Below are 115,343 nucleotides of genomic sequence, written 5' to 3' on the forward strand. Positions count from 1 at the left end.
CTTCGCCTAAGCGCTACGGCCAGCGGTTGGTCGTAGTGCTGTGTGGTCGTCGCCCACATCGGTAGACTTTCTTGTGACCGATTTCCTTAACGTCACTTTCTGTTCCAATGTTGGTGGGACCCCGTCATGACATCCTCACCGGGTTTTCCGCCCTTGCCCCATGATGCAGACACCAAACGAAAACTTTCAGGAACCTCCGATGGAGCCTGCAAGCATATGGTAGTAGTGAAGGTGTGGTAAAAATGAGGGTCAAAAGGAGACAAGAGCGGGACAGGGTACTGCTACAGCAGCTCCTCTAGCCCCTCGTCGCTCAGGTCGCGGAAGTACTCCAGCAGCATGCGGTGGGTGAACACCCAGCCCCCGCCTACCCGCCGCAGCAGCGAGCGGCGCGCCGCCGCGTCGAGCATCGCGGCGATGTCCCACGGCATCGCGCCGCTCTGGACGAGGAGGAGTCGCAGGGTGTAGTGCTGGATGACGGCAGCGCCGCCGTAGAGCAGCCCACCAATGAGTCCAAAAACCAACCCACCGAACAGCACACCACCCAATTCACCAACGAGCCTACCGACCAGCCAGCCAAACAAACCACCGAATACCCCGAGACCCAACCCGCCGAACAGCATATTGCGCGATGAATGGTGAATACCTTCATTGGGAGCGCTGCGGGTATCTGAAACCATATATTTTAGCCCACGCATCAACCCACTGACCAACCCGCCGATGAGCCCAAAGAACACACCGCCCACCACACCGCCCACCACCCATCCCCCTACCCAGCTAAGGAACCCAAGGATCAATACCTCGCGCCAAGAGGTACGAAATGACCGCCAAGACCAATACAAAGAGTCTATCGGTTGCGTGGTATCAGCACCCGCCCCATTGGGCAGAATCTCTCGAATTACACGGCGGATGTCTTCAACGGGAGCCATACGGATAGCTGAAAGACTAGAGTACAACATGCCGACCAGCACACCGAAGAGCACACCACCGAGTCCATCGACAAGTCCGCCACATATCCCGAGAAACAAAAGAGGACGCCATACGGTACGAAGTGGGGACCACGACCAATACACATACGCTATCGGTTGCGTAGTGGTCGCACCAATCCGGAAAACCATTTCGCCATAGACCCCAAAGAACCAGCCGAAGCAGAGCACACCAGCGATCCCAGCGAGGAGCCCGTCCATCAAGCTACCGAATTGCATACCAACAAGCCCAATAACGAACCCACTAAACCAGCCAGGACTCCACTGCACCAGCCACCGCTTCCAGCGCCTATCCCCCCAATGTGGCTGCATCAACTCCATCAGATACAGGGTCAGGCTACTCACATCCAGCTGCCGCGCCAGCCAGCGCAGCCCGTTCAGGATGCGACGTCGAGAATAACAAGCATCCTCGCCTCTTCCTGGCGGCTCCGTCGCGAACATACGGCGCACAAAGGCTGCGAAGATCGCCTGCTTTCGCACCTCGGGTGTGGTGGCTGTGCGCAGATCATCCGCAGGCGTATCCGCAAATGCCAGGGCGATGATGCTGAGCAGCAGCGGGGTTTTGAGCAGATCGTAGAGAGAGGGGTCATCCCGCAGCACCCCTCGCACCCCATCCAGAGGCCGCCCACCCCCAGCGAGATAGACGTCAATCTCAGCGTGGGTCAGCACCTGCACGGTGATGGCCGTCGTGCCCTGAAGCGCGGGCAGCGTGCGGTACTCCTCGCTGCGGCAGCACACCACCATCGGCGTGGCCCACGCGTCTGCGTGGTTCGCTCGGTAGGCGTTGATCGCCGCGACACACGCGGCCCGTCGCTCGCCATCCACCTCATCCAGGCCATCCAGCAGCGGAAGGATCTTCCCGCCTTCGACCCAGGGCACGCCAATCTTTTTCGGCACGTGGTACGTGCGGTGGAGCTGCTCAACCATCCAGTCATGAACTGCGGGCTTCTCCTTGCCCCAGGTCGAGAGGGTGAAGACCACCGGGAGCGGGTGGGCGGCATCCACCTCGGCGCGGTCAAGAAGCTGCTCGGCCAGCTCCAGCAGGAGCGTGGTCTTGCCCCCGCCCGGCTCGCCCAGGATGAGCAGCAGGTTTTGGTGCTGGTATTGGTCGTACACCTCGGTGATCTTCGTGTCCTGCGGCAGCAACACGGGCGGAAGCTCTGGCGCTTGCAGCTCCACGTTGTAGGGCCGTGCGGTGCCCTTCGCGAGCCGCAGCGCAAGCCTGGCCTCGTTCCACAGCGATGTGTGGAGCACATCACCAACCTGCTGCCGCGCCTGCTTCAGCATCTTGATGCGGTTGGGGTCGGGCGGGGGCATGGGCGGCGCAGGCCGCTCCGGCGCGTTCATCGTGACATGCTGGGCATTAATGACCTGCTGCACCTGCCAGTTTGGCTGCTCATAGTGTGGTGCGGGGCCGTTCGGCTTACTCGGGTCGGGCGGGGTCGCCATAGGCGCTCATCTGCCGCACGTTGCCGCAGGGGGTGCCCCATGCTACAATGCGGCCACAACACAAGAACATCGCAATGCCCGCTCCTCGGCTGTCCCGGCGAGAGCGGGCGTTGTGTTGGGGCGAGTATAGCATGCCTCATCCGCCCACCGCCATCCCCTGCTGTAATGAGGACTCCATGTCGACCATCACCTACCCCGAGGCCGCCCAGCTCGCCGCCCGCGCCGGAGCCGCCCAACTCGCCTCGGTCTTCGCCGCATCCCAGCCCGGCCAGCCGCTCCCGCCGGTTCCCACCGACGACCCGCGCCCCGCGCTCGACCGCCTGCGCCGCCAGATCGAGCAACGCACCCCGCAGCGTTACCGCTCCGAGGACAGCAAGACCTGGAGCTACGGCCAGGACGATGACCATCGCGTGCGCGGCTTCGCCCACCTCGCCCACGCCCTCGTCGCCGGGGTTCGCAACCTCATCAGCCCCGTGCCCGCCTGCCATGTCGCGCTGGCCACCCGCACCGACTGGGACTGGCTGCGCCAGATGGGCGGGAAGGTGCTCCAGCTCTCTGAGAGCATCCACCACTACCGGCACCTGCCCGACGCCGACCTGCTGCTGCTGCACTACACCGAGCCGACCACCTTCGGCCAGGACCAGCCCGCCATCGCGGGCGCGTGCTTCTTCGGCGCGGGCGTGATCGGCACCATCGAGAGCCACCACCGGGGCGGCGGGCATCTCCTGCTCACCTGGATGCAGGCGCGCTTCCCCGCCCTGCTCGCGCACGACGTGCTCACCCCCCAGGCCGCCGCGTTCTTCGCGCGCCACGGCTTCGCGGCGGTGCAGCTCCCCCTGCCTGAGGCGGTCCACGCCCGTCTGCTGCGCGAGCAGCGCGCCCAGCGCGAGGCCTTCTGCGCCATGCAAAAAGCCATGGGGCGGGAGGCGCTGGCCCCCGACATCTTGGACGACGACCACATCCACCGCCGCATGCTGGTCTGGCCCGCCGACCGCGCCGCCGATCCCCAGGCCCGCGCCGACGAGCTGCGCGCCCTGGCGCTGCCGTGGTGGGTGGCCACGCGCGCGGAGCGGCAGTCCCTGGGCGACCAGGAGGCCGCCGACCGCAACACCATCGCCTTCGTCGCCCGCACCGCCGGGGTGGATATCACCCCACACCTCCACCGGCTGCGGCGGGGGTAGCAGATACACGTGCGGGGTGGCCTGCCTGCGCCACCCCACCCAATCACCTCGACGAAAGCTCCGCCTACCCCGCCCCCAGCGCGCACACGGTCGCGCTGATCTGTGCCGCGTACACGCAAACCATGGGATTATGGTCCCCCAACAACATCGCCGCCCGCTCCAGATTGTCGGCGGTATAGGCGATGGTCGTGGGATTGGGGTGTGCACGCCCAACCTTGGCGATGAGGTCGGTCACCAGATCCGCAACCGCCTCGGTATCCTGACGCTGGGCGACGGGGAGAGCGGCCAGCGCTACGCCAAGCTGCACAACCAGGGTGATGAGCAGCGCCTTCTGGTCCGCGCTGCCATGCGGGATGCGCTGGATATCCGGCAGCAGGTGGGCCAGCATGCCGCCGGACACAGTGCCACCGGGCATGGCAATCTGCTCATGGCCAATATACTCCGTGCCGCCCGCGTTGATCTTCCCCGCGTTCACCGCACCATTGAACACGAAGGCTGACCCGCTGCCCTGCACGTGGGCGGAGTGCTGGTAGAGGTTGTTCCCGGCCTGGTTCACATCCCCCGTGACCTTCACCCCATCATTCTTGAACTGGGTGCTCGTCGCGGGGCGCTGCGCCGCGACGGGATCGCCCGCCACGCTCCCGCCTTGGTGGAGGTCGCCCCCGGCCTGGTTCAGGCTGCCACCGATCTCCATGTCGGTGTTGTCGAACGTCGTCCCTGCCCCGCCCTGCCCCGCCGCCAGCCGCTCCAGTGCGACGCGCAGCGCGGCGATCTCCGCCTCCAGCGCGTCGAACGCGTCGCGCAGCGCGTCCAGCGCGGCGGGCTGCTGCCGCAGCGCGTCCAGCACCGCCGGGAGGTCGGCCAGCTGGGCGGTGAGCGCCGCGCTCTGGGCCGTCAGTCGCTCGATCAGCCAGCCGTGGTAGCGTGCCCAGGCCTGGGTATCGGCGGCCAGCTCGTCACGGAACGCCTCGGCCACCGCAGGCAGCAGCTCCCGCTGGAGTCGCTCCACCTGGCGCGGCTCATGGCCATGGAGCAGTTCCCCCAGCGCCGGGGCGAGCGCCTGCTGCGCGGTGAGCGGGGAGGCTGCGCGCAGGTCGGGCGCGGGGTCGAGAACGGCACCCGCGCAGTCCCGCACCAGGTCAAAGGCCCGCGTGTCCGCCGTGCGGCCATACTCTTTCAGGTAGTCGCGACGCAGTGTCTCCACCGCACGCCGGATGGCGCGCTCACCAGCGTGGGAGAGGGGCGTGCCGCGCTCGGTCAGCGTGCCCGCCTGGCCCCACAGCCCGGCCAGCCCTTCCGAGGTCAAGTTCACGCCGACCCCTCCGGCGATGGTGATCAGCACCGCGTTGCCGGTGAGCATGCTCGCGCCGACGAGCAGGAGGCCGACAACGGTCTTCTGGGTTTCTGTGGGCATCAGCTTCCTCCTGGTATCGCTATGCTTATGCAGTCCGAAGTCGGTTCAATGCCGCGAGGCGCTCACTGAGCTGCGCTGTGAGTGCGCTGTTCCCCGCGTCTTCTACCTCGGTGATGGCCTGGGCCACGAGGTCAAGGAAGGGTTGCTGCTCTTCATCCGGTACCTGCTGCCAGAAGGCACTCAGCTCCTCGATAGGAGACCCAGCGAGGAATGTATCCATCAGCGATAGGGCGGGTTAGTGTAAGGTTCCAGCCAATCTGGAAAAGGGCCAAGATGGAATTTTCCCCAGTAGAGTAGGAAGTCACTACCATACTTATAAAATAACTCACGCACTTGATCTGCGGCCTGCTGTTGGAAGGGGGTATGCTGAAGTGCTGTAAAGGTGGTAAACGCAGCCCACGCGGCAGCCAGGGATGCTTGGCGACAATATTGCTGATCTTCGTTTGGTAGATCAGCTATTTGATCCAGAAGGCCTGCAAGATTCCCTTGCACCATCGCAAAATCGAGCGGTGCCGTATCGGGGCGAAAGAAGCGAAGAGCTTCCTCATAGGCAGCAAGTGCCTCACGAAGGCGTGTGGATTGGTCTTCCCCATCTTGGGTGGCCAGATCACGGAGTACCGTTCCACGATTGTTTTGGGTTGTTGCAAAATCGAGCGGTGCCGTATCGGGGCGAAGGAAGCGAAGAGCTTCCTCATAGGCAGCAAGTGCCTCACGAAGGCGTGTGGATTGGTCTTCTCCTGGGTGACTTGCAAGGTCACAAAGTGTTGTACCCCGGTTAGTTTGTGCCCTAGCAAAGGCAAGAGGATCGGTATCGGGGTGAAAGAAGCGAAGAGCTTCCTCATAGGCAGCAAGTGCCTCACAAAGGCGTGTGGATTGGTCTTCCCCATCTTGGGTGGCCAGATCACGGAGTACCGTTCCACGATTGTTTTGGGTTGCGGCATAGGCATGGGGATCGGTATCAGAGCGGCGGAAGCGGAGAGCTTCCTCATAAGCGGTAAGTGCCTCACGAAGGCGTGTGGATCGGTCTTCCCCATCTTGGCTGGCCAGATCGCGGAGTACAGCCCCACGATTATCTTGGGTTATAGCGAAATCGAGCGGTGTAATATCGGGGCGAAAGAAGTAAAGCGTTCCATCATAGGCGCTGAGGGCCTCAAGAAGACGTACAGCACGATTTTCTCCAGGCAGACTAGCTAAGTGGCGAAGCACAATACCACGATTGTTTTGGGTCGTTGCATAGGTATAGGGATCAGTATCGGGGCGGCGAAAGTGTAGCGCATCATCAAACGCAGTCAGAGCCTCATGCAGGCATGTAGAACGATTTTCTCCAACTCGGCCAGCCAGATCACAGAATACAGTCCCACGATTGTTTTGCACCATAGCAAAAGCGAGCGGTGTTGTATCAGCGTGAAAAAAGTGAAGAGCTTGGTCATACGCCTTAAGGGCCTCATGCAGGCGTGTGGAAGGGTCTTCTTCTGGAAGATTGGCCAATTTGCGGAACAAACTAGCCCGATTACTTTGCGTCATGGCAAAATCAAGAGGAGTTGTATCAGAACGACGAAAATGCAACGCCTCCTCATAGGAGGCGAGCGCCTCATAGAGGCGTGCAGCGCAATCTTCCCCTGGCAGATTTGCAATCATACTAAGAACTACAGCTCGATTGTTTTGGGTAGTAGCAAAATCAAGAGGGTTTGTATCGGGAGAAAAGAAGAGAAGAGTCTCATCATAGGCTGCGAGTGCTCGATACAGAAACCCAGCCCGATCATCATCAAAAGATTTGGCACTTTGGCAAAGTGCGTTTCCCCATATGCCTAGTGCCCATACCGCGTCCGCAGCCGTTCCACGCTGCTGCACCGCTTCCCGCGCCTGGAGACTCCATGTAAGTCCTTCACGCGCAAACCCGAAAGCCGCTTGGAGGGTAGCCACATTATTGATGAGCCGCTGCGCCCGTACGAGATCGTTCTCTATGGCCCACGCGACCGCGTGGCGCACCTGCGGGTAGTCGGGCAGCATCGTATGATAGTGCTGGGCAACATCCGCCTGCTGCATCGCCGCGTCGTAGATCGCCGCATGCTGGGCATTCGCAGCCTCCGCAGCCCCGGCACGCCGCAGGAGGGCCAGCGCATAGCCCCGCAGCAGGCTGTGCTGCTGCCAGCGGTCGCGCTGCTCCGTCCGGCTGAGCAACGCCGCATTGACCAAGGTGTTCATCTGACGGCGGGCGGTTCGTTCATCACACTGCCAGAGCTGGGCGATATGCGCAGTCGCCCACGAGGCATCCTCCGCCATCGTGCCCAGCAGGCGGAACCGCTCCTGCGCTATGGCATCCATGCGCTCATAGCTGTAGGCGAGCACCCGCTCCACATGCTGCTCGCGGTCCCCATTGGGAATCTGAAGGTCGTCGAACCCCTGTCCGGTGCGCAGGGCGGCAACCACCTGCGCCGCCGTCTGCTGCCAGTCCTGCGGGCGGTCGCCATCCAGCCGCAGGACGCCCAGGGCGACATCCAGCGCCAGCGGATGGTAGCCCACCCCCTGCGCCAGCGAGTCGCACCACCCCTGGTGGTCGGCGGGGATGACGTGCCCGAAGAGGCGCAGGGCGATCAGCGCCTGCGCCTCTTCGGGGGTGAGGATGCCCAGCACGTGTTCCCCACCGCCGAGGCCCACCGTCACCGTCTCCAGGCGCGTGGTCAGGATCAGATGCGTCCCATCGGGCAACGCCTCGCGCAGCGGGCGGATCACATCGAGCGACCACACATCATCCAGGATGACCAGCAAGCGGCGATCCCGGAACAGCGTCCGCACCGCGCCCGGATCAAACTGGACGTTGTTATCCAGCGAGGGCGGCAACAACAGCGCCACCTGCGCCCACTGGTTCAGGATGCGCTGCACCTGATCGACGCTGATCTGCGGCCCGATCTCCTGCCAAATCACGCCATCGGGGTACTGCGCATCCAGCTCGTGGGCAAGCTGGCGGGCGAGCGTGGTCTTGCCGATCCCAGGCATGCCCTGGACGGCAGCGGCAGTCGGCCCGCTGATGGCAACCTGCTCACAAGCTGCAAGGAGTTGCGCGACCTGCTGGAGGTCGTGCGTGCGCTGGATCGGCCTGCGGAGCAAGGCGGGCGGGGTCGGGCGCTGCCAGCGGCGCTCGACGCCAATGCTGTTGATAACCACCGCGCTGCCAGCCCCCTCGGCATGGGCCGAATAGAGATAGATGTCCTGGCCTGCCTGGATGATGGTGGCTGGTTGGGCAGGGACAGTAGTGGGCGGCAGCGCAGAAGCCGGAGGTGCGATGGGTGCAACGCCGCGCAGCGTGCGCAGCAGGACTGCGCGTGCGGTCAGATGTGCGAGTTTCTCCTCGGGAGCATCGGCCACGAGCCGGTCGAGCTGCGCCTGGGCCTCATAGGGCTGGAGTACGACCTGGCGCGCGGCAAAGACCTGGCGGGCCGCCTCGTCTGCCGCTTGGAGGAAGGCCTCGATAGCCGCCACGTAGGGCGGCTGCTCATCACGTGCACGCTGGGATCGCCGCAGCTCGGCAAGCCAGATCTGCGCCCGCGCTGCGCCACGCTCGTCGCCCGCCTGCGCAAGCACCGCCGCCCGCTGCGCCACCGCGTCCAGCACCGCGTCCTCCTGGGCGAGGGGGACCCTTTGCCAGATCTGGGACACCTGTGTGACATCTGTCGCCACCACCACCGCCGCCGCCCAGTCGTCGATCTGCTGTGGAATATCGTCCATCGGATGGGGTGTCCTCTCACACTGCACGAGGATGCCAACCAGGGAAGAGCTATCGTGTTGGATACAACGAGTATAGCACGGGGATTTCCCGATGGCCCAACAAACGACGCACCCTGACGCTGCCTCAGGGCACCGTCAGGGCAGGGCATCCCCCAAAAAACACAAACGCGGGGTGGCTCGCCTGAGCCACCCCGCGCCGCCCGCCCACCTCACTCCGCGCTCGCCAGCTCCAGCGCGGCCACCACCACACACGTCTCACTCAAACAGACACCGGCCCAGCACCGCGCCCACCCGCCGCGCCAGCACCGTACCCGCCCGCCCGTGCGTCTCGCCCCCACCAACGGCGCGCCCTTCCTCCTACCACAGATACAGCGCCAGTGGGGCGTCCGCGTAGGTCGCGCGGAAGAAGCCCCACAGCGCCGCCGCATCCCACTGCCCCGCCGTGTCCAGCCGCGCGAAGGCCTCGCTCTGCGCCGCCGTCAGGGGCCGCCCATCCAGCACGAACCCCGCCGCGTCCGGGGCCAGCGCCAGCGGCGTCACCCCCAGGCACACCACCGTGCCCAGCCGCGCGCACGTCGGCTGCCGCTGATCGACGAACAGGTGCAGCACCTCGCCCGCGCGTGCCCGCCCCGCCCGCCGCACCGTGCTCCGCTTGGGCAGCAGCTCGTTCCCCGCATCCGCCCGCAGCTGCGCCGCCAGCGCCAGGTCGCCCGCCGCCAGCGCCGCCCCGTAGCGCACCTGCGCCGCCCACTCCCGCCGGAAGCTCACTGCGGGCATGGCGCGTCCTCCCCGGCCCCCGCCGCCCGCTCCTCCCCTGCCGCGATCTGCACCGAGGTCGCCACCGACCACGCGATGGTCGCCTCCATCAGCCCCTCGACCCGCGCCACCACCGGGCGCGTCGCCCAGTGCGCCAGAATATAGTCCCGCGTCACCGGCTGCGGGATCGCCGCCACCACCGGCGTGATCTCCTTCGTCGCCTCCCCGCTCCCCCGCGTCACGTCCCGCCCCGGCCCCAGCGGGATGCTGCACGCGTAGAACGGCGGCTGCATCTCGGGCTTCCCCTGCTGCCTGCGAAACGCGTCCACCGCGTCCAGCACCGCGTACTGCTGCATCAGCGCGGCGATGATGTCCCCGGTCAGCGTGCCCTTGGCCGTCACCAGCAGCGGCTCGGTGTAGCCCACCGCCGCCAGCGCGCCCACCACCACCCGGAAGCGGATCTGCGACTGCTGCCGCCCGCCGCGCAGGGTCCTCCAGGCGAATGCGATCCCGTAGCGGTCGCCGGTCGTCTGCATCTCGCTGATGGTCTGCACCCCGTCGGCAATCACGTACAGATCTGCCGTCTCCAGCGCCCAGTGCCGCACCACCTGGCCGCTGCCGTGCTTGATCTGCACCTGCGGCACCTTCGCCTCGTGCATGGCCTCGTCGAGCGCCCGCGCGCGCCCCACCTCGCTCAGCCAGCCCGCGTAGAGCGCGCGCTGGGCCGTGGGCAGGCCCGACGACCACTGGAGCACCGGGTCGAGCGCCTGGGGCTGCGGGCGGCGCGCCGGGCCGCGCGTGAAGCGGATCTCATCAGTAGTTGTCATCGTTGCACCTCATTATGTCAAAAAGAATCATCACCCGACCCATCCGGTGTGGTTCTCCCATCGAGAACCGCCGCCGCCGCTGCGCCCAGCGCCGCCAGCGTGGGCGCGGCCACCTGGCCCCACTGCGGGTGCGTCGCCCGCAGACCGTCCATGCCGATCACCACCGCCCAACCGCGCAGCTGGACAAACGCCCGGTCCGCCGCCTCCGCCTCCGCCAGCAGCGCGGCCAGGTCGTCCCCAACGATCCGCTCGCCCACGACCTGGTGGATGAGCGCCAGCCGCCCGCTCCAGAGATCGGTCAGGAGCTGCCACCGCTGCCGCGCGGCGTCGCGGCCCTGCCAGACCAGGAAGCCCTCCGCCGCCGTGCCCGCCGCATCCCACGCCATGCCCTCACCGCCCGCCATCCCTCACCCTCCCTCCGCAACATCCGCCGCACCGCCCTGCCAGAGCGCGGCGGTGGCCACCCAGGTGTAGCCGATCAGGTTCCACCGCACCCCATCCTCCACCCGCGCAACCTGGGCCGTGGGCGCGGCGGGGTAGCGCTGCGCCCCGATGGGGACCAGGCAGTCCCGCCGGAAGGTGATCTCCTCGGTCGCGCCGACGGGCTTGTCCGCCCGCCCGAGCGTGAGTACAATCTGGTAGCACCCCGCGCCCAGATCGCGCGCTGTCACCGCCAGCGCCGCCCCGCCCCGCAGACCGAGACGGCGCGTCTCCCCCGTCGCGGCGGACCGCGCGCACAGGTGGCGGAACCGCGCCGTGATCGCGCTCATGCGCGCACCTCCCGCGCGGCCAGCGCCGCCCAGCCCGCCGCCGCCACAATCAGGCGGTCGCGCACCTCGTCCGCCTCGTAGCCCAGCGCGAACAGCGTCGCCGCCTCCTGCACCGCCATCAGCGGCAGCCCTGCGGTCATCGCCGCCAGGTCGAGCTGGGCGTCGCGCCCCAGCACCCCCGCCCCCACCGCGCCGCTGAGCGCCTGGGCCTCCGGCGGCTGGAGCGTCACCACCAGCCCGATCCGGCTGGGCCGGTCCAGCAGCCGTGCGGGCACCCGCGTGAGGTTGGTCGCCGTCCCCAGCACGATCAGGTCGTCCGGGCTGGTCAGGCCGTCCAGGAGCTGGAGCAGCTCGTTCCCGCCCGCCCAGGCCAAACCCTCGAAGTCCTCCCACACCACCGCCACCATGCGACCGGGGTCGTGCTGACGGATAGCCGGGATCACCCCGCGCTCCAGGTGGTCGGGGTTGGGGTCGAGGATGACCACCGCCCCGCCTGCCACCAGCTGCACTATCAGCTGCGCGAGCAGCGTGGTCTTGCCGCTCCCCGGCGCGCCCGCGATCAGCACGCCGCGCCGCCGAGGCAGCCCCGCCGCCCGCAGCCGCTGCCCCACCCGCTCGTCGAGCAGGGCGGTGAGCTCCTGGCCCACGATCCGCCGCGCGGGCGTCTCCACCAGCGTGGGCGGCAGCGCGGCCAGCGCCACCGGCGTGAACGTGACCCTCGCCCCGACCGTCGCCCGGTACACCCCGGCGGGCAGCGCCGCCAGCGCGTGCGGCGTCAGCGCCGCGCTCGTCGTATACGTCCCCTCGTGATCTTGGTAGAACATCGTGGTCTCCTTCTACAGCTCCTGGCCCGCCGCCCGCAGCAGCGTGACCTCCAGCGGCCACCACCAGCCGACCCGCCCCCAGCGGGGCCGCTGGGCCACCACTCGCACGGTGAGGCCCGTCGGCTGTCCGTCGCGCCCGTCCCCCTGCGCCCAGGGCGCGCGCGCCACCTGCACCACCGTGCACCATGGCCCCGCCCCCGCCCCCGCGCCCTGCCGCCGCCGGAGCGTGATCCGCCCCCAGCGGCGCAGCTGCCGTACCTCGTGCGCGCTCAGCGCGATCGTCCCCGTCACCTCGCCCATGCCGCCCACCGCCCGACCACCAGCGCGCTGGGCGTCAGCGCCGCGCGCATCCAACCGCTCCCCGCGTCATCCTGGGAGACCATCGCTACCCCTCCTGCGGTCTGGCGGCCACCGCATGGCCATGGCCGCGACCGGAATACCACCGAACCCGCCGCACCTGCACCGCCCACACGTACCGCCCGCCCGCCTGCGCCACCGACACCGCCACCACCATCACATGCAGCCGCGCCAGCGCCTGCGGCATCTCCCGCGCGTCCCGCCAGGCCACCTCGCCCGGCTCGCCGTCGGCGCGGTAGGTCACCTGGGTCACCCCACCCGCCGCCCGCACGCAGGCCCAGTCCTCGCGCACCCAGCAGCGCTCGCCCAACCGAAACGGGCTGGACGCGATCAGCTGCTGGAGATCCTGCGCCAGCGGCGGATCGGCCATGGGCCGCTCGACCGTCAGCCGCCGCGCCGCCTGGATGGCCCGCACCTCCTCCGCCCGCAAGTAGAAGCTCCGCATCACCATTCCCCCTCCCGCGCCGCCCAGGCCCGCTCGGCCTCGGCCTGCGCCACAAAGCGCCAGCTCGTCCGGCGCGGCACCCGCACCGCCAGATGGCTGCCGTAGATCACCAGCCGCGTCGCGCCCACCTGGTGCGCTGCCGCCCGCGCCGTGGCCAGCCGCCCCGCCGTCACCACCTCCACCCCCAGCGGTCCGTAGCAGAGCGCTACCGCCCACCGGCCCCGTCGCCCGATGAGCGGCGCGGGCAACGCCGACCGCCGCGCCTGGGCGTGGGCGCAGGCGGCCTGGCAGCTGCGCTCGTAGAAGTCCAGCACCACCGCCAGCACCCCGGCGTACCAGCGCGCCGCGTCCTGCTCGCTGAGCCCCGCGCCGCGCACCACATCGGCGGGCGGCAGCGCCGTGAGCACCCAGGGCGGCAGCCGCTGCTCCGCCACCCGCACGCTCCCGTAGGCCTCCACCGCGTAGCGCGCCAGCCCCTCGGCCAGCGCCGCCGAGGAGAACAGCGCCTGCGTGCTACCCGCCAGGGGCCGGATGAGGCCCGGCCCCAGCGGGTCGTAGATCCCCCAGCCGCGCGGGGTCTCCAAGATCGCATCGTCTTCCATAGCTACTCTCTGTTATGTCACGCAGGACGCCGCACGGCACGCCGGGGGGAGGGGGGAACGCGTTCCCCCCCTGCTACCCTAGTCCTGCTCAGCATGCTCATCCCACCGCGGCGCGCCGCCCGCCGCCGCAGCGGCGCGGCAGTCGGCGGCCAGCGCGGTCGCCAGCGCGCCCAGCCGGGCGAGATCCGCGATACTCAGCTGCGCCACCAGATACTCCTGGGCCGCGCCCATACAGATCGCCACCGTGCCCGCCGAGCAGGCGATCAGGTCCATCGCCTCGCCGCTGCCCAGGTGGAAGCGGCGCGTGATCGGCCAGCGTATCTCACTTCCCTCTGCCATCGCTCGTCTCCTCGCTCTGCCCGCCCGCGCCCTGCGCTGGCGGATGTCTGCGCGCAGTCACACGCCGCATGCCCGATACCCCTCGGCCCCAGCACGCTTGCGGGGCCATGTGAACCCTGTTGACCCGAGCGCCCGTGTGACCCTGCGAACCCCGTCCCACTGGGCGCGCCTCCGCCGCTCGGGAGGGAGACCATGGGAAGCCTTTCCTACGGTCCTTGCCTCTGCCGCCCGCCCACGTGATCGATCTGCCACCTGTGCGCCCTTCCATGGGAAGCCCTTCCTCCACCGCCCTCCCGCGTGATCCACGCCCGACTATGGGAAGCCCTTCCCACACTCCACCACCACCACCTGCACGGGAGGCCGAAGGAACCCGCCCCTCACCCGTGCGACCATGGGAAACCCTTCCCATAGTCCGCACCGCCATCCCCGTGCGGGAGGCCGGAGGAACCCGCCCCCGCCAGGGCTCCCCATGGGGAGCCCATCCAACCGCTCACCCCGCATCCGCCTCCAGCGCCGCGAGCTGCCGCGCCCGCCCCGCCAGCTCGTCCGCCGCCAGCGCGAGGGCGTCTGCCGCCGTCGCCAGCGCCGCCGCGCCCGTCGCCCCGTCCAGCGCCGCCTGCGCCGCCGTGACCGCCTGCTCGGCCTCAGCCACCGCCGCCTGCGCCGCTACCCAGGCCCGCAGCGCCGCCGTCGCCGCCACCACCGCCGCGTCCTCCGAGGCCAAGAGCAGCGCCCGCAGCGCGGGCCACGCCGCCCGCTCCAGCTGCCCCGTGCGCTCGGCCTGGAGCAGCGCCCGCCCCACCGTGGTTCTGTCCATCACCAGCCTCCCCCCTCCAGCGTCGTGTAGTCCGCCAGCGGCATCCACACCACCCGCGTCTTCGCCCGGGCCAGCCGCGACCGCAGCCGCGCGGGCAGATCCTCCGGGGCCAGGTTCGCCGTGATGATCAGCGGGCGGCCCAGCCGCTCGTTGAACAGCCGGAAGATCTTCTCCTCCATCCAGCCGCTCAGCTGCGCCGCCCCCAGGTCGTCCACCACCAGCACCTCGGTCGCCAGCACCGTGCGCAGCAGGTCCTCCCCCGACGCCGCCCGCACCGCGTCCATCAGGCCCGGCACGCTGCGGTACAGCACCGTCCGCCCCGCCTCCAGCGCCACGTGCGCCAGCGCCGCCGCCAGATGGCTCTTGCCCGCCCCGCAGGTGCCGTGCAGGTACACCCAGCCCCGCCAGTCCGCCGCGTAGGCCGCGCAGACTGCGTGGGCCTGACGCAGCAGGTGCCGCTGCGCCGCCACATCGACCGTCTCGCCCCGCCAGGTCACCGGGGCCAGCGGGCGCTCCAGGTCGAAGGTCGCAAACGTGCAGTCGGCCTTCTCCGCCAGCTCGTCGCCGAGCTGCCGCTTGGCCCGCGCGTGCCGCGCCGCCCGCACCCCCGCGTCGGCCTGCCCGCAGTCGCAGCGCTGGAGCTGCCCGAAGCGCGGGTCTCCCACCGGGACGCGCAGCACGTACCAGCCGGTGTCCTCACACGCCCCGCACCGCCAGCTCGGCGCGGATGCGCTCAAGGGTGCGCCGCTCGCGCTCCCCGAGCGGCCAGGTGCTGGGGTCGCCCGTCCGCCCACCGCTGGCGGCAGGTCCGCCTCCGTGATCCCTCCCAGCCTCACGCGCTCGTTCTGCTGCCTCACGTCGCTCCTCCTTGCTGAACAGATGCAGAATCTTGGTCGTGCTGTGCGGGTTGTAGCGCTGGTCGCGCCACTCGCGCACCACCCGCGTCCAGAGGCCGAGGTGGCGATCCGCCACCCCCGCCGTGATCTCGTCCTCCTGCGCCGCGCTCAGGCGCGCCTGCGGGAAGACCGCGTAGAACTGCGCCACCGCCGCGCTCCGCTGCCGCTCCGGCGGGGCCGCGCCCGCCTCGTCGCGCGGGGCGGCCTGGGCGGCTACCGCTGGGCGTGTGCTGAGCGCGCCCTGGGCTGGCGTGCTCAGGCCGCTGGGTGGCTGTTCTGCCGAGGCGGCCTGGGCGGCTGCCGCTGGCCGTGCCTGCGTGCTGATCGCACCCTGGGCGATGAGGCCGCTGGGCAGATGATCCGCCGGGGCGGCCTGGGCAACTGCCGCTGGCGATGCCCTATGCGCGCTGGGCGGGGCGGCGTGGGCGTCCTGTGGCCCCGTCGCCTCGACCGCTGGCTGTATCCGCTCGTTGGGCGCAGCCTGGGCGGCATGGGGGCCAGCCGGGCGCGCGTCGTTGTTCTGCCCAGCCGCGCCCCACGGCGGGCGGGATGCCCAGGGCCGCGCCGCAGCCGGGCGGGGTGTGGGGTTGCCCGCGCGGGGCAGATCGGCGGTCACGGGCATCTCTTCGTTATGTCCACCTGACATGAGCGGCGGGCGGGATGCCCAGGGCCGCGCCGCATCAGGACGGCCTACGGGTGCAGATATATCGGCATCGTCAGGGCGGGGAGCGGGTTCTTGTGCTTGACCAAGCGGCGTTTGAACGGTGATGCGTTCTTCTTCGTGCATGTTTTCCGCCCAAGATGCACGAAATGAGCGTGGGAAGCGATTTTTCGTGCCAAAACGCGGCGCGGGGCGAAGGGGAGCGGATGGATCGGCGGCTGGGGGGTGGTGATCATCATGCCCATCCCCACACGGGTGGGGGGCGGGGGGTGGTGTTCGCGCATGCGCGGCATGATCATGTCCCCCTCCCTCCGTATGATCTGGTTCTCTGACGGTTCTCTGACGGTTGTCCTGCGCAAAAAACACCGTTTCAGCGCATGGGGGTGCCGCAGATGCGGCCTCGCCCGCATCCCCAGATGTCCCCCTTTCCGTCCCCACATGTCCCCCTTTTGGCGCTCGGATGTCCGGGTTTCTCCCATCCGCCCCGCCCGAAACCCTGACCTCCACGCCAGGGTTTTGCCCGTGCCTCGGTGCGGAAACCCGGACACTGGGGACAGGGTTTCGCGGGCCGTGCGCAGCCAAAACCCTGTCCTCCAGGTCAGGGTTTTCCAGCAGCGCCGAGGGCGCGCCCGGCCCCTGCGTCAGGTCGGCTCCCCCCTCGGCCAGCCGTCGCCGCAGCTGGTGCTGCGCGGCGTGGTCCAGGCCCGCCAGCACGGCGTAGAGCGTGGGCCGCGCCCGCCCGCCGCCCACCGCCCGCGCGATCAGCCCCTGCCCCTCCAGCGCCCGCAGCAGGCGGCGGCAGTGCCGCTCCTCCTCCCCGATCCGCTGGGCCAGCGCCGCCAGCCCTGGCCAGCACACCCCGGCCCCGTTGGCGTAGTCGGCCAGCGCCAGCAGCAGCAGCTTCTGGCTGCCCCGCACTGTCGGGGCAGCCCACACCCGCATCATGACTGCCAGACTCATCGCTCGTTCCTTTCTCCGCATGGGTGCGGGAGCTTTAACCCTCGGTCCACCAAATCACCAAAGCCCCGCTCGTCGCGCTCGTGGCGGGCGGCGGCTCCTCCGCCGCATCCGCCGCCGTCGGCGTCTCCTCCAGCGGCGCGGCCACCTCCGGCAGGGGAGCCTGTGTGGGCGCGGCCACCTCTGGCAGGGGAGCCTGGGCGGGCGCGGCGTCCCCGCGCCAGTCGAGCCAGTCGGCGTGCATCCGCCCGCTCACCCCGGCCCGCCCGCGTATCCGCACGTCCACCACGATGCCCCGCTCCTGCATCGCCGCCCACCAGCGCCGCGCCGTCATCACGCTCACCCCGCAGGCCTCGGCCACCGTGTGCAGGTTCAGCGCGAGCTGCCCATCCCGCCCTACGCGGTCGTAGCAGTAGCCCAGGAGCGCCAGACCCGCACCCAGCTCCCGCGCCCTGACGATGGCCCCGGCGGGGATCGGCGGCGGTCGTCTGCTCATCGCGCCCTCCCCGTGTCGAGGCGGGCGCGCACGGCCTGTACCTCATCCGCCGTCAGCCCGACCAGCACCGCGCACACCTCTGGCTCCGGCCCCGCCGCCAGCAGCCCCCGCCGCGTAAGATCGCGCCGCAGCCACCAGGCGTACCAGCGCGGCACCCCGACCTGCGCCGCCAGCATCGCCAGCGGCAGCACTGTCACCCCCTGCGCGTCCGCCGCGCCCGCGAGCGCCAGGAGCGCCCGCAGCCGTGCCCCCGTAACCGGCGCGTGCCGCAGCACCCGCGCCACATGGGCCTGTCGGATCATGGCCGCCCTCCCGCGCCCGCCGGGGTCGCCGCCGCCAGCCGCGCGCGCACATCCTGCGCCGCCTCCACCGTCAGCCCGACCAGCACCGCGTAGCGCGTCGCCGCGCCCGCCGCCCCCGCCTGCTGCGCGATCAGCCCCATGGCCCGCAGCTCGCGCAGCAGCCGCCGACAGCGCCGCTCATCCTCGCCCACCCACGCGGCCAGCTGCCGCATGCTCACCGCACACACCCCGTCCGGCCCGCTCGCCATCGCTAGCGCTAAGAGCACCAGCTTCTTGCTCCCGCGCGTCGGCGCGTGCCGCCAGACTCGCGCCACCATCGTCTCGCTCATCCTGGCCTCCTTCCCGCCCACGCGGGCGTCTCCATCGCCACCGTCTCCGGCTCCACCCACCACGGCGGCAGCAGCCGCGCGGTGAGAGTGCCGCGCCGACTGGGCAGCGCCGCCCGCAGCACGCGCGCGTCCTGGAGCTGGAGCCACCACTGCCGCACCGACCACACCCCCACCCCCGCCGCCTCGGCCACCGCCCCCAGCTCGATCCGGCCCCAGCCGTCCGGCCCCGCCACCTCCGTGAACGCCGCCAGCAGCACCGCCGCCCGCCCGAACCGCGCCGCGCGGGCCAGCGCCAGGGGCGGCGGCGCGGGGCAGGCCTCGGGCCGCTCGCCCCGCCACGCGGGCGCGATCTGCCCGCGCACCCCCTGGGAGCCGCACCGCCGGACCTGCCCGATGATGCCCAGGGCCTGGAGCCGCTGCCAGCCCATCGAGACCGTGTGCGGGTTGACGCCCAGCACGGCGGCCACCCGGCCCTCGTGCACCCGCACCTCGCCCGCCGCGTCCGCCGCCTCGTAGCACCAGGCCAGGAGTGCCACGTTCGCCCGCTGCCGCGCCGCTGGCAGCAGCCGCCCCAGCGGGATCGTGCCCATCAGCGCCGCCTCCGCCCGCGCGGCGGGGCGGGCGGGCGGCAGTCGGCCAGCGACACGCCGTAGACCGCCGGGGCCAGCTGGGCCAGCGCGCTGGGCGAGGCCTGCCCCCGCGCGACCTCGCGGGCGAGCAGCCGCCGCACCCGCGCCAGCTGGGCCGTGCGCAACGCGGGCGGCTGGGCCAGGAAGTCCCGCCGCAGCAGCGCCACCGCCAAGCGCGGCGCGGCCTCCACCACCCACTGCGCGCTCACCGGGCTGTGCTCATCCAGGTCACTGTGCCTCATGGCTTTCCTCCTCTCCCGTGCGCCCGCCCAGCTCCTGGGCGAGGGCGCGCGACCACACCCGCGCCTGCGCGTCGGTGGCCAGATCCTCGGCCAGCCCGCACAGGATGGCGCTCCAGGATGCCAACTCAGCCACGCTCAGCTGGCAGACAAACTGGGTGCCCAGCGGCCCCGCGCTGATCGCGATGGGTCCCAGTTCGCTGGCCCGTGCCTCGACAATCTGCCCGCAGGCAAGCCGCAGCCGACGGGTGATCGGCCAGGCCAGGGCGGACATCTGCGTCTCTCGCTCGATGTGCATCTCGGCTCCTCGCTCGCGCAGGCCCGCAGGCGTGCGCGCTCGGCCCCCGCCCACAGCGGGCGGGGGCGCAGATGGCATAGGGGCGGCGTGGGGAAGAGGCAGGGGAGGGAGGCCGCCGACACGACGCGGCGGGCCCTAGGCGGCCCGCCGCAACTGGTCAAAGGCGATCTCATCGCGGGCGGTCTCGGCCTCCAGGAGGCGGTCGAAGCTGCCGACATAGCAGCCCTGGAACTCCAGGGCGTAGCCCGCATCTCGGCAGTAGGTGATGCGGTAGTCCTCGCCCGTCGCGACGAGGTGGATGCGCGGGGCGCGCGGCTGGCGGCGGGCGGGACGGGTGCGGGTGGTGGGCATGGGTGGACTCCTCTCTAGCTAAGTAACCTTTTCTAAGCTCTTGAATCCGGTACATCTGTACTTTTTTTAGTACATTCGGGCATTAAAAAAGCACGTATGGCAACAGTAACCAGTGCCGAACGGCTTGTTTTAAATCCCGTCGTGGCACGAACTTCTTGGACTCTCTTGTCAAGCTCCTTTAGTAGATCCTTGTCAATATACGTAATCAGTTGTGGCATCATGTACCTCCCATAAAACGATTGTACTTAATTCAGTACAAAGAGTATAAACGAACACAATATACTTGTCAAGAGTTTGATGATATACTATCAACGAGTTTGATGGACTTCTGGAGGTACAAGTGTCCGAACTGGCAAATCGCTTGCGCAAGATACAAGAACAGGGTATGAGCCTCCGTGACCTTGAAGAAAAGTCGCGTATCGATGGCACTATTATGGCAAGTAAAAGTGCTATTCGTGAGGTGATCAATGACCCATCTCGCAAACCACGTATCACTACGCTGCTCGGCATTGCCAAGGCGCTTGACCTCCCGCTTTGGCAAGTCATTGCCATGGCAGGATATGATCTTGGCCTTCCTGAAGAAAGTCAAACATGGACTGAGCTTCAGGCGCTCGCACAACGAGATAACGATGCACGCCTTCTTCTTGATCTTCTCTTAAAGGCATCCGAAGAAGACCGAAAAGCTGTTTTGAACTATCTTCGGGTTCGGTCTCCAGCATAGTCATTAGACCCCAATAATATAGTAGCTGCTGGCATCTATATCCGGACACTGAGTGAAGCTCAGAAGTTGAGTCGAGCTGAAGTTGCGCACCGATCGGGAACACACGAATCCCAGATTGTTCGCATTGAAGCTGGGGAACAAGACTCCCATGACCGAATCAGACACACTACGCCTATATCTCATCACTCTGCGATCACGGCAAAACATCAGTCAAGATAAAGTGGCTGATACTATAGGTATGGCTCGCCGTACCTATAAAGCCTGGGAGCTTGGAGAAACCAAGGACATCAAAGTTCCGTGGGCAGTACGTGCGATTAAGTTTCTTGGGGGTTCGCTCGAACATCTTGGAATACTTGATACTGTTTCTGAGGAAGAGGGAGAGAAACTTGCCCTTGATTGGCTTGCACTCCCTCCCGATCAACGAAATCCCCTGCCTGAGCAAAACCACCATGATTCGGCAAAACTCACCCATGTGATTGAGCGGCTTCGAGCGGATGCTCAACATGACCCTTCAGTCCTTGATATGGTCATCGCCTATCTTGATGGCCGACGAAGTTCACGACCTACACCCTGACAATGAATACACGACACATTTCAAGGGGGTAAAATGACACTGATAGAGCAGAGGGAAGTCTAAGACATCGATCAACTCCTTAAGGATTATGGAATGATTCATAGCATGCGGCTAAATTCGCAAGAAGTTTGCTATATTTAGGTACCCAGTTAATACCAGAGATTTAACAATTTAATCTATAACAAGAGTAACTATGACTACACCATTCTCAGCAGGCCCACAAGCCGTAGGATATCTACATCAAGTGAGGTATGCACTATATTTACTACTTATAGAAAGTGAAGAAGCGGGAATAATTATAGAAGGTTTGGATGATATCGAAATCCAGACATCTCCTGGCCATATTAATCTAGCACAGCTTAAACACCATATAAAGAATAATGCAAACCTTACAGACACAAGTACTGATTTATGGAAGACTCTCAGAATATGGTCAGAACAACTATCAACACACCAGTGGAATCCTGCATTCACCAAACTAAACCTTATAACCACAGCTAAAGCACCAGAGAACTCCGCATCTTGGAATTTAAAATCACATGACAAACGAAATATAGACAAAGCACATGAATTATTAACCAGGGCCATTAATAATTCAAATTCAAAAGATCCAACATTACGCGACTGCTTCAACGCTTTTAACAAACTGAAAAAAGCAGATCAATTAAATATGCTCAAATCAATAACAATATTAGACGATTCATCTAATATTTTAGATTTAGAGAAAAACATTAAGCAAAGAATACGCTTTGCTGCACCCCCATCAGACTTAAAATGTGATCGACTATATAATGAATTAGAAGGTTGGTGGTTCTCGCAGGCAGTTCACCATCTAACATCAGGCTCAAAAAACCCTATAACATTAACATCTTTAAGAAATAAACTCTGGTCAATTACAGATCAATTTACATCGGATAATTTACCAATTGAATTTGCAGAAAGATCCCCTGAGGTTATAGACCCAGAAAAAGATGACCGTATGTTCGTAAAACAATTGCGTTACATTGATTCTAGAACCGAACGAATAAATCAAGCCATTCTTGATTATTATCGGGCTTTTGAGCAGCGCAGTAAATGGGTACATGATCAACTTCTAATCGACGATGAACTCATAACTTATGAAAGAAAGCTTATTGACGTCTGGGAAAACTATAGAATAACAATTTTAGAAAACGAACCATCTAGTGGTTTGGACTCAGAAGAACATTGCCGTGAAATCGGTCGAAATATTCTAAAGTTATTATTTCAAGAATCTAATATTCGAATTAAACCTAGTGTCGATGAACAATTCATTTTTAGAGGAAGCTACCATATATTAGCAGATAAACGAAAACCACAAGTGTTTTGGCATCCAAAATTCCTAGAGAGATTAGAGGAGTTATTAACATGACTTATACCCCTTGGGAAAGTAGACCTACGGAAATCGCCAACTTGATCAACCCAGGATTCTGTTCACTCCTATTATGCAGTGCAGTTTCTGGATATCAAATATCAACTGGTTACGGAGCACCATACGCATTAATGTATCTTATACTTCCTATTGTGCTTTATCCTCCTGCACGTAGAAATCTCCCAAAAAATACGAAAACACTTTTACCTATGTGGATACAAAATCATAGTGACCTACAATACCATATAACAAGTAGAGTACCTGTAATGTTTGAATACACCCGCGAATCTTTAACATTCGGTTTGCAACATGGTGTAATACAAATACAAGATGATGGTCTATTATATACAAATAATAAGGTAATCTCAGATAAAACTATAATAACAGAAAATCAAGAGACAAATGAGTGCTTGCTATCTTCATCTCTATTAGGACGCTGGTTTGGTAAAGTTAATAATCCTTCATTTATATTAACACTATGGGGTTTACAACCATGACAATGCAAATTAAAACTATTGCTATTTATGGTACAAATAAAGAAATACGTACCATAAAATTTAATATTGGCGCAGTAAACATAATTACAGGGCAATCTCGCACGGGCAAGTCCGCATTAATAGATATTGTCGACTATTGTCTTGGACGCTCATCTTTTAATGTATTTGAAGGAGTAAATCGTAAGACTATCGCATGGTATGCTGTTGTATTTCAGATAAATGAAGGTCAAATCCTGTTAGCAAAGCCCTCTCCGACTGGCGCTGCAAAAAGTCAAAGCAGCGTATATATGCAAGAAGGTGTCAATATTGTACTTCCTAATATAAATGAACTTAAAGCAAACACTAATGATGAAGCCGTAAAATCGCATATATCGCGAATTCTTGGCATTTCCGAAAATAAAACAGAACCGAACGAAAATCGAACAACTTCAGCATTTGAAGCAACTCTTGACCATGCTAAGTATTACCTTTTCCAAGAACAAGGACTAATTACGAACCGAAAGCTTTTATTCTATCGACAGAATGAAGTAATGATAAGCCAGCATATCAAAGATACAATGCCTTATTTCCTTGGTGCAGTTCAGGAAGAACGCATTCTATTGGTACAACAGCTAAGAGATGCTCGCAAGAAACTCTCTCTTGCCCAACGTCGGTTTAATGAGGCTTCATCAATAATAAGTAAGCGATTCACCCAAGCTCAAACTCTATTAATGGAAGCTCAAGCAGTAGGTATTATAGATAATGTAGAAAACATAAATCAGTCCCAGGATTTATTTACTAAATTGCGTATTGCGGATTCTTGGACTCCTCAAACAATCATTGTTGAAAAAGATAACGCACTCATCGAAGCCCAAGCTAAACTTCGACAAGCAGAAAATGCGTTTTCTATTAAACAGCGTGAAATACGGGAAATCGAAAACTATATTTATCATGCACAAGGCTACCATAATGAGGCTAATCAACAAGCTTTAAGACTTCAATCTATTGGACTACTCCACGAAAATAAGGATATTGATATTACAATCTGTCCGATCTGTAGTTCACAATTAAATAACCCACCACCTTCTATTTCTGCAATGAATGATGCACTCAATCAACTTCAGAAAAATCTCAACAGTGTAAGTCGCGAAGAACCAAGACTTCAGCAACATCTTGCAAAACTTCGTAGTGAGCTAGAAGAGCGCCGTGTAGATATACAAGAGAATCGTTCCATAGTTAATACTCTTGTTAATCAATTTGATCTTTCTCGGCAAATACAAGATATAAATATTCGCGCAGCTATTGTTAAAGGCCGCATTAATCACTATTTAGAAAATATATCGATGACTGATGACGAATCGGCGCTAAGACAATCTCTAGATGATGCTACTCGACGAGTCGAAGAGCTTGAATTACAACTTAACTTAGACGAAGTGCAAGACCTAAAAGAATCTATCCTTCGCCTCATATCAACCCAGATGACTCAATGGGCAGAGGATCTTCACCTAGAGCATGCTGGAAATCCATATCGTTTTGATGATAAACATCTTACAGTAATTGCAGACACACCTGAAAGACCCATAGTAATGGAACGTATGGGCAGTGCTGAAAATTGGCTTGGGTGTCATCTGATAGCATTACTTGCGTTACATCAGCACTTTATACGTCGTAACCGCCCGGTTCCAAATTTCATTTTCCTTGATCAACCATCTCAAGTTTATTTTCCTTCCAGAGAATCATACAATGCTCTTGATGGAGAAACTAACAATCTGGAGGGATCCGGAGCAGATGTCTTTGCAGTACGAAGAATGTTTAAGTTCTTATTCGATTTAACAAAATCACTAACTCCCAGTCTTCAAATCATCATTACTGAACATGCTAATCTACCTGATGAAGAATTCCAAAGAGCACTCATAGAAGAACCTTGGCACGGAGGGAAAGCCCTTATCCCAGCATCTTGGTTAGATTGACAGCATCAAAATACGTCCCATGCGATCCCGCGCCCATCAGCCCATCGTAGACATGCTGCGGCACGTGGAAATATTGGTAGCACGCCCCGCTATGGAAGCAGATCTCCAGAGTCTGGGTCGTAGGATCGTAGCCGACCGACGCGAGATTCGACGATGACACCGTAATATCGACATCTCACCCATCTCGCCCACCACACTCTGCACCACGCTACCCCATCGCCCGCAGGCGGAAACTGAAGACTGGAGCGAGAGCGTGGCGGTCGACCTGCGGGGCCGCGCCTTTGAGCTGCTGGCCGACGCCGACGACGGCTCCTTCTAGGTGATGCTGCCCCAGGCGGGCGCGGCGGATCTGGACTACCGCCACTGGGGCAGCCTGCGCGTCAACACGCGCCCGTGATCTGCGGGATGTCTCGTAGGCTGGCACCACCGAGATCGCCGCACTGCCTGGACGCTCCCCATAAACACGCCCTTATGTCGTGCTGTCTGTAACGCACCGCTCATGGCACAGATCCTTGTCCCACAACTTCCCCATGTTCCCTCAGTCATCCCCGCCTCGATGCTTCATACGGATAATAACGCTATCTTCTTGGGTCGCTCTCCTTAAAGGTGATGGCACTACATATTCATGCGGGAGGTGGCGCAAAGCAAGCATTTGCGTTGCCGCATTGCGATTTGCGCCCAGCAGGCCGGTTGGGCTGGTGCGATGCGCGCATATGCGCCCTGGCAAATGGGTAGAGTGGAATAGACCCTTACACAGATGCTGATCGGGGAGGGAGGTGATAGACATGGCACCGCCTGGCGAGAAGCCGCAGCGGCCCGGCGAGTATGGCGAACGCGGCCCGCGCGGCGGGCAGGTTCCCAACCCACGGACGGTGACGATTGAGCCTGAGGATAACCCGCTTCCGCCGACCCAGAAGCCTGGGCGGACATGGGAGCGTGAGGGGCCGCCGGACAAGAAGAAGTAGCACATTGACGTTGGCGAAGGCGGGGTAGGCAACTACCCCGCCTTTGCTGTGCCTTGGCTTTTTTGCGTTTGCGAGCGGGTGAGGGAAATTGGGTGAAAAATGGGGCAAAAAAGGTGGGATAGACGGGGGACTTTATGGGTTATAGAAGTGAACCCGGAAATGGAACCGTTGTTTGAGCAGAAAAGGATGTCCCCCGTATGAAGTGGCTCCCACTGTTGGATGCGCTCATTGTGCTGGCGGTTATTGGGCTGGGCTGTGTGGCGATGAGGCTGCACCCCGACCAAGCGGAGAGGATTTTACTCATCACCGCGCAGGTATGTGCCGCGTACTTTTGGTTTCGGCGGGGTAGGAAGAAGTAGCGGCAAGGCCCGCCCTGGGAGCATATCCCAGGGCGGGCCTGCATGTGCGGCGCGGGCGCTGCCCGAGTCCCGGCCCTACGGCGCGCTCAGCACGTCGCTGAGCAGCTCGGCCTGCTGGAGCACGGTCTGGGTGGCGACCTCCTGCTGATCGGGGGGGTAGCCGTGCTTGCGGAGGATGCGCTTGACGAGCACGCGCATGCGGGCCTGGACGGACTCGCGGACGGTCCAGTCGATGGTGATGTTGCGGCGGATGGCCTCGACGAGGTCGCGGGCGATGGATTTGAGGATGTCGTCGCCGAGCACCTGCACGGCGCTGTCGCTGACCCCGAGGGCCTCGTAGAAGGCCAGTTCCTCGGGGGTGAGGCCGCTCTGCTCGCCGCGCCGCTCGGCGTCCTTGATATGCCTGGCCAGCTCGATGAGCTGCTCGATGACCTGGGCGGTCTCGATGGCGCGGTTCTGGTAGGCGCGCACGGAGGCTTCGAGCTTTTCGGAGAAGGCGCGCGACTGCACCAGGCTGGTGCGCTGGCGGGTTTTGATCTCGTCGTCGAGGAGCTTGCGCAGCAGCTCGACGGCGAGATTTTTGTGGGGCAGGCCGCGCACCTCGGCGAGGAAGTCCTCGGAGAGGATGGAGATGTCGGGGTTGGGCAGGCCTGCGGCCTGGAAGATGTTGATGACCTCGCCTGGGGCGATGGCCTGGGCGACGATCTGGCGGACGGCGTGGTCGAGCTGGTCGTCGCGGATGGCACGCCCGCTGGCGGTGGTCTTGGTGACGGCGGCGCGGATGGTCTGGAAGAAGGCCACATCCTCGCGGATGCGCAGGGCCTGCTCGTGGGGGGTGGCAAGGGCAAAGGCTTTGGAGAGCGCGGCGACGGCCTGGCTGAGGCGGGCGGGGCCGTCCTCTCGCTCGAAGATGTGCTCTTGGGCGGCGGGCAGCAGGCTGAGGCGCTCGCTGGGGGTGCCGCTGGACCATGCGGACCAGTCGAAGCCGTGGAAGAGGTCGCAGCAGATCTCGTACTTCTCGCGCATGGCGGCGACGGCCTCTTCTTGCAGATGGGTGGTCTGGCCCTGGCCGCCGCTGAGGGTGTAGTCGGCGAGGGCGAGCTTGAGCTGGTCGGCGAGGCCAAGGTAGTCGACGACGAGGCCGCCGGGCTTGTCGCGGAACACGCGGTTGACGCGGGCGATGGCCTGCATGAGGCTGTGGCCGTGCATGGGCTTGTCGACGTACATGGTGTGGAGCGAGGGGGCATCGAAGCCGGTGAGCCACATGTCGCGGACGATGACAAGCTGGAAGCGGTCGGCGGGGTCGCGGAAGCGCTGGGCCAGCGACTCGCGGCGGGCTTTGGTGCGGATGTGGGTCTGCCAGTCGGCGGGGTCGGCGGCGGAGCCGGTCATGATGATCTTGAGCGCGCCCTGGTCGTCGTCGTCGCTGTGCCAGTCGGGGCGCAGGGCGATGAGCTGCTGGTAGAGGTCGACGCAGATGCGGCGGCTCATGCAGACGATCATAGCTTTGCCCTGCATGACCTGCTGGCGCTGCTCGAAGTGCTCGACGAGGTCGGCGGCGATCAGGGCGAGGCGCTTCTCGGTGCCGACGATAGCCTCAAGGGCCGACCACTTGCTCTTGAGGGCCTCTTTGCGCTCGATCTCCTCGCCCTCGGTGAGCTCGTCGAAGGCGGTGTCGACCTTGGGCTTCTCTGGCTCGGGCAGCTCTAGGCGGGCGACGCGGTTCTCGTAGTAGATCGGGACGGTGGCACCGTCGGCGACGGCGCGCTGGATGTCGTAGATGTCGATGTAGTCGCCGAAGACGCTGCGGGTGTTGCGGTCGGTCAGCTCGATGGGCGTGCCGGTGAAGCCGAGGAAGGAGGCGTTGGGCAGGGCGTCGCGGACGCGCTGGGCGAAGCCGTAGGTGATCTCGCCGGTCTCGGGGTTGAGCTTGCCCTCGAAGCCGTACTGGCTGCGGTGGGCCTCGTCGGCGATCACGACGATATTGCGGCGCTGGGAGAGCGCGGCGTCGGCTGCGCCCTCGGGCGGCAGGAACTTCTGGATGGTGGTGAAGACCACGCCGCCTGCGGCGACGCCGAGGAGCTGGCGCAGGTGGGCGCGATCTGCGGCCTGGGTGGGGGTCTGGCGCAGCAGGTCGTGGCAGCGGGCGAACACGCCGAAGAGCTGGTCGTCAAGGTCGATGCGGTCGGTCAGCACGATGATGGTGGGGTTCTGCATGGCCGGGTGGATGACGAGCCGTCCGGCGTAGAAGACCATGGTGAGGCTCTTCCCTGAACCCTGGGTGTGCCAGACGACGCCCGCGCGGCGGCTGCCCTCGACGCTGGTGGCGGCGATGGTGGACTCGACGGCCTTGTTGACGGCGTGGTACTGGTGGTAGGCGGCCAGCTTCTTCTCGATGTTGCCGCCGCCGTGGTCCTCAAAGACGATGAAGGAGCGGATGAGGTCGAGTAGGCGCGATGGCTCAAGGATGCCCTTGGTGAGCACCTGGAGCTGGGGCATGCTGGCCGGGGCCAGGTCCTCGCCGTCGACGGTGCGCCAGGGCAGGAAGCGCTCGCGGTCGGCGGTGAGCGAGCCGATGCGGGCCTCGGTGCCGTCGGAGATGACGAGGGCGGCGTTGTAGGCGAAGAGCGAGGGCAGCTCGCGCTTGTAGGTCTGGAGCTGGCCGAAGGCCTGCCAGATGGTGGCCTTGGCGTCGGCGGCGTTCTTCAGCTCGATCACGATGAGCGGCAGGCCGTTGACGTAGAGGATGATGTCGGGGCGGCGGGTCTGGCGGTTCTCGTGGATGGAGAGCTGGTTGATGGCCAGCCAGCTATTTTGCAGTGGGCTATCGAAGTCGAGCAGGCGGGCGCTGTCGCTGGCGATGGTGCCATCGGGGCGGCGGTACTCGACGGGGACACCCTCGATGAGCATGCGGTGGAAGGCGCGGTTGCTCTGGAGCAGCGCGGGCGCGGCGGGCTGGGCGCAGCGGCGGTAGGCCTCATCCAGCGCCTCGGCGGGGAGCTGGGGGTTGAGGCGCTGCAAGGCGCTGCGCAGGCGCTCGGGGAGCACGACCTGCTCGTAGCTGGCGCGCTCGGCCTGCGGCTCGCCAGGGGCGATCTGGGGGCCGGAGAGCACGGTGTAGCCAACGCTCTCTAGCCAGGCGAGGGCGGCTCGTTCGACCATTGACTCGGTGAAATGTGAGCTTGGTTCCATAACGACCTCATAGCTGGCTAGCAATTATTCGGCATCTTCTTTAAACGCGCCAGATTCATACTCTGCCAATAAATCACTATAAGCATTGATATCAGTATAGAATAGCACTTCGCTGGCTTTATAAGGGTCAAGATTGAGAATTTTAATGCCCTCATCATGCTGATCATCTATAAATTGATTGAATTCTGGTTTGTCAGTATATGATTTGCGAGGGGTTCTAGCTAATGGTCCAGCATAGTTTCTATGAACACGAAAAAGAAAATGAACTATAGCGTCTGCTGATCTCGCAACAAATTGTGCTTGGATAGTGTCTGTAATACCTTGGTCATAAGCATCTTTACCATGAGATGCAAAACCACCTGCATTGCGAATTTCTGCCAAACTAAGAATGATAGTCGCAAATGATTGTGTTGTCTTTCTTAAGTTCTCTGCTATTTTAGGGTCTACTTCTGTTTCATCAGGTAAAAATTGAAGTTTTTTGGTAGTTTCCTTGAATAGCTGAGGCATGGTCCAATTTTTATCGATGGGATGGCCTCTATCAATAAGAATCGTACGACAAGTGGTTTCAACTAATGCCTTGGCAATATCAAAGGCAAGTTCAGGATTCTTCTCAACAGCCTCCTCTAAAGCAACTACTTGGCGTTCGATCATGATAGCGCCTGCCGAAAGGGTAAGTATCTCTCGGCACCCACTTAATCGGAATTTATTGTCAGGCAGCGCGGTGTTATCGGAGGTTGTTTCACTCATAGCAAAGGCTCCACATCGCGGACGCGCAGCTCGCCGGAGAGCAGGCGGGGCAGCAGCGTGTCGCGGAGTTCGGCGAGGGTGCGGGATTGCAGCTTAAGGTTTGTGATTTGATCAATCAATGGGGCTACAGTTCTATCTGCCAAATCCATCATCTGCGGTGTTGGGACAATAACTTTTGCCTGGGTGAGGTGATGCCGCTGGATATGGCCCATGGTTGTAGCTTTATCTGCCGCGATAGCTTGAAACCCTGGCAGATGGTAACGTGTCCAAAGGTAGTAAAACCACTTCGGATATATGTTTGATGTCACTTTGAACAAATGCTGGTTTAGCGCACCCTGACCACCACACCATAGTACAACCTCTAGGCTCCCAGACCAAGAAAACAGGATATCGCCATCTTCAATAATATAGGCTTCGGGAATAGAAGGGCTGGCTTTATCGCTATCCTCGGTGCTTCCTTTGCGCATTTGTGCGATCTTGATAACCGGAAGGAACTCTTCATCTGTAGGAGGAAACTTTTGTAGCGCCAGCCCATTTAAGTAGGTGGCAATCTGATCAAGGTTTTTGACATCCCACCCCTGCGGCACCATGCGCCCGTCGACCTCCTCGAAGGCGGCGGGGAAGAGCGCGGCGGTAGCGGCGTCGAGGCCGACGGGGGCTTGGCCAGCGGCCTTGGTGCGGACGGGGTCGAAGTCGACGAACCAGGACTGGAAGATGGCGCGGGCGGTCTCCTCCAGGGTGGCGTTCATCTTGCGGTTTAGCTCGATCTTGTCGTCGAGCGAGCCGAGGACGCGGGCGATGGCGCGCTGCTCGGGGAGAGGGGGGAGAGAGACCTCGATCGACTTAAGGACATCTGTATGAATTCGCCCAGTACCATGCGAGGCAGAATCAACCATCTTTAATAAAGTTGGTTTGTGCGCAAGAAACCAATAGGCAAGAAAATTGCTGTTGATGTTCTGATTTGGAATAATGGCTTTTACATCTTGATTGAAAGCCATATCTTGTTTGATTATGCAAATAGGTAAATCATTGTGCAATGTCATGCCTCGCACAAGCAACAAAATCGATTCTGCCGGGGCTATTCTTGAACCATTTTGGACCCCTTCTTCAGTTAGGTGGTCTTCGGTATCGTGCAGGTAAAAACTCTTCATGTCCTTAGCACTAACCCAAGGAATATTACCTTCCCAAAATGTAGGATTAGCTTTGGATGGTGTCCCGCCCGAATACCACATGGAGCAATCTCCTAAGGTTGTACGTGTCCACTCACTCCCCATAGCCCACCCCCCGCAGACTCTCGCGGATCACCTGCTCCAGGCGCGCGCTCTCGGCGAACTGCTGGCTGAGCGTGGCGGTGAGGCGCTGCATCTTCTCCTCGAACGGCTCGCCCTCCTCCTCGGCCTCGGCGACGCCCACGTAGCGGCCAGGGGTGAGGACGTAGCCATGGGCGGCGATCTGCTCGGTGGTGGCCGAGGCGCAGAAGCCTGCCACATCGGCATACGCGCCCGCGCCCGGGTCGCCGCGCCAGGCGTGGTAGGCACCGGCGATCTGGGCGATGTCGTCCTCGGACAGCTCGCGGTGGACGCGGTCGACTAGGGAGCCGAGCTGGCGGGCGTCGATGAAGAGGGTGTGGCCTCGGCGGTCGCGGAAGCGGCCAGCGCCGCTCTTGTCGCGGGCGAGGAACCAGAGGCAGACGGGGATCTGGGTAGAGTAGAAGAGCTGGCCGGGGAGGGCGACCATGCAGTCGACGAGGTCGGCCTCGATGATGCTGCGGCGGATCTCGCCCTCGCCGGAGGTATTGGTGGACATGCTGCCGTTGGCCAGGACGAAGCCAGCCATGCCCGAGGGGGCGAGGTGGTGGATGAAGTGCTGGACCCAGGCGAAGTTGGCGTTGCCGACGGGGGGCGCGCCGTACTTCCAGCGCACATCCTGGCGCAGGCGGTCGCCGCCCCAGTCGCTGTTGTTGAAGGGCGGGTTGGCCATCACATAGTCGGCGCGGAGATCCTTGTGCATGTCGCGGTGGAAGCTGTCGGCCTGCTCGGTGCCGAGGTTGCCGTCGATGCCTCGGATGGCGAGGTTCATCCGGGCGAGCTTCCAGGTGGTGGGGTTGGACTCCTGGCCGTAGATGCTGATGTCGCCGATGCGCCCGCCGTGGGCCTCGATGAACTTCTCGGACTGGACGAACATGCCGCCGGAGCCGCAGCAGGGGTCGAAGATGCGGCCCTTGTAGGGGGCGAGCAGCTCGACGAGGACGCGCACGACGCTCTGGGGGGTGTAGAACTCGCCGCCGCGCTTGCCCTCGGCGCTGGCGAACTTGGAGAGGAAGTACTCGTAGACGCGGCCCAGGATGTCCTTGGAGCGGTTGGCGCGGTCGCCCAGGCCGATGGTGCCGATCAGGTCGATTAGCTCGCCGAGGCGCTGCTTGTCGAGGGCGGGGCGGGCGTAGTCCTTGGGGAGCACGCCCTTGAGGGCGGGGTTGTCGCTCTCGATTTTGACCATGGCGGTGTCGATGAGCCTGCCGATCTCGGGGGCCTTGGCGCTGCCCTGAAGGGTGGCCCAGCGGGCCTCGGGGGGCACCCAGAAGATGCCGTCGGCGCGGTACTCGTCGGGGTCCTCGGGGTCGGCCCCCTGATCCTGCTCGGCGAGGAGGGCCTGGTACTTCTCGTCGAAGGCGTCGGAGATGTACTTGAGGAAGATGAGGCCGAGGACGACGTGCTTGTACTCGGCGGCGTCCATATTGTTGCGGAGCTTGTCGGCGGCGGCCCAGAGGGTGTCCTCGAAGCCGAGGCTGGCGGCGCTGGCGGGCTTCTGGGCTGCGCGGGCTGGCGGCTGGGTCATGGGCTGCTCCAGTGGCAGAGGCGTCTGCTGTAGGGCCTGGGCGTCGGGCGCGATGCGGCGGACTTTTGGCATGGTTGCTGTATTTCTAAGCCGCGCGCTTGGCGCTGCGGTCTGTCTAGTGTTGCTTGGGAGCGCGGGATGGCCGCGCGGGTGGGGCTATGATACACCCAACTATGCTTTGCGGTCAAAAGGAAGCAATTAACCACGAAGGGGCGAGGTGGCGAGGGGTGAGGGCGGGCACGAGACCCGCCCCTACGGCGTGGGGTGGTGGTGGGAGCGCGCAATGGTTCGCTGTGGTCGAGATGATGGGTACTAGCTGGATGGCTTGTCGCGCAACTGCTTGCCGCGTCTGATGAGGTCGTCCTCAATGGCTAACTGTTCGATAGCGCGTTTTTCCAGCAGTTTGTTCATCTGCTCAATTTCCGCTTGAGAGAGAAGCGTTTCCGTGCGGAGATTCTGCGTCTTTTTTTTAATGCTGTGCGCAATCCACACGTCTATAGGCGATTGATCAACATCTTTTTCTGCTATATTTTGATCTGAGGCGATAGCAATATATGGAGTCTGTTGAATACCCTGCCGGTCAAAATACACCTCTAACGCGCTTGCGTCGTCCTTCATGTTTAGTAGCTCTATCTGTTTATCAATGTTTTTCCAGCCTCTTTTTGTTTCTACGTACCAATGCTCTTTCTCAAACCGAATAGCACCACGCGCTGTAATCATTTGTATGACCCATACACCATAGGGGGCAACAAGTACCAGGTCGAACGCGCGAGAGGCCTGCGGTATGTATAGGCTTTGGTAGATTGTCCACTGATCGTCAAGGACTTCACGAAGCCGCTCGACAATATGTGCTTGGGTTTTACGCCTTCGGCGGATCTCTAACCACGGCCTTAGTTTCCAAAAAACATAAAAGCTGCCGAAGGTGAGGCATATAAAAGGGGTGAATAAAGCAGTCCATATATCTTTATAATGTATATCAAATGCGAAAAAGACAAAATCTTTTATTGTAAGAAGAATAGCAACAAGAGTAGCTGTTAGAATAGCAGCTATCTCTGCTTGATCTCTTTCATCCCGCTCGGTAAGCCAGTTGCTACAAACAACAAGGCGAGAGACATTGGGCTGAGCGAGATATGTTTTGTCAGCTAGTGTTTCTTCTGGTGTAGCAATATCGGCTGGATCATCGTCTACAAAAACACCGTAGGAACGCAGCTCCATTTTAATCTGAGCAATTTCTGAGCGTATATCTTGAATGCTTAGAATGACGTGTGAAGGCGTATGTATGCCCATCTGGGCTTTTTGCTCAAGCTCTATGTAAAGACGACGGCGGAAGATATCTAGCCGCTTCTTCCGGTGCTTACTATTCTCGTGTTCAGAAAGATCACTCATAGCTCTTTTCACCCTCCAACTCATGCTCCAGTTCCTTGGTAAGGCGGTTCTCGTCGCCCGCCAAGGCCTAGAGGTTGATGGCGGTGGTGGCGACGCTGCGGTGCCCGAGGCGGCGCTGGATCTCGGTGAGGGTCGCGCCCTTGGCGTCCATGGCCCACTGTCGAATAACAGTCCCTGTTACCATCTCCCCTAAGAACCGTGCGTAAAAGCGTTCTTGAATAAGAACGCTTTTACACTCTTTTTTGCTGGCTTGATCAGGTGAAAGTCGCCTCCTGCCTGATTCAGTCTACCACCAATCTCCATGTCGGTGTTAGCGAAGGGCGTCCCCGCACCTCTACCGTGCCCCGCCGCCAGCCCATCGAGACCAGGTGCGGGTTGACGCCCAACACGGCGGACACCCAGCCCTTGTGCACCCACACCTCACCCGCCGCGTCCGCCACCTCGGTGAACGCCGCCAGCAGCACCGCCGCCCGCCCGAACCGCGCCGCGCGGGCCAGCGCCAGGGGCGGCGGCGCGGGGCAGGCCTCGGGCCGCTCGCCCCGCCACGCGGGCGCGATCTGCCCGCGCACCCCCCAGGGGCCGCAGCGCCGGACCTGCCCGATGATGCCCAGGGCCTGGAGCCGCCGCCAGCCCATCGAGACCGTGCGCGGGTTGACGCCTAGCACGGCGGCCACCCGGCCCTCATGCACTCGCACCTCGCCCGCCGCGTCCGCCGCCTCGTAGCACCAGGCGAGGAGCGCCACGTTCGCCCGCTGCCGCGCCGCTGGCAGCAGCCGCCCCAGCGGGATCGTGCCCATCAGCGCCGCCTCCGCGCGCGCGGCGGGGCGGGCGGGCGGCAGTCGGCCAGTGACACGCCGTAGACCGCCGGGGCCAGCTGGGCCAGCGCGCTGGGCGAGGTCTGCCCCCGTGCGGCCTCGCGGGCGAGCAGCCGCCGCACCCGCGCCAGCTGGGCCGTGCGCAGCGCGGGCGGCTGGGCCAAAAAGTCCCGCCGCAGCAGCGCCACCGCCAGGCGCGGCGCGGCCTCCACCACCCACTGCGCGCTCACCGGGCTGTGCTCGTCCAGGTCACAATGCCTCATGGCTCTCCTCCTCCGCGCCGCTGCGCTCAGGGGCGCGGGATTGCCGCTCACTCCTCGGGTGTGTCCGTCTGGTCATCGATCCCAACCTTCGCCTCCACCATGAGGCGCTCGATCTCGGCGACATAGGTCAGCGCGTCGGCCAGCTCCATCTCGGCTAGGTATTTGTTGGTATGCATGTCGGCGCGCGCCTTGCGGATAAATCGCCGGATGTGCCCGGCGGCCTCAAGGGTTTGGCGTCGGGCGGCCTCCGCGTTCTTCGGCCACCGCTTCTGTATCCGGCTGCCCATGTTCTTCTCCGAGATAGCGAATAATGTCGGCCAGCCGTCGGCGCAGCTGCCACAGCTGCCAGCCGATGATCGGCAGCCCGCTGGCCAGAAACGCCCCGGCGTAGCGCCCCACCACCCACCACGCCAGCGCCTTCCCGCTCAGCGGGGGCAGCCCGCCGACCACCAGGCGCAGCGCCACCCCCGCGAGCGTGAAGCCCACGCCCACCACCACGGTGAGCCAGGTGAAGTCGGGGTCGTAGAGCCGCTGGATGCGCTGGAGCAGCGCGGCGTAGGCGCTGGCGAGCAGGGCCAGGGCGAGGTACAGCAGGAGGTCCATCCACGCTCTCCTTATGCTTCGCTTATGCTGGTATCGGCGGGCGGCGCGGCACGCTACACTCGGAGGATGCCGCGCCCGCCCGCTAGGAACGTCCGTTCGCACGCAGCTCCTCGCTCCAGCGGCGGGCCGCCCGGTCGGCCTCCAGGTCGTCGGCGAGGCTGAGCGCGCGCTCGCCGAGCTGGCGGAGCTGGTCAGGGCTGAGCTGGCCAGCGAACTGCCCCCGGATGAAGACCCCGATGGGCCCCAGGTTCGAGGCGATCAGCTCCAGCAGCTGGCCGTCCATCAGCGGGACGGCGCGGCAGATCGGCCACATCAGCGCGGGCGGCGCGTCTGCCGCGCGGGCAGGCTCGCGCAGATCAGGTGTCTGGCGCATAGGTGTTCTCCTTCCCCGCGTCGCGGGCTAGTGGGCGTCGTCCGCGTCGTCGTGCGCTTCCGCGCCCGCATCCCGCGCCGCGCTGATCGGGGCGAGCAGGCGATCGATGGTGCGCTCCAGATCCTCATCGCGCTGCGGGCCGAAGGTGGAGGACTGGGGCAGGGGGAGGGTCGCGTCGCTGACCCCGAGCGCGAGCAGGATCTCGCGCTGCGCGAGGTCGTGCGCGACGATCTGGGTGTGGACCGCGTGGGCCGCGCGCAGGCGAGTGGTGAGCTGGCGCAGCGCATGGTGGGCCTCGTCGACGCGCTCCTGGAGGGCGCGCAGGTGGTCGGCGTCGGCGTGCTGGCCCTCGACGAAGGCGCGGGCCTCAGCCAGGGCCTGCTCAGGCGTCATGCCCGCGTCCAGCGCGACGGTGGCGTGCAGCTTCTCGTTCTCATAGTTGCCCAGGTTGAAGGTCTTGCCGTAGGAGACGGAGGTGATGGTCATGGCGATGGTCCTTTCGCTCGATAGGGGTGCTGCTTCCGATGGGCGGGGCGGCGGGGTGCGCTGCACGGGTGGGTGGCCGCCGATCCGACGCGGCGGGCACTAGGCGGCCCGCCGCAGCTGGTCAAAGGCGATCTCGTCGCGGGCGGTCTCGGCCTCCAGCAGGCGGTCGAAGCTGCCGACGTAGCAGCCCTGAAACTCCAGGGCGTAGCCCGCATCTCGGCAGTAGGTGATGCGGTAGTCCTCGCCCGCCGCGACCTCGTGGATGCGCGGGGTGCGCGGCGGGCGGCGGGCGGGGTGGGTGCGGGTGGTGGGCATGGTGGGTTCCCCTCTACTAACTAATGCAACTTCCTGCACCATATTAGTGCAGGAAGTTGCATTAGTCAAGAGGAAGATCTATTCAGTGGGTGGGCGAATATCCTTTGTCAAGGCCTCATCTAGCGCGGCTATCCTCTTGATCTTGACTACATGAGGTAAGGCGCGCCCACTGAGATACATTGCAATTGCTCGTTTAGAGCAACCTAATAGCTTGGCTCTTTCTTCATTTGTCGGAGCGAGTTCTCTCAACGCATTTACAAAATGAAGGTACTTGCCCATACCGCCTCCAAAAGTGCAATTTATAGCATCATTTTAACGCATTTAATTGCACTACTCAAACAGGAAAACGCACTATGCGAGAAATTGCACGCGTGGTACATTTAGGCAAAGGTTGGGGGAGAAAATACTGTGGCCGAATCAGACGCACTACGCCTATATCTCATCACTCTGCGATCACGGCAAAACATCAGCCAAGATAAAGTGGCCGATACTATAGGTATGGCCCGCCGTACCTATAAAGCCTGGGAGCTTGGAGAAACCAAGGACATCAAAGTTCCGTGGGCAGTACGTGCAATTAAGTTTCTTGGGGGTTCGCTCGAACATCTTGGGATACTTGATACTGTTTCTGAGGAAGAGGGAGAGAAACTTGCCCTTGATTGGCTTGCACTCCCTCCCGATCAACGAAATCCCCTGCCTGAGCAGAACCATCATGATTCAGTAAAACTTACCCATGTGATTGAGCGACTTCGAGCGGATGCTCAACATGACCCTTCAGTCCTTGATATGGTCATCGCCTATCTTGATGGTCGACGCAGTTCGCGGCCTACACCCTGACAATGAATACACAATCTCAACAATAAGTCAAAAACGCCTTCCCGGAAATAGAATAATGCTATGGAAGTCTACAAATCAAAATATAGAACCATACTATTGTGGTTTTCTGATTCTCGTAGCTATTTGAGGGTTCACCCATGAAACATAGTTTTGGTAGCTTTTTATGGATAGGGGTAACCAAAGCTAACTCATTCATTGGGGGGTTCATATCTATTTTCATAAGTATTCTTGTTGCTTACATATCAAGCAATATTTGGTATGGAATCATTCTATCTATTATCTTCTTCCTTTCTGTACTAGTTTATGTATTTTCATACACTTCATATGAAATATATAAGGCGTACGAGAAAGAATTTATATTAGCCAAAAAGATGTCACTTCCTAGAATAATCAGAGCGCAGCGCCCTCCACCTTCCATGTTACAGGCTAGCGCTTTATGCTTAACTGAATCTTCAGACCTATTCTCATATGGTATTGGCGTTTCCTTTTATAACATTGATGAAGATGGATTTGAGAAACTAATTGGTCTTGGTAAAGTTGAGAATGTTCAGGAGGACAAAAGACTCCAAATCACAATACTTCATATTATAGAAGGCCACGAGAATATTATTGAGAGACTTTTGCAAAACGAAAGTAGAGTTTTGGAAAACACAAGAGTCAAACCAAACGCGCCTTTAGATATATAATAAACTATTTTATATAAAGGAGAAAACCTATGAGTGAATTAATTCCTCATATATTTCCAGCACTCATTGCAGAAGTTATAGACAGATACACTGTCGTTATTAATCGAGGTTCAAAACACAAAATACAGCTTGGTCAAAAATTTATTATATATACTTTGACAGATAAAGAAATTCTCGATCCGATCACTCGTGAATCTCTTGGCAAGCTTGAGGTACCTAAAGGAACGGGAAAGGTGATACATGTTCAAGAAAGATTAGCTACGATTAAGTCTGATAGAACGACAACAATAAAAAAACCAAGAACTCCACTAGAATGGCAAAGGAATCAAGAACCAGAAGAGCAAACCATTTTTTCACCTTTTGATGAACCAATAGTCGGAGATAGGGCAAAACCAATATAAATATACTCATCGAATATCACGAATATAATATCATTTACAAACTATGTTATAAGCGCTTGGAGTAACCACATCCTCGTAAAAATTTATAGGTTTGGCACACCGCATCGCCCGTATTGCCCACGTGACATTGCCCGCATCATTCGCGGGGCGATGGGCGCGATGCGCTGCCTGCCGTGCCCACTCCAGCGCCCAACCTCACCTGTCACCCTGGGCATACGCCGCCCTCCATGACGTTGGCCCTGCCGCACCTTTGGCGCTTGAAGGGGCACCGCCCTTCATATGGTGTCACTTTTGCAGTGCTTTCCAATGCCTTTTTGGCAAAAATGCCTGTTCGGCTGCATTGGAACTTCATTCCAATGCGTTCGAATTTCGCTAAGGTCGGGCAAGACCCGGCACGCTGGTTTGTACGATTCGTCGCATTCCGATGCCCCGCCCACGAAAGTGACACCTGTTGAGGGCACACCGCCCCCTCCCCCAACTCGTGCGCTCCGTGCGCCGGAATCCCAGCCAGCCCAACGTGCGGCCCTGGGCTGGGGCAAGAGCGTGGCATCACCCCATGAGCGCTCCGCTTTGTTCGCATCTCTGTGCTAAGATAGGAAGCACATACGGCACTGATGGTAGGGATTGGACAACGGACACCATGCTTGAGACGACGTCTTTCACCACACGGATTGATCAGCGGCGGCTTGCCGCAAGTAGCATCTTAGATCCAAAGCTGCGGGCCGAACGCGGGCAATTTCTCACGCCGGGGCCGATCGCGCGCTTTATGGCCTCCCTCTTCCAGCCTGCCACTGAGGCTATCCATCTTCTGGATGCCGGGGCAGGCGTCGGCTCGCTCACCGCTGCTGCCGTCGCCACCCTGTGCCAGCAGACGCCCGCTCCCCGCACCATCGCGGCGACCGCCTACGAGATCGACCACCAGCTCACCCCCTACCTGGAGGAGACGCTGGCCGATTGCGCCGCGCTCTGCGCCGAACGCCACGTTCGTTTCGCATCGTCGCTGCGCTCCACCGATTTCATTGCCCACGGTGCGCAGCAGCTCTTTATGCGCACCGCCGCAGAGGCCACCTTCACCCACGCGATTCTGAACCCGCCCTATCGGAAGATCACCACGCACTCCGCCGACCGACAGCACCTTCGGTCGATCGGCATCGAGACCAGCAACCTCTACGCGGGCTTTCTCGCACTCGCCATCAAGCTGCTGGCCCCAGGTGGCGAGCTGGTAGCGATTGTGCCCCGCAGTTTCTGCAACGGCCCCTACTTCCGGCCCTTCCGGCAGCTGCTGCTCAAAGAGATGGCGCTCACCCACATCCATCTCTTTGAGAGTCGCACCGACGCCTTCCGAGACGATGGCATCCTTCAGGAAAACATTATCTTCCACGCGATCAAGCAGCAAACGGTGCCCACGGTGATCATCTCACGCTCTGCGGGCGCAGATCTCGCCCACAGTGAACGCCGTCTCGTCTCCGCGCATGAGATTGTGCACCCGAGCGACCCAGACCAGATGATCCACATCACCGCCGATTCTGACGCCCAGCTGCTGGTCCGGCAGATGCAGGACCTCCCCTGCACCCTCGCGGATCTGGGCATCGATGCCTCAACCGGCCCCGTGGTCGATTTCCGCCTTGCCGACTTTCTGCGCGCGATGCCCGCATCTGATAGCGTGCCGCTTATCTATCCCCAACATTGCCGCGACTACCACGTTCACTGGCCGCTCCCTGGGGCAAAAAAGCCCAATGCCCTCGATGATCACCCACAAGTCCGCAAGTGGCTCTACCCGAATGGACACTATGTGGTAGTCCGGCGGCTCTCATCGAAAGAGGAACCACACCGCATTGTGGCCAGCCTCTATGATCCCGCCCGTATTCCCGGCGATTGGATCGGCTTTGAGAACCACCTGAATGTGTTCCATCAGGATCGACATGGGCTCGCACCAGACCTCGCGCTTGGGCTCACACGCTATCTCAACACGACGCTAGTCGATATCTGCTTCCGCCAGTTCAGCGGCCACACCCAGGTCAACGTCAGCGACCTGGCCCGGCTGCGCTACCCGACCGCCGAGGCGCTCGCCCAGCTGGGCAGACGAGATGCACCGCAGATCATGCCGGATCAGCGCACCCTTGATACGTGGCTTGGAGAAATAGTGTCATGACCGATTCCACCATCACCGACATCGACATCAGCGGCAACCATGGGAAGAAACTCGCCGAAGCACAACACATCCTTGAATCACTCGGCTTTCCCGCAGGACAGCGCAATGTCCGATCAGCACTCACGCTCCTGGCGCTCCTCGATATGCAGCCCAACCACGATTGGGCCGCAGCCAGCAACCCACCGATGGGGATAACGCCAATCCTTCAGTGGGCGGAAAAACACTACGCGGTGCGCTATGCCCCCAACACGCGCGAGACGATCCGCAAAGACACCATGCACCACTTTGTCGAGGCGGCGCTGGCCATCGCCAACCCGGATCAGCCCAACCGCCCAACCAACAGCCCAAAGTGGCACTACCGCATCGAACCAGCCGCATTAGCGCTTATTCGCACCTTTGGCACCAACGCGTGGCCGTCGCAGCTCGCCCGCTACCTCACCGAGCGGGTCGGACTCCAAACGCGCTATGCCGACATCCGGAACATGGCCCGTATCCCCGTCCAGATTCCAGGCGGAAAAGAAATCACCCTGAGCCCTGGCAACCATAGCGCCCTGATCAAAGCGATCATTGATGAGTTCGCACCACGTTTTCTTCCTGGCAGCCACCTCATCTATGTGGGCGATACCGGAGACAAGTGGGGATTCTTTGATGAGCAGCGACTTCACGACCTCGGGGTGGTTATCGACGCCCATGGCAAAATGCCCGATGTCATTTTCTACTACGAGGCAAAACACTGGCTTGTCCTGGTCGAGTCGCTCACCAGCCGAGGCCCCGTGGATGGCAAGCGGCACGACGAACTTGCCCGCCTATTCGGGAAAAGCACCGCAGGTATTGTCTATGTGACCGCGTTCCCAACCCGTAAAGGCCTCGCCCGCTACGTCACCCAGATCTCTTGGGCGACCGAAGTGTGGGTTGCGGAAGCAGCCGATCACCTCATCCATTTCGATGGCGAGCGCTTCCTCGGCCCCTATCCGACCACCCCAAAAAAAGATACGAACGGCGAGCCATCGGCATAAGATCAACAAACGACGGCCCGAGGTGTTCCACCTTGGGCCGTCATCTGTGCCACCCTCCCCCATCCATCCCAAGAGAGGAGATCTGCGCATCACCCTCGCCCATCACGGCTCATCCTCAATAGCCAAAAGCACCCGCGCATGTACCGCAACCCCAGCGCGATCACCGCCGCGCTGGCACGCACCACGATGCGGTCGGCGCGGCCTCGGGCGCGTTCGCCACCTCCCTCCCGGTCGTAATCGCCCACCAGCACACCGACCGCGCCGACCGCATCGGCCACGCTCACGCTGCCGACCGCCAGATGCAACAACTGCCGCTAGGACCTCAACCCCGGCGCAGCCCCCAACTACCCTGTGCGGATCACCACCATCGACCAGGGCCGAGAGAGCAGAACGTGAGTGCCAACACGGTCGCACTCGATAGCTGGCCTATGGGCAGTAGCACCGGCAACTAGGAGCACGTCCCCATCGGTGGCACGCTCGCGTCAGAGGCGACGCAGACCTTCCCACACAGCGGGGAATTCATCTGAAACAACGACCTGCCAGACGACGGCGCGCTGTACACCGGCGCGGGCCAGCTGGTGAGCTCCTGGGTCGATGGGTAACATGGGGGGAGCAACACAACGGCCCAGTATCACCACGATATTGGGCCGTCGCCTTGCCACACCACGAAGCCAGCGCATGCCGCTCAGATTCCTTGGGTGAGCAGTCCCCCTTGGGAGCGCCCGCTATTCCCCCGCCCCCCACTCGTGCTCTACGTGCGCCGGAATCGCAGCCTGCCCAACGTGCGGCCTCTGAAAACCCCGAGGAACAGCCATGTCGCCCATCTCGCCTGCCACGCTCCGCGCCCTTGGCGATGCCAGCGCGCTCCGCGCCCTGCTCGCCGCGCTCGGCTTCCGCCCCGTCGCCCACACCATCCTCACGGCGGAGACCCTGGGCTGGGGCGAGCGCGTGGCGGTCGACCTGCGGGGCCGCGCCTTCGCGCTGCTGGCCGACGCCGACGACGGCTCCTTCCAGGTGCTGCTGCTGCTGCCCCAGGCGGGCGCGGCGGAGCTGGACTATCGCCTCTGACCACCCTGCATCGCAACCTGCGCCCTGATGCTGCCAGATCTCCCGCAGGCTGGCCCCAGCGCAATCACCGCGCTGGCTGGCCGCTCCCCAGCAAAACTACTCTTATGTCGTGCTCATCATGACCCGCAGTGTGTACCCCGCCCACGGCGAACCCATGCTCAGCCCCGCTCCTCGGCCTGAGCAGCATCGCGCCGTCGGTGCACTGACAACGCTCGGTGATACGGCGACGGGGCCGGGGGCGTGGTAGGCTTATCGCACACAAGAATCTGTCAGGTATCGGCGGCACTCCAACGCGGCCACGCCCAAAAGGACACCTCCATGCTCCGCCCGCTGCGACTACCCCGCCCGTCGCGCCGACGTTCACCTGGCGGCCCTCGATCATCAACAAGCGCACCGGCCTCGCGGTGACCGCAGCGCTGTTCGTCGATGGCAAGCCGTGCGGGGGAGAGACCTGCCAGGTGCCCTCCGACGCGCAAATGCACCGCATCCAGGTGCGGGCCATCGGCTATGAGGACTGGGAGCTGGCGCGCGCCTCACGCCCAGCCGCGTGCGCAGCGGGCCGGTGCGGCTGCGGGCGACGGGTGTGCGCGGGGCATAGCGGCCTACGGCCAGCACGCGGCCACATCCCGCACTGCGCGGACGATCTCAGCCCGCTCCTCGGGCGTGGTGAGCGCGGCGACCCAGGGCATGAGCGCGGCGAGGTCGCTGAACAGATCGCGGCGGCCTCGGGCGGTAAGGGTGTGGAGGAGGGGAAGGAGGGTGGCGCGGGGGAAGTGGTGGGATGCGCATTGAGGAGCCAAACATGCGAATATTTCGGCCCGCCCCCCCGCGCCCCCGATGCCCCGTGCCGCCGCCAGCGCCTCGCACACCAAACCCTCCGGCAGGTGCGGCGCAAAACCCGCCAGCGCCCGCGCCCGCCACCTCTCGTCCCCGATCCCTCGTGCCACCGCCAGCGCCTCGCACACCAAATCCTCCGGCAGGTGCGGCGCAAGACCCGCCAGCGCTTCCGCCCGATCCCCCTCATCCCCGATCCCCAGTACCAACACCAGCGCCTCGCGCACCAAACTCTCCGGCAGGTGCGGCGCAAGACCCGCCAGCGCCCGCGCCCGCCACCACTCATCCCCGATCTCCCGTGCCACCGCCAGCGCGGCGCGCACCAAACCCTCCGGCAGGTGCGGCGCGATCATCTCCAAGATACGCACCCGCCACCACTCATCCCCGATCTCCCGTGCCACCGCCAGCACGGCGCGCACCAAACCCTCCGACAGGTGCGGCGCGATCATCTCCAAGATACGCGCCCGCGCCCGCTCATCCCCGATCCCCCGTGCCACCGCCAGCGCCTCGCGCACCAAACCCTTCGGCAGGTGCGGCGCGATCATCTCCAAGATACGCACCCGCCACCACTCATCCCCGATGCCCCGTGCCACCGCCAGCGCGGCGCGCACCAAACTCTCCGACAGGTGCGGCGCAAGACCCGCCAGCGCCCGCGCCCGCTCATCCCCAATCCCCCACGCCTCACCCCACACCGCACCCTGCTCCCACTTCGGCAGGTGCGGCGCAAGACCCGCCAGCACTATCGCCCGCGATCCCGCATCCCCAATCCCACGTCCCAACGCCAGCGCCTCACCCCACACCGCACCCTGCTCCCCCTCCGGCAGGTGCGGCGCGATTTTCCCCAGCGCAGAAGCCCGCCCCCCCTCGTCCCCGATCCTCCGTGCCAACGCCAACGCCTCGCCCCACACCGCACCCTGCTCCCCCTCCGGCAGGTGCGACGCAAGACCCGCCAGCACTATCGCCCGATCCCTCTCATCCCCGATCCTCCGTGCCAACGCCAGCGCCTCGCCCCACACCGCACCCTGCTCCCCCTCCGGCAGGTGCGGCGCGATCATCTCCAACATACGCGCCCGCTCATCCCCGATCCCCCGTACCGCTGCCAGCGCCTCGCCCCACACCGCACCCTGCTCCCCCTCCGGCAGGTGCGGCGCGATATCCACTAACGCACTCGCCCGATCCCTCTCCTTCCCGATCCCTCGTGCCAACGCCAGCGCCTCGCCCCACACCGCACCCTGTTCCCCCTCCGGCAGGTGCGACGCAAGACCCGCCAGCGCAAAAGCCCGCGCCCGCTCATCCCCGATCCCCCGTACCGCTGCCAGCGCCTCGCCCACCAAACCCTCCGGCAGGTGCGGCGCGATCCCCACTAACGCACTCGCCCGATCCCCCTCGGACCCGATCCCCCCTGCCGCCGCCAGCGCCTCGCCCACCAAACCCTCCGGCAGGTGTGGCGCAAGCCCTGCCAGCACCCTCGCCCGATCCCCCTCGGACCCGCCCCCCCCTGCCGCCGCCAGCGCCTCGCCCCACACCGCACCCTGCTCCCCCTCCGGCAGGTGCGGCGCAAGACCCGCCAGCGCAAAAGCCCGATCCCACTCATCCCCGATCGCCCGTGCCGCCGCCAGCGCCTCGCACCACACTGCACCCTGCTCCCCCTCCGGCAGGTGCGGCGCAAGGCCCGCCAGCGCACTCGCCCGATCCCACTCGGACCCGATCCCCTGTGCCATCGCTAATGCCTCGCACCACACCGCACCCTGCTCCCCCTCCGGCAGATGCGGCGCAAGGCCCGCCAGCGCACTCGCCCGATCCCGCTCATCCCCGATCGCCCGCGCCGCCGCCAGCGCCTCATCCCACACTGCACCCTGCTCCCCCTCCGGCAGGTGCGGCGCAAGGCCCGCCAGCGCACTCGCCCGATCCCGCTCATCCCCGATCGCCCGCGCCGCCGCCAGCGCCTCGCCCACCAATCTCTCCGGCAGATGCGGTGCAAGACCCGCCAGCGCCCGCGCCCGCACCCACTCGTCCCCAATCCCTCGTGCCGCTGCCAACAGTGGCACCATATCCATCACCGCACCACTCTCTGCCAGCGCCTGAATGGCATCAGCTTGCCGCTGTTCACCTGGCATCTGGCGAATGTGCTCAATCACCGCAGGAATACTCCACTTCCCCTCCGGCGTCCCAACGGTCACCAGGCCCACAAGCAATTTCGGAGAGAGGTTCCCACTCAAGCTGCGGATGCTTGCCGCAATCAGCGCACACCGAATCGCCAGCACGAGATCCTGCTGCTGTTCGGCATGCCCCCACAGCCGATCAAGGTCGGTCAGATAGCCTGCGTAGCTCCCCTCTGCGGCGTAGCGCGCGGCTGACCAAGGCTGGACCGTGCGCGTCTGCACCGCTACGACCTCGGTCAGCACCATGCGCGCCTTGTCCCACGCCCCCGCCGCCACCAGATGGGCCACCCAGAACTGGCGCAGGTAGGTTGGGATCGGCTGGGCCTGGGGATCACGGCAGTATGCCGCGTAGCCGCGCTCGCCATAGGCTACAAAGCGTGCTTGGAAGTTCTCGCGTTCACGCCGCGAGAGCACCCGCTCGCCAAACAGCTCGCGCAGACGCGGGTGGCTGAAAACATACCCCGCCGCCACACTCCCATCCCCGATGAGCACCCGCGCGACCACTCCAGCGGTCTGCTTCAGCCCCGCGCCGTGCGGAAAAACCTCGGGCGCGAGTTCCATCACATCCTCGCTCGTGAGCGGCCCGAGCGCCACTGCGCACAGCCCCAGCAGGGTGCGGATGCCCGCGTGCTGCGCGCTCTTCGCCTCCAGATCCGCAAGCCACTCCTGCACGAATGCTTCTAGGCCCGGCGTCATCGCGGTCAGCTTTTTTGGCTGGAGGTCGCCGTCCCGCAGTGCCTCGATCAGCATGCGGATGGTCAGCGGGTCGCCCTGACTGATGCGCCCGATCTCCTTAATGAAGTCCACATCCGTCGCCAGGTCGTCGAGCGGGTTCCCCATGCGCACCAGAATATCCTGTACCGCCGCATCGTCTAGACCTGTCAGCGGCACCCGCCACACCAGATCCTTCCGCCAGTCCAGATCCCGCAGCCAGTCATTGAGGGTTTTGTGCGCGACCTGCCGCGCGGCGCAGACCACCCGCAGCCGCGCGGGCGGCGTGCGCGGGAACAGTCCGGCTCTCAGCTCCCAGCCCACCGCCTCATCCAGGCCATCGAGCACAAGGAGCACATGCTGCCCCTCCAGCGGCGGGCGGCGCAGGTAGTCCGCGCTGATGGCCCGCAGGTCCTCCGGGGTCTGGCGGTAGCCGTCGAATGCTGCCTGCTCGCCGTAGATGGTCGCCAGCGCGAGCGCGAGGGTCCGAAACACCACATCGGCGGCGGCGGTCTGGTAGCGGATGCTGATCGGCACGAAGATCACCTGCCACCCGCCGCGCGCGTGCACCTGGATGGCCCACTGGATGAGCAGCGCGGTCTTCCCGCGCCCCGTGGGGGCCAGCAGCAGCGCGTAGGGCGTGGCCGCGTGGAGGAAGGCATCGAGCTGGGCCAGCTCCGCCGCGCGCCCACCGAAGATCTCGGTGTAGATCTCCAGCATGGAGCGTACCTGCGGGCGGGAGCTGAAGGGGAAGGGCTGGACGAGGGCCTCAATCGGCGTGGTCGGCGCAGGGCTGGGGGGATATACGGGAGCGGAAGCAGGTGGGGGCGGGGTAGCGTAGGTGATATTCACGGAGCCAGTCGTGTTGATCACATTTCCATCCACCTGCCAGCTCGGCTGATTGAATGGTGCAGCGGACCCATGCGCAGGGGCCGCAGCGTCTGGCAGGGGCGGCACAGCGGGGGCGAGGTCATCCGGGTGGTCATCAACGATCTCCCCCCAGCCGCGCAGCACCGCCTTGATCCGCGCGATCTCCGCACGAGCGTGGTCGCGGGTTGCGATCTGCCCTGGTAGCGCATACACATCACTCTGCTGCGCGATCTGCCGTAGCATCGCTGCCAACGTCGCCCGGTGGTCCGCCAGCAGTCGCCGCTGTCCCTGGATATCCTCAACTCGCCCCATCGCCCACCTCGCTCCACAAGATGCTTCCCCAGGCCCGCGCATCGCCGTTGGGCGCGGCGCATGTCACCGCACAACGACCCATATGCGTATCATAGATCAGCGGGACGGAGTTTGGGAAGATGGGAACCCGCGAGCAATCGCACGCCCACCGACGTTCACCTAGTACACCAGGGCCTCGACGAGCGCGTGGCGGTCGACCTACGAAGCGGCGCACGCACTGCTGGCCGACGGCGGCGTCTTCCTGGTGCGACCACTGCTACCCCAGGCGGGCGCAGCGGAACTGGACTGCCGCCACTAACAACCCTGTGCCCTGATGCTGCCAGATCTCTTTCTCACAGGCTGCCTCTGTCGTGATCGCCGCACTGGCTGGGCATCCTCGGCAAACCCACCGTTATGTCGTGCCGCCTGTAGTGTGCGTTGTTCGCCTCGCTGGAGGCCGCACCCACGGCGACCCGATACTCGACCCTGATATCCCCGATGTGGACATCTTCGCGCCATCGGTGGTGTGGCGGCGGTGCTGGGGCGTGGTCAACTCATTGCGTTCAAGGACACGTCAGACGCATCCCAACCGGAGACTCATCGGCGCAACCGACTACCGCCACCCACTTCTTTGCGCGAAGCACGCATGCTATACTCGTTTATGAACGCAGAACATAAGCTCCCAACGACCCGCACCCATCTGAACGGAAAGACCGCACCATGGGCGACACCACCTTCCATGGCGATATCACCGCCGCCTTCCTCAACGTAGGCGGCACCGTCTCGATCGGCAGCCTCATCATCGCCGACCCCGAAGCCAGCCAGCACGTCCTGGACGCAGCCACCGCCCGCCTCGCGCAGCTGCCCACCGCCGAGGATGTGCCGATCCCCGACCCCACACCGCTGCCGACCCCACACCGCATGCGGCTACCACCCAGCACGACGTTTGTCGGGCGCGATACGGAGCTGCGCCAGCTCGCCATCGCGCTCACGACGGGCACGACCGCCGTCGTGAGCGCGATCACGGGCATTGGTGGCATGGGCAAAACCCAGCTCGCGAGCGAGTTCGCCCACCGCTACGGTACCTTCTTCCTGGGCGGGGTGTTCTGGCTCAGCCTCGCGGATGCAGGCGGCGTTGAGGCCGAGATCGCCGCCTGTGGAGGGTCCATGCAGCTTCCCGCCTGGGAGGCGCTCACCTTTGCCGACCAGGTGCAGCGCGTCCGCCAGATCTGGGAGGAGCCCCTCCCCCGCCTGCTCATCTTCGACAACTGCGAGGACCTGGCCCTGCTCGACCGCTACCGCCCCGCCACCGGCGGCTGCCGCGTGCTCGTCACCAGCCGCCGCGATGACTGGGGCACCGCGCGCCACCTGCCCACCCTCGCGCTCGCCACCCTGCCGCGCGCCCAGAGCATCGCCCTGCTCCGCCAGTTCCGACCGGATCTGGCGGAGGATGACCCCACCCTCGACGCCCTGGCCCCAGAGCTGGGTGACCTCCCGCTCGCCCTCCACGTGGCGGGGAGCTTCCTCCAGCGCTACCCTCGCCAGTCCCTTCCCGACTACCTCGCCCAGCTCCGCGCCGCGCCGCTGGATTTCCTCGCCCAACGTCTGGAGCGGCTGACCGACGCGCCAACCCGGCACGACCTCGACGTGGCCCGCACCTTCCACGTGAGCTACGACCGGTTGGATACCAGCGATCCCATCGACCACCTTGCGCGCACGCTCCTCGCCCGCGCGGCATGCTTCGCGCCCGGCGAGCCGATCCCAACCGAGGTCCTCATCCAAACCCTGCCGGACGACACCGACCTACGGGATGCGGAGGATGGACTGCGGCGACTGGGCGAATTGGGACTGCTGGAAGAGGGGGAAAACGCATGGCGGCTCCACCGGCTGCTAACCACCTTTGTGCGGGTGACGGTGGGGGAGATGGATGTGGCACAGGAAGACGTGGAGAAAACGCTCATCGCGGTCGTGGAAAAGGGCAATGCTGAGGGCTTCCCGGCGAGGCTGTTTCCGATCCAGACGCATCTACACCACGTGGTCAGAGGGACACGAACGAATACGCGTGCGGCACAGCTATTGAATGCCGTTGGTATCTATCTTCACACTATCGCAGACTATTCGGTAGCCCAGTCCTTCATCGAATCCGGCCTCACCATCCGTGAGGCCGCCCTCGGCCCCGATCATCCTGATACCGCTCAAAGCCTCAACAACCTTGCGGCACCTCTCCAAAGCCAGGGTCGTTTTGATGCCGCCTACCCTCTCCACCTGCGTGCCCTCGCCATTCGCGAGGCAACCCTCGGCCCTGACCACCCCCTAACCGCCCAAAGCCTCAACAACCTTGCAGAACTCTTCCAGAGCCAGGGCCGCTTTGATGAGGCACACCCTCTCCACCTGCGCGCCCTCGCCATTCGCGAGGCTGCCCTCGGCCCCGACCATCCTCTAACTGCTACCAGCTTCAACAACATTGCTGCACTTCTCCGAAGCCAGAGCCGCTTTGATGAGGCACACCCTCTCCACCTGCGCGCCCTCGCCATTCGCGAGGCTGCCCTCGGCCCCGACCACCCTCTAACTGCTACCAGCCTCAACAACATTGCCGTACTTCTCCAGAGCCAGGGCCGCTTTGATGAGGCACACCCTCTCCACCTGCGCGCCCTCGCCATCTATCAAACCGCCTTCGGATTCGATCACCCCCTAACCGCCCAAAGCCTCGACAACCTCGCGATCCTCTATGCCATCCAACAACAGTTCGATGATGCCATCAAACTCATGCAGCAAGCGCTAGATATCCGCACACATATACTTGGACCCGATCATCCCCACACCATCTCCTCACGACAAAACCTTGCAGTGATAACTGATGCCGCACAGCAAAACAACACCCCAGCAAGCCGCGAGGAACACATCGCGCAGATCGCCGCACAGGCGCACACTGCCGTGGCACAGACACGTGCCCAAGGCACCGCAGCGGAGCGGGCAACGCTCCAAGGGCAGCTAGAGCAGCAGGCCCAGTGGGCCGCAGACGGCGAGGAAGGCGGCTCGCCCTACCTCGCGCTCGCCGCCCACCTGCGCGCGCTCGCCAAACAGCTCGACGAGGAACCGCCCACCCCCTAGCCCCCAACACACACAAACGCGCCGCTGGTCCTGCGACCAGCGGCGCGTCACGCCACCCCCATCACCCGCCTAGCGCGACCGCCATCGCCACCGCGAGCTGCGCCCACATCAGCACCGCATCCTCCTCCCACGCCCCACCGGCGTCATCGGCGGCGCGCTCCCCCTCGCGGGCTTGGCCTGGTCCACCACCAGCTTCGGCGCGCTGTTCCCCTTCGTCAGCAGCACCAGCGCCGGGTCGGGCGCGAAGGTATCCGTCGGCTCGGCCAGCGGCAGCGTCGCGCCCGCATCCTCGCCATCACCCCATCGCTCGCCATCTCCTCCCACTCGCCGCCGCCCACCCCGCCGATCCGCCCGCTGCGACCACCCCGCCCGCCGTGCCGACATTCACCTGGCGGCCCTCGGTCATCGACGAACGCACCGGCCTCGCGGTGACGGCGGAGCTGTTCGGGGAGAGACATGCCAGGTGCCATCCGACGCCCAGGAGCACCGCCTCCAGGTGCGCGCCGTCGGCTATCAGGACTGGGAGCTGGGGATTCGCGCGCAGCTCAAGGCAGGCCGCGTGCGCAGCGGGCCGGTGCGGCTGCGCGCGACGGGCGTGCGCGGGGTGGAGCAGCCTACGGCCAGCACGCAGACACCTCTCTCATTGCGCAAACAATCTCCACCCGCTCCTCGGGAGTGGTGAGCGCGACAATCCAGGGCATCAATGCGGCGAGATCGCTGAGGAGATCGGGGCGGCCTCGGGCGGCGAGGGGGCGAAGGAGCGGGTGGAGGATAGCGCGGGGGAAGTGGTAGGAAACGCATTGTAGTGCCAAACATGCTAATAGTTTAACCCGCGCCCCCTTAATGCTAATCCGCCGTGCCACCGCCAGTACGTCGCTCACCAAACCCTCCGACAGGCATGGCGCAATCGCAGCCAGCACAGAAGCCCGTACCTCCTCATCCCCGATTCCCCATGCCACCGCCAACTCCTCACCCCACACCGCCCTTTGCTCCCCTTCCGGTAGGTAGGACGCGATCACCACCAACGCCTTCGCCCGCTCCCCCGCATCCCTGATACCCCGTGCTACCGCCAACACCTCGTCCACCTGGCGATCCGGTAGGTATGGCGCGATCGCCACCAACGCTTTCGCTCGCTCCCCCTCGGCCCCAATCCTCCGTGCCGCCGCCAGTGCCTCGCCCCACACCGCCCCTTGCTCTCCCTCCGGCAGGTACGACGCAAGTCCTACCAGTGCCTTCGCCCGCTCCCCCTCGGCCCCAATCCTCCGTGCCGCCGCCAGTGCCTCACCCCACACCGCCCTTTGCTCTCCCTCCGGCAGGTGCGGCGCAAGTCCTACCAGCGCAGAAACCCTCGCTCCTTCGTTCCTAATCCCCCGTGCCACTATCAACGCCTCGCCCACTAAATCCTCTGGCAGATGCGGCGCAAATCCCGCCAAGGCTTCCGCCTGCGCCCACTCGTTCCTAATCCCCCGTGCCACTATCAACGCCTCGCCCACCAAATCATCCGGCAGGTGTGGCGCAAGTCCCGCCAAGGCTTCCGCGCGCACCCTCTCGTCCTCAATCGCCTGTGCCACCACCAGCGCCTCGCCCACCAAATCCTTCGGCAGGTGTGGCACAAGTCCCGTCAGTGCCCTTGCCTGTGCCCACTCGTCCTCCCCCCCGCGAGAAACTGCCAACGCCTCGCCCCACACCGCCCTTTGCTCTCCCTCCGGCAGGTGCGGCGCAATCCCTGCCAGCGCTTCCGCCCGCGCCCACTCAGACTCAATCCCCCGTGCCACCACCAACGCCTCACCCACCAAATCCTTCGGCAGGTGTGGTACGATCCCCGCCAGCGCTTCCGACTGTGCCCACCCGTCTTCCCCTCCACGCCAAATCGCCAACACCTCACCCCACACCGACGCTTGCTCCCACTCTGGCAGATGCGGCGCAGTCCCTGCCAACACTTCTGCCCGCAACCACTCAGACTCAATCCCCCGTGCCACCACCAACGCCTCACCCCACACCGCTCCTTGCTCTCCTTCCGACAAGTGTGGCGCAATCTCTGCCATAGCCTGCGACCGCAACCCCTTGTCTCCGATGCCTCGCGCCGCTGCCAAGGCCTCACCCCACACCGCTCCTTGCTCTCCTTCCGACAAGTGTGGCGCAATCCCTGCCATAGCCTGCGACCGCAACCACTTATCCTCCTCCCTCCGCACAATCGCTAACGCCTCACTCCACACCGCTCCTTGCTCTCCCTCCGACAGGTGCAGCGCAAAACTCGCCAGTGCTTCCACTCGCGCCCTCTCGGTCCTGATCCTCCTTGCGACATCCAACGCCTCGCTCACCAACTCCTCCGGCAAGTGCGGCGCAATCTCTGCCAGTGCCTTAGCCCGCAGCCACTCGGACCCAATCCTCCGTGCCGCCGCCAGCGCTTCACTCCACACCGCTCCTTGCTCTCCCTCTGGCAGATACGGTGCAAGTCCCGCCAAGGCTTCCGCACGCGCCCACTCGGCCCCCATCCCCCGTGCCGCCGCCAGCGCCACGCCCACCAGGCATTCCGGCAAGTGCGGCGCAAGTCCCGCCAGCACTTCTGCCCGCAACCACTCGTTTCCGATACTCCATGCGACATCCAACGCTTCGCTCATCAACATCTTAGGCAGGTGCGGCGCGATCGCCACCAGCGCCTTAGCCCGATCCCCCTCACTCCCGCTCCCCCTCGCCATAGCCAGCACCTCACCCCACACCGTCCCTTGATCCCCTCCAAGCAGATGCGGCGCAAGGCTCACCAGCGCAGAAATCCGCGCCCACTCGTCCCAAATCCCTCGCACCCTCCCCAGCGCTTCGCCCACCAAACCTTCCGGCAGGTGTGGCGCGATCGCCACCAGCACCTCAGCCCGATCCCGCTCGAACTCAATCCCCTGCGCGATGTTCAGCACTTCACCCACCAGACCCTCCGGCAGGTGTGGCGCGATCGCCACCAGCACCTCAGCCCGACCCCGCTCGAACTCAATCCCCTGTGCGATGTTCAGCGCTTCGCCCACCAGACCCTCCGGCAGGTACGCCGCAAGACCCACCAGCGCCCGAGCCCGAGCCCGCTCGTTTCCAATCCCCTGTGCAACGTTCAGCGCTTCGCCCACCAGATCCTCCGGCAGGTGCACCGCAAGCCCTGCCAACGCCTTAGCCCGAGCCCGCTCGTTTCCAATCCCCCGCACCATCGCTAATAGTGCAACCATGTCCATAGCCACACCATTTTCTGCCAGCGCCTGAATGGTTTCCGCTTGCATCTGTTCATCTGGCATCTGGCGAATGTGCTCAAGCGCGGCAGGAAAACTCCACTTCCCCTCGGACGTCCCGACCGTCACCAGTCCGACGATGAGTTTGGATGAGAGATTGCCGCTCAAGCTGCGGATACTCGCTGCAATCAGCGCGCACCGAATCACCAACACCAGATCCTGCTGCTTTTCGGCATGCCCCCACAACCGATCAAGGTCCGTCAGGTACCCCGCATAGCTCCCCTCTGCCGCGTAGCGCGCTGCTGCCCAGGGCTGTACGGTGCGCATCTGCACCACTACGGCCTTGGTCAGCACCATGCGCGCCTTGTCCCACGCCCCCGCCGCAACCAGATGGGCCACCCAAAACTGACGCAGGTAGGTTGAGATCGACTGGTCCTGCGGGTCACGGCAGTATGCCGCGTAGCACTGCTCCCCATAGGCCACAAAGCGGGCCTGAAGCTCCTCGCGCTCATGCTGGAGCAGCACCCGCTCGCCAAACAGCTCGCGCAGGCGCGGGTGGCTGAAGACATAGCCTAATGCTTCCGTCCCATCCCCGATGAGCACGCGTGCGACCGCGCCAGCGGTCTGCTTCAGCCCCGCGCCGTGCGGGAACACCTCGGGCGCAAGCGCGGCAAGATCATCACTGGTCAGCGGCCCCAGCGCCACCGCGCACAGCCCCAGCAGCGTGCGAATGCCCGCGTGCTGCGCGCTCTTCGCCTCCAGATCCGCAAGCCACTCCTGCACGAACGCCTCTAGCCCTGGCGTCATCACGGTCAGCTTCTTTGGCTGGAGGTCGCCGTCCCTGAGCGCCTCAATCAGCATGCGGATGGTCAGCGGGTCGCCCGCGCTGATGCGCCCGATCTCCTTGATAAAATCGACATCGGTGGCAAGGTCATCGAGCGGATTCCCCATGCGCAGCAGAATATCCTGCACCGCCGCATCATCTAGACCCGCCAGCGGCACCCGCCACACCAGATCCTTCCGCCAGTCCAGATCCCGCAGCCAGTCGTTCAGGGTTTTGTGGGCAACCTGCCGCGCGGCGCAAACCACCCGCAGCCGCGCGGGCGGCGTGCGTGGGAACAGTCCAGCCCTTAATTCCCAACTCACCGCCTCATCCAGCCCATCGAGCACGAGCAGCACCTGCTGCCCCTCCGGCGGCGGGCGGCGCAGGTAGTCCGCACTGATGGCCCGCAGATCCTCGGGGGTCTGGCGGTAGCCCTCGAACTGCGCCTGCTCGCCATGGATGGTCGCCAGCGCGAGACCCAGGGTCCGAAACACCACGTCGGCGGCGGCGGTCTGGTAGCGGATGCTGATCGGCACGAAGATGACCTGCCACCCGCCGCGCACGTGTACCTGGATGGCCCACTGGATGAGCAGCGCGGTCTTCCCGCGCCCGGTGGGGGCCAGTAGCAGCGCGTAGGGCGTCTCCCCGTGGAGGAAGGCATCGAGCTGGGCCAGCTCCGCCGCGCGCCCGCCGAAGATCTCGGTGTAGGTCTCCAGCATCGAACGCACCTGGGGGCGGGAGCTGAAGGGGAAGGGCTGGACCAGCGCCTCAATCGGCGTGGTCGGCGCGGGGCTGGGGGGATATGTGGGAGCAGGTGAGGGCGGGGACGAGGGCAGGGCAGCAGGGGCCATATATACCGGGCCGGTTGTGTTGATCACATTTCCATCCACCTGCCAGCTCAGCTGATTGAATGGTGCAGCGGACCCATGCGCAAGGGCCGCAGCGTTCGGCAAAGGCGTCACAGCGGGAGCAACGTCATCTGGGTGGCCATCGACGATCTCCCCCCAGTCGCGCAACACGGCCTTGATCCGCGCGATCTCGGCGCGGGCGTGGTCTCGGGTAGATATCTGCCCCGGTAGCGCATACGCCTCGCCCTGCTGCGCGATCTGCCGCAGCACCGCTGCCAACGTCGCCCGGTGGTCTGCCAGCCGCCGCCGCTGCTCCTGGATACCCTCCGCTCGCCCCATCATGTACCTCGCTCCCACTCAGTCACTTCCCCAGTCCCACGCATGCCATCCGCCATACCGCATCTGTGCCTATCATAGCCCATGGAGATGTGGCTTGGAAAGATGGGAACGCGCGAGAGATCGCTACCCACCGGCCTTCCCCAACGTGTTCATCTTCGCACCATCAGTGGTACGGCGGTGGTGCCGAGGGCATGGTAGGCTCATCGCATACAAGGATCTGTCAGGTGTCGGCAGCGCTGGGTGCGCGGCCACGCCAGAAAGGATACCTCTATGCGCCAGCTCCTCCCGCGCTTCACCCGCATCACCAAAACCGCCGCCCAGTCCGCCGCGCCGACATTTACCTGGCGGCCCAGCGTGACCGACGAGCGCACCGGCCTCGCCGTCGCGGCGACCCTGCTCGTCGATGATCGCCCCTGCACGGGCACCTCCTGCCAGGTGCCATCCGACGGCCAGCCGCACCTCCTGCAGGTGCGGGCGGCAGGCTATCAAGACTGGGAGCTAGGGATACGCGCACGGCTCGCGCCTGGGCGGGTGTTCAGCGGGCCGGTGCGACTGCGCGCGACGAAGAAACGCGGGGTGTAGCGGCCTACGGCCAGCACGCGGCTACCTCGCGCACCGCGCGGACGATCTCGCCCTGCTCCTCGGGCGTGGTGAGCACGGCGATCCACGGCATGAGCGCGGCGAGGTTGTTGAGGAGATCCGAGCGACCTCGTGTGGTGAGCACGCGCAGCAGCGGGGTGAAGGTCGCGCGGGGACGGCGCTGGGATGCATAGTACCCCGCGATATCCGGGAGCACCGGGCTGCGGTCCCACACCCCATCGGTCCCCTGCGCCGCCGCCAGCGCCTCGTCCCACACCGCAGCCTGCTCGCCTCCGGACAGGTGCGGCGCGACCCCCGCCAGCGCGTTCGCCCGCGACCACGCATTGCTGATCGCCCGCGCGGCTGCCAGGGCCTCGGCCCACACCGCAGCCTGCTCGCCCTCCGGCAGGTGCGGCGCGACCCCCGCCAGCGCACCCGCTCGGTATTTCCCACCCTCGATCGCCCGCGCCATGGCCAGCGCCTCGCCGACCAGCGCCATCGGCATGCGCGGCACAACCTGGTTCAGCGCCCACGCCCGCGCCTCCTCGTGCTCAATCGCGCGCACCACAGCGAGCGCCTCACCCCGCGCCATCGGCAGGTGCGGCGCGATATCCGCCAGCAGCCACGCCTGCTGTTCCTTATCGCCGATCTCCGGCGCGACGGCCAGCATATCGGCCCACACCGCCGCCCGCTCGCCCTCCGGCAGATGCGGTGTGATGCTCGCCAGCGCCTGCGCCTGCGACCGCTCGCCCCTGATCGTGCGCGCCGCCGCCAGCGCCTCGGCCCACACCGCCGCCCGCTCGCCCTCCGGCAGGTGCGGCGCGACCCTGGCCAGCACCCGCGCCCGCGCCTCCTCGTCGTTGATCGCCCGCGCCGCCGCCAGCGCCTCGGCCCACGCCGGCTGCTGCTGTCCCTCGGGCAAGTGCGGCGCGATGCCCGTGAGCGTAAGCGCCCGCGCCTCGGCGTGGTTAATCTCGCGCGCTGCGGTCAGTGCCTCGGCCAGAAGTGCCTGGGGCAGGTGCGGCGCGACCGCCGCCAGCGCATCCGCCCGCGCACGCTCGCTTCCGATCCCCCGCACCATGGCCATCGCCTCGGGCACCAGCGCCTCGGGCAGGTGCCGTGTAATATCGTCCAGCGTATCCACCTGCAACCACTCGTTGCCGATCGTGCGCGCGACGGCCAGGGTCTCGGCCCACGCCGCCGCCTGCGCGCCCTCGGGGAGATGCAGCGCGGCTGCCGCCAGCGCCACCGCCTGCGCCCGCTCGCCCCTGATCCTCCGCGCCACACCGAGCACCGCGCCCCACACGGCTGGCTGCTGCCCCAGGGGGAGGTGCGGCGCGATGTCCTGCAGCGTCTCCGCCCGATCTTCCTCGTCCTCGATCATGCGCGCGACGGCCAGGGCCTCGGCCCACACCGCCGCCCGCGCGCCCTCGGGCATGCGCGGCGCGACCCTGACCAGGGCGTCGGCATGGGCCGATGGATCCCCGATCTCGCGCACTGCGCTCAGCGCCTCGGCCACCAGTACCTCGGGCAGGTGCGGCACTATCTGGGCTAGCGCCTCGGCCCGCGCCCACTCGTCCTCAATCTCGCGCACTGCGCTCAGCGCCTCGGCCACCAGTACCTCGGGCAGGTATGGCGCAATCTGGGCCAGCGCGTTCGCCCGCAACCACTCGCTGCCGATCTCGCGCACTGCGGTCAGCACCTCGGGCAGGTGCAGCTCGGGCAGGTGCGGCGCAACTTTTGGCAGCACATCCGCCCGTACCACCTCCTCCTCGATCGCCAGCGCCATCGCCAGCGCCTCGACCACCAGCGCCTCGGGCAGGTGCGGCACGGCTGCCTCCAGCACATCCGCCCGCTCACGTTCCTCCCGGATCTCCCGCGCTGCGGCCAGCGCCTCGGCCACGAGCGGCTCGGGCAGGTGCGGTGCAACCCCAGCCAGCACGTACGCCCGCGAGACCTCGTCCTCGACCACCAGCGCCATGGTCAGCATCTCGGCCACCAGCGCCTCGGGCAGGCGCGGCGCAATCTGGGCCAGCGTCCGTGCCCGCGCCCACTCGCTGCCGATCTCACGCGCCACAGCCAGCGCCGCGCGTGAGACCGCCGCCTGCTGTCCCACGGGCAGGTGCGGCGCGACCACCGCCAGCGCCTTCGCCCGCTCCTCCTTGGATGCGATCCCCTCGGCTGCCGCCAGCGCCTCGGCCCACACCGCCGCCTGCGCGCCCTCGGGCATGCGCGGCGCGACCCCGGCCAGCACCATCGCCCGCGCGTCCTCGCCCCCGATCTCCCGCGCCACGGCCAGCACCTCGGGCACCAGCGCGGCGGGCACGTGCGGCACGATCTCTCTCAGCGCCATCGCCCGCGCGCCATCGCCCCCGATCGCTCGGGCCACGGTCAGCACCTCGGGCACCAGCGCGGCGGGCACGTGCGGCGCGACCCCAGCCAGCGCCGTCGCCCGCGCGTCCTCGTTTCGCATCCCCCGCGCCACAGCCAGCAGCAGCCGCCGATCGAACGCCGCACCGCTCGCCGCCAATGCCTTCATGGCCTTCGCCTGCTGCTCCTCATCCGGCATCTGGCGCATGTGCTCCAGCGCTACCGGGACGCTCCACGTCCCCTCGGGCGTGCCGACCGTCACCAGCCCGACGAGGAGCGCGGGCGAGAGATTGCCGCTCAGGCTGCGGATGCTTGCCGCGATCAGCGCGCACCGGATCGCGAGGACGATGTCCTGCTGCTGCTCCGCATGCCCCCACAGCCGGTCGAGGTCGGTCAGGTAGCCCGCGTAGCTGCCCTCTGCTGCGGAGCGCGCCGCCGCCCAAGGCTGGGACGCATGCCCGTGCGCCGCCGCAGGCGCGGTCAGCACCGTGCGCACCTGCTCCCACATCCCTGCCGCAACCAAGTGAGCCACCCAAAACTGACGCACGTAGGCCGGGATCGGGTGGCCTTGAGGATGGTCGCAGGATGCGGCATAGCACCGCTCGCCGTAGGCCACGAAGCGCGCCAGCAGATCCGCGCGCTCGTGCGCCGAGAGTACGCGCTCGCCAAACAGCTCGCGCAGACGCGGGTGGCTGAGCACATACCCCGCCGCCTCGCTCCCGTCCCCGATGAGCACCCGCGCCACCGCCCCAGCGGTCTGGCGCAGCGCCGCGCCGTGCGCGAACAGCTCGGGCGCGAGCGCGGCGACATCGTCGCTCGTCAGCGGCCCGAGCGCCACCGCGCACAGCCCCAAGAGCATGCGGATGCCCTCCTGCTGCGCGCTCTTCGCCTCCAGTTCCGCAAGCCACTCCTGCACGAAGGCCTCTAGCCCTGGGGGCATCGCGGTGAGCGCGTTCGGCTGGATATCGCCGTCCCTGAGCGCCGCAATCAGCATGCGGATGGTCAGCGGGTCGCCCTGGCTGATGCGCCCGATCTCGGCGAGCATGTCCACATCGGCGGCGAGCACATCCAGCGGGCTGCCCATGCGCGCCAGGATATCCTGCACCCCCGCGCGGTCCAGCCCATCGAGCGACAGGCGCTGCGCCAGCTCGCTGCGCCAGCCCAGGTCCGAAAGCCAGCCCGATACCGTCGTGTGCGCGATCTGCCGCGCGGCGCAGACCACCCGCAGGCGCTCGGGCGGCGTGCGCGGGAACAGCCCGGGCTGCATGGCCCAGCCCACCGCCTCATCCAGCCCATCGAGGATGAGCAGCACCTGCTGCCCCTCGGGCAGCGGGCGGCGCAGGTAGGCCGCGATCATCGCCCGCAGATCCTCGGGGGTCTGGCGGTAGCGGTCGAAGGCGGCCTGCTCGCCATGGATCGTAGCCAGTGCCAGCGCGAGGGTGCGAAACACTACGGTGGCGTCGGCGGTCTGGTAGCGGATGCTGATCGGCAGGAAGATCACCTGCCACCCACCGCGCGCGGCGACCTGGATGGCCCACTGGATGAGCAGCGCGGTCTTGCCGCGCCCCGTGGGGGCCAGCAGGAGCGCGTAGGGGGTGCCCTCGCGGAGAAAGCTGTCGAGCTGGGCCAGCTCCGCCGCGCGCCCGCCGAAGATCTCGGTGTAGGTCTCCAGCATGGAGCGCACCTGCGGGCGGGCGCTGAACGGGAACGGCTGGATGAGCGCGTCGATCAGCGCGGGCGGCGCGGCGGGGACGAGGTCGCCCGGGTGGTCCTCGACAACCTCCCCCCAGCCGCGCAGCACGGCCTTGCTCCGCGCGATGGCGGCGCAGGCCTCGTCGCGGGTGGCGACCTGGCCCGGAAGGGCATCGGCCTCACCTTGCTGCGCAATCTGCTTCAGCACCGCTGCCAGCACGGCGCGGCTGCGCCCCAGCTGCTCCCACTGTCCCTGGATATCCTCAGATCGCCCCATGGCCTCCCTCGCTCCTCAGTCGCTTCCCCATGCCCGCGCATCACCGTTGGGCGCGACGTATGCCCCCGCACGGCGACCCATATGCGTATCATAGCCTATGAATGTGTGGTTTGGAAAGATACGGCACGAGCTGCGGCTGCACTCTTCGAGGGCAGCCGCACCCACAACCCTCAGCAGGGGACAAACAGCATCGCACCGCTGCGTAGCGCAACCAGCGCTACTGCGGGGACCACCGAATCGATAGGCAAAACGGAGCCGACCGCTGGCCAGCTCCGCCCTCCACCCACCCCCATCGCATGCAGGGAGCCCGGCTAGCGCTGGAGCAACGGCAGGAACACCCGCTCCTCGGGGGCCACTGCGCCGCCGCAGGTCGCGCTCAGGCAGGCCAGACTCAGCACATAGCTGCCCACCCCGCCATTCTGGCTCGCGGCCACCACCGTGTAGGTGTCATCATCCGGCAGCAGGCAGCGCCCAATCTCGGTGGTGGCGCTATAGCTTGCGGCGCTGGAGCAGAGCCGCGTCCCATCGCGGTCAAACAGCGAGATCTGCGGACGCGCCGCGCCGGAGACCACCCCCATGCGCAGCAGCACCGTGCTGCCGCCCGCCGCGCGGAGCGTCCACGTGCCCAGGCTCGCCGCGTGCCCCAGCGCGCCGCTCGCGGTGCGCCCGAAGTACAGCTCGCGCGCCTGCTCCGGGGCATTCAGCCGCTGGAACGACACCCCGAACGCGCCGGTGAGCACCTGGCTCCAGGGCGTCACCACCACCGTATAGGTGCCCGTGCGCGGGATCAGGCACGGCCCCGCCTGCGCGATCACCGCATAGGTGTAGTCCTCGCAGAGATTCACGCCATCGTCGCCAAAGACCCGCACCTGCGCCCGCATGCCCGACGGGGTCGCGCCCATGCGCACCAGGAGCGCGTCGCCCGCCGTCGCCGCCACCGCGTAGGTGCCCAGGCCGCCGGTCACGGTGAATGTGTCTGTGGCCACCACCCCCGGCAGAAGCGGCACGGCGCGCGGGCGCATTGACGCGCTACACCTCGACCTCGTAGCTTCCGGTCCGCACCTGGCTGAAGACCGAGAGCAGCAGCGTGTAGCTCCCCGTGCTCGGCAGCAGGCAGCTCTCCAGCTCCACCACCGCCCCGTCAGGGCCATAGAATGGGGACAAGACGCGGTAGCGGGGGCGGAAACACAGCGCGGCAGGCCAGCGCATACCATTCAGCATGCGCTGGCCTGTCAACCGCAGTTGGGAGCTGCCATCAGGGCCGCGCTATTGTAGCACATATATTCTACATCAACGCCCTATCTCGCTGGGTGCGATCTGCTCTTCCCCCGCGCTAGGACAACCAGCGCACCACCGCAACGAGATCCATGCCGAGCTGCGCTGCCGATGAGCGGGCACGGAGCAGCGGGCGCTGCGCCGCAGACGCCGCCGAGCCCACCGAGCCGCTCGACATCGGGGCATCCTGCCTCAGGTCGTGCGAGGCCCTGCCTCGAAGGACGTGGCAGACGGCAGCCACCGCTCCGCACACCGCGCCGCCTCCCGTCTCGCAGCTTTATGTCCTGTTAACCCATGCCATGGGCCAAAGAGGCGGACTGCGCCGCCCGGCTGCCCACATCGATCACCTTCTCCGCTCGACCCAACAGCGCACCGCTGTGCTCAACTGGTCTCAGCAGGGCCGCCGCTGCAACACACCCAGCGGCCACGCCCGCGCCCCATGGCCGCGCTACGCCATCGGGACAGGCGCATACCGATGCTGGGCCAAGCGCCGATCACACGGCGCGAGCCTGAGGCTGCGCTTACCGCCAGGCGACGCTCGCTCCAGCGCGGCTCACCCTACGCGCCCAAAAGGGCTGGTCCGCATACCGCCTGACGCTCGCATAGGCCGCCGCCAGGTGCGCCTGGTAGCGCGCAGACACCGACCTCATCTCCGCCACATAGGCCTCGCGCGCCTGGGGCGCACCCGCGAACTGCGCCTCGATCGCGCGGGCGGCGCTCTCCGCAGAGGCCAGGGCGTGGAAGAGCCCTTGCGAGGAAAGCGGGTCGAAGGCAAGCAGCGCGTCGCCGATGGCGAACACCCCCGGCGCGCGCTGCGCCAACCCATCGAGATCGAGCGCCGCGCTCCCGGCAGGGCAGCAGCGCACCGGCGCGGCGGTGTCTGCACCCTCCCCCAGGGCAGCCGCGATCAGCGGCTGCCTGCGCGCCCGGGCAACGAGCTGTGCGGCGGTGCCCAGATGGCGCAGATCCGGGTCATCGCGATCAAGGTGAAACGCCAGCACACGGTGCCGTGATGGCACGCGGACGGTATACCACCACCCGCCCGCCTCGGCGCACAGGCGCGTGCAGCGGTCCTCGTCATCGGGGGCGGCCCGCAGGTGCGCATACAGACAGACCAGGCGCGTATCCCGCTGGCGCGCTAGGCCGAGCTGGCGCGCCAGCGCCGCGCCCCGCCCGCTGGCGTCGACCACGACGGGGGCGCGGTGCCGCTACCCGCCCGCCGCCAGCGAGATCTCCCAGCAACCGGCGTGGTGCGCGACCCCCACGCGACCGCAGCCCGCAACAAGCGCCGCGCCCGCGGCACCGGCAGCCGCGCGCAGGCTGGCATCGAAGCGCGTCCGGTCCAGATGCCAGCCCGGTCCGTTTGGGTCGCGGAGCGCATCAAACCAGACCGGCTCGCGCTGGTCCCACTGCGCAACGGTCGCCCCGCGCTCCTCATGGCCATCGGCGAGAAAGCGGTCGAGCAGCCCGAACCGCTGCAGCAGCACGCGCGCGGCCCCCGGCAGCGACTCGCCGATGCGCAGCGCGCCGGGCGCGGCCCCCGCCGCGGCGCGGTCCAGCAGCAGCACGCGGTGCTGCGGGCGCAACCGGCAGGCCAGGGCCGACCCTGCCGGGCCCGCGCCCACGATGATCACATCCCACCCTCCCATCGCTCACCCGCCTGACCTGGGCGTGCCCTGCCGCGCGACCTGGCGCATGCGCGAGTCCGTGCGCTGGCGCTCCTCCTCGCTCAGGGCGGGGCCGCCGCAATCCTCCACCTGCATCACCGGGGGGAAGTCCGGGTCGTTGGGAACGCCCGGTCGGACCACGACGATCCCCTGCCGATCAAAGTGCTCGACCATCGTCTGCAGCTGGTGCTCGTAGCCCGCGCCGAGGGTGCGGTCCCAGTCCGCCCGCTCGTGGAAAGCGGCCAGGCGCTCCTCGCGCGGCAGCGAGCGGTCCATCACCTTGTCGTAGTTTTCTTTGCTGAGCACCTGATTGGGCACACGCGCGGGCCAGAAGGTCGGCAGGAACGGGTCGTACTTCGGGTCGTACCCCGAGCGGCAGCTCGCCGTGTCGGTCTGCCAGGGTACGGCCATCCAGCGCGTGATCGAGCCCGCAAACTGGCCATAGAGCGGCCCGTTGTAGGACTGGGCCTCATCAGGGGTCAGCGTCGTACCGTAGTCGGGCTCGGGGTCATCGGAACCGCGATGCCGCCAGCGATACGGCTCGCTATACATAGTCGCATGGCGCACCGGCCACGTCATCTCGCAGCCCGGGTGAAACGCGTCGGCCAGGCAGAACTCCAGCGCCGCCCGATCGAGCATTGCTGGCTGCTGCGCAAGATCCACCGCATCGATCGAGCACGGCGGCGTCGCAAGGGGATTATAGTCGGCGATAAAGTGGCCCTCCGCCCAGCGGTCGAGCAGCGCCAGCTGGGTGCGGGTGAGCGCGTTCATCGCCCGCTCACTGGGCGGCATGGGGACATCCATCGCATCGCCGTAGACCCACGGCCACGGCTTAAGGGAGATGTCGTGGTCCTCTGGATTGCGGAACGCGCTCGCCACCGTGCGCCGCAGCTCGGCATAGGTGCTACCCGGCATCGCCAGCTTTGCCAGGTAGTCCGGCGCAAGAAAGTGCTGCGGCATGCCGTAGCCAAAACTGGCGGCGAACCCAGCATTGACCCACTGCAGATCGCACATAGCCGTGAAGATCGGCAGCAGATCGTGCTGGAACGATGGCAGCGTCAGGGCAGGCAGCTGCCCAGACTGGATCGCGAGGTCGGTCATCAGAGCGTACATGGTCCGCACCGATTTGATCTGCGGGCCATAGTTCGGCGGCCCCACCACCACCCATGCCGGTGCCACCGGGATCTCCCGCCCATGCAGCCGCACCGTCGCGGTCACCGGCCCATCGCTGGTGTCGTCATACCAGCCGTCGTTATTGGCGAAGGTGGTTGGCGGCGTCTCGTCGAAGGAGCCAGATTTCCCGTGGCCGCCAAACACGTGCAGGCGGCCCGCCTCATCGGTCCGCAGCTCGCCCAGCGGCACCGGTATGTGCCGAAAGGTGCCGCCATCGAAGTGATACTTTGTACCATGGGTCGCCGCCGCGCTGATGCTACGCGCGCCGGGGAGGATATCAAGCATGCTGCGCTGCGCGCCTTTGATCTGGGCGTTGCGCCGGGTCGAGGGCGTGGCGGTGGCGGCCTCGGGGATATCCAGCGCGATCTCGAAGTTGTACCAGCTCGCCTTGCGGTTCGCGAGCTCCACGGTCCATTCGATCTCCACCCCCGCTCCCATGTGCAGCTCGCACAGCACCTGGCCATCGCCGCTATACCCATAGATGCGGAACTCCGCAACCTCGCGCTTCAGCGCCCCGGCGCTATCACGATAGGCACCGTGCAGCAACGGCGGGGGCTCAAGCACCTGAGGACCGATGTAGTAACCGTCGGGGTCGGTCGAATTGCCAACCCGAGCGATGCCAATAGCGGGGTGGATCTTTGCATAGGCGACGTCTTTGAGCCGTTCACCGTGCATGCTCATTGCAGCTCCTTGCGGCGGCCCCAGCGCGCACACTCCCAGCATTCTGGGTCTACCGCCCTCTGTGTCTGACACCAACCAACAGATCGAACGATTCCGATGCCCCAGGGGAATCGCGGCATGCTGGCCGCGCTCACGCAGCGGCCAGGGCCGTGTGCCGAGGCAGGGCGTGCGAGAGACCGCACCGACGCAGGGTGAGCCGACAGCTGGCATGCCGCAGGAAGCGCGACGCACGATAAGGCAAGCGGTCGGAAAGGGTACGATGAGCGCTTCGCAAAGAAGCCTATAGGAAGGAACCGGGCGGCATATGCCCCATGCTGCGCAGGCGGACGATCAGCAACCAAACGCCGCAGATTCGCACCCACCTGCACGGTACTATTAATAGGGTATAGGGCTTCCCAATGATCTACGGCTATTATACACCGCCGTCAAGCGCGCATCTGCGGCGCAGACCCACGCAGGCTTCGCCCATGCGCCACTGCTGGTGTGGCGCATGGGCGAAGCCGGGGCGCGATACGTGCATCGCATACAAGGATACGTCAGGTATCGGCGGCGCAGGGCGATAGCGATCTGCCAGAATGGATACGACCATGCACCATCTCCCCCGCGCTCCATCTGCCAGAGCAGCGCGCGGCCTTCTGCACGATGCCGTGCGCCAGGGGACGGGAGGCCGAGGCTCCGACGAGCACAACCGCCGCCGCACGCTGGTCTGACTCGCCACCACGCGGCAGCCCCCAGTCCCACACCGGCTAACTGCGCGCCCTGGCGCTGCCGCAGGAGACCGTAACGCGCGGAGCAGCATGGCAGGATACCGCTACCGCCCCCGCCACGTTCGTGAGGAGAGGAGCAGACACGCGCGGGGGCGCTTGCCTGAGCCACCCCGCGCTGCTGCACCCATCTCTCTCACCGCCACTGCCATCCACCCCCATGGCCAGCCCGCGCGGGCGCATCTTTCTCATCTCAACAATGAACGGCCCTCTCACCATGAGGTGCTGGTTCGTCAGCGCAGGCGGCATGGCGCGCCGTCTGCCCCCATAGGCCGCCGCCTAATCATCAATAGCCGCATAGGCCGACGTCCAGAAATCGCTCCAGCAGCGTGGGCCGCCCGGCGAGCTCCAGGCAACCTGCGTCATCAGGACACCGATCAGATCCTCCTCAGGGTCGGCGTAGGCCGAGGTGCCAAGGCCGCCGTCCCACCCGAAGCGGCCCGGCACCGACCAGGCATCGGTGCGCCTAGTCGCGACGGCGATACCAAGGCCCCAGCTGCTCTTGTCCTGAAAGAACACCTCGGCCCCGGCGCGCTGCGCAGGGGTCAGCTGATCGGTGATCATCGCCGCGACGGTGGGCCGCGCGAGGATGCGCTCGCCGCCGCGCTTGCCCCCGCCCAGCAGCATCTGGAAAAACGCGAGGTAGTCGTCGACGGTCGAGACCAGGCCCCCGGCCCCAGATTCAAACGGCGGCGGACTCGCCCACTGCCCGCCCTCGGCGTCGTCGTAGCAGGTCAGCGCCCCGGTGGCAGCATCCACCTCGTAGCTGGTCGCCAGGCGATCGCGCTGGTCGGCTGACACAAAAAAGCCGGTGTCGCGCATCCCAAGGGGGTCGAAGATCCGCTCGCGCAGAAATGCGCCCAGCGGCTGGCCGGACGCGCGGGCGATCAGGACGCCGAGCACATCTGCGCCGACATTATAGAGCCAGCGCTCACCCGGCTGGAAGAGCAGCGGCAGGCTGCCCAGGTTGCGCATCCACGCGTCAGGGGCGGGCGTCAGCGCAGGCTGAGGCGGACCATCGCCGCCGATCCGCAGCTCGCGGATCGACCGCTGGATGGGATAGCGTCCCGGTGCCGCCATGACGGTGCCGATGCCCAGCCGGAACGTCAGCAGATCGCGCAGCGTGATGGCGCGGTCGGCAGGCACCGTATCGTCAAGCGGGCTGCCGATATGTCTCAGAACTCGCCGGTTTGCCAGCTCGGGCAGCAGCTCATCCACCGGATCATCCAGCCGCAGCTGGCACGCCTCCACCAGAATCATCGCGGCGACCGCGATGATTGGCTTGGTCATCGACGCAACACGAAAGATGGTGTCGCGCTGCATCGGCGGGCCACCGATCGCCCGTGCGCCAACCGCGTCGACAATAACCTCACCACGGCGCGCCAGCAGCGTCACCGCCCCAGGGATCGCCCCGCGCGCAACATGGCCAGCCATGACCCGCCGCATCGCCCCTAGACGCATGGTCGAAAATCCACCGCTCACCTTGCACCCTCCTCTCCAGCCACGCGAACCGTGCCCATCAGGTCGGCACCGATAAAACGGCTCGCAGCGATACCCATCTGCTCTCGTGCACAACCACGGACATGCACAGCCATCTGACTAGGTAGATCATATGTTCGACATGCAACCCTGTCAACCCAACCGCGCTGATCGCGCATCTAGGGGTTGCCACCCGCCCACCGAACCAAGACACCGTGCCAAGAGATCTGCCAGGCGTGCCTCGCGACCGATAGAGGCACCCTTCCGCCGATGGAGCACGCTCCACCCGGCGCAAGATGATCCCTCCATCATACGGTTGAACCATCGATGGCCCTGCCAAAAATTGCCGATAATTTCCGAACACGCCTCGGCCTGCTGCCTGGATATTCATCTGGTAGCAAACAACCGCTACCGCACATGCAAAGGAGCTTCCTATGGCAACACGATTACGTATCATGGCGTGGAATATTGCGGAGGGGCGCTACCCGAACCGTGACGCGAACGCCGCACTGCCCGACATCGCCGCACAGATCCGGGCGCTCAGCCCCGATCTGGTACTGCTCAACGAGGTGAAGAACGAGCGCGGCTGGCCCTATGGCAGCGGCGTCAATCAGGTCGAGCAGCTCGCGAGCCTGACCGGGATGGCGTTCCGCCACTGGGGCAACACCACCGCCACCGGTCTGACCGGGCATACGGCCGTGGGGGTGCTCTCCCGCTATACGCTCGGCGCGGCGGTGATGCACCCGGTCATCTTCAACGGCGACGAGACAGCCTTTGCCACCATCGAGACATCGATTACGGTCAATAACGTCACCCACCGTATGCTCTCGACGCGCTTTGCCCCCAGAATACGCCCGAGCACGAGCAGGAGAACCCGGCGGGCATCGCGCAGGCGGCCCAGCTCATCCGCGGGTGGGGGACGGCAACCCCGATCATCTTCGGCGGCGACTTCAACGCGAAGCCGGAGTCGGCTCAGATCCAGCAGTTTATCGCCACCAGCAGGCTGCGCGATGCATTTGCCGATCTCCCCGACCCCGCGATCTGCGACGCCAACAACCGGATCGACGACCTGTTCTACGCCGGGAGCTATGTGGTCCGGCGGCTTGAGCAGCGCTGCCCCTGGGGCGACACGCCGCCCTCGGACCACGCCTATGTCTACGCCGAACTGGAGTGGACTGGCCCCACCGAGCCGACCGAGTGCCAGACCATCCGCGGGCGGATCAGCCAGCTGAACACGCGGCTTGGCGATCTGCGCGAGCAGCAGTTCTATCTGGACCCCGAAGACCCGCTCGACCGCGAGCTGATCATGCAGATTCAGGAGCAGATCGAAGAGGTCAATGCCGAGATCGCGAAGCTGCGCAAGCGCTCAAGCGAGCTGGGGTGCGCGTGATGACCGCCCCACGAGGGATGCCTATTCATTTCGATAGGCATCCCTCGGGAACATGCTCCCGCAGAACACGGCAAATCGAAGGAATCTGGCATCCCATGCCGACGCCATTTCTGCCACCGCGTCATCCCTCCACCCCACTCACGTGGGGGCCTGAAGCAATGGCGGTGCTCAGTCCGAGGGTATGTGGCACGGCCAGGGGAGCATAGCGGCGGCGCAGAGCATCCCCACCGCCCTCTCACGGCTGGCGGTAGGCATCGGACTGCGCCTGCGCGCCGTGCAGGTTGGACCGTACGACCGCACCTCGCAGTACCACATCCGCCGAGATCGTTTGAAGGCGGAGGCTGATCGGCACGACCATCATCGGCTACTGCTCAGGCTGCTGCACCTGCACCACCCAGTAAATCAGCTGCGCGCCCTTCCCTGGCGAATCAGGGCCAGCGGCAGTATATAAGGTCAGTCGCCTGCGGGGAAGCCATTCAGCGCAACTAGCGGGGCATCGCACCCGCCGAAAATAGCCCTATACTCATCGACCACACGCAAAACCCCACCATGGAAGTGCGGGATGACCATGCACGCAACCATCATCGATACGGCGCGGTTGATGGGCAGCATGCTGTGGCTACCGCGTGCAAACTGATCGGCGGTTGGGGGAGGCATGACCCACCGCAGCGCGTAGGAGCACCATGGCATGCACTGGTGGTCACCATAATCACCACACGCATGCCATCACACCCCGCACCCTCGGATGACACGCCTCCCGTGCCTCTCCGTGCGAAGCACCCAGGCTATACTCGTTTATGTAGGCAAAACATCACACCCCAACGATCCGCACTGAGCAGAACGGAAAGACCCGCCATAGGCGCTACCTCCTTTCACGGCGATATCACCGCCGCCTTTCTCAATATGGGCGGCACCATCTCGAACGGCAGCCTCATCACCGCCGAACCGGAGGCCAGCGCGTCCTGGGCACGGCCACCGCCCGCCTCGCGCAGCTGTACTGAGAACGCCACATTTGCGCGCAACACCTCGCTCCATATATCTCAAAATGCTCAACATACACCCATAAAGGTCTGCAACCTCTAGAACTACCAAACGTATCTCTGATCAATCCATCTGACGCATAGGAGCACCACCGATGGCCACATCCGACGATATCCAGGACCAGCAGCAGCGGCTACGTATCAACCGTCAGACCCTGGCCGACATGCTCCGCCAGCAGGCCATCCAGGGATCAGCCTACGCCCTGCCCGGCCTGCTCGCGACCATCCGCGAGACGCGCCAGCAGATCGCCCGCATCAAGGGCATCCTGCGCGCCTGGGGCGTCTCGGTCGAGAATCACCCCGACGACGAAGACCCCATGCGCACGCCGAGCAGCATCACGCAGGCTCCCATTACCCCATCACCGGCAGCAGGAAACTCCTACCACTTCCACGGCACCGTCAACGCAGGCAAGATGAACCTCGGCGGCACCGAGACCATTCAGCATGAGGAGATCCCCATGGGCGACACCTACCAGAACGGCGACAACTTCACGGGCGCGAACTTCAGCGGGGCCATCGTCAACATCCGCGCGACGCTCTCCAACGTCACCCAGTCCATTGGCAGCATGCCCCACGGCTCTGCCGACGACAAGCAGCAGCTCGCTACCCTCGTCGAGCAGCTCCGCAAAGCACTGGAGACCGCCCCTGCCGAATCCCAGGAAGATGCTGAGGCGGTCGCCGATCTGGCCAAAGACCTCCTCGACAAGGCATCCAAAGCCACGCCCAACAAGAAAACCATCACCATCAGCGCGGAGGGTCTCAAACAGGCGGCAGAAAACCTCGGGGCCGCCCTGCCCGCCATCCTCCCACTGGTGCCTCAGATCATCCAGGCCGTCCAGAAGATGCTGCCCGCCTAGCCAAGAGCGCACAAAGCCGGAGTCGCCACGTGCAGATCCCAAGCGACCCTCGGTGTTTGGGCGGCTCATCGCTGACATGCTCGGGTTTATCCACAGCCGCATTCAGGGCAACGCAAGGTCAAGGATGCCCCACAACCCACCAACACCCCGGATTTGGCTCATACCCTCTGACGGCTCGCCATCTAGAAGGCCACACAACCCGCTCGCCCCAACACAACGCCGCAGCAGCCTGGACACCCCTCCGGCGCTGTGGCATTGTGTTGCCCCCCTTCCCTTTTGGGCGCTTGTCCTTATAATAGGCAGGAAGAAGCCGCCTGCAAAAACACCTACAGGTTCGATGAATCAACAAGAACCACCAAACAACACCACGCTCACGCTCGCCCAGGCCCGCGCGGTGCGCTGGAATAGGCCGCATCACGAGCGCACAATCGGTGACCTGCTCGATGAGGGGATACTCAGCCATAACGACATCGTATGGGGAGCCGAGAAGGCCTACCGCAGCGACCTCAGGGCCGCATGCCAAGTCATCCTCGCCGCGCACAAACGCCCCCCTGCAGCCGCCACCCGCACCACCCCCACCGATACCAATCCCAGCGCGCCCAGCGCAGCCCGGCCACCCGCCCCATTCCCCACCATCGACAAGAAGCCGGTGACGACACAGTCCGCCCATCCCCCCGCCGCGCCGCCCCGCTACGGCCCGCGCGTCATCCAGGCCAGCGACTACCTCAGCGAGAAGAAAGAAGAGCACTTTGGTCTGACCATGTACGGCTCGGGGATGGGCGTGATGATGATTATCTACGGCATCGCATCCGCCATCTCCGCACTAGCAAAGGGCCAGCCGATCGACTGGGTCTCGATTATCGGGTTCCTTGCGGGGCTGTGTATTGTAGGGTGGTACATCTACCAAAACGGGCGGAGGTGGCGCATAGTTCACCTGGGCCTCGAAGGTGAGCAGCGCATCGTCGACCTGCTGCGCAACGCCCTCGACAGCCGCTGGACGATCTACCGCAATCTGAAGCTGCCCAACCGCGTCGCCGATCTCGACCTGGTGCTCGTCGGCCCCGGCGGCGTGTGGGCCGTACAGGTCAAGGCCTTCCGACCCGCCGTGCGCTACGCGGGCGGGCAGTGGCAGTACCACGCTGGCCGCGCCTGGCGCACCATCGACCCGCGCCAAAACCCCGCCAAGGTCGCGGGCCAGGCCGCCCAGCTCAGCCAGTTCCTCGCCAAACATGGCATCCAGCGCTGGGTCGAGACCGCCATCGCGCTGGCCGAGCCGGTGCCCGAGCGCGACGTGCAGGACTCGGCCATCCCCGTCTGGCTCCCCTACACGATCGAGCAGCGGGCGCGCGCCCTCCGCACTAGGTCCGAGCCAGGCGGCCAAGAGCTGGCCCAGATCAACCAGCTCCTCGAAACCCGCGCCGCCGAGCAGCGCGCCATCGAGGACGACCGCATCAGGCGCGGCAAACCGCTAGATGACAAGAAGGGCGCATAGACGCGGCCAACTGCGGCACACCCTCCGCAGATAGCACGAGCGCATCCACCCCTCAGCGGAAAAGCTCGGAGCGCAGGAAACCCGCCTGTATGGAGAGCCCACACCCATGGACCACGAACCGCCAGCCACCCGCGATGCAGACAACGCTATGTCAGCGGCAGACCGAACGATCGTACAAACCCTCTCCAATCTGCTTGCGGAGGGGGAGCGGTTCGCGCACAAGCTGGCCCAACGACGCTTCAACCCATTCCGCACCGCCGAAGAACGCACCGCCTTCATGCACCGCTACGAGGACTGGTATGCCCGCGGGATGTCAGCGCTGCCCGCCGATCTCCAGCCCCACTTTGAAGACCGCTTCGGCGTGCTCGCCGCTATCCCTTCTGACTGGATGACCTTCCGCTCAGAACTGCCGCTCACGCTCCAAGACCAGCTCACCGCGCTCCGCAGCGCCCGTCGGCGGCGGTGGGTACCAGAAACCGCATACCCCGCTATCCACCGCCTCATCGCCACGATCTGCCGCACCACCTATCATGCCGAGCACACCCTTGATGATCTCTTCCTTGATGGTCACTGGGAGCCTGGCGCATACCTCCCCCCCTTCGACCCCTCGGAATCGGCCATGGAGCATCGCGCGCGGGGCTGGCTCGACGGGCTGCTGTTCTTCGCCCCGGCAGATGAGCGACGGGCGCTCCGAGCGATCTGCACGCTCCTGCGCACCAAGCCAGGGCGCGCGCAGGGCTATCGCGCGGCGCTCGATCAGGCCCTGCAGCAGCTCTCCGCGCCCACCAGCACCCCAATGCCCGCGCAAAAGCGCGCCGCGCCGCCTGCGGCGGGGCCGATCTACCACTTCCACAGCCCGATCCACGCGGGTAAAATCAATCTCGGCGGCACCGAAACCATTCAGCATGAAAAGATCATCATGGGCAGCAGCGTCGGTGGCGCGGCCTTCACGGAGGATCTCGCCGCCACCTACGCGCCGTTGCGCAGCGCCACGCAGGCCATCGGCAGCATGGCCCACGGCTCCGCCGATGACCGGCAACAGCTCACCGCCCTCGTCCAACAGCTGAGCAGCACACTCATGGCCGCCCCGGTCGACGCGCAGGAACACGCCGAGGCGATCGCCGATCTCACCAGCGATCTGCTCGGCAAGGCCGCCAAAGAGCAGCCCAACCGCACGCTCATCACAATCAGCGCGGAAAGCCTCACGCAGGCGGCAGCAGCCGTTGAGGACACCCTGCCCGCTGCGCCCCCGCTCGTCCGCCACATCGTCCAGGTCGTCCAGAACATACTATCTCCCGAGCAAGGAACAGCGATCACCCTTTTTTGAGTGCCTGGAGTCGCTGAACCCACTCTTTTCCAAGCGCGCTAAGCGCCACATAGGCTGCAAGATCAATTTTCATATCATCCTGAATCTCGCCAATCGTATGCGCATTCAGCATCTCAATCAAGCCAAGATAGCGTAATCTCCGAAGCTCTGTCCGAAGATTATGATTCCCAAGATAGTTCGCCGTCCGGTTAGCGGCAAGGTTTTGCAGATGCGCCTGCTCAGAGCGAGGAATGAGCAGCGGAATAATATCCGCAATCTGCTGGATGCGCGCTTCCTGGTCGATCTGTTTTTCTTTGACCTCCTCAAGCACCTGCATCTCTACCTTCACCCCCCCAGCCTCAAGAAGCTTGAGTCTTCGCAGGTAATCAGGACGGATGATGATGAGGCTCAGTGCAGTGGTGAAGACGATAAAGAACAGGCTCGCCGCATCGAGCCGCTGGTCGGTCTTGAGATAGCCAAAGATAACCCCGCAGCTATACACAACCGCCATGCTCATCACCAGCAGACCGCCTATGAAGCGAAGCGCCTGACCAACCCCATGAACAATCCTAGCTTGATTGATATGGATCATGACATGCCCTCCGATGAAGCCTTCTTCCACGCATCACACAACACACCGTCTGTTCTGACAGCGTGCCACATACACATATCAAGAAAACCATACTGCGCATTTGGGTTACTGTCGAGACTCAGAGAAGACATCTTCACTTTTTGAACGACAAAACATCCACCAATGGGGAAGCCACATTCCTACCACTCAGCACCCATCTTCGGGATGCCACCATCATGCCCATGGCCCCCAACCGAAACAAGGTCAGGTATAATGGGCTTTTCGCATGGGTGGTACGCCCACCCGCACGCCACCCCTGGCACGTGAGCGACGATGCAGTACCAAGAACCGCTGCCCTTCTCCGTCTCTGACTGGCACCCCGCCCCTGCGGCGGAGCGCGGGGCCATCTTCACCCGCCCCGAGGTCGTGGCGTTCATCCTCGACCTGGCCGGGTATACCGCCGACCGACCGCTCGCGCAGCTGCGGCTGCTGGAGCCCGCCATCGGCCACGGCGACTTTCTGCTCCCGGCCATCGACCGCCTGATCACCGCCTGGCGGGCCGACCCCGCGCTGGGCGGCGACGTGGCCGCGCTGGAGCCAGCTATCCGCGGGGTGGAGCTGCACGAGGAGAGCTTCCGCACCGCCCGCCAGGCGGTCATCGCGCTGCTGGTGCGCCGCGAGATCGCGCGCCCCGATGCCGAGCGCCTGGCCGACACCTGGCTCACCCACGGCGACTTTCTGCTGACCAACCTCGGCACCACCTTCCACGTGGTGGTCGGCAACCCGCCCTACGTGCGCCAGGAGCTCATCCCCGCCGCGCTCATGGCGCTCTACCGCGCGCGTTTCCGCACGATCTACGACCGCGCCGACCTCTACATCCCCTTCATCGAGCAGTCGCTCCTGCTGCTGGAGCCGGATGGCCACCTCGCGTTCATCTGCGCCGACCGCTGGATGAAGAACCGCTACGGCGGCCCGCTGCGCCAGCTGATCGCGGAGCGCTTCTTCCTCAAGACCTACGTGGACATGGTCGACACCCCGGCATTCCAGTCCGAGGTCATCGCCTACCCCGCAATCACCGTGATCGCGCACGCCCGCGGCACCACCACCCGCATCGCCCGCCGCCCGCAGATCGATGCCGCGGCGCTCCGTGCGCTGGCCGCCGCGCTGACCGCCGCGACGCCGCCCAGCACCGACCAAGTCCGCTGCCTCGACGGCGTCGCCGCCGGGGCCGAGCCGTGGATTCTCGAGTCGGACGACCAGCTCGCGCTGGTGCGGCGGCTCGAGGCCCAGTTCCCGACCATCGAGGAGGTGGGCTGCACCGTCGGCATCGGCGTGGCGACCGGGGCGGACAAGGCCTTCATCGGGCCGTTCGACGCGCTGGATGTGGAGGATGACCGCAAGCTGCCGCTCGTCACCACCCGCGACATCGTCTCCGGCACGGTCGCCTGGCGCGGGCTGGGCGTGATCAACCCGTTCGACGACGCGGGCGGCCTGGTCCCGCTCGACCGCTACCCGCGCCTGCGGCGCTACCTGGAGGAGCGGCGCGCGGTCATCGCCAGCCGCCACATCGCCATGCGGGCCCCGGCCAGCTGGTACCGCACCATCGATCGCATCACCCCGGCGCTGGCCCAGCGGCCCAAGCTGCTCATCCCCGATATCAAGGGCGAGGCCCACATCGTGTTCGAGCCCGGCGCGCTCTACCCCCACCACAACCTGTACTATCTAATCTCCGACACCTGGGACCTGCGGGCGCTCCAGACCATCCTGCGCTCAGGGATCGCGCGCCTGTTTGTCTCGGTCTACTCCACCCGCATGCGGGGCGGCTACATGCGCTTCCAGGCCCAGTACCTGCGCCGCATCCGCGTGCCGCCGTGGGACGCCATCCCCAACGACCTCCGCCGGTCCCTGATCGACGCCGCCGCCAGCGACGATCCGTCGGCAGGGAACCGCGCGGTCGCCCGCCTGTACCAGCTCTCTGCCGAGGAGCAGGATGCCCTCGGCGTTATCGGAGACGAGCCCACCCATGACGCTTGATCTGGTCAACTACGAGCAGCAGACCCGCGAGGCGATCCAGGCCTTCTGGGGCAACCGCGACCAGGCCCGCGCGAAGCAGCAGGAGGCCGGTATCATCGATGCGGGCGAGCGCGGCAGCGTGACCGCCGGGAAGAATATGGATGGGTTCATCGTGCTCATCCGCGACCTTATCCACGCCAACGGGCTGCCCGACGCCCAGATCCAGCAGCGGACCGCGCTGCTCACGCTCCCCGGCTACTTCCGCCCGACCAAGCGCTGGGACCTGCTCGTCCTGCACCATGGGCGGCTCATCGCCGCCCTAGAGTTCAAGAGCCAGGTCGGCCCCTCGTTCGGGAACAACTTCAACAACCGGGCGGAGGAGGCGATCGGCACCGCCCACGACCTCTGGACCGCCTACCGCGAGGGGGCCTTCGGCAAACACCCCCGGCCCTTCGTCGGCTGGCTCATGCTGGTTGAGGACGCGCCCGGTTCGCGCACGCCCGTCCGCGACACCTCACCCAACTTCCCGGTGTTTCCCGAGTTCCAGGGCGCATCCTACCTCCAGCGCTACGACCTGCTGTGTCAGCGGCTGGTCCAGGAGCAGCTCTACACCACGGCCTCCGTCATCGCCTCGCCGCGCACCGCCATCGCCGACGGGCACTTCGTCGAGCTGAGCGCGATGACCGGGCTGCGCACGCTCATCACCTCGCTCGCCGGACATGTGGCAGCCGAGGCCGCGCGGTAGCGCCGCTCGCGACGACGAGCGCCCCAGACCCTGCCACCCATGAGGGGCGCACGGTGCGAGACCGCCCTGCGACGATGTTCTGTAGGGCGGTCTCGCACGAGCCGAGAGCAATCACCACCGTCATTCTCGCCCACCGACCGATCTCCCCCAGGCCATCGCCGAAGCCAGATCGCGCTGAGAAGCACCCACGCCATGCCACACCCACTCGCCTACGACACGTCCCCCGCAGCGGAGGCTCGCCAGATCGCCTTCTTCCAGCAGCGCACCCCCACGGAGCGACTGGGCATAAGCTGCGAGCTCACGGCCTTCGCCTTTGTATACTCCCGCGCGGCGGTGCGCCGTCTCCATCCACACCTTGACCCGCTGGCGCAGGAGCGGCGCTTCGCCCAGCTCGCCTATGGCCCGGCCCATGCCGACCGCCTGCTCCAGGCCCCAACAATTGAGGGCAGCTAGGCCATCCCCGCCACCATCCTGCCGCTCACCCGTACGCTTATGCAGCTGCACGTGCCCTACTATGTGGGCGGCTCGATCGCCAGCACCGCCTACAGCCTGCCGCGCACCACCTACGATATTGACATGGCCGCCGCGCTGGACCCCAGCCACGTCAGCCCGCTCATCGCAGGGCTCGCGCCGGTCTACTCTATCGACCACGCGTCCGTGCGGGAGGCCATTGCCCATCCAGATCGCGAGGCATCGTTCACGATCATCCACCATGAGACTGGCATCCCGCTCGACATCGTTGTCACCGCCGATCGGCCCTTTGACCAGGCGCGCTATGACCGCGCCCAGGAGCACTCTTTCCCCGGCACCGCAGCGCCCATCACGCTCGCCTCGCCAGAAGATATCATCCTCAACAAGCTGCGCTGCTCCTATCAGGATGGGATCAGCAGCCAGCAGGAGTGGCGAGATGTTGCGGGCATCATCCGTGTGCAGGATCAGCACCTTGACCAGTCATACCTCCGCTCCTGGGCCACCAGCCTCGGTATCCGCCCGCTCCTCGACGCAGCGCTCCGGGGCGACGCCCCGCCTGCGGGCCCAGCCGCGCCGCCGGGGCCAGGGCTGCTCTTCTCGCACACCAGCACATGCTGCGGATGGTGCAGTGCCGATCATCCGCAGCATGCGCCGCACAGCCTACCTGAGCGAACGATGCAGCACACCGCACCGCAGGCGCTCCCATCGATGCGCGATAGCACCGGACGAATCTACCCCACACCTCGGCCCTACAATTATGTCATGCTAGGAGTTCCGAAAAAAAGTGGATATAGGGAGGATTTCGGAGAGGTTTTAGGGGTGGTTTTCGGGAGGTTTTAGGGGTAGAGATAGGGAGGTTTTCGGGAGGAAGTGAAGGTCGCCCTTCGGCGTCCCAATCGGGCACCCACGCGGACATGAATAGTCCATTTCCGCTGTTTCAAACAAAATGCCTTCTCCAGAAAAAACATTTTCTCGACCGCCTGTTTCCCGCTCACGATCGCAGACCACAGCTTGCACCGTGCGAGGATACGCGGCAGCACGCCCCGCAGACAACCACCCCCGCCAGGAGCTCCTGGCGGGGGCGACAAGCGCATGGGGATAGCAACCTGTGGGAGTCGTCATAGTCGGCGATGATGATCAGGGGTTCCGCGATCCGGGTGAAACCGATGCGCTATCCTCGGGCATGCGCCAAGGCTAAGAACGCGCCCGAACCACCCGCGCCGATTCGAGCGTGCCGATCTCCGCATCGAGTTGCGCAGCATCTCCTTGATCAGCGTGCGAGCCCGCTCGGGCGGGCATCGGTCTTGCTTTTTGCCCGAGCGGTCGGATAGAGGGCCACCCCAGCCGCGTCACTCCGCGAGGTCGTGAGGGGCGACCACACCCGCGCGCGCCTGCGCGACCGCGCCTGCGAGGTGGGCGGCATTGGACGGATTTGCCAGCAGGGAGAGCGTCTCCTGCCAGGAGGTATACGTATCGAGCGAGATCAGCACCACCTGCTCGCCCGCCTCACCCACGATGATGGTCGGCTCGGCATCCGCCAGGACGCGCCCGATCACCTGCTCCAGATTTTGCTTCGCCTCGTGCAGCGTGATGGCCTTCATCTCTCCTCCTTTTGGCGCTCTCGCTCTCCTGGCCGTCGGTCGCCCTGCTGGATGTGTTTTATGTCACGCCATATTGACGCAGGAGATTTTTTCGCTATACTGAGCCCAGAGTACTTGGTTTCGTGAGGCGCACCAGAAACAGTACGGGGCCGTGATTCGAGCACGGCCCCGTCAGCACGGGAAGGCAGCTCCCAACCGTGCTGCGCGCATGGTGCGTGATCACCAGGGCGTTTGTCAAGCCCTGAGATGAAAGGCAGCAGTTCCCATGCCCATCCGAGAAGCAAAAGCCGCCAGCGCCGAGGCCACTCTGACCTACGAGCCGCCGCCGCAGGCCTATCTGCCGCGCGGCCTCGTCGGCAAGCCCGCCGCCGCCCCTGCGCCCGCACCCGCACCCGCGCCCGCCGTGGAGGCGGCCCCGGCAGCTGCGCCGCAGGCGACCCGCACCGCCGCCGTTCTACGCCCACCGCGCCCGGCCCCCGCGCCCACGCAGATCCCCTGGGGGCAGTCGGGGGTGGGCTGGTCGCAGCAGATGTACGTCTACTCCGTCCTGCTGCTGTTTGGCTATATCATCTGGGGGGTGGACGGCGCGTTCACCGTGATCGGTGCGGTGACAACCATCCTGCCGCCCACCGCGCTGGGGGTGCTCATCGCCATCGGCGGCCACTTCTTCTTGAGTTGGGGGCAGCACGCGCTGGTCTTCCACCCGCAGCTCGCCATCCGCAGCATCGGGTTTGGGCTGCTGGGCATCAATGTGCTCTCAAATATCTACGGTCTTATCAGCACGGCGCAGCGGCTGCGCCCCGAGATGCTCGGAACGATGCCTACCGACCCCGCCCGCTGGACGCAGGACATCGGCACCTGGATCACCGGGCTGATCATGCAGACCGTCCGACCTGGCACCGCCGCACCCGACACGCCGCCCTGGATCGGCGGGGTGCTCATCGTTATCATCCTCGCCCTCATCCTCGCCTGGTACGCGGAGAAGATCCGCGACTACTTCCAGGCACAGTGGAAGTCGATGTGGGCGCTTCGGCCAACCGCGCACGGGAAGTAGGAGATCGCTATGGAGAGTCTCTACGGGCTGTACATCCTGCTCTTTCTGATCACCGGTGGTGCAGCCATCTACCTCATCATCCATAACCTCCGGCGTGAAAACGCGGCCCTGCGGCTGAGCCTTGCCGCCAGCGAGCAGCAGCTCCAAGATATCATCAACATCCTCAGCCAGCCGGAGCGCGAGCGCGTCGATCGCGAGCTGCGCCGCCGCACGCCGCACCAAAGCCCGCCCGGCCTCCAGGCGACACTCGCCCGCCTCGCCCAGCAGGCCGAGGGCGACCCCTATGAGTTCGGCATCGGCTGGAATATGTTCCAGGGCACGCCTGACCTGGTGAGCATGAGCCTGTCCGACACGAGCATCTACCGCACCGGCCATATCGCCATCACCGGCGAGAGCGGCCACGGCAAGGGCACGCTGGAGCAGGCCATCCTGCTCCAGCTCGCGCGCAACACCACCACCGGGCAGCTCCGCATCCAGATCATCGACCCCAAGAGCTCAGATGGGGCACTCTGGATCGGCAAGGAGCACCTGTGGCGCGCACCCGTCATCGGCGAGGACACCGATCAGATCAAGGCCACGATGGCGGCGCTGCGCGAGGAGCGCCAGAAGCGCGATAAGCTGCGCACCACCCACCGCGTCCGCGAGTGGTACGAGCTGCCCGCCGAGGTCCAGCCGCCCCGGCTCGTCGTCTGGATCACGGAGCTGGAGACGATCTCCTCGTCGCTGCGGGAGTTCGACAGCTGGCTCGGCGACGAGCTGGCCAAGGCGCGGGCCAGCGGGATCACCTACCTAATCGATCTCCAGAATCAGTCGGGCAACGAGATGCGCTGGCGGAAGCACATCGGCACCTTCATCGCCGGGTTCCAGTCCAGCACCCATCACATCCAGCCCAACATCGGCCTGCCGCCATCGGAGATCATTCAGCTTGGCGCGTTCCTGCCCACCGATCTGAAGCGCGGCCAGTTCGTCGTGCGCAACAAGCGCGATGTCACGCTGGCCTGCGCGCCAACCGTGACGACCGCCGATATCCAGCAGGCGCTGGCGCTGCTGCCCGATCAGCCCGAGCCGGAGCCTGCGGCGACGGCCACGCCAATCGCCCGCGATCGCCGCGAGTCCGAATTTATGTCGAGTGGCAGCGCAGTGATCGATGATCTGCCAATCACCCCCGAGCTGTGGGCGAAGATCGCCGCCGCCGCCCGCGAGGTGGAGGCGACCCGGCCCAGCCCTAGCCGTGCCGACGTCTACCGGCTCGTGTTCGCGGGCGGCGACCCGAAGGCCACCCCGACAGGTGACAACTACAAGCGGATCAAGCGTGTGTGCGATGCCGAGCGGCTGCTGATGCCGCGCATCGCCCCGCCGATGCTCTCCGGCGTCGTCGACACGGTCTAGCCAAACCAGACGCGCTCCCCCGCACACACGAGGCCCCCGCAGCTGCGGGGGCCTCGTGTGTCTTCGAAAGGTTCAGGCGAAATGCCCTCTTTCGCCCGAACCTTTCGAAACACTTCTATGGCTTTCAAAAGCCAAATTCGCCTCTTCGACACCCCTTCAGGAACACCCTCATGGAGCAGCTACCGCCACTCATGGAGAGCGGCGAAGGGGCAAAGCGCAACAAAGAGCATGCGAAAGCAGCGACACCAACCACCGCGCCATGTCTACATTTGTAGACATGGCACGGCATATTTGGAGACAAAGGCGCAGAAACAGGCCCATTTTGTCTACGATTGAAGACAAAATGGGCCTGTTTCTGCGCAAATCCTCAGAGTATTGTCTACGATTGTAATCATTCGTAGACAATGCATGGACACATGAGAGATCCAATCCGCTCGTTTGCGCACGAGGAATTATGCTGCCTCACCATACAAACGGTATGAAGGATAGAGCAATGCGGCATCTCAACGCCCTATTCGCAACCACCTAGCAAGCTGCACAAAGCTTCATTCGATTGACATAAAGTCTATCCGTGCCATGCAACCCCGCATGAACGGATAGGAAACGCCTCTGAAGAAAAGTCTACAATCGTAGACAAAATCGCAAAGCCCTGCTACAATACCGGCAAGGTACGATCCCTCAGCAACAAAGGAGTCATGTGGTATGACCGCCGGAACCATAAGCCTCTCGATTCTTGACTATCTGATCGCCAATCAGCCCTTTGGGCTGAGCAGTGACCTGACCCTCAAAGACACCCGCTACCTAGCCGTCGCCCTCGACAACGGCAACGACGCCGCCAAGGGCGTCGTGCTCGACGCGGGCGGGCAGATCCGCACCATCCGCATCCCCACGGCCCACGTGGTAGCCAAACACATCCAGGGCGGCGCAGGCGAGATCACCTACCAGACCGAGGGCGGCACGCCCTTCTGGATCGGTGAGACGGCGCTCCGCAACGAGGGCCGTGCGCTCCCCGTCGGCCCCACCGGCCAGCGCCTCGCCGACCCCCGCCAGAAGCAGTTCCTCGGCGCGGTCCTCGTCGAGCTGCTGCTCGCCGCAGGCTACCCGCCCGGGGCCTACCACCTGGCCCTCGGCTTCGCCATCCCCAACACCGAGATCGTCCGCGAGGGCGAGTCCTCTGAGAAGATGGTCGTCTCCCCCGAGACCCGCGACGCGCTCAAGGAACACCTGCGCGGGGCCAGCTGGAATATCGAGCGGGTGGACGCGCGCGGGGCCAGCCAGCGCTGGAGCCTCACCATCGGCCAACTGGTCCCCCAGGCCCAGTCGATCGGCACCTTTGTGTGTTGGTCCAAGGCCCCCAATGGCAAGAACGTCACACCCTACGACGCGGTTACGGTGCTCGACATCGGCGGCGGCGACATCCACCAGTCCGACATCGCGATCAAGCCCTACCGCCTCTCGACGGCCCGGATCGCCGACGGCACGATCGATATCGCGCGCGGTCTCAAGACCATGCTGCCCCGCGCGGCGCTCAATGATGTCACTGCCCAGCACGCACTCGTCACCCGCCGGGCGCTGATCGCCGGGAAGATGCAGGATATCTCCGCTGAGGTCCAGGAGTGCATCGCGCTCTACGGGCAGGACATGATCGCCCAGCTGCTGCCGGTGATGCAGCAGACCCGACGATTTGTCCTCTTCACCGGCGGCGGCACCATCTTGCTGAACGGCCTGCTCAGCCAGCGGCTCAAGACGGCGGGCAAGATCGCCGGGCAGGACTACACCATCGTCACACCGGAGTACGCCGCCTACCTCAACGCCATCGGGGCGCTGTTTGGCGTGCTGTTCGCCGCATCCGGCACACGGCGGTAGGCCATGACCACAACAAAGAGCACGCGTATGACCGAGGAGGAGGTGCGCTTCCTCCAGCAGCTGCTGCCGCACTTCCCCGAGTGCCGCTCGGAGGCGCAGCTGATGTACCAGGCCACCATGCTGGGCCTGTGGATGCTGGCGGTGGAGGCCCAGCGCCCAGGGCTGGTTCCCTTCGGCGGCTACACGCCCGCCGACCTGGCCGCGCTCCTGCGCCCGCGCATCCTGCCCGCGCTGGACTTCTTGACCACCCACCGCCAGCTCCCAGCGCTCTTTCCTCACGGGCTTCCCCCGATGGAGTCAAACATCGTTGAGGAGGTGGTGGAGACACCAGCGGAGCCGCCCATCGATCCCGAGGTCGCTAGCGACATGGAGGAGCTGGGCACCGGATTCATGGACTGAAAACCAAGACACAACGAGGCCGAAGGCGCTCGCGCCTTCGGCCTCGTTGTGTCTTGGTGCGCCCACCGCTAGGGCACATACGTTTGTCACACGTCCCATGTGAGCTCGTGACACGACATAAAACGCACCCACAACCGCAACATGCTAAGTGTATTGAGGCATGACATGCCTGTGTGTACTCAAAAGGTGAAACATCTTCGAGAAGATCTCAATGTTCTCCAGTAAATACGCATTGACATGTTCCAGATCCACCTATACAATAGGCTCTATTAGTCGTGTCTTGAGGAGATATGGCGTGGGAAGAATCATTTCCAAAGTGAAACAGGCGCGCTTAGCCTACCAAGTGCGACTTGGCCGCACCGTATCGATCCAAGAGGTCGCGGATCAACTCGGTGTCACACGCGCCTATCTCAGTAACATTGAGAATGGCAAAGCGTGGCCAAATGAGCCAACCTTGACCGGGCTCTGCAACATCTATGGTATTAGCGTCGGGGAACTTCTGGTCTACCAAGAAGATGAACGAGAAACTCGAATAGCCTCATAAAAAGTGAGGCCGCGCATTCCAATCACCATTTTAAGGGAAAGGACATGCACGGCAGACCTTGCAGAGGATCTGGTTGTAACTACATGTCACAAACAAAACCAATGTAGCGCAAGCTCACAGAGGATATTTTAACTTGTGCAAATTGTAGCAGTAGTTGCCCTCCTCTGCAAGGTCTGTCTTCCCCCCTTTCGTCCTAATCTTTGAATGCGTGTGCCGCTTTAAAGGACACACGATGACCGTCCCATCAGGTGCCGCAGCACCTTCTTTGGCATGCCCTCCATCACGACGATATCTGTTGATCCCGCTGGATTTGCTGATCGCCTTCGGCGACCGGCCAACCGCCATCGGGGTCTACGCCGGGATCGCCCGGCTCAACCACATCCACAAACGCGCCGTGGCGCTCTCGCGCGCCGACCTCGCGCGCTGGGACGGGACCGCCACGCGCTCCGGCACCATCCAGCGCGCCGTGGCGGATCTGACCGAGGCTGGATGGCTCATCCGCCAAACCGAGCCAGGGCAGAAGCTCCAGCTGCTGGCCACCTGGGGGCGCGGGCGCAACGCCCAGCCCCGCCCCCTGCGCTTCACCCGCCCCGACCGAGGGCGGCCTGCGCAGCTGCGCACCATCGCGCTTCCCACCGACGTGTTTGACCACTACCTCGGTCGCCTGACCCCGAACACGGAGGACGCCGCTACCGTCGAGCGCTACATGGATCGCCCACTGCTCAGCTTCGCGGACATCGGCGCGCTCGCGCTCGCACGGGTCACGTCCATCCCGCCCACCCCTGCGCTTGCCCAACTCGGCCTGGCTTCTGCCCCCGGCGATGACCTACCCCTGCTCCCTCTCACCGACCTGCTCCAGCAGATCGACGATGGCGCGCATGCGCCCGTGCAGCTCACCCCGAGCGGCGCGGCGCATCTGCGCAGGCTGCGGGGCACGGGCGCATTTGCGGCCCAGGGTGGACCACATGGTGGGCCAGGGGGTGGACCACATGGTGGACCGCATGCAGACCATGCCAAAACGGCTGCAGAATGCGCCAAAACACCCCGCGCGACCCCTCCGTTTGCGGCATGGGATACATGGGAGAATAAATTAATACATGATCTCCCGTCAGAAGATTTTCTTGGGGCGACGGCGGTTTTTTCTGATCTACATAATGAAGCCCCCCCGGAGGTGCATCCGCACACGCCAAGCCCCCTCACCACAGCCGAGCCATCCCAACAACCCGACCATCATGCCGCCGATTGTGAAGAAAATCACAGCATTGCGCTCGACCCGCTGCTCATGGGCTGGCACAAGGCATTGAATCCAGCTCGTACCATCAGGGCGGCGGAGTGGTTCGCACTGCTGGATCTTCAGGAGCGCTACGGCGCGGATTTGCTGCGGTCGTGGATGTTCCGGGCAACCAACGCCGGGCGCACCGAGGTGCTACCGCGCTACTACGCGGCTTGCGCGGCCTCAGAGGCGTGTGCAGGCCTGTCGTCGGGGAAGGAGATTCGGCCCTCCGCGACTTCTCGTCGTCCGCAGGCCGCCCCGGTGGCCCCCGCGCCCACGCGAGCGGCTGCTCCGCCGGTGGCCCCGCTGCCGGTGCTGGACGCGGCCCGCGCCCAGGCGGTGCGCGCGCTGGCCGAGGCCTGCGGGCAGCCGATCCGCTGCCCGTACAAGCTGGCCGCCGCGCCGCTGGACCTGCTGGCGCGCTGGCAGGCGATCGCGGCCCACCCCGGCCTGCTGGCCACGTGGCAGATGGGCTGGGTGGTGGCGGAGGTAGCCAAGGGCAGTGAGCCGCCGCCCCTCTCCGAGCTGAACCGATGGGCCGAGGCGAAGGGGCTACACTGGGCGGACCCGCGCATGGCCCCATGGGCCGAGCGCGACCCGTGGGCGCTGCTGGCAGCGCAGGAGTCCGCCCCGGCGGGGCCGGAGAACACGAGCGCAGCGCGGGAGCCATGGCGGATGGACGCGCCCGAGGAGCCGCCTCTGGCCGCGCAGGAGCCTGCTGGCGCGAGCGGTCGACTCTGGGGCCAGGCGGGTATCCCTCCAGCGGAGCCCACCTCGCCGCTGCCGCTGTCCGCTGTGTGGGCACAGGTGCTGGATGCGATGCGCCCCACCACCGAGCGTGCGGTGTTCCGGGCGGTGCTGGAGCAAACGAGCCTCGTTCGGCTCGATGGGGGGATGGCCGTGGTGGCGGTTCCAACAGCGGCGGTGATGCAGGGACTAGAGGCGCGTTTCACGCGGCCGTTGCGCGAGGCCTTGCAGGCACATGCGGGGCAGGGGATCACCGCGCTGCGGGTGATCATACGGCGCTGAGCCAGCAGATGCCGCCGCTGGCGTAGCTCACGCCTGCTCAGGGTCTGGCTCGATCACCTGCGGGCTGCGCTGAAGGTCTCGGCCCTAGTAGCCAGGCAGCGCCTACGGTTTTCTGCGCCGCGCCGATCTTTGCGATATAGGTTAGGGTTAAGGTTAGGTTATGAGTCCTTTGTGGTACAATATATTCGCTATACGAACCATCTCCTCCTCCTTTTCTGCTCCTCGATAGCACACCCTCGGTGTCGTGTATTACGCTGCTGAACATGGGCGATCCGCAGCCTGGCGGGATCGGGCGTTGCTTGCCCGACGCCCGATCGGATTTCCTGCGTTGATCGCCCTCGCTTGGTTCTGTTGTTGCAAAGGAGTGCTTTCGGGAATGACCACACCATCTGCTGATTACGTGACCCGCCCCGCTACCGCGCCGCGCCTGCGCGCCCCGCGCGACCACAGCGAGACGCTGCTGATGCTGACTGCCGAGCTGCACGTGCAGCGGATCGCCGCGCTGGGCACCCTGCCGCGCATCCACCAGGCCGGGCTGAAGGTGTTCTCGCAGCACGATGACGACGGCATCATCCAATACCTCATCCAGCGGTTGGAGGTGCCGCGCTCGTTCATCGAGTTTGGCGTCGAGGACTACGAGGAGGCCAACACGCGCTTCCTGCTGCTGCGCGACGGCTCTTGGCGCGGGCTGCTGCTCGATGGCGACCCCGCCAACATCGACTACATTCGCTATGGCGAGGTCTACTGGCGCTACGACCTGACCGCCGTTGCCGCCTTCGTGACCCGCGAGAACATCAACGACCTGATCGCCGCCAACGGCTTTGCCGGCGAGGTGGGCATCCTGAGCATCGATCTGGATGGCGTGGACTACTGGGTGTGGGAGGCGCTCACGGTGGTCGACCCGGTGATCGTGATCGTGGAGTACAACAGCGTGTTCGGCTGCGATGCGGCCATCACGGTGCCGTACCACCCGCAGTTCCAGCGCACCGCGGCGCACCACAGCAACCTGTACTTCGGCGCGTCGCTGCCCGCGCTGGCGCACCTGGCCGCGCGCAAAGGCTACGCGCTCATCGGCTCGAACAGCGCGGGCAACAACGCCTACTTTGTGCGCCGCGACCGCCTAGGGCCGCTCACTGCGCTCACAGCGGCGGAGGGCTACATCCGTTCGGTCGCCCGCGAGTCGATCGACCCCAGCGGCGTGCCGACCTTCCTGAGCGGCGACGACCGCCTGCGCGCGATCGCCGACATGCCTGCGGTCGACGTGATTACCAGCGAGCTGCGGCTCGTGGGTGCCCCTGCGCTGGACGCTGAGGATGCGGGATGATGTATCAACCTCAACCTCCCTGGCCGCGGCGGCAGTTTCTTCGTACGCTGGTCTTGCTGGGAGGGCTGACCGCATGTCAGCCCTCCCAGCCACCCGCACCCGTGACGCTTATTCGTCCGCGAACGCTGGCACAGACCCCCTCCCTCCCGCCTCCGCACGATCCGGTCGTGCTCAGTGTTACGGGCCGCATTGGGGTGACGAATCGTGCGGATCGGCTCGATCTTGACCTCACCACGCTGGAGCAGCTCGCGCTGTATGCCTATACCACCTATGATGCGGGAATCCGTCGCCGCGCGGCCTACCAGGGTGTGCTGTTGTCTGATGTCCTGCAGCTCGCTGGAATGGCCGCTGACGCGACGACGCTGCAAGCCTCCGCGCTGAACGACTATGTGACCGATATTCCGCTGACCGCCCTCCAGTGGCCCGTCATGCTCGCAACCTTCCGAGATGGCCAGCGCATGCCCATCGCTGAGAAGGGCCCGATTGAGATTGTCTTCCCCGCAGATTCATTCGCGATCGATCCGGCAGTGTGGGACCCCAAGTGGGTATGGATGCTCCGAACGCTGGATGTACGCTAGGATAGGTTTGTCTCGATGAAGATAGGTATTCGTATTGGGCTAGTGGTGGCTATCGCTCTGACAGGGATCGGCCTAGCGGTAACAGCCGTGCATGATCTCGCGGCGCAGCGGGCACTGTATCAGTTTGAGCAGGGTATCTGGGCCCCCGTGGAGGCTGAGCGCCAGTTTCTCCTCCTCCAAAGTACGGTCCAAGCCCTGGAGGCAGATCCTGGCGCGGTCGATCTCAGCACCTATACGCTGCGGCGAGATGTGAGTTTGGGCTACCTCTCGGCGCTTGTCACCTTTACCCAGGGCAACCCGACCTTTGATACCGCGCAGCTCGCGCTGGTGGATGGCCTCCAGGCAGATGTCCAGACCTACCGTCGGTTGGATGCGGGTGGTCTCCCTGATCCGGCGCGGGCGCGCCAACTGACGCAGGTCATGGATGATGCCGTGCGCACCAGCCACGAGCTGGTCAATATCCGGCGGCAGATCGGCGAGGCCGCAAGCGTACGGATTATGCAGACGATGCAGACGGCGCTCATGATCCAAGTGGCGATCGTGGTGCTGCTGCTTATCGGTTGTGTGTGGGTGGTGTGGGCGACCCATCAGGCGCTGATGAAGGATCTCGCCCTCGTGTCGCATGAGAAGTCTGCGGCAGAGACGATGAACCAGCAGCTTCGCGCGTTTCTGATGCAGGCGGAGGAGCTGGCGATCGAGCAGGAGCGCGTGCGGGTTGCTCGGGAGATCCATGATGGGCTTGGCCACCATCTCAATAATATCAAGATCCATAGCAGCGTTGCCCACCATGCGTTTGACCATGATAGCGCGATGGCGCGCTCCGCGCTGGCGATGGTGAAAGCCGAGGTCACGCAGGCTTACCGCGAGCTGCGGCGCGCGATCGATATTCTCGTTTCTGAGAAGCCGTTTTTGGGGACACTTGAAGATCTGCTGGCGCAGCCATTGCGTGACTGCGAGCTGAATGGCGTCCACGCAGAGCTGCGCGTCTCGGGTATTCCACGCACGCTTGCGGATCAGACCAAACATGCGCTCTATCGGATCGCGCAGGAGGCGCTCAACAATGTCCGCCGCCATGCGCACGCGGCGAATGCCTCGATCTGGATTGATTACCGCGACCAGATGGTCCAGCTGCTGATCGAAGATGATGGGGTGGGGCTTGCCCCATCGGCGGCCCAGCACATCGGCCATGGCCTGCATAATCTCCACGAGCGTGCGCTATTTGTCGGCGGGAAGACGGCGATTGAGACAGCGGCGGGCAAGGGCGTTCGGGTGATGGTGGAGGTTCCAGGATGAGCGATCGCATCTCTGTGCTGCTCGTTGATGATCATGCGCTCTTTCGCAGCGGCCTCCGCAGCCTCCTCCAGTTCTATGAGGATATAGTTGTGGTAGGCGAGGCCAGCCATGGGGATGCGGCCCTCGCCTGTCTTCCCTCCCTCGCACCAGCGGTGATCTTGATGGACGTTGATATGCCCGGATCGGGTGGGATTGCGGCGACCGCTACTATCCGCGTTTCCTTCCCGACATGTCGGGTGCTGCTGCTGTCGGGGCATCGGCGCTTTGCGGTTGCGGGCCTTCAGGCGGGTGCTCGGGGATATGTGCTGAAGGATGCGGATGAGGACATAATTATCCATGCCATCCGTACGGTCCACGCCGGCGGGGTGTATCTCCAGCCAGATATTCAGATGACCGTGGCTGATGGTCTTCAGGATGGCGGGGCGTGGGTGCTCTCTGATCGAGAGGTGGCGATCCTGCGTCTGCTTGCCTCCGGCGAGGGGAGCCGCGCCATTGGCGATGCGCTTGGTCTCAGTGAGCATCGGATCAAACAGTGCATCGGTACGATCCTGGAGAAGCTGGGAGCGCGTGATCGTGCGCATGCGGTGGCGATCGCGCTGCGTGCGGGGCGCATCTAGGCGGCGCACGTGCGGGTGTGCTAGCTAAACGTATAGTAAAAACTACATGATCGTGACTTCCCCCCATGATCATCGGTCCTGTATCCTATTCCTACGGTTGCTGCTGCCGCGTTCGCTGGCTCGGTCGTGACCTTCGGTCCGTGGCTGATCCAGTGAAAGGGGGCGCTCGGCGGTATGCTCCGCAGTGTGCGTGCATGCGCTGCAAGGAAAAGGATACCTACGGTGGACCGCCAACGTTCTGCCCTCATGACTACCCCTCCGCTGGACGCCGTTGCCGATGACCAGCAACGGCTTACGCTTGGACAGGCGCTGCTCGGCGCAGAGCGCACCGGTCAGCTTTCCCCTGCTGCCTGGCCGCTCCTTCGCGATATCCTCCTTGCCTCAAACGATCCGGCAGTGCTCGCGCTGGTGGCCTTGCTGCGGGCGTGGATGCAGGCCCGCCAGATGGTGATGACGGCGTACCAAGATCTTGAGGGCGGTATGGCAGCGGTTACTGCTGCCCAGGATACACCGCACATACTGGCTGATGCTGCTGCCCAGCTCTCCATGCGTGCGGATGAGCTGGCCGCCCGCGCACGTCAGCTCGCTGATTTGGAGCGCGAGCGACGATGATCCCCCTCCGCTGCACCCTTCCCCTCTTCCTGGTCGTCAGTCTTCCGTGGTTTTCACCGCCCCACGCCAGCCCGCCGCTTCCTGTGGCCGCCCGTGTCGTCGCGCCTGGTCAGGTGGTGGTCTCGGACACCCAGCTCCAGGCAGCGGGCTGGTCGCTGCCGCTCGATCGCGCGCGCGTCACGCTCACACGCCAGGGTACGACCCTGCCGCTCACCGACATCGGCGACGGCTTCGCGTGGGTGGCCCCGCAGGCGGGCACGGCCTGGCTGTCGCTCGCGGACGTCCCGGCCCCGCGCCAGGCGCTGCCCGCGCGGCTGCCCACGCCGCTCACCTGGTCGCCCGCTGCGCGGTATGACCGTCACACCCAGACGGCGGCGGGCGGGAGCTGGTGGGCGGGCGAGCTGCGCGGGGATGCGGCGCTGAGTGCCACGCTCATGCTGGACACCGCCATTCCAGCGGGCACGCCGCTCCGGGTGCAGGTGCGGGCCACGGCGGCGGGCAGCCACGCGGTGGCGGTGGCGGTGGACGGCCAGCCGCTGCCCACGCTGCGCTGGAGCGATGCTACCCCCCAGGTCGTGACCCACACCCTGACGCTGGGGGCGCACGCGGCGGGGCCGCTGCGGCTCGACCTCGCGCAGGCGGTGGCGGGCGATACGGTCCTGGTGGCGTCAGTGACGTTGCCCACGGTCTTCCCACTGGCCCCGGCGCTCCCTACGCCCTCCCTGCGCCCTGCGGTCAGGGTGCCTGCCGACGCCGCCCAGGCGGATTTGCTCATCCTGTCCCACGCCGACTTTCTCCCCGCGCTCGCGCCCCTGATCGCCGCCCACGCCCAGCGCGGCGAGCGGGCGGTGGCCGTGGATGTGCAGGCGGCCTATGACGCGTATGGTGCGGGCGATCCCGCCCCGGATGCGATCCGCGCGCTGATCCGTGCGCTCCAGCCCCGCGCGGTCCTGCTGGTCGGGGCCGGGTCGGTGGCCACGGGCGCGGCGGCGGACGCGCGGCCCACGTTCATTCCGCCTTACTTGGTGGTGCTGCCGTTCGATGGCGAGACCGCCTGCGATAGCTGCTATGGCCGCCTCGCGGCGGGGGATGTGCGCGCCCAGGTGGTGCCCGACATCCCCGTCGGGCGGCTGCCGGTGCGCACGCTGGCCGAGGCCGAGGCGGTGGTGGCCAAGACCGCCGCCGCCATCACCGCCGCACCGGCGGGGAGCTGGCAGACCCGCGCGCTGGTGGTGGCCGACAACGATCTGGCGGCAGATGGCACGCCCGACCCCGCCGGGCCGTTCAGCGCGACGGTGGCCGCCGCTCTGGCGGCGCTGCCGCGCGGGATGACGGCCACGACGCTGGTCTATGCGCCGGATCAGGCCCAGGCCAGCGTCATGTGGGAGCCGGATGTGGCGCGGCTGCGCTGTCGGATGTTCCGGGCCTTGGACGGCGGGCGTGCGAGCGACACCGCCTGCGCGCCGAATGCGGCAGATGCGCGCGGGGTGGCGCTGTGGGTGTATGTGGGCCACGGCTCGCCCTGGCAGTGGGGCGCGACCGAGGCGGGGGCGGCCACGCCGTACCTCTGGTATCTCTACGACGCCGACGCGCGGCGGAACGGGGCGCAGCTGCCGATCCTGCTGGGCATGACCTGTCTGAGTGGGGATTTCGCCAACCCGGTGCTGGAGACGACCGACGAGCGGCTGGTGCTGCGGCCCTCGGGCGGGGTGCTGGCGGCGTTGAGCAGCACCGGGGAGGGTGTGAACACGGGCCACCAGGCCCTGCTGCCTGCGGTGGTGGGGCAGCTCTACGCGCCGACGGGCGACCGCAGCCTGGGGGCGGCGCTCCTGGCGGGGCTGCGCGCCCTGGGGGTGGGGCACGCGGATCAGGCGTATACGTTCGGCATCCTGGGCGACCCGCTGGTGGGGGTGCCGTGGGTGCCGCAGGGGACGGCGTATCTGCCGCTGGTGACGCGATGACGGGCATGCAGACACAGCTTGCGCTGGTAACGCAGCGGCCAGGGATGAAGGCGCGCTACGCGGCGGCGGGCGTGGCGGTGGCGGTGTACCCGGTGCAGGAGGGCGGCCACTGGCCGCGCATCCCGGATGAGTTGCCGATCGTGCTGGATACGGTGGGGATGCCGCCGGAGCTGCTGATCCAGTTGCTGGCCTGGGTGCCGGACACGCTGGTGGTGATCGCCGTGCCGGAGGCCTTGCTGACGCTGCGGCTGCTGGCGATGAGCCAGGATGTGCAGCTGGTGTTGCCGGATGACCCCAACGCGCTGCGGCAGTGTCAGCGCGTTGTGCCGAATCTTATTCCAGGTGGTCAAATGGGCTGGATGATCCCGCCGCCGCTGGCGCTGGCCCCGCAGCCGGATCGGCTGCGGGTGCTGGCTGCGCTGCGGGTGCTGGCCGCGCTGCGTGAGGCGCAGACCATGCAGGCGGCAGCGAAAAGGAGAGGTGTGTCCAAGGCAACGTTGAGTCGGCAGCTGGCCGCGCTGCGTGCGGCGCTGGGTTTGCCGCCGGGCCGGGAGAAGCGTGATCGTCCGTCGGTGCATGCGGCGCAGATTCTGGAGTGGCTGGCGCAGGGGTGCGAGCGTGAGCTGGCGGCGTAGGAGGTGGGGCGATGTGTCTGATGTGGTGCCATGTGCAGCGCTGGGTGGTGGATAACGACCTGCCGTGTGACGGGTGCGCGTTGGGCCAAGCGGCGCGGCTACCGTCATCGTGGGCGTGTGACACCTGTCGGCATGGGCAGGGGGGGATGTGCACGCTCACGCGCGAGGCGCAGCCGGTGGCGGGGCGCTGCTGCCACTGGCAGATGGTGCCGCGTGCGGAGCGCATGCTGGTGCTGGGGGATGACCAGCTCGCGCCGTGGCTGCGCGGGGTGGGTGGGGTGGCGGCGGTGTTTTTGGCCTCGCCAACCGCGCCGCCGCTCCAGCGGGATGCGGCGGGCCAGGTGGTGGTCGCGCTGGATGACCTGAGCGTGCCGCTGGTGTATGGGGTCGCGGCGGCAGGGTGGGATGCGGCGCTGGGCTGGGGTGCGGATGCCCCTGCGCTGGGCTGGGAGCCGCCGCTGGACGCGGTGCGGCAGCAGGCGATTAGCGCGTTGCTGGACGCGCTGGAGGTGGTGAACCCGTCCCCGCTCGGCGTGGCGCTCACGCATCTGCATGAGGCGCTGGCCCAGGCGACCGTGCCGCTGCCTGCGGGGTGGGCGGCGCTCGTGGCGGACCTGCTGGCGCTGGGGCAGGAGCGCGCGGTGGGCGATGCGGCCCTGTTGGCGCAGCTGGCGGCGGTGGCCCGCGTGGCGGCTAGGACGACGGAGGAGACACGGCCATGCTGATCGCGCTGGCGGGGAAGGGGTCGAGCGGGAAGAGCACGCTGGCGGCGGTGCTGGTGGACGCGCTGGCGGCCCAGGCCGGGGTGCGATCGCTCATCGTCGATGCGGACCCGCACCAGAGTTTGTGTATGCTGATGGGGGTTCAGCCGCCGCATACCTTAGGCACGCTGCGCAGCCAGTACGAGCGGGCGCTCATCACGGGGCGGGACGCAGCGCTGCGCCCGGATGAGGGCCGGGTGGCGTTTGCAGAGCGGCTGCTGGGAGAGGAGGCGCTCGTGTGTGGGTCGCGGCGGGACGTGCTGGCGCTGGGTCGGTGGGAGCTGGCGGGGAGCCAGTGCACGCCGAACCGAGTGCTGGGCTACGCGCTGGAGCAGCTGGTGCCGCGCTACCCGCTGACCCTCATTGACCACGAGGCGGGGATCGAGCCGATCGGGCGGTTTGGGACGGCCCTGGATCGGCTGCTGGTGGTGGCGACGCCGGAGGCGCTGAGCCTAGATGTGGCAGGGCAGATCCTGGCGCACGCCCGCGCAGTAGGGCGGACGGTGCGGGATGCGCAGCTCATCCTGAATCGGGTGAGGCCCGATGATCTGACCGATGAGACAGTGTTGGACGCACTCTGGCAGTTGGAGCGCTTGGGCATGCCGCTGGTGTTGACCTTGCCGGAGTCGCCCGCGCTCCAGCAGTGCAGTCGCCGACGGCTCGGCCCGCAGGCGCTTCCTGCGGATGAGCCGTGGCGACGGAAGCTCATGGCCGCGCTACCAAGGTTGCTCGGCTAGATCGACTCGACCATCGGCGCGATATGGTGGCGACCAGGGGCAACCCTCGGTCGCCACCGTGTGTTTTTGGGGGGATTTAGTACTTTTGCTAGCACCCCCCGGTACCTCAGCATGCAAAATTGATACTTAGCAGTGATTTTTTGGCGTTCTGGCTTGCTATGCTGGACGTGGCTGATAGAAAAGGAACGGATATGAACGTGATGCTATTGACTGATGGGCCAGGGCCATGGCAGGAGCGACTGGAGCAGGCGCAGCGGCCCGCGCGCGCGGTATGGCGCGTTGGGCGGAAAGATGGGAGCGGGTGGGAGCGGGTGGGGCCGGGCGCAGACCCGTGGGAGACGCCAGCGGCGTGGGATATGTGTGTGATGGTGCAAGAGCGGCAGCGGCAGCATCTGCCGTTCATGCTGCGGACCGCACCCGAGATCCCCATCCTGCTGATCACACCGTGGGTGACGGCGGCGCAGGCGCAGGTGACGCGGATGCGCTGGGTGCGGGTGATTTGTCCGCCCCGGCACGCGGCGGAACCGGGGCGGTTGTCGGACCTGCTGGCGATGGTGGCGGCGCTGCGCGCGGGCGCGATCACGTTGGGAAATGACCCGACGGGGCGACACCCGCGCCGTCGGCAGCAGCCGAATGGGAGGTGCTATGTATACGGTGCGTGAGGACGAGCAGGCGGTGGTGACGGCGGTGGTGCGGTGGCTGGAGCAGAGCGCGGCGCGGCGGCGGGGGCTGGCCCCGACGGAGCCGTATCGGATGCAGCGGACCGACACGCTGAAGATGCTGATCGAGGCGGAGGAGGCCGGACGGGTGCTGCTCGGGCTGCTGGTGCAGCTGCCGCATGAGGGGGCGAAAGCGATGCTGGGCAGTTTGGTGACGACGATCCAGACGGTGGTGACGGTGTCGTGCAAGGACCACGAGGCCGCGCCGCTGATCACCTCACGGATGCAGCGGGTGGCGGTGTCGGCGGCGGGGGCGGTGCTGCTGCGGGACGCGCTGGCGATGTTGCTGATTGCGGCGCTGGATGACGATGCGGGGGAGTTGGAGGTGCGGCTGGAGCGGGCGGCGGAGGGGGCATGCCTGACGGTGGCGTGTGACCGACCGGGTATTCTGGACCCGGTGCCGCTGCTGGCGGCGCTGCGGGCGGAGGTCGAGGCCCACGGCGGGAGCTGGGTGGGCGGGCCGACGCCGTATGGGGTGATGCAGGAGCCGGTCGCGACCTATGACGAGATCTGGGCGGGCGAGCCGATCCCGTCGGGCGAGAGCTGGCAGGTGCAGGTGCGGATTGCCTAAGGGACCCATCCGGCTGGCAGTGGGCTGGCCGGTGGCCAGAGATGTGAGGACCAGATGCGAACATCGACGACATGGCTGGTGACGGCGGCGGCGGTAGTGGTGGCGGTGGTGGGGATGGTGGCAGCGCCCGTGCGGGCGGCGAACCCGGCCATCTTTGGGCGGCACTGGATCGACGCGAACTGCAACGGGGTGTATGACGATGGCGAGGCCCCGATCACGGGCGTGTCGGTGTACCTCTACCGCTTCGGGGCGGATGGGGTGCCATTCACCTCGGATGATCGCCAGCTCCATGTGCTTGGCCTGTACTACGGCGGGGCGAAGATGGGCTGGTATGAGGACGATGCCGACTCGTCGCGGATGCTGACGGATGAGCGCTACCGTCTGTCGATCCTCCAGGGTGGGCGGCCTGCGGGCTATATCCCGACGAAGTACCGCGCGGGGGACGACCCCAGCCGCTGGTCGTCGCTCCAGAGCAACTGGACGACGGGCGACCTGCCCAACAAGGGCTTTGCGATTGATCCCAACGCTAGTGTGACGGGCGGCAACATCGGCATCGCGCCGGAGAGCTGCACGGCGCAGTGGTACACCGAGCATGTGTACCTGCCGCTCACAACCAAGTAACCAAAAGGACATGGCAATGACACGTACACCGACGCTGCGGCGCTGGGGGGTAGGGCTTGGGGGGCTGCTGCTGGCCGCAGCGCTGACCCCCCAGGCGGCGGCCCCTCCGCTGGCCACGGCGCAGATTGACAACATGCAGCCCGCGCAGGCCTACGCCTCGGTGGTGGACTGCATCCGCTCGGGGGCAGATCAGGGCGCGATCTCATCATTTTCGCCGCGCTTTGTGACGACCTGCTACGCCTCGCGGCTCCATGAGGGCGGTTACAACGCGCCGGGTGGGGACGAGGGCAATGGGGATGCGGCAGCGACGGAGCGCTCGATTGTGGCGTTCGGGGATGCGACCCCGGACAACAGCGCTGACCTGTACGATAGCCCGACCAATGACCATGCGACCATGGCCACGGTGGGCGCGGTGGGGAGCACCTATGGCCTGGCCTACCAGACCGGGACGAACCCCGCCGCGCCCGCGCTGGCCCGCGCTAGGCGGCTCTTTGCCGGGGCCTACCACAAGCGGCTGACCCGCTTCGGATCGGGTGGTCCCGGTGCCATCTATGTGATTGATCGCGACGCCAGTACCACCGGCGTGTATGTGCAGATCCCGGCGGTGGTACCGGGGCCAGTGGGCGCGCCGGGGGACGCGGGCGACGGCAGCCTGGCGCGCTTCCCGAACGACCCGGCGGGCAACAACGCGTTCACGCCGGAGATGGGCGGCCTGCACCGCTCGGGGGATGACGACCACGAGGAGGGCTATGTCGGCAAGGCGGGCCTGGGCGATGTCGAGCTGGACGCCCAGGAGCGCTACCTCTACACGGTCAACCTGAATACCCGCAAGGTCATCCGCATCGACACGTGGTCGGCCTCTCCACAATCTACCCTGACCACCATGGCCGACCCGCTGGCGCTGAACCCCTGCGCCAGCCAGGGCGGCAGCGGCAACTACCGCCCGTTCGGCCTCATGCTCACCTCCAGCGCGCTCTACCTGGGCGCGGTCTGCTCGGGGGAGAATGGCGGGGACGTGGCCATGCGCGTGGACCGGCTCGACCTGGGCACGAACAGCTGGTCGAACGCGCTGGGCACATCGCTGAGCGCGTATGCGGCGCAGCGCGGCACCTGGAACGGCTACAACCTGGCCTGGAATGCCTGGGCCTCGAACGGCGGCACGACCTACAGCGCGCCGCAGCCGATGGTGGCGGGCCTGGCCCTGGATGAGGCGGGGAACCTGCTGATCGGCCTCCGCGATCGCTACGGCGACCTGTCCTCGAACGGGCGCTATGTGGGCGGGGAGAGCCAGGGCGCGAGCCAGGGCGATCTACTGATCGCGCCATCCAACGGCGTGGGCGGCTGGGGCGCGCCGCAGAGTGGGGCCGGTGAGACCTTCGACGACGGGACCAGCGCGCAGGGCAGCTACCCCAGCGGCTGGCTGCATGGCGAGTCCACCTGGGGCGCGCTCGACTACGTGCCGGGCACACACGCGGGCGGCTACGGCGGCGAGGTGATCGCGACCGCGATCTCGCCCTACCGCTCGAACGCGGGCGGCACCGCCTGGTGGAATACGTCGTCCGGCGGCGCGGCCACGGCGCGCGAGGAGCTGTATCAGACCAACTCCTCGGACAAGAACACCTTCCAGAAGGCCGCCGGGCTGGGCGACCTGGAGCTGCTGTGCGCCTGGCGCGTGATCGGCGACCGGGTGTGGTTCGACGCCAACGGCAACGGCGTGCAGGACGCGGGCGAGAACGACATCAACGGCGTTCCGCTGCAGCTGCTGGATGCCAGCGGGAACGTGATCGCGAACGTGACCACCGGCAGCGTGGGCGGGATGAGCGGCAACTACCGCTTCTACGTCGATCCGTTTGCGACCTACACGGTGCGCGTGGACGGCTCGGCGGCGGCGCTGGACGGCCTGTCGCTGACCACGCCCAACGCGGGCGGGAACGACGCGACCGACAGCGACGCGGACACCCAGGGCCGGATCGCCATCCCGACGGCGGGCAACCACGACATCAACCTGACCTACGACGCGGGCTATGTGGATGGTGCGAATGTTCGCGTGCAGAAGACCGGCCCCGCGCTCGCGCTGCGGGGGGAGGCCGTGACCTACACGATTGTGGCCACGAACGACGGCCCGGCCTCCGCTACGAACGTGCGTGTCACCGATACGCTGCCCACGGGCCTGACCTACAGCGGGGCCACGCCCGCGCCGACCAGCACCAGCGGCCAGGTGCTGACTTGGAACCTGGGCACCATGGCTGCCGGAACCTCGACGACCATCACGGTGGTGGCGACCGTCGGCGCAGCATCGCTGGGCAACTACACCAATCGGGCCGACATCACCACCGACACGCCGAACGACACGCCCGGCGATAACACCACCACGACCACGGTGCAGGTGGTGCGGCCCAGCCTCTCGATCACCAAGACCGGCCCGGCGGTGGCGGCGGCGGGCAGCCAGCTGGCCTACACGCTGGCCTATCAGAACAGCGGCGACGCGGTGGCGTCGAACGCGACCGTCGTCGATACGCTTCCTGCTGGGACGAGCTACCTGAGCGCCAGCCCCGCTCCGACCAGCGTGAGTGGCCAGACGATCACCTGGAATCTGGGCACGCTGGCGGTGGGGGCCAGCGGGACGATCACGGTGCAGGTGCGGGCCTCGGCCAGCCTGGCCGACGGCAGCGCCGTGACCAACAGCGCGCAGATCACGACCACCACCAGCGGCGATCCGCCGGGTGATAACACCACGACCACCACGACCCAGATCCGGCGGGCGGACGTGGCCATCCAGAAGACCACGACCACGACCTTCCCGGTCACAAGCGGCACCAGCGTGACCTACTACCTCGACTATAGCAACCGGGGCGGGGTCGCGGCGGCGAATGTGACGATCGCGGACACCGTGCCGTCGCAGATCACCGGCGTGACCTGGGCCTGCGAGACGGGGTGCAGCGCGTCGGGCAGCGGCAACGCCATCAGCATCGCCATCGGCACGCTGGCGGCGGGTGCGACGGGCCGGGTGCGCGTGACCGGGACCGCCACCACCGCGCTGGCCCGCGAGGACTTTACCAACACGGCGACCATCCGCACCGACACGCCCGAGACCGACACCAGCAACAACACCAGCGCGGTGCCGGGGGCGGTCTGGACCAGCGACGTGCAGCTGATCAAGCAGATGCCGCCGACGGCGGCGGCGGGCGCGGTCTTTACTGCCACCCTGACCTATCAGAACAGCGGCCCCGCGCCCGCTGCGGGCGTGCAGCTCGTCGATACGCTGCCGACGGGCACGAGCTACCTGAGCGCCACGCTCACGCCCACGAGCATCAGCGGCCAGACCCTGACCTGGAACCTGGGCACGCTGGCGGCGGGCACGCGCGGGACGATCACCCTCACGCTGCGCAGCGACGCGGCCCTGGCCGCTGGAACGGCGATCACCAACACCGGCAAGGTCACGACCACCACGCCGGATCGCACGCCGGGGAACAACACCTCGACGAGCACGACCATCCTGGTCACGCGGGCGGATCTGGCCATCCAGAAGACCGGCCCGGCCCAGGTGACGGCGGGCGATGACCTCGACTACACGCTCAGCTACCGCAACAGCGGGCCAAGCCTGGCGCGTGGAGTTGTCATAACCGACACGCTGCCGAGCGACCTGACCTTCGTGCGCGCCGTGCCCGCGCCGACCACGAACGCCCAGGGCGTGGCCATGTGGGCGGTGGGCGATCTCGCGCCGGGGGCCTCGGGGGTGATCACGGTGACGATGGCCAGCGACTACGACCAGCTGGAGGCTACGCGCGCGGTCACAAACACCGTGGCCGTGGGCAGCCCAACGCCCGACCCCACGCCCGGCAACAACACCTCAACGCATACGGTCGCGGTGGAGACCGCCGACCTGGTGGTGGAGAAGACCATGCCCGCGACGGTGATGCCCGGCGACTCCCTCGTGGCGACGCTGGCCTACCGCAACGACGGCCCCGCGCCCGCCACCCGCGTGGTGCTGCGGGATGTCGCGCCGGAGGGGCTGACGGTGGTGGCGACCGATCCGGTGGCGACCGGGCCGGGGCTGCGCTGGAGCCTCGACCTGCTGCCGCCGGGGGCGAGCGGCGTGGTGACGGTCACGTTCCTGGTCGCGCCGACGGCGGCCCCAGGGACGGTCTACCGCAACCAGGCGATCATCTCGACGCCGACCGCCGACCGTGATCCGACCAACGACAGCGACTGGTCGGAGAGCCGGGTGATCCCGCGCCCGATCACGGCGGTCACGCTGGCCTACCTCATGGTGGCATGCCAGGCCGACGGCAACCAGGTGCGCTGGGGCACGACCGCCGAGCAGCAGACCGACCACTTCCGCGTGGAGCGAACCACCAGCGCCAGTGCCAACGGTGCGAAGGTGATCGGTACCGCGTCCAGCCAAGGCAGCCGGGGCGGCGACTACGCGCTCTGGGACCGCCCGCCGCCCGAAGGGCGGGTGTACTACTGGCTGATCGAGGTGGACGCGAACGGGCGCGAGCAGCGCTACGGCCCGGTGCCCAGCCAGACCACGACCGCGACCACGCAGATCTACCTCCCGCTGGTGCAGCGGTGAGGCTTCCCCTGGCCGGTGGGGTGACTCCCCACCGGTCTCTCCTAAGGAGACCCTATCCCTATGAAGCGTTCTTCTCTTCTCCTGACCGCTGGGCTGCTGGGCGCGCTGGCCGTGGGCGCGATCAGCCTGGGCAGCCCGGCGCTGCCAGCGGCCCACGCGGCCCCGGCGCGGAGCGTCGGCACGCCGACACCGCCGCCCGCACCCACTGCCGAGCCGACGGATGTGCCGCCGACCCAGGTGCCACCGACCCAGGTGCCGCCGACGGCGCGCCCGACTGAGGCCCCGACCACGCCGCCGAGCGCGGTCCCCTCCGAGGTGCCGCCGACCGAGGTGGCCAGCTCGCCCACCCCGACCCGCAAGCCGGAGCGCCACCGTGACCCCGACCCGACGGCCACGCCCACGACCACGCCGCTGCCGACCGCCACGCCCGAGGTGCCGTGGACTACTGAGGTCGAGATCCACAAGGTGGCCGACAAGACCCAAGCGCTGCCGGGTGACACCGTGGTCTACACGCTGGTTGCCCGGAACACGGGCCAGCAGGATGCCTTCGACGTGGTGGTGAGCGACCCGGTGCCCGCCCAGCTGGCCGTGACCAACCTCCAGAGTAGCCAGGGCGATATCGTGGTGCACGGCCAGACGGTGACGGCCTACCCCGGCACGCTGGCGGCGGGCGGGACGGCCACCTACCGCATCACCGCGCAGGTGCGCGAGGGCACGGCGGCGGGCGATATCCCCAACACCGCGCGGATCACGACCACGACCACGGGCGACACCCCCGGCAACAACACCAGCACGGTCACGCTGCGCGTGCGGGTGCCGGATCGGACCATCCAGCGCGCCCCCGCGCCGCGCATGCCTGTGACCGCCGCCGGGGACGAGGTGCCGCTGGTGGCCACGGTGGCGGCCATCCCGCCGACGGGCGTGCTGGGCATCTTCGGCGGCATGCTGGCCATGCTCGGCGGCGTGCTGCGCTGGGGCCTGCGGGGCCGGATGCGGCAGCAAACGGATGGGCCGGAGACCGCTGCGCCACGTGCTGCCGCTGAGGGTGTCGGCTACGTGCTGCCGGTGGGCGCGGTGGCGGGGCCGCCGCAGCTGGGGCCGGAGCTGCCGCCGCCTGCGCCGCCCGCACCGCTGCCGCCGCTGGTGGCGGTGGACCGCGACGAGGCCATCCGCGACGCGCTGCGGGATCTGGGGGCCGAGGATGATGCGCTGGTCTAGGGCGCTTGCCATGCTGGCCGTGGGCCTTGCGCTGCTGACGAGCTGCATGCCGCCGCTGACCGTCACGCAGGCCCGCGCGACGGCGGCGGCGGGCGGGTGCTGGCCGTTCGGCTACGACCAGCCGGTGACGCCCGCGCCCGCCGCGCCGGTGGGGGTGGGCACGCCGACGGCCATCCCCACGCCCACGGTGGTGGCCTTCCCCGGCTGCACGCCGCTGCCGTTGACGCCCACGGCCACCCTGCGCCCGACGGTGGAGCCGACCGAGGTGCCGCGCCCCACACCCCCGCCCCCAGCCCTGACCGGCAGTCGGGCGGTGCTGGGCCTCCAGCCGGGATCGGCCACGCCCTGGGCCAGAGCCACACGCAGCCCGGCCCTGGCGATGCGCCCGGCGGATGGCCGGGCCGCTGTGGCCTGGCTGGTGTGGGGCGGCGGGGCGGACGTGTACGCGGGCGACGTGTGGGTGCGGGTGCAGGGGCCGCAGGGCGGCTGGGGCGACGGCCAGACGCTGGCGACCGCGCCGGTCAAGTCCTTTTATGGCGGCCTGGGCATCACCTGGACGGTGAGCGACACCATCCACGTGGCCTTCGGGCGCGGCGCGCAGGACGGGGATACCCAGATCCTCCTCGCCAGCTCGCCCGACGCCGGGGCCACGTGGGGCTTGCCCGAGGCCACCGGCCTGCGCGGGCGGGTGGTGGGGCTGAAGAGTGACGCGGTGGGGACGCTCTACCTCTTGGCGCTCGTGGATGGGCCTGCGGATGGCCAGAGCGGCTACCCGGTGCTGGCGCGGAAACCCATGGGCGGGGCATGGACGGTGGGGCCGCGCCTGGCCAGCCACATGTTCTACAGCGGCGACCTGGCGCTGGCCACGCCGCCGGGGCAGGCGGCGACGCTGGCGGCGGTGCTGACCGACGCCAGCGGGGTGTTAGGGACGCCGCGATCTTCGGTTATCCTGCTCGTTAGTCACGATAGCGGCCTAACATGGAGCCTCACCGATCTCGCGGGTGCGAGCCGGGTGGGGGATGGCATGGTGATCGCCACCAGTGTGGTGGTCGCAGTGCGCCCCGGCGGCAGCCTGCTCCTCGCGGCGGCCTGGAGCCAGACCCCTGGTCCCGGCCCCGTCGCGGGTGCGGTCGAGGCGCGCGTGAGCCTGGACGGCGGCGCGAGCTGGTCGGGGGTGGAGACCATCGCCCAGCACCGCGCCGACGCGCGCTTCACCGACGACCCGAGCGACCCGGCCTATGTAGGCGGCTTCGAGCCGTCGCTGGCCTACGACCGCGCGACCGACCGCCTGGCGGCGAGCTGGGTGGAGGACGACCTGTCGCGGCGCGACGCGCGTGCGACCTCGACCTCGAACCGGAGCGTGCGCACGCTGCTGGCGGCGCGCGACCTCACGCCGGGTGCGGCCTGGCAGTTCGCCGTGACCCCGGCGGGCGCGCCGGACCGCCCCCCGGAGCTGACCGCCTGGGGGCAGCGCGGGGCGTTGTGGGGCAGCCCCGACGGGCGCTCTCAGTGGCTGACGATCCTCGACGAGCGCAACCTACAAGCGCGTGTAAGCGCCCAGCCCGTCCATCTCGCGGCGGCGCTGGCGCAAGGAGTTCCCTAATGGTACGACGATGGATGGCGATGGTGGCCCTGTTCGCGACGGTGATGCTGGCGGCCTGCGGTGCGCCCCAGGCGAGCGCCAAGGAGGTGGCGACGCAGGCCATGGAGGCGATTAAGATCGGGGATAGCGCCACCGCTCGCACGCTTATCTCGCCCTCGGTGAATAGCCTGATTGCCGACAACACGGTGTTTGTGACAACCAATGTATGGCGCGATAGCCAGCGCCCGGTCGATCCGATGTGCGCCGCCTGCTATGGCCCCATTCTTTCCGAGACGTGGCATGAGCCAGTGGTCGCAGGGCAGACCACCACGGTGCTCTTGACCGTGGACTATCAGAAGGCCACCTATGAGTGGACCTTCACGCTCCAGAAGGAATCAGCCGGATGGAAGATCCTCAGTATCAAACCCTATCAGACCGTCTACAAGCACAACGACGGCTAAACGCTGCCTTGATGATGCCCCTTATGATCGTTCTTAGCGGGATGCTGCTTGGCTGTGTGACGCTGCCGTGGTATCTGGCCAGCCAAGGCACGACGGCCAGCAGCATCCCGCGCTGGGCCTGCCCGACACCCACCCCCGAGCCGTATGGCGAGGATGGCCCCGTGAAGGGCTATGACGAGGGGATGCCCGACCCGACCACGGGCATCCCGGAGCGCCGCCCCGTCTATTACGAACAATGGGAGCAGGAGGACTTCGATGGCTTGGGTGCACCCTTCCCGGCTCCCACCCCCTACGTCAAGACCGCGACCGCGTTCTACCTCGGCCAGCTGGTCAACCTCTCCCCGGATCTGGATGTCCGTGTGACGGTGGATGCGACCGATATCGTGAGCGGCGAACAGCAGCTCGTGGTGGTTACGGTTGACTGGACCAATCGCGGCGCGTCCTTCGCGTTCTCGCCTGCGCGCCAGGTGGGGATCAGCGCGCTGAAACGGGCCAGCGGCATTCAGGTGGCGGGGGATGGCTGGCACTGGAGCTTGGCGGCGGCCTCGCGGGCGGCGCAGGCGGGCTATGAGGAGCTGCTGGATGAGGAGGTCGCTGGCGGCACATCGACGACACAGGTGCCGATCTTCGTGCCCGCTGAGGGTGCGGTGCAGACCGTGGACCTTGCGCTGGATGTGGCGGCTGCCGCTGATCCGGCGGCCACGCCGCTGCCGGAGACGGGTGAGCTGGGCGGGCTCCATGTGCAGTGGCAGCAGGGGCAGGAGCCGCATTGCGGCCAGGCGGGGACCGAGGATGCCTCCTATGGCGAGGCCGCGCCAGTGGTCGATGCGCCGCCCCTTCCCGCCGGGACGGATGGGGTGGTCGCTTTTGCGATGGCCCAGCTTGACCGTCCCTACTGCTGGGGCGGGAAGGGCAATAGCCCGTGCGCAGGCAACCCCAGCATTGCGTTGAAGGATGGTGGTCCCTACGCGGATCGCTGCCCGGATAAGCAAGGGCTGCCCTGCTGGGATTGCAGTGGTCTCACCTGGGGCGCATACAACGCGGTCGGCGTACCCATCGGGCACGGCACGGCCAACCAGAAGAACGAGCCGGTGGTGTGGCGGGCGGGGAGTGGAGTTGATCCCGCCAGCGTGGCCCAGCCCGGCGACCTGCTCCTGTTTACGGGCGCGAATGCGAACGGGCGTCCGGTCGGCTCGATCACGCACGTGGGCCTCTACGCCGGGGATGGGCTGATGATCCACGCGGCCAACTATCCAGACGGAGTCATTCCCACCCCCCATGTGTTTTCCTCACGTTACTATGCTCCGCTGTTAGTCTTGATCACCCGTCCCGCGCGCTGACCACCTTCCTGGTGGTCTGACGCCAAACGGCCCGTTGTGCCTCGATGAAGGCACAACGGGCCGTTTTTAGTACTTTTGCTAACACCCCCCGGTACCTCAGCATGCAAAATTGATACTTAGCAATGATTTTTTGGCGTTCTGGCTTGCTATGCTGGACGTGGTTGTCACAGAAGGAGCACGACATGACCAGATGGATAGTGCTGATGGTGCTGGCGCTCGCGCTTGCGCGCCCCGCGTCGGCGGATGGGACGCGGCTGCGGGTGGTGATGCGCGACGCCCAGAACGGCGGCGTGGCGGGCGCGCAGCTCATGCTGCGTACCGAGGACGGGGCGCAGATCCCACTTATTACGGACGGCAGCGGCGTGGCGGTGAGCGGCGATCTCCCAGGGATGGCGGTGTGGCTCATGGGCGGCACGCTGGCGGATGGGACGGCGGTGGTGGCCGACAGCTACCCGGCGGGGGCGGGCTTCCGGTTGGCCCTGCTGCCGGGGCAGGTGCGGGACGTGTTGGTGCGGCTGGATGGCGTGCAGCTCGTGCTCGACCCGGACATGATTTTCTCGCCGGGCGATCCGGGCGAGGCGCTGCCGCCGACGCCGGTGCAGCTGGCGGCGACCGTCCCGCCGCTCGCTGCGACACCCGTGATGGCTCCGGTGACGGAGACGGCAACCCCCATGGCCATGCAGCCGGATACGACCAGCGGCATGCCCTGGTGGGGGTGGATTGCCGTCGGCGCGGCGGTGGTGCTGCTGAGTGCTGCGCTGGTCATCGGTGTACTGCGACGGAGGCGGTCATGAACGGACGGGTGCAACGTTTCGGGGTGGCCCTGGTCGGCAGTGCCGTGGTGTCCCTGGCCCCACAGCTCGCGCTGGCCGATGGCTGTCAGATGCTCGACCCCGGGTGCTATATCGACGATTTCACCCAGAAGCAGCTCTATCAGTTTAACCTCGGCATGTGGCAGATCAACCGAGGCGGCCTCGTCGCCGCGCGCTGGCTGGAAGACCTGCGCGTTTGGTTGACCGATTTCGTGTTCGTGAACGCTTTTATCAGCCTGGCGCAGCCAGTGAAGGTGTTTTTCGCGCTGGCGCTCATGGTGTTCTGGATGGTGTTCGTGACCTCGCATATGGTGCAGGGGCTATTGGATCTGAACTGGGTGAACCTCCGCCGCGCCATGCGGCCCATCCTGCTGTCGCTACTGCTGTTCACGGTGGGCGGGGATGTCATCAAGGGTGCGGAGCAGATCCGGCTGATGGGCGGGAGCGTGTTGCAGCAGTCCGTCGCTGGTGCGGTCGCGCAGGTGGGCGCGCCCGAGGTGCCGCTGGATGTGAAGGGGGATGAGACGGATATGCCCACGATTGGGCAGGGGATCTATGTGGCGACCACCTCGTGCCAGACCCCGCCACGCACCACCCCGGCGGTGTTTCTGAGCGACTATGCCGCCCGCTACCTCTGGGCAGACGCGGAGGATATTCACTGCAATAGCTGGGTGCTGCTGCCCAGTGAGTTTATCCAACAGTACTACGCGGATGGGCAGGATATTTCTGGGAAGCCAGCGGATATCCGGGCCCGCGCGCTGGCAGCGGCAAACCAGGGGGCTGGCCGGGAGACCACAGGCTTTTTCATGATGCTGGGCGCGGTGATCGAGCAGCTGGTGCAGCTGATCTTCGCGGTGGCGCTGGCCATCGTGTGGTTCGGCATGCTGATCTCGCTGATCTTCGCGCTGTTCCTGCCGACCGAATCGCTATTCAGCAGCCAAGTGCAGGCGTTCCTGGCGGTGCTGCGGGCGTCGTGGCTGGCGTCGTTCATGATCGGCCTGGGCTTGGCGATCTTGGCGGTGGCGGCGGCGAGCGGGGTGGGGGCGATGGTGTTCATCTGCGGGCTGCTGTTGATCGCGACGGTGATCTGGCAGGGCAAGCAGGCGCTGGGCATCCTGGGCACGTCGCTGAGCGCGGCGAACGCGGTGGCGGGGAACGCGCCGGGGGCGGTGGGCGGGATGCTGCGGAGCTGGGGGATGACGGCGGCGCTGGTGGCGGGCACGGTGGCCACGGGCGGCGGGATGGGGGCGGCCTTGACCTCGGTCGGCTCGACGATGGTGCGGCGCGCCGGGCGGAGCCTGGGCGACAACCCGGTGTCGGAGGCGGCGGGGCGGGTGCTGACCAACCGGGTGGCCGACCGGCTGGACGCGCTCACGCAGAACGCGCAGATGGCCAAGGAGAGCGCGCTGGATCAGTCGGCGCTGGAATGGTACGAGCGGGTGCAGCTGCCCAAGGCGACGACGCCGGAGGCCTGGGACGCAACCCAGACCGAGATGTACGAGCTGGCGCAGGCGCGGACGCAGCGGGACGCGGCGTTGCGCGAGCGGCAGGCGGCGCAGGCGCGGTCACGGAAGGACTTCCGAGGCTATCACCGCTATCAGCAGGAGGCGCAGGCCTTGCAGGAGCGGGCGGCGGCGTTCGGGCGGGCGCTGGCGGCGCGGCGGGGCGAGCCGGAGGGGGAGGATGCGCGTGACGGGGAGGCTCCTGCCCCCAGCTCCCAGCCCCGGCCCCAGGGCGCGCTGCTGACCCCCGCCGAGCTGGCGCGGGCGACGGCGCAGGCCCAGGAGGCCGACGGGGACGTTGAGCAGCTGCGCTCGGTGCTACTGGACAGCGCGGCGCGGGCGGTGCGGCGGCACGGGCGGCGGCAGGTCCAGGAGCGGCAGGCGTCACGGGCGGGGAATGGGCCCGAGCGGCGTGCGCCGAAACCGAACCCGATGCCCGAGCCGACCCTGGCAGATGCGGTCTACGGGCCACGGGCGCGGCATGGTGCGGATGCCGTGCGGCACGCGGCGGACCTGCATGCGCTGGAGCACGAGATCGCAGGGCTGGCCCGCCAGGTGGGCGAGCTGGAGGCGCTGCGGCTGCGGGCGACGGGCGGGGAGGAGCAGCAGGCCGTGGGGCAGGCGCTCGACGGGGTGCGGCGGCAGCTCGTGCAGGCGCAGGCGCGGCTGGGGGTGCTGCGCCCGGCCTCGGAGGGGCTGATCCGGGTGGCGCTGACCAAGCAGCCGCTGGACGGGAAATCGGTTGCGGTGGCGCGCACGACCGAAGGGCTGCGGATGCACGGGCACGCGGTGCGGCGGAGCCTGGTGCTGCCCGACGGCGGACAGGTGTTCCAGACCACGGGCGGGCTGGTGGCGCTGGGGCCGTCCGAGGCGGCGCAGCTGCTGGCGCTGCCGGTGGGGCAGGCGCTGCGGCTCGCGACCATGCCGGTCCCGGCGGGGGTGGTGGCTCCCCCGGATGCGCCTACCCCTGCCCCGACCGCCCCTCCCCCCACGCCCGCAGCGGCGACGGGGACGACGATCCCGCTGACGCCGCCCGCTGGGGCGGCCCCGGCCCGACGTGGGCGACCCGGCCCGCGCTTCTCGGACGCCCCGGCAGCGCCCGCGCAGGCGCGACCGGCGGCGCAGGCGCGACCGGCGGCGCAGCCGCCCGCAGAGACGACCCCAACGATTTCCCCGGCGGCGCTGGCCGACGCGCCCATGCCCGCGCCATCGGCCCCGACGACCACGCCGCTGGGGGATGTGCCCACCGCGACGGTCGCCCCTGCGGACGCGCCACCGGCGGCTCCCGTTGCGCCAGCGGCTCCCCCGGTTGCCCCGGCGGTGTCTTCCGGTGCGCAGGTGCCGCCGACGCGGACCCAGGTGGCTCCGAGTGCACCGCAGGTCGCGCCAAGCAGCGCGCAGGTGGCCCCGAGCGCGCCGCAGGAGCCACCGGCCAGCATGCCGCAGGGTCCGGCCCAGAGCCGGGCGGCCACGCCGGAGTTCACCCTGCCCACGGTGCCGCCGAGCGCGCCACCCGCGCCTCCGGCAGCCCCGGAGGCCCCAGCGGCGGGCGTGCCACGCCTGCGTCGCCCGCCGACCCCGCCCGAACGGGCAGCGGGGGAGGAGCCGAGCGCGCCCCCGGCGGACCCGCCGCCCGCGCCGCGCCGCCGGTCGCCGCACCCACGGGGTGAGGGAGGTGCCTCATGAGGCCGCTGCGCATGCTCCTGATCGGCGTGCTGCTGGGCGTGCTGGCCATCCCGGCGCTCTGGCTGGGCGCGGCGGCGCAGACCCAGGCGCAGAGCCTGCCGTTCACGCCCACGCCCGAGCCGACCGAGACCGCGACCCTGGCCCCCACGGCCACGGCCACGCCCAGCGCGACCGCTGCGGCCACGCCGACCGCTACGGCCACGCCGACCGATACCCTGACGCCCAGCGCCACGACCGCGCCGCTGGTGCTCGTGGCCACGCCCACGCCACTGGACGCGACGGCCACGCCCACGGCGACGCCGCTTCCGGCGGGCTACGGGCGCGACCGCTGCGACCCGAATCACACGCTCACCCAGCCCTGCGCGCTGGCGACCGAGACCGACATCACGGCGCTGAACTTCAACGACGACGCGGTGGACGTGTTCAGCTTCCTGCTCAAGGGCGGGCGCGACTACCGCATCACCGCCGCCGTGGACGCGGCGAGCGGGATCGACCCGGCGCTGGAGGTGCTCGTCGCCGGTGGGGCGGACACGCCCGTGGCGGCGAACGATGACGCCCAGATCGGCAGCCCGACCGCCGCCGTGACCCTGACCGTGGCCGCCGACGGCTGGTATCTGGTGCGGGTGTCGAACAAGGGACCTGCCGACAAGACCACCGGCTACCCCTACACGCTCAGCGTGCGCAGCGTGGTGCCGAGCGCGGGCGCGGGGAGCGCGGCGACGCCCGTGCCCAGCGACCCGGACGACCTGGTGGGCAACGCCTACGACGCCGATCACGCGGCGCGGCTCGCCTGGAACGTTCCCTACGACCTCTCCATGCGCTGCCCGGATGCGCGCCCTGGGGCGTGCTACGCGGGGCGGCACACCTTTCTGCTGGTCCCGGTCAAGCAGGCGATCCCGCTCACGGTGCTGACCTACGACCTCGGCGAAGGGGTGGACACGGTGCTGACGCTCTATCAGCCCGATGAAACGCAGACCCAGACGGGGCCGGGACTGGTGCCGCACTGGCGGGCGATCCAGACCAACGACGACGTGGCCCCGGCCTGGACGCTGCGCAGCCAGCTGACGGCGCTGCCGGACTGGAGCGGGCTGGCGCTGGTGGTGGTGGCTCCGAGCGATCGCGCGGACCTGGCGCTCATCCCGGCGGTCGCGACCGCCGCGCGGGCCGGGCGCTACCGCCTGATCGTGGGCAGCCCGGAGCTGCCGAACGTCAAGGCCGCGCTCACGACCGCGAACACCGATCTACCGCCGACGGCGGTGCCGCCGACCGCGCGCCCGACCGGGCAGGCCGCCCCGGCGGCGGTGAGTACGGCCCCGGCGGGCGGGGACACCCGCGAGGTGATTCGCGAGTCGTGTCCCACGGGTCAGGCCGAGGTGGGGGCAGATGCGACGGGCCTCTACGCCGCCGCGCCGCCCGGCAGCGACGACCGGATCGCCGCCTACCCGGAGGGGGCGCTGATCACGCTGCTCGGCCAGTGCTACCGGGGCTGGGTCAAGGTGCAGCCCGCCGACAGCGTGACGCCGGGCTGGATGTGGGGGCCGGACCTGCGCCCCCAGGAGCTGGGGGCGGCCCCCACGCCGACGGGCGAGGGCCGCGCCAGCGGCGGATCGGGTGGCGGGAGCGGATCGAGCGGGGGTCGTGCGACGCCCACGCCGACCATGGGAATCCCTGGTCAGGTGGGCATCCCCGGCCAGGTGGGCCAGGCGCAGCCCACGGCCACGCCGCCGCAGCGGCTGGCGGCGGAGCCGCTGGACGCGGGGGCGATCCGCGCCGCGCCGACGGCCAAGCCGTTGGCGCGCGCGCTCACCATCACGGTCTGCGCCCCGGCGGATACGGGCGGGGCGCGCTGCGGGGCGGTGTGGGCCGGGGTACGGGTGGTGGTGGTGCAGGCGGGGCCGTCGTCGGTGCTGACCTCGGGTGTGACCGATGCCAGCGGGGCGGTGACGCTCTCGGTGAGCGTGGCCGACGGCGCGGCGCTCGCGGTGCGGCTGCCGATGCTGGGGGTGATGATGGATGTGGATGCGCAGGCGACCGCGCTGACCGTGCTGGTCGGCGCGGCGGCAGCGGAGGGGGACTAAATGGCACGCGAGGATGAGCGCCGCCAGGTTGAGCAGGCGCAGGCGTTGCTGAACCGCGCCCTGGAGGCGCGCTGGCGGCAGTGGAAGGGGTATGTGTCGGAGCTTCAGGCCGAGCTGGCCATCACGCAGGCCGAGGACGCGCCCGAGGCGGACCTGACGGAGACGGACGCGCCGGTGCGACGGCGGGCGCGGCTGGACGCGGCGACGCGGAAGGAGCTGCAAGCGGTGGTCGAGGCCCGCCGCCAGCAGTGGCAGGCCCAGGAGGAGCAGGCGGCGCGCGAGGCCGGGCAGCCTGCGCGCGATAGCGAGGCGGTATACGCGCAGCTCCTGGCGCACATCCAGAACGAGCTGGACGGGACGGCCCACCCGGCGGGCAAGGTGCTGCTGTGGGACGCGGGCGCGCTGGTCACGTATGACGCAGCGCTGGCGCAGGCCGGGACCAGCGAGGCGGACTACCTGACCGTGCGGGGCGGGGCCGCGCCGCTGGGGCGGCAGGCGCTGCTCGTCGGCGGTGCGGCGGTGGCGGCGGTGGCGCTGATGATCGGGACGGTGGTGGTGTTTTTCGGGCCATCCCGCCCACCCGCGCGAGCAGACGCGGACACGCTGCGGGTGAATGGGGTGGTGATGACGCCCTGGGCGGTGGACACAGCAGCGGTGGGCGGGGTGGTGGACGCCGCTCCGGAGCTGCGGGGCCTGCTGCCGCTGGTGTGGTGCGCGAACGGGCGGGCGCGGGATGCGGCGGAGCCGGGGGCGACGGTGGTGCTGACGGGGACGGCGGCGGTGCGGCGCTTCCAGGTGCAGCCGGGGGCGAGCGATCTCGCGCTGGCCGACTGCGGGGCGACGCCGCCCAGGGTGGCGGCCAAGGCGCAGCTGGTGGCGGCGGTGACGGCGCAGGATCTGGACGCGGCGGTGCTGCGATCGCTGGCGGTGTGGGGGCCAGACACCGACCCGCAGGCGATCCCGGCGACGCAGATGCAGGTGGTACTGACGGTGGCGCTGCCGGACGCGGGCGGCGGAACGCTGATCCTGGCGGACGGGCGGCGCTGGGCGGCCACACGGAGCCGGGCGGTGGACGGGGGCACGGAGCTGACCTACCTGGTGCCGCTGTCCCCCACGGCGCAGCTGGCGGGGTGGGAGCTGGCAGGCGGAGCGGGGCTGCCACAGCTGCTGGCGCTGACGGTGCCCGCGCCGACGAGCCGGATGCAGCTGCTGCGGGACGTGCTGCTGGTGCAGATCGGGGAGCCGCAGCCGGTGGTGCGGGAGGGCGTGCCCACCGCCGCGCTGACGCTGACGCTGACGCTGGACGCGCACGCCGCGCCGCTGACGTTGCTCGCGAGCGACCTGGCGGCGACGGCGGGCGGGACGCCGCTGCCCGTGACCTGGGAGCCGCCCGCGCTGAGGCCGGGTCAGACCACGCAGGTGGCGCTGACGGTGCCGCTGCCCGCGCAGGGTGGGCTGGAGCTGGCGCTGGCCGCCTGGCGGGTGCGGGTGGTGGCGCGGGATGCGTAAGCGCGGACCCACCACCGGGCACCCCTGGTGTCGAGGCCCGCCCTGGCGGGCCTCAGGGCGGCGCAGGCATTGGGTGGCAGGACGCATGACCGATACGGATGGAGCCAACACAGCAAGGAGATGCCGCTATGGCACAGGCAATCATGACCAAGACAACGGAGACGATGGGGATGGAGACGGCGGCGCAGGCGCAGGCGCACCTGTGGCGCGGGACGGTCTTGCGTTTCGCCCTGATGACCGGGCTGGCGCTGGCGTGGGCGGTGGTGTTCGCGCCCGCCGCACATGCCGCCCCGCTTCATGATGGGTTCGATTTCGCGGGCTGGATGACGCTGGGGATTGACGGGCTGAAGAAGCTCTGGGGTCTTGTGATCCTGGCGGAGCTGCTGGCGGTGGTCTACTACGCGGTCGCCTTCTACACGCAGAGCCTGTTCCCCTCGCTGTACCAGGGCCTCCAGGGGCCCTGGGTCAAGACGGCGGTGATGATCGGGCTGGGGGCGCATGTGGTGTTTGGGCTGCTGCTCAAGTACGCGCAGGACTCGGTGAACGGCTATACCGGCGGCTAGGATGCATGCGGGGCGGTGGGTGGTTTCCACCGCCCCGCAGTGATGAATGGAGGGTGAGATGGCATACCGACGGTCGGAGGATCTGGGCGCGTATGGGGAGCGCCGGGTGTTTGGGGT

At 66.0% G+C, this 115,343-nt stretch carries 94 protein-coding genes and 5 pseudogenes (1 of these 99 running past the window's edge); 54 read left to right on the forward strand and 45 right to left on the reverse strand.

From position 1 onward, the window contains the following. Nucleotides 1-281: 281 nt before the first annotated feature. Nucleotides 282-2,432: an NACHT domain-containing protein gene (locus F8S13_22075; GenBank protein ID KAB8140699.1), complete on the reverse strand. Its 2,151-nt coding sequence runs from the start codon at nucleotides 2,430-2,432 to the stop codon at nucleotides 282-284. Between the two features lie 176 nt (nucleotides 2,433-2,608). On the opposite strand from F8S13_22075, the gene F8S13_22080 reads away from it, so the two are divergent. Beyond that, entirely contained in the window at nucleotides 2,609-3,613 is a 1,005-nt protein-coding gene (locus F8S13_22080; protein ID KAB8140700.1) for a hypothetical protein, read from the forward strand. A 64-nt stretch (nucleotides 3,614-3,677) separates the two neighbouring features. On the opposite strand, the gene F8S13_22085 is transcribed toward F8S13_22080, so the two are convergent. From F8S13_22085 to F8S13_22190, 22 genes are all read right to left on the reverse strand, one after another. Then, nucleotides 3,678-5,027, reverse strand: a complete 1,350-nt coding sequence (locus F8S13_22085) for a hypothetical protein (protein KAB8140701.1) — start codon at nucleotides 5,025-5,027, stop codon at nucleotides 3,678-3,680. 219 nt (nucleotides 5,028-5,246) lie between these two features. Beyond that, nucleotides 5,247-8,753 carry a hypothetical protein gene (locus F8S13_22090; protein KAB8140702.1) on the reverse strand — a complete coding sequence of 1,169 codons (3,507 nt, stop codon included), beginning with the start codon at nucleotides 8,751-8,753 and terminating at the stop codon, nucleotides 5,247-5,249. A 357-nt stretch (nucleotides 8,754-9,110) separates the two neighbouring features. Further along, complete coding sequence (locus tag F8S13_22095) at nucleotides 9,111-9,530, reverse strand: hypothetical protein (GenBank protein ID KAB8140703.1); 420 nt, start codon at nucleotides 9,528-9,530, stop codon at nucleotides 9,111-9,113. Next, a complete protein-coding gene (locus tag F8S13_22100; GenBank protein ID KAB8140704.1) occupies nucleotides 9,518-10,336 on the reverse strand; it encodes a hypothetical protein in 819 nt (272 codons plus the stop codon). Before F8S13_22100 ends, F8S13_22095 begins: the two co-directional genes overlap by 13 nt. 17 nt (nucleotides 10,337-10,353) lie before the next feature. Continuing rightward, a complete protein-coding gene (locus tag F8S13_22105) occupies nucleotides 10,354-10,740 on the reverse strand; it encodes a hypothetical protein (GenBank protein KAB8140705.1) in 387 nt (128 codons plus the stop codon). 3 nt (nucleotides 10,741-10,743) lie between these two features. Continuing rightward, entirely contained in the window at nucleotides 10,744-11,007 is a 264-nt protein-coding gene (locus F8S13_22110) for a hypothetical protein (protein KAB8140706.1), read from the reverse strand. 95 nt (nucleotides 11,008-11,102) lie between these two features. Continuing rightward, nucleotides 11,103-11,930, reverse strand: coding sequence for a hypothetical protein (locus F8S13_22115; GenBank protein ID KAB8140707.1), 828 nt, complete (start codon nucleotides 11,928-11,930; stop codon nucleotides 11,103-11,105). 12 nt (nucleotides 11,931-11,942) lie between these two features. Further along, nucleotides 11,943-12,284 carry a hypothetical protein gene (locus tag F8S13_22120; protein KAB8140708.1) on the reverse strand — a complete coding sequence of 114 codons (342 nt, stop codon included), beginning with the start codon at nucleotides 12,282-12,284 and terminating at the stop codon, nucleotides 11,943-11,945. A gap of 31 nt (nucleotides 12,285-12,315) precedes the next feature. Next, nucleotides 12,316-12,732, reverse strand: a complete 417-nt coding sequence (locus tag F8S13_22125) for a hypothetical protein (protein KAB8140709.1) — start codon at nucleotides 12,730-12,732, stop codon at nucleotides 12,316-12,318. Further along, nucleotides 12,732-13,334, reverse strand: a complete 603-nt coding sequence (locus F8S13_22130) for a hypothetical protein (GenBank protein KAB8140710.1) — start codon at nucleotides 13,332-13,334, stop codon at nucleotides 12,732-12,734. Before F8S13_22130 ends, F8S13_22125 begins: the two co-directional genes overlap by 1 nt. Nucleotides 13,335-13,412: 78 nt before the next feature. After that, entirely contained in the window at nucleotides 13,413-13,673 is a 261-nt protein-coding gene (locus tag F8S13_22135) for a hypothetical protein (protein ID KAB8140711.1), read from the reverse strand. Nucleotides 13,674-14,163: 490 nt separating this feature from the next. Then, nucleotides 14,164-14,490 carry a hypothetical protein gene (locus F8S13_22140; protein KAB8140712.1) on the reverse strand — a complete coding sequence of 109 codons (327 nt, stop codon included), beginning with the start codon at nucleotides 14,488-14,490 and terminating at the stop codon, nucleotides 14,164-14,166. Continuing rightward, nucleotides 14,490-15,227 (reverse strand): hypothetical protein, encoded by a 738-nt coding sequence (locus F8S13_22145; GenBank protein KAB8140713.1) that lies wholly within the window; start codon nucleotides 15,225-15,227, stop codon nucleotides 14,490-14,492. Before F8S13_22145 ends, F8S13_22140 begins: the two co-directional genes overlap by 1 nt. Further along, nucleotides 15,187-17,028 carry a hypothetical protein gene (locus F8S13_22150; GenBank protein KAB8140714.1) on the reverse strand — a complete coding sequence of 614 codons (1,842 nt, stop codon included), beginning with the start codon at nucleotides 17,026-17,028 and terminating at the stop codon, nucleotides 15,187-15,189. The genes F8S13_22145 and F8S13_22150 overlap by 41 nt, the downstream gene beginning before the upstream one ends. A 13-nt stretch (nucleotides 17,029-17,041) precedes the next feature. Further along, entirely contained in the window at nucleotides 17,042-17,500 is a 459-nt protein-coding gene (locus tag F8S13_22155; GenBank protein KAB8140715.1) for a hypothetical protein, read from the reverse strand. Beyond that, entirely contained in the window at nucleotides 17,497-17,802 is a 306-nt protein-coding gene (locus tag F8S13_22160; protein KAB8140716.1) for a hypothetical protein, read from the reverse strand. Before F8S13_22160 ends, F8S13_22155 begins: the two co-directional genes overlap by 4 nt. Beyond that, nucleotides 17,799-18,131: a hypothetical protein gene (locus F8S13_22165; GenBank protein ID KAB8140717.1), complete on the reverse strand. Its 333-nt coding sequence runs from the start codon at nucleotides 18,129-18,131 to the stop codon at nucleotides 17,799-17,801. The genes F8S13_22160 and F8S13_22165 overlap by 4 nt, the downstream gene beginning before the upstream one ends. Further along, complete coding sequence (locus F8S13_22170; GenBank protein ID KAB8140718.1) at nucleotides 18,128-18,721, reverse strand: hypothetical protein; 594 nt, start codon at nucleotides 18,719-18,721, stop codon at nucleotides 18,128-18,130. Before F8S13_22170 ends, F8S13_22165 begins: the two co-directional genes overlap by 4 nt. Then, nucleotides 18,721-19,002: a hypothetical protein gene (locus F8S13_22175; protein KAB8140719.1), complete on the reverse strand. Its 282-nt coding sequence runs from the start codon at nucleotides 19,000-19,002 to the stop codon at nucleotides 18,721-18,723. Before F8S13_22175 ends, F8S13_22170 begins: the two co-directional genes overlap by 1 nt. Next, nucleotides 18,989-19,297: a hypothetical protein gene (locus tag F8S13_22180; GenBank protein ID KAB8140720.1), complete on the reverse strand. Its 309-nt coding sequence runs from the start codon at nucleotides 19,295-19,297 to the stop codon at nucleotides 18,989-18,991. Before F8S13_22180 ends, F8S13_22175 begins: the two co-directional genes overlap by 14 nt. A 135-nt stretch (nucleotides 19,298-19,432) precedes the next feature. Continuing rightward, a complete protein-coding gene (locus tag F8S13_22185) occupies nucleotides 19,433-19,648 on the reverse strand; it encodes a hypothetical protein (protein ID KAB8140721.1) in 216 nt (71 codons plus the stop codon). A gap of 32 nt (nucleotides 19,649-19,680) precedes the next feature. After that, nucleotides 19,681-19,866 carry a hypothetical protein gene (locus F8S13_22190; protein KAB8140722.1) on the reverse strand — a complete coding sequence of 62 codons (186 nt, stop codon included), beginning with the start codon at nucleotides 19,864-19,866 and terminating at the stop codon, nucleotides 19,681-19,683. Between the two features lie 122 nt (nucleotides 19,867-19,988). Here F8S13_22190 and F8S13_22195 point away from each other — a divergent pair, with 122 nt between their 5' ends. The 6 genes from F8S13_22195 to F8S13_22220 all read left to right on the forward strand — a co-directional run bounded on the left by F8S13_22195 (nucleotide 19,989) and on the right by F8S13_22220 (nucleotide 24,779). Continuing rightward, complete coding sequence (locus F8S13_22195) at nucleotides 19,989-20,369, forward strand: helix-turn-helix transcriptional regulator (protein KAB8140723.1); 381 nt, start codon at nucleotides 19,989-19,991, stop codon at nucleotides 20,367-20,369. Between the two features lie 18 nt (nucleotides 20,370-20,387). Further along, the gene (locus tag F8S13_22200; GenBank protein ID KAB8140807.1) at nucleotides 20,388-20,588 is read left to right on the forward strand and encodes a helix-turn-helix transcriptional regulator; all 201 of its coding nucleotides are present in this window, start codon (nucleotides 20,388-20,390) and stop codon (nucleotides 20,586-20,588) included. Further along, a complete protein-coding gene (locus F8S13_22205) occupies nucleotides 20,518-20,943 on the forward strand; it encodes a helix-turn-helix transcriptional regulator (GenBank protein ID KAB8140724.1) in 426 nt (141 codons plus the stop codon). The genes F8S13_22200 and F8S13_22205 overlap by 71 nt, the downstream gene beginning before the upstream one ends. A 193-nt stretch (nucleotides 20,944-21,136) precedes the next feature. Continuing rightward, nucleotides 21,137-22,333: a hypothetical protein gene (locus tag F8S13_22210; GenBank protein KAB8140725.1), complete on the forward strand. Its 1,197-nt coding sequence runs from the start codon at nucleotides 21,137-21,139 to the stop codon at nucleotides 22,331-22,333. Then, a complete protein-coding gene (locus F8S13_22215; protein KAB8140726.1) occupies nucleotides 22,330-22,830 on the forward strand; it encodes a hypothetical protein in 501 nt (166 codons plus the stop codon). The genes F8S13_22210 and F8S13_22215 overlap by 4 nt, the downstream gene beginning before the upstream one ends. Next, nucleotides 22,812-24,779, forward strand: coding sequence for a DUF3732 domain-containing protein (locus F8S13_22220; protein ID KAB8140727.1), 1,968 nt, complete (start codon nucleotides 22,812-22,814; stop codon nucleotides 24,777-24,779). The genes F8S13_22215 and F8S13_22220 overlap by 19 nt, the downstream gene beginning before the upstream one ends. Here the strand turns inward: F8S13_22220 and F8S13_22225 are convergent. Then, the gene (locus F8S13_22225) at nucleotides 24,754-24,945 is read right to left on the reverse strand and encodes a KTSC domain-containing protein (protein ID KAB8140808.1); all 192 of its coding nucleotides are present in this window, start codon (nucleotides 24,943-24,945) and stop codon (nucleotides 24,754-24,756) included. The two genes, F8S13_22220 and F8S13_22225, sit on opposite strands and share 26 nt — an antisense overlap. 619 nt (nucleotides 24,946-25,564) lie before the next feature. Here F8S13_22225 and F8S13_22230 point away from each other — a divergent pair. Then, nucleotides 25,565-25,744, forward strand: a complete 180-nt coding sequence (locus F8S13_22230) for a YjzC family protein (protein ID KAB8140728.1) — start codon at nucleotides 25,565-25,567, stop codon at nucleotides 25,742-25,744. Between the two features lie 434 nt (nucleotides 25,745-26,178). Here F8S13_22230 and F8S13_22235 read toward each other — a convergent pair whose 3' ends face one another. The 11 genes from F8S13_22235 to F8S13_22285 form a co-directional block, all read right to left on the reverse strand. Then, on the reverse strand, nucleotides 26,179-29,295 hold the full coding sequence (locus F8S13_22235) for a type I restriction endonuclease subunit R (GenBank protein KAB8140729.1): 3,117 nt from the start codon (nucleotides 29,293-29,295) through the stop codon (nucleotides 26,179-26,181). A 24-nt stretch (nucleotides 29,296-29,319) separates the two neighbouring features. Then, on the reverse strand, nucleotides 29,320-30,042 hold the full coding sequence (locus tag F8S13_22240; GenBank protein ID KAB8140730.1) for an abortive infection family protein: 723 nt from the start codon (nucleotides 30,040-30,042) through the stop codon (nucleotides 29,320-29,322). Continuing rightward, nucleotides 30,039-31,316: a restriction endonuclease subunit S gene (locus F8S13_22245; GenBank protein ID KAB8140731.1), complete on the reverse strand. Its 1,278-nt coding sequence runs from the start codon at nucleotides 31,314-31,316 to the stop codon at nucleotides 30,039-30,041. The genes F8S13_22240 and F8S13_22245 overlap by 4 nt, the downstream gene beginning before the upstream one ends. Beyond that, nucleotides 31,306-32,877 carry an SAM-dependent DNA methyltransferase gene (locus F8S13_22250; GenBank protein ID KAB8140809.1) on the reverse strand — a complete coding sequence of 524 codons (1,572 nt, stop codon included), beginning with the start codon at nucleotides 32,875-32,877 and terminating at the stop codon, nucleotides 31,306-31,308. Before F8S13_22250 ends, F8S13_22245 begins: the two co-directional genes overlap by 11 nt. A gap of 312 nt (nucleotides 32,878-33,189) precedes the next feature. Beyond that, entirely contained in the window at nucleotides 33,190-34,287 is a 1,098-nt protein-coding gene (locus F8S13_22255; GenBank protein ID KAB8140732.1) for an NERD domain-containing protein, read from the reverse strand. Nucleotides 34,288-34,544: 257 nt separating this feature from the next. Then, the gene (locus F8S13_22260; GenBank protein ID KAB8140733.1) at nucleotides 34,545-35,060 is read right to left on the reverse strand and encodes a hypothetical protein; all 516 of its coding nucleotides are present in this window, start codon (nucleotides 35,058-35,060) and stop codon (nucleotides 34,545-34,547) included. Further along, nucleotides 35,060-35,341: a hypothetical protein gene (locus F8S13_22265; protein ID KAB8140734.1), complete on the reverse strand. Its 282-nt coding sequence runs from the start codon at nucleotides 35,339-35,341 to the stop codon at nucleotides 35,060-35,062. Before F8S13_22265 ends, F8S13_22260 begins: the two co-directional genes overlap by 1 nt. A gap of 222 nt (nucleotides 35,342-35,563) precedes the next feature. After that, entirely contained in the window at nucleotides 35,564-35,944 is a 381-nt protein-coding gene (locus tag F8S13_22270) for a hypothetical protein (protein ID KAB8140735.1), read from the reverse strand. A gap of 82 nt (nucleotides 35,945-36,026) precedes the next feature. After that, nucleotides 36,027-36,317 (reverse strand): hypothetical protein, encoded by a 291-nt coding sequence (locus F8S13_22275; GenBank protein KAB8140736.1) that lies wholly within the window; start codon nucleotides 36,315-36,317, stop codon nucleotides 36,027-36,029. 27 nt (nucleotides 36,318-36,344) lie between these two features. Next, nucleotides 36,345-36,803 (reverse strand): hypothetical protein, encoded by a 459-nt coding sequence (locus F8S13_22280; protein ID KAB8140737.1) that lies wholly within the window; start codon nucleotides 36,801-36,803, stop codon nucleotides 36,345-36,347. A gap of 99 nt (nucleotides 36,804-36,902) precedes the next feature. After that, nucleotides 36,903-37,118: a hypothetical protein gene (locus tag F8S13_22285; protein KAB8140738.1), complete on the reverse strand. Its 216-nt coding sequence runs from the start codon at nucleotides 37,116-37,118 to the stop codon at nucleotides 36,903-36,905. Between the two features lie 408 nt (nucleotides 37,119-37,526). Between F8S13_22285 and F8S13_22290 the strand changes: the two genes are divergently transcribed. The 6 genes from F8S13_22290 (at nucleotide 37,527) to F8S13_22315 (ending at nucleotide 43,275) form a co-directional block, all read left to right on the forward strand. Further along, nucleotides 37,527-37,952 carry a helix-turn-helix transcriptional regulator gene (locus F8S13_22290; GenBank protein ID KAB8140739.1) on the forward strand — a complete coding sequence of 142 codons (426 nt, stop codon included), beginning with the start codon at nucleotides 37,527-37,529 and terminating at the stop codon, nucleotides 37,950-37,952. A 137-nt stretch (nucleotides 37,953-38,089) separates the two neighbouring features. Continuing rightward, complete coding sequence (locus tag F8S13_22295) at nucleotides 38,090-38,638, forward strand: hypothetical protein (GenBank protein KAB8140740.1); 549 nt, start codon at nucleotides 38,090-38,092, stop codon at nucleotides 38,636-38,638. Nucleotides 38,639-38,667: 29 nt separating this feature from the next. Continuing rightward, nucleotides 38,668-39,039, forward strand: a complete 372-nt coding sequence (locus F8S13_22300; GenBank protein KAB8140741.1) for a hypothetical protein — start codon at nucleotides 38,668-38,670, stop codon at nucleotides 39,037-39,039. 640 nt (nucleotides 39,040-39,679) lie between these two features. Then, complete coding sequence (locus F8S13_22305; GenBank protein KAB8140742.1) at nucleotides 39,680-41,191, forward strand: SAM-dependent methyltransferase; 1,512 nt, start codon at nucleotides 39,680-39,682, stop codon at nucleotides 41,189-41,191. Then, entirely contained in the window at nucleotides 41,188-42,207 is a 1,020-nt protein-coding gene (locus F8S13_22310) for a restriction endonuclease (GenBank protein ID KAB8140743.1), read from the forward strand. Before F8S13_22305 ends, F8S13_22310 begins: the two co-directional genes overlap by 4 nt. 813 nt (nucleotides 42,208-43,020) lie before the next feature. Next, nucleotides 43,021-43,275: a hypothetical protein gene (locus tag F8S13_22315; GenBank protein KAB8140744.1), complete on the forward strand. Its 255-nt coding sequence runs from the start codon at nucleotides 43,021-43,023 to the stop codon at nucleotides 43,273-43,275. Between the two features lie 833 nt (nucleotides 43,276-44,108). Here F8S13_22315 and F8S13_22320 read toward each other — a convergent pair. Further along, nucleotides 44,109-44,375: pseudogene (locus F8S13_22320) on the reverse strand (apoptotic protease-activating factor). A gap of 1,543 nt (nucleotides 44,376-45,918) precedes the next feature. After that, nucleotides 45,919-46,065 (reverse strand): annotated as a pseudogene (locus F8S13_22325) (peptidoglycan-binding protein). A 2,798-nt stretch (nucleotides 46,066-48,863) separates the two neighbouring features. On the opposite strand from F8S13_22325, the gene F8S13_22330 reads away from it, so the two are divergent. Next, nucleotides 48,864-51,254: a tetratricopeptide repeat protein gene (locus F8S13_22330; protein ID KAB8140745.1), complete on the forward strand. Its 2,391-nt coding sequence runs from the start codon at nucleotides 48,864-48,866 to the stop codon at nucleotides 51,252-51,254. A 108-nt stretch (nucleotides 51,255-51,362) separates the two neighbouring features. On the opposite strand, the gene F8S13_22335 is transcribed toward F8S13_22330, so the two are convergent. Then, nucleotides 51,363-51,578: a hypothetical protein gene (locus F8S13_22335; protein ID KAB8140746.1), complete on the reverse strand. Its 216-nt coding sequence runs from the start codon at nucleotides 51,576-51,578 to the stop codon at nucleotides 51,363-51,365. A 601-nt stretch (nucleotides 51,579-52,179) separates the two neighbouring features. Here F8S13_22335 and F8S13_22340 point away from each other — a divergent pair. Next, nucleotides 52,180-52,299: pseudogene (locus F8S13_22340) on the forward strand (hemagglutinin). Nucleotides 52,300-56,743: 4,444 nt separating this feature from the next. Further along, nucleotides 56,744-57,055 (forward strand): hypothetical protein, encoded by a 312-nt coding sequence (locus F8S13_22345; protein KAB8140747.1) that lies wholly within the window; start codon nucleotides 56,744-56,746, stop codon nucleotides 57,053-57,055. 4,647 nt (nucleotides 57,056-61,702) lie between these two features. Here the strand turns inward: F8S13_22345 and F8S13_22350 are convergent. From F8S13_22350 to F8S13_22370, 5 genes are all read right to left on the reverse strand, one after another. Then, nucleotides 61,703-62,413, reverse strand: coding sequence for a hypothetical protein (locus F8S13_22350; GenBank protein KAB8140748.1), 711 nt, complete (start codon nucleotides 62,411-62,413; stop codon nucleotides 61,703-61,705). A gap of 774 nt (nucleotides 62,414-63,187) precedes the next feature. Then, nucleotides 63,188-63,856 carry a hypothetical protein gene (locus F8S13_22355; protein ID KAB8140749.1) on the reverse strand — a complete coding sequence of 223 codons (669 nt, stop codon included), beginning with the start codon at nucleotides 63,854-63,856 and terminating at the stop codon, nucleotides 63,188-63,190. A gap of 18 nt (nucleotides 63,857-63,874) precedes the next feature. Further along, nucleotides 63,875-64,315 carry an NAD(P)-binding protein gene (locus F8S13_22360; protein ID KAB8140750.1) on the reverse strand — a complete coding sequence of 147 codons (441 nt, stop codon included), beginning with the start codon at nucleotides 64,313-64,315 and terminating at the stop codon, nucleotides 63,875-63,877. Nucleotides 64,316-64,318: 3 nt separating this feature from the next. Next, on the reverse strand, nucleotides 64,319-66,181 hold the full coding sequence (locus F8S13_22365) for a hypothetical protein (GenBank protein ID KAB8140810.1): 1,863 nt from the start codon (nucleotides 66,179-66,181) through the stop codon (nucleotides 64,319-64,321). A 1,049-nt stretch (nucleotides 66,182-67,230) separates the two neighbouring features. After that, nucleotides 67,231-68,412, reverse strand: a complete 1,182-nt coding sequence (locus F8S13_22370) for a beta-lactamase family protein (protein ID KAB8140811.1) — start codon at nucleotides 68,410-68,412, stop codon at nucleotides 67,231-67,233. Nucleotides 68,413-69,520: 1,108 nt separating this feature from the next. On the opposite strand from F8S13_22370, the gene F8S13_22375 reads away from it, so the two are divergent. The 4 genes from F8S13_22375 to F8S13_22390 all read left to right on the forward strand — a co-directional run bounded on the left by F8S13_22375 (nucleotide 69,521) and on the right by F8S13_22390 (nucleotide 74,536). Beyond that, a complete protein-coding gene (locus tag F8S13_22375; protein ID KAB8140751.1) occupies nucleotides 69,521-69,820 on the forward strand; it encodes a hypothetical protein in 300 nt (99 codons plus the stop codon). 1,135 nt (nucleotides 69,821-70,955) lie between these two features. Further along, the gene (locus F8S13_22380) at nucleotides 70,956-71,717 is read left to right on the forward strand and encodes a hypothetical protein (protein ID KAB8140752.1); all 762 of its coding nucleotides are present in this window, start codon (nucleotides 70,956-70,958) and stop codon (nucleotides 71,715-71,717) included. A gap of 337 nt (nucleotides 71,718-72,054) precedes the next feature. Then, nucleotides 72,055-73,209, forward strand: a complete 1,155-nt coding sequence (locus F8S13_22385; GenBank protein KAB8140753.1) for an NERD domain-containing protein — start codon at nucleotides 72,055-72,057, stop codon at nucleotides 73,207-73,209. A 106-nt stretch (nucleotides 73,210-73,315) separates the two neighbouring features. After that, entirely contained in the window at nucleotides 73,316-74,536 is a 1,221-nt protein-coding gene (locus F8S13_22390; GenBank protein ID KAB8140754.1) for a hypothetical protein, read from the forward strand. On the opposite strand, the gene F8S13_22395 is transcribed toward F8S13_22390, so the two are convergent. After that, entirely contained in the window at nucleotides 74,523-75,137 is a 615-nt protein-coding gene (locus F8S13_22395) for a hypothetical protein (GenBank protein ID KAB8140755.1), read from the reverse strand. The two genes, F8S13_22390 and F8S13_22395, sit on opposite strands and share 14 nt — an antisense overlap. Before the next feature lie 282 nt (nucleotides 75,138-75,419). Here F8S13_22395 and F8S13_22400 point away from each other — a divergent pair, with 282 nt between their 5' ends. From F8S13_22400 to F8S13_22415, 4 genes are all read left to right on the forward strand, one after another. Then, nucleotides 75,420-77,120: an N-6 DNA methylase gene (locus tag F8S13_22400; GenBank protein ID KAB8140756.1), complete on the forward strand. Its 1,701-nt coding sequence runs from the start codon at nucleotides 75,420-75,422 to the stop codon at nucleotides 77,118-77,120. Beyond that, entirely contained in the window at nucleotides 77,110-77,844 is a 735-nt protein-coding gene (locus F8S13_22405; protein ID KAB8140757.1) for a restriction endonuclease, read from the forward strand. Before F8S13_22400 ends, F8S13_22405 begins: the two co-directional genes overlap by 11 nt. Nucleotides 77,845-78,036: 192 nt before the next feature. Continuing rightward, nucleotides 78,037-78,297, forward strand: a complete 261-nt coding sequence (locus tag F8S13_22410; protein KAB8140758.1) for a hypothetical protein — start codon at nucleotides 78,037-78,039, stop codon at nucleotides 78,295-78,297. 63 nt (nucleotides 78,298-78,360) lie between these two features. Then, nucleotides 78,361-79,155, forward strand: a complete 795-nt coding sequence (locus tag F8S13_22415; GenBank protein ID KAB8140759.1) for a hypothetical protein — start codon at nucleotides 78,361-78,363, stop codon at nucleotides 79,153-79,155. 509 nt (nucleotides 79,156-79,664) lie between these two features. On the opposite strand, the gene F8S13_22420 is transcribed toward F8S13_22415, so the two are convergent. Beyond that, on the reverse strand, nucleotides 79,665-79,916 hold the full coding sequence (locus tag F8S13_22420; GenBank protein ID KAB8140760.1) for a type II toxin-antitoxin system prevent-host-death family antitoxin: 252 nt from the start codon (nucleotides 79,914-79,916) through the stop codon (nucleotides 79,665-79,667). Nucleotides 79,917-80,181: 265 nt separating this feature from the next. Here F8S13_22420 and F8S13_22425 point away from each other — a divergent pair, with 265 nt between their 5' ends. From F8S13_22425 to F8S13_22565, 29 genes and pseudogenes are all read left to right on the forward strand, one after another. Continuing rightward, nucleotides 80,182-80,970 carry a hypothetical protein gene (locus tag F8S13_22425; GenBank protein KAB8140761.1) on the forward strand — a complete coding sequence of 263 codons (789 nt, stop codon included), beginning with the start codon at nucleotides 80,182-80,184 and terminating at the stop codon, nucleotides 80,968-80,970. A gap of 9 nt (nucleotides 80,971-80,979) precedes the next feature. Further along, nucleotides 80,980-82,359 (forward strand): hypothetical protein, encoded by a 1,380-nt coding sequence (locus F8S13_22430; GenBank protein ID KAB8140762.1) that lies wholly within the window; start codon nucleotides 80,980-80,982, stop codon nucleotides 82,357-82,359. Between the two features lie 702 nt (nucleotides 82,360-83,061). Further along, on the forward strand, nucleotides 83,062-84,225 hold the full coding sequence (locus F8S13_22435; protein KAB8140763.1) for a hypothetical protein: 1,164 nt from the start codon (nucleotides 83,062-83,064) through the stop codon (nucleotides 84,223-84,225). A gap of 3 nt (nucleotides 84,226-84,228) precedes the next feature. Beyond that, nucleotides 84,229-84,624, forward strand: a complete 396-nt coding sequence (locus tag F8S13_22440; GenBank protein KAB8140764.1) for a hypothetical protein — start codon at nucleotides 84,229-84,231, stop codon at nucleotides 84,622-84,624. A 211-nt stretch (nucleotides 84,625-84,835) separates the two neighbouring features. Next, on the forward strand, nucleotides 84,836-85,168 hold the full coding sequence (locus F8S13_22445; protein ID KAB8140765.1) for a helix-turn-helix domain-containing protein: 333 nt from the start codon (nucleotides 84,836-84,838) through the stop codon (nucleotides 85,166-85,168). Nucleotides 85,169-85,634: 466 nt separating this feature from the next. Then, a complete protein-coding gene (locus F8S13_22450) occupies nucleotides 85,635-87,470 on the forward strand; it encodes a hypothetical protein (protein ID KAB8140766.1) in 1,836 nt (611 codons plus the stop codon). Between the two features lie 376 nt (nucleotides 87,471-87,846). Beyond that, the gene (locus tag F8S13_22455; protein ID KAB8140767.1) at nucleotides 87,847-88,794 is read left to right on the forward strand and encodes a hypothetical protein; all 948 of its coding nucleotides are present in this window, start codon (nucleotides 87,847-87,849) and stop codon (nucleotides 88,792-88,794) included. Next, a complete protein-coding gene (locus F8S13_22460) occupies nucleotides 88,791-89,372 on the forward strand; it encodes a molybdopterin-dependent oxidoreductase (GenBank protein ID KAB8140768.1) in 582 nt (193 codons plus the stop codon). The genes F8S13_22455 and F8S13_22460 overlap by 4 nt, the downstream gene beginning before the upstream one ends. 15 nt (nucleotides 89,373-89,387) lie before the next feature. Then, a complete protein-coding gene (locus F8S13_22465) occupies nucleotides 89,388-90,665 on the forward strand; it encodes a hypothetical protein (protein ID KAB8140769.1) in 1,278 nt (425 codons plus the stop codon). After that, a complete protein-coding gene (locus F8S13_22470) occupies nucleotides 90,662-91,282 on the forward strand; it encodes a response regulator transcription factor (GenBank protein KAB8140770.1) in 621 nt (206 codons plus the stop codon). Before F8S13_22465 ends, F8S13_22470 begins: the two co-directional genes overlap by 4 nt. A gap of 222 nt (nucleotides 91,283-91,504) precedes the next feature. Next, on the forward strand, nucleotides 91,505-91,894 hold the full coding sequence (locus F8S13_22475; GenBank protein ID KAB8140771.1) for a hypothetical protein: 390 nt from the start codon (nucleotides 91,505-91,507) through the stop codon (nucleotides 91,892-91,894). Continuing rightward, complete coding sequence (locus F8S13_22480; GenBank protein ID KAB8140772.1) at nucleotides 91,891-93,855, forward strand: hypothetical protein; 1,965 nt, start codon at nucleotides 91,891-91,893, stop codon at nucleotides 93,853-93,855. Before F8S13_22475 ends, F8S13_22480 begins: the two co-directional genes overlap by 4 nt. After that, nucleotides 93,852-94,490 carry a LysR family transcriptional regulator gene (locus F8S13_22485; GenBank protein ID KAB8140773.1) on the forward strand — a complete coding sequence of 213 codons (639 nt, stop codon included), beginning with the start codon at nucleotides 93,852-93,854 and terminating at the stop codon, nucleotides 94,488-94,490. Before F8S13_22480 ends, F8S13_22485 begins: the two co-directional genes overlap by 4 nt. A 589-nt stretch (nucleotides 94,491-95,079) precedes the next feature. Continuing rightward, a pseudogene (locus tag F8S13_22490) lies at nucleotides 95,080-95,175 on the forward strand (RNA-binding protein). Between the two features lie 33 nt (nucleotides 95,176-95,208). After that, nucleotides 95,209-95,988: a hypothetical protein gene (locus F8S13_22495; GenBank protein KAB8140774.1), complete on the forward strand. Its 780-nt coding sequence runs from the start codon at nucleotides 95,209-95,211 to the stop codon at nucleotides 95,986-95,988. Between the two features lie 191 nt (nucleotides 95,989-96,179). Beyond that, nucleotides 96,180-96,650 carry a hypothetical protein gene (locus tag F8S13_22500; GenBank protein ID KAB8140775.1) on the forward strand — a complete coding sequence of 157 codons (471 nt, stop codon included), beginning with the start codon at nucleotides 96,180-96,182 and terminating at the stop codon, nucleotides 96,648-96,650. Continuing rightward, nucleotides 96,634-97,278 (forward strand): hypothetical protein, encoded by a 645-nt coding sequence (locus tag F8S13_22505; GenBank protein ID KAB8140776.1) that lies wholly within the window; start codon nucleotides 96,634-96,636, stop codon nucleotides 97,276-97,278. Before F8S13_22500 ends, F8S13_22505 begins: the two co-directional genes overlap by 17 nt. Nucleotides 97,279-97,332: 54 nt before the next feature. Then, nucleotides 97,333-97,899: a hypothetical protein gene (locus F8S13_22510; protein ID KAB8140777.1), complete on the forward strand. Its 567-nt coding sequence runs from the start codon at nucleotides 97,333-97,335 to the stop codon at nucleotides 97,897-97,899. Between the two features lie 16 nt (nucleotides 97,900-97,915). Next, nucleotides 97,916-102,475 (forward strand): DUF11 domain-containing protein, encoded by a 4,560-nt coding sequence (locus F8S13_22515; protein KAB8140778.1) that lies wholly within the window; start codon nucleotides 97,916-97,918, stop codon nucleotides 102,473-102,475. Between the two features lie 60 nt (nucleotides 102,476-102,535). Continuing rightward, the gene (locus F8S13_22520) at nucleotides 102,536-103,693 is read left to right on the forward strand and encodes a DUF11 domain-containing protein (protein KAB8140779.1); all 1,158 of its coding nucleotides are present in this window, start codon (nucleotides 102,536-102,538) and stop codon (nucleotides 103,691-103,693) included. After that, nucleotides 103,677-105,296: a hypothetical protein gene (locus tag F8S13_22525; protein ID KAB8140780.1), complete on the forward strand. Its 1,620-nt coding sequence runs from the start codon at nucleotides 103,677-103,679 to the stop codon at nucleotides 105,294-105,296. The genes F8S13_22520 and F8S13_22525 overlap by 17 nt, the downstream gene beginning before the upstream one ends. After that, nucleotides 105,296-105,736, forward strand: coding sequence for a hypothetical protein (locus F8S13_22530; protein KAB8140781.1), 441 nt, complete (start codon nucleotides 105,296-105,298; stop codon nucleotides 105,734-105,736). Before F8S13_22525 ends, F8S13_22530 begins: the two co-directional genes overlap by 1 nt. Before the next feature lie 23 nt (nucleotides 105,737-105,759). Beyond that, on the forward strand, nucleotides 105,760-107,076 hold the full coding sequence (locus tag F8S13_22535) for an NlpC/P60 family protein (GenBank protein ID KAB8140782.1): 1,317 nt from the start codon (nucleotides 105,760-105,762) through the stop codon (nucleotides 107,074-107,076). Nucleotides 107,077-107,258: 182 nt separating this feature from the next. Next, nucleotides 107,259-107,870: a hypothetical protein gene (locus tag F8S13_22540; protein KAB8140783.1), complete on the forward strand. Its 612-nt coding sequence runs from the start codon at nucleotides 107,259-107,261 to the stop codon at nucleotides 107,868-107,870. After that, entirely contained in the window at nucleotides 107,867-111,076 is a 3,210-nt protein-coding gene (locus F8S13_22545; GenBank protein ID KAB8140784.1) for a hypothetical protein, read from the forward strand. The genes F8S13_22540 and F8S13_22545 overlap by 4 nt, the downstream gene beginning before the upstream one ends. A gap of 119 nt (nucleotides 111,077-111,195) precedes the next feature. Beyond that, nucleotides 111,196-111,384 (forward strand): annotated as a pseudogene (locus F8S13_22550) (hypothetical protein). Nucleotides 111,385-113,154: 1,770 nt separating this feature from the next. After that, nucleotides 113,155-114,663 carry a hypothetical protein gene (locus F8S13_22555; GenBank protein ID KAB8140785.1) on the forward strand — a complete coding sequence of 503 codons (1,509 nt, stop codon included), beginning with the start codon at nucleotides 113,155-113,157 and terminating at the stop codon, nucleotides 114,661-114,663. Nucleotides 114,664-114,791: 128 nt separating this feature from the next. Next, nucleotides 114,792-115,226 (forward strand): hypothetical protein, encoded by a 435-nt coding sequence (locus F8S13_22560; GenBank protein ID KAB8140786.1) that lies wholly within the window; start codon nucleotides 114,792-114,794, stop codon nucleotides 115,224-115,226. Between the two features lie 58 nt (nucleotides 115,227-115,284). Next, a protein-coding gene (locus F8S13_22565; GenBank protein ID KAB8140787.1) for a hypothetical protein crosses the window boundary here: on the forward strand, nucleotides 115,285-115,343 show its start. The gene runs 364 nt beyond the window's last position; 59 of the gene's 423 nt are visible here — the first part of the coding sequence; the start codon lies at nucleotides 115,285-115,287; its stop codon lies beyond the right edge, outside the window.

This window comes from Chloroflexia bacterium SDU3-3 (genome assembly GCA_009268125.1).
Classification (GTDB): domain Bacteria; phylum Chloroflexota; class Chloroflexia; order Chloroflexales; family Roseiflexaceae; genus SDU3-3.

Coding starts and splice junctions, on each gene's coding strand:
- F8S13_22300 (KAB8140741.1), top strand. CDS start 38,668: ATGAGTGAATTAATTCCTCATATATTTCCAGCACTCATTGCAGAAGTT.
- F8S13_22485 (KAB8140773.1), top strand. CDS start 93,852: ATGACGGGCATGCAGACACAGCTTGCGCTGGTAACGCAGCGGCCAGGG.
- F8S13_22380 (KAB8140752.1), top strand. CDS start 70,956: ATGGCCACATCCGACGATATCCAGGACCAGCAGCAGCGGCTACGTATC.
- F8S13_22190 (KAB8140722.1), bottom strand. CDS start 19,866: ATGCCACAACTGATTACGTATATTGACAAGGATCTACTAAAGGAGCTT.
- F8S13_22385 (KAB8140753.1), top strand. CDS start 72,055: ATGAATCAACAAGAACCACCAAACAACACCACGCTCACGCTCGCCCAG.
- F8S13_22105 (KAB8140705.1), bottom strand. CDS start 10,740: ATGGCGGGCGGTGAGGGCATGGCGTGGGATGCGGCGGGCACGGCGGCG.
- F8S13_22210 (KAB8140725.1), top strand. CDS start 21,137: ATGACTACACCATTCTCAGCAGGCCCACAAGCCGTAGGATATCTACAT.
- F8S13_22270 (KAB8140735.1), bottom strand. CDS start 35,944: ATGGACCTCCTGCTGTACCTCGCCCTGGCCCTGCTCGCCAGCGCCTAC.
- F8S13_22435 (KAB8140763.1), top strand. CDS start 83,062: ATGACCGCCGGAACCATAAGCCTCTCGATTCTTGACTATCTGATCGCC.
- F8S13_22280 (KAB8140737.1), bottom strand. CDS start 36,803: ATGACCATCACCTCCGTCTCCTACGGCAAGACCTTCAACCTGGGCAAC.
- F8S13_22480 (KAB8140772.1), top strand. CDS start 91,891: ATGATCCCCCTCCGCTGCACCCTTCCCCTCTTCCTGGTCGTCAGTCTT.
- F8S13_22240 (KAB8140730.1), bottom strand. CDS start 30,042: ATGAGTGAAACAACCTCCGATAACACCGCGCTGCCTGACAATAAATTC.
- F8S13_22360 (KAB8140750.1), bottom strand. CDS start 64,315: ATGGGAGGGTGGGATGTGATCATCGTGGGCGCGGGCCCGGCAGGGTCG.
- F8S13_22235 (KAB8140729.1), bottom strand. CDS start 29,295: ATGGAACCAAGCTCACATTTCACCGAGTCAATGGTCGAACGAGCCGCC.
- F8S13_22125 (KAB8140709.1), bottom strand. CDS start 12,732: ATGCGGAGCTTCTACTTGCGGGCGGAGGAGGTGCGGGCCATCCAGGCG.
- F8S13_22285 (KAB8140738.1), bottom strand. CDS start 37,118: ATGCCCACCACCCGCACCCACCCCGCCCGCCGCCCGCCGCGCACCCCG.
- F8S13_22215 (KAB8140726.1), top strand. CDS start 22,330: ATGACTTATACCCCTTGGGAAAGTAGACCTACGGAAATCGCCAACTTG.
- F8S13_22310 (KAB8140743.1), top strand. CDS start 41,188: ATGACCGATTCCACCATCACCGACATCGACATCAGCGGCAACCATGGG.
- F8S13_22525 (KAB8140780.1), top strand. CDS start 103,677: ATGATGCGCTGGTCTAGGGCGCTTGCCATGCTGGCCGTGGGCCTTGCG.
- F8S13_22085 (KAB8140701.1), bottom strand. CDS start 5,027: ATGCCCACAGAAACCCAGAAGACCGTTGTCGGCCTCCTGCTCGTCGGC.
- F8S13_22540 (KAB8140783.1), top strand. CDS start 107,259: ATGACCAGATGGATAGTGCTGATGGTGCTGGCGCTCGCGCTTGCGCGC.
- F8S13_22205 (KAB8140724.1), top strand. CDS start 20,518: ATGACCGAATCAGACACACTACGCCTATATCTCATCACTCTGCGATCA.
- F8S13_22150 (KAB8140714.1), bottom strand. CDS start 17,028: ATGCGGAGAAAGGAACGAGCGATGAGTCTGGCAGTCATGATGCGGGTG.
- F8S13_22405 (KAB8140757.1), top strand. CDS start 77,110: ATGACGCTTGATCTGGTCAACTACGAGCAGCAGACCCGCGAGGCGATC.
- F8S13_22305 (KAB8140742.1), top strand. CDS start 39,680: ATGCTTGAGACGACGTCTTTCACCACACGGATTGATCAGCGGCGGCTT.
- F8S13_22295 (KAB8140740.1), top strand. CDS start 38,090: ATGAAACATAGTTTTGGTAGCTTTTTATGGATAGGGGTAACCAAAGCT.
- F8S13_22255 (KAB8140732.1), bottom strand. CDS start 34,287: ATGAGTTGGAGGGTGAAAAGAGCTATGAGTGATCTTTCTGAACACGAG.
- F8S13_22345 (KAB8140747.1), top strand. CDS start 56,744: ATGCGCCAGCTCCTCCCGCGCTTCACCCGCATCACCAAAACCGCCGCC.
- F8S13_22245 (KAB8140731.1), bottom strand. CDS start 31,316: ATGGGGAGTGAGTGGACACGTACAACCTTAGGAGATTGCTCCATGTGG.
- F8S13_22090 (KAB8140702.1), bottom strand. CDS start 8,753: ATGGACGATATTCCACAGCAGATCGACGACTGGGCGGCGGCGGTGGTG.
- F8S13_22275 (KAB8140736.1), bottom strand. CDS start 36,317: ATGCGCCAGACACCTGATCTGCGCGAGCCTGCCCGCGCGGCAGACGCG.
- F8S13_22265 (KAB8140734.1), bottom strand. CDS start 35,341: ATGAGGCATTGTGACCTGGACGAGCACAGCCCGGTGAGCGCGCAGTGG.
- F8S13_22080 (KAB8140700.1), top strand. CDS start 2,609: ATGTCGACCATCACCTACCCCGAGGCCGCCCAGCTCGCCGCCCGCGCC.
- F8S13_22510 (KAB8140777.1), top strand. CDS start 97,333: ATGCGAACATCGACGACATGGCTGGTGACGGCGGCGGCGGTAGTGGTG.
- F8S13_22135 (KAB8140711.1), bottom strand. CDS start 13,673: ATGGCAGAGGGAAGTGAGATACGCTGGCCGATCACGCGCCGCTTCCAC.
- F8S13_22115 (KAB8140707.1), bottom strand. CDS start 11,930: ATGTTCTACCAAGATCACGAGGGGACGTATACGACGAGCGCGGCGCTG.
- F8S13_22390 (KAB8140754.1), top strand. CDS start 73,316: ATGGACCACGAACCGCCAGCCACCCGCGATGCAGACAACGCTATGTCA.
- F8S13_22400 (KAB8140756.1), top strand. CDS start 75,420: ATGCAGTACCAAGAACCGCTGCCCTTCTCCGTCTCTGACTGGCACCCC.
- F8S13_22555 (KAB8140785.1), top strand. CDS start 113,155: ATGGCACGCGAGGATGAGCGCCGCCAGGTTGAGCAGGCGCAGGCGTTG.
- F8S13_22260 (KAB8140733.1), bottom strand. CDS start 35,060: ATGGGCACGATCCCGCTGGGGCGGCTGCTGCCAGCGGCGCGGCAGCGG.
- F8S13_22420 (KAB8140760.1), bottom strand. CDS start 79,916: ATGAAGGCCATCACGCTGCACGAGGCGAAGCAAAATCTGGAGCAGGTG.
- F8S13_22170 (KAB8140718.1), bottom strand. CDS start 18,721: ATGGGCACGATCCCGCTGGGGCGGCTGCTGCCAGCGGCGCGGCAGCGG.
- F8S13_22500 (KAB8140775.1), top strand. CDS start 96,180: ATGAACGTGATGCTATTGACTGATGGGCCAGGGCCATGGCAGGAGCGA.
- F8S13_22155 (KAB8140715.1), bottom strand. CDS start 17,500: ATGAGCAGACGACCGCCGCCGATCCCCGCCGGGGCCATCGTCAGGGCG.
- F8S13_22505 (KAB8140776.1), top strand. CDS start 96,634: ATGTATACGGTGCGTGAGGACGAGCAGGCGGTGGTGACGGCGGTGGTG.
- F8S13_22185 (KAB8140721.1), bottom strand. CDS start 19,648: ATGCCCACCACCCGCACCCGTCCCGCCCGCCGCCAGCCGCGCGCCCCG.
- F8S13_22455 (KAB8140767.1), top strand. CDS start 87,847: ATGACCACACCATCTGCTGATTACGTGACCCGCCCCGCTACCGCGCCG.
- F8S13_22515 (KAB8140778.1), top strand. CDS start 97,916: ATGACACGTACACCGACGCTGCGGCGCTGGGGGGTAGGGCTTGGGGGG.
- F8S13_22140 (KAB8140712.1), bottom strand. CDS start 14,490: ATGGACAGAACCACGGTGGGGCGGGCGCTGCTCCAGGCCGAGCGCACG.
- F8S13_22130 (KAB8140710.1), bottom strand. CDS start 13,334: ATGGAAGACGATGCGATCTTGGAGACCCCGCGCGGCTGGGGGATCTAC.
- F8S13_22330 (KAB8140745.1), top strand. CDS start 48,864: ATGGGCGACACCACCTTCCATGGCGATATCACCGCCGCCTTCCTCAAC.
- F8S13_22230 (KAB8140728.1), top strand. CDS start 25,565: ATGGCACCGCCTGGCGAGAAGCCGCAGCGGCCCGGCGAGTATGGCGAA.
- F8S13_22165 (KAB8140717.1), bottom strand. CDS start 18,131: ATGAGCGAGACGATGGTGGCGCGAGTCTGGCGGCACGCGCCGACGCGC.
- F8S13_22495 (KAB8140774.1), top strand. CDS start 95,209: ATGCTGATCGCGCTGGCGGGGAAGGGGTCGAGCGGGAAGAGCACGCTG.
- F8S13_22460 (KAB8140768.1), top strand. CDS start 88,791: ATGATGTATCAACCTCAACCTCCCTGGCCGCGGCGGCAGTTTCTTCGT.
- F8S13_22350 (KAB8140748.1), bottom strand. CDS start 62,413: ATGCGCCCGCGCGCCGTGCCGCTTCTGCCGGGGGTGGTGGCCACAGAC.
- F8S13_22545 (KAB8140784.1), top strand. CDS start 107,867: ATGAACGGACGGGTGCAACGTTTCGGGGTGGCCCTGGTCGGCAGTGCC.
- F8S13_22250 (KAB8140809.1), bottom strand. CDS start 32,877: ATGACCCAGCCGCCAGCCCGCGCAGCCCAGAAGCCCGCCAGCGCCGCC.
- F8S13_22445 (KAB8140765.1), top strand. CDS start 84,836: ATGTTCTCCAGTAAATACGCATTGACATGTTCCAGATCCACCTATACA.
- F8S13_22220 (KAB8140727.1), top strand. CDS start 22,812: ATGGGGTTTACAACCATGACAATGCAAATTAAAACTATTGCTATTTAT.
- F8S13_22440 (KAB8140764.1), top strand. CDS start 84,229: ATGACCACAACAAAGAGCACGCGTATGACCGAGGAGGAGGTGCGCTTC.
- F8S13_22410 (KAB8140758.1), top strand. CDS start 78,037: ATGCCACACCCACTCGCCTACGACACGTCCCCCGCAGCGGAGGCTCGC.
- F8S13_22370 (KAB8140811.1), bottom strand. CDS start 68,412: ATGCGTCTAGGGGCGATGCGGCGGGTCATGGCTGGCCATGTTGCGCGC.
- F8S13_22535 (KAB8140782.1), top strand. CDS start 105,760: ATGATCGTTCTTAGCGGGATGCTGCTTGGCTGTGTGACGCTGCCGTGG.
- F8S13_22520 (KAB8140779.1), top strand. CDS start 102,536: ATGAAGCGTTCTTCTCTTCTCCTGACCGCTGGGCTGCTGGGCGCGCTG.
- F8S13_22095 (KAB8140703.1), bottom strand. CDS start 9,530: ATGCCCGCAGTGAGCTTCCGGCGGGAGTGGGCGGCGCAGGTGCGCTAC.
- F8S13_22365 (KAB8140810.1), bottom strand. CDS start 66,181: ATGCACGGTGAACGGCTCAAAGACGTCGCCTATGCAAAGATCCACCCC.
- F8S13_22075 (KAB8140699.1), bottom strand. CDS start 2,432: ATGGCGACCCCGCCCGACCCGAGTAAGCCGAACGGCCCCGCACCACAC.
- F8S13_22160 (KAB8140716.1), bottom strand. CDS start 17,802: ATGATCCGACAGGCCCATGTGGCGCGGGTGCTGCGGCACGCGCCGGTT.
- F8S13_22465 (KAB8140769.1), top strand. CDS start 89,388: ATGAAGATAGGTATTCGTATTGGGCTAGTGGTGGCTATCGCTCTGACA.
- F8S13_22180 (KAB8140720.1), bottom strand. CDS start 19,297: ATGCACATCGAGCGAGAGACGCAGATGTCCGCCCTGGCCTGGCCGATC.
- F8S13_22175 (KAB8140719.1), bottom strand. CDS start 19,002: ATGAGGCACAGTGACCTGGATGAGCACAGCCCGGTGAGCGCGCAGTGG.
- F8S13_22470 (KAB8140770.1), top strand. CDS start 90,662: ATGAGCGATCGCATCTCTGTGCTGCTCGTTGATGATCATGCGCTCTTT.
- F8S13_22430 (KAB8140762.1), top strand. CDS start 80,980: ATGGAGAGTCTCTACGGGCTGTACATCCTGCTCTTTCTGATCACCGGT.
- F8S13_22315 (KAB8140744.1), top strand. CDS start 43,021: ATGTCGCCCATCTCGCCTGCCACGCTCCGCGCCCTTGGCGATGCCAGC.
- F8S13_22530 (KAB8140781.1), top strand. CDS start 105,296: ATGGTACGACGATGGATGGCGATGGTGGCCCTGTTCGCGACGGTGATG.
- F8S13_22560 (KAB8140786.1), top strand. CDS start 114,792: ATGGCACAGGCAATCATGACCAAGACAACGGAGACGATGGGGATGGAG.
- F8S13_22100 (KAB8140704.1), bottom strand. CDS start 10,336: ATGACAACTACTGATGAGATCCGCTTCACGCGCGGCCCGGCGCGCCGC.
- F8S13_22425 (KAB8140761.1), top strand. CDS start 80,182: ATGCCCATCCGAGAAGCAAAAGCCGCCAGCGCCGAGGCCACTCTGACC.